Source organism: Halomonas sp. ABH4_019 (genome assembly GCF_056159885.1).
The window spans coordinates 57672-168787 of sequence record NZ_JBSWWC010000003.1 but is presented as its reverse complement, the minus strand read 5'-3'; the positions used below and the strand labels follow the sequence as shown (position 1 = coordinate 168787).

Below are 111116 nucleotides of genomic sequence, written 5' to 3'. Positions count from 1 at the left end.
CGGCGGCGAACACCGCCACCCCGGGGGGGCCGACCCGCGGGAAATCCTCGCCGGTGATCGCCGCCAGGCTCACCGCCAGGGACTCCAGGCGCCCGAGGCTGCCGGGGGGCTTGGTCAGGGTGTCGAGATAGCGGGCCACGCGCCCGGCACAGACGGTGTCGGGCGCGGGAATGGGCGGCATGGCATCGGTCACGGGGCGTCTCCGGGCGTCCTTGGCGAGGCGCCCATCCTACCAGAGGCCCCGGCAAGGCGGAGGCCCATCGGCCGCCGCCCGCTCGGGCGGGCTTCCCATGCCCCCGGCGCAAGATCCCCCTAGAGGTGTCCGGGATTGCGCAGCTTGCGCTCTTCGGCGGGCGGCGGTGTCCACTCGTAGAGCCAGGTCTCGGTCAAGGGTTGATCGCCGCGCTTCAGGTAGAGCCGCAGGGTGATGGGCTCGGTACCATCGTCGGGGGGCACCACGTCGAACCTGGCGCGGTAGCCATCGATGGCCTCCAGCGGGCGGGCCGAGGCGATCTCGACCCGACCGTCGGAGGCGTCGATGACGGGTTCGACCTCGGCATCCTCGCCCAGCGGCAGCGGCCCGCCCGCGAAGTCGACCACGAAGCGCCGGCTGTAATAGTCGCGACGCTGGCCGACCACGCCGCCGAGCCCGGTGCGGGTCGCCACGCAGCGCGCCAGCGACGGCCGCGCGGGCGAGGCGTCGCACCAGCTGAGCCGATAGCCGAACAGCAGCTCCTCGCCGGGCTCGGCGGGCCTGGCCGGGTTCCAGAAGACGACGATGTTGTCGAAGGTCTCGTCGAGGGTGGGCAGCTCGACCAGCTGTATCGATCCCTCGCCCCAGTCGCCCTTCGGCTCGATCCACACGCCGGGCCGCCGGTCGTAGAAGACGCCGTCGTCCTGGTAATGGTCGAAGTCGCGATCCCGCTGCAGCAGCCCGAAGCCGCGCGGCGAGCGGTCGCCGAAGGCGTTGAAGCGCAGCCGGTCGGGATTGGCGAGCGGTCGCCATAGCCATTCGCCGTTACCCGAATGGATCGACAGGCCATCGGAGTCGTGGATCTCCGGCCGCCAGTCCCAGTCGGCGCCGCGATCGTTCTCGCCGACCATGTACATGCTGGTCAGCGGCGCCACCCCGAGCCGCTCGATGGTGCGCCGCGGATAGAGGGCGGCATCGATGTCCATGACCACGCCCTCGTCCTCGGTGATCACGAAGCGGTAGGCGCCGGTGACGCTGGCCGATTCGAGCAGCGCATGGACGATGACCCGCGCCTCGCCGCCCTCGGGGCGCTCCAGCCAGAAGCGGGTGAAGTCGGGGAACTCCTCCTCGCCGGTCGCGGTGGCCGTGTCGATGGCCAGGCCGCGGGCCGACATGCCGTACTGCAGAGAATCGCTCACCGCCCGGAAGTAGCTGGCCCCCAGGAAGGCGGCGACGTCGCGCTGCCAGTCGTCACGATGGTGGAGCCGGAACCCGGCGTAGCCCAGCCCCTCGGGCAGGCGCTCCGATTCGATGCCCGACTCGCCGAAATCGAAGCGTTCGGCGGCGTAGGCGAGCTCATGGGCCCGCCCCTCGACGACCTCGTAGATGCGCACCGGCGTCCGGTAATGGAGCCCCAGATGGAACAACTGGGCGCGGAAATCCGTTCCCGGGTCCCCGGCCCACAGCGCCCGCTCGGGCCGATAGCGGATCGCCTGGTAGGCGTCCCAGTCGAGCCCCCGAATCGGCGCGGGCAGCTCGATGGCATGTTCACGCGGCGGCCGGGCGGAAAGCTCCCGAGCCAGCCCCTTGAGCCAGGCATAGTCGAAGGGCTCGCCGTCACCGCTCGGCCGAGCCTCCCGCGTCGCCGCCAGCACGCTGCCCATCGGCAACAGGCCGCTGCCGCCGAGCGCCCCGGTGAGTTTGAGGAAATCGCGTCGCTTCATAACGGGTTCCTTGTCAGTGGCATCCATCACGGCCCCGGGCTCGTCCGGGGCGCCCTCGCGACAGTGTGGAACCCCGCACCCCCGCCCGAGTTCCCCGGCCAACGCTTTGTCGTGATGACGGGAGACGCCCGTGCCGTACCTGGATACGGCAAAGGAGCCCGACATGGCGACGCCTCCCCACCGCCAAGGCTCCCTGGCAGCTGCGCGGCAGCCACCCGTCATCGCGCTATACCACTCGCTGGGGAGCGTGGCTCGAGGTCGAGGCATGAGCCCGCGGCTGGTTGCCGAACCGAGCCGACGCGGCCGGTCGACGGGGCGTGTAGATAGCCACGCGATCCGGCACGTACAATGCGCCCTCCACTTTGGTCGAAGCCCCTTGCCGTGCCGGCCCAAGTCTCTCATTCATGTTCCTCCCGCGAGATACTCCGCCGTGCTCTCTACCGCCAACATCACCATGCAGTTTGGCCCCAAGCCGCTGTTCGAAAACGTTTCCGTCAAATTCGGCCAGGGCCACCGCTACGGCCTGATCGGGGCCAACGGCTGTGGCAAGTCGACCCTCATGAAGATCCTCGGGGGCGACCTCGAGCCGACCAGCGGCCAGGTGATGAAGGACGCCACCACTCGCCTGGGCAAGTTGCGCCAGGACCAGTTCGCCTTCGAGGACGAACGTGTCATCGACACCGTCATCATGGGCAACGAAGAACTCTGGCGGGTCGCCGCGGAGCGTGAGCGCATCTACTCCCAGGCCGAGATGAGTGAAGAAGATGGCATGGCGGTCGCCGATCTCGAGGTGCGTTTCGCCGAACTCGATGGCTATACCGCCGAGGCCCGTGCCGGCGAGCTGCTGCTGGGCCTGGGCATTCCCCTCGAGCAGCACGACCAGCCGATGAGCGTTGTCGCGCCGGGCTGGAAGCTCCGCGTGCTGCTGGCCCAGGCGCTGTTCAGCGACCCCGACGTGCTGCTGCTCGATGAGCCGACCAACCACCTCGATATCAACACGATTCGCTGGCTGGAGGACATCCTCAAGGCACGCTCGTCGACCATGATCATCATCTCCCACGACCGCCACTTCCTGAACAGTGTCTGCACGCACATGGCGGATCTGGACTACGGCGAGCTGCAGCTGTTTCCGGGCAACTACGACGAGTACATGACCGCCGCCACCCAGGCACGCGAGCGCCTGCATGCCGAAAATGCCAAGAAGAAGGCGGAAATCGCCGAACTGCAGCAATTCGTCAGCCGCTTCTCGGCCAATGCCTCAAAGGCCAAGCAGGCCACGTCGCGGCAGCGCAAGATCGACAAGATTCAACTCGAGGAGATCAAGCCCTCCTCGCGCGTCAGCCCCTTCATTCGCTTCGAGCAGAACAAGAAAATCCATCGCCAGGCGCTCTCGGTGGAAGATCTCTCCAAGGCCTGGGGCGATAACGTACTGTTCGAGCGACTCGGCCTGCGCGTCGAGGCCGGCGAACGGATCGCCATCATCGGCCCCAACGGCATCGGCAAGACCACCCTGCTCAACTGCCTGGTGGGCAGCATGACGCCGGATGCCGGCGAAGCCAGATGGACCGATGCGGCCGACGTCGGTTACTTCGCGCAGGACCACGCGGCGGACTTCGAGGGCGGCGAGACGCTCTTCGAATGGATGCAGCAGTGGACGACCGGCGGTGAGCAGACCGTGCGCGGTGCACTAGGCCGGATGCTGTTCTCCAATGACGACATCGGCAAATCCGTGAAGGTCATCTCGGGTGGCGAACAGGGGCGCATGCTGTTCGGCAAGCTCATCCTGCAACAGCCCAATGTGCTGATCATGGATGAGCCCACGAACCACCTGGACATGGAGTCCATCGAAGCGCTCAACCTGGCACTGGAACACTATGCCGGCACGTTGATCTTTGTCAGTCACGACCGGGAATTCGTCGGCTCGCTGGCCACGCGCATCATCGAGATGAAAGACGACGGCATCGTCGATTTCAGTGGCAGTTATGACGATTACCTGCGCAGTCAGGGTGTTCCCGGATAAGTCTTCCCTCGCGCCGTCGGGATGGGTGGCGCCCGCCGCCCATCCGACAGCCCCCGCCTCATCGGCACAGCCCTTCCACGACTCGACCCGAAGCGTCGCCTGCGCGACGGCAAAGGCGTCGCTCAGCATCGTCTTGATCTCGACCAGCCCCCGCTCCTGGTCCGCCCCCTCATCCAGCATCGCAGGCAGCGACATCAGAGGCGGCCCCGGCGTCAGTGACCAGGCATGCACATGATGCACATCGCGGACCTCGGGCAGGCGAGCCCCCTCGACGCCGGACGCACCGACGTCGAAGCGCTCGACCGCGTAGACAAGCTCCCCGGCCAACGCTTTGTCGTGATGACGGGAGATCCCTATACTGTACATAATTACAGAAAAGGAGCTCCGCATGGCGACCCCTCCCCGGGACGCCTGGGCCCGCAAGGGCCGAGGCGCCACCTTCGATCCCGACAATCGCTTCGCGCCGACGCGGGTCGAGGCCGTGGACGACGGCTGGTGGCAGGACGCCGTGCCCGAGCGGCTGGCCACCGAGGTCGCCGAGGAGCGGTCGCGCAGCGCCCTGGCCTGGAACCGTTCGCCGGACCTGCCCTTCGACCGCTCGCTGAACCCCTATCGGGGCTGCGAGCACGGCTGCATCTACTGCTATGCCCGCCCCAGCCACGCCTACTGGGACCTCTCCCCCGGGCTCGACTTCGAGACGCGGCTGATCGCCCGCCAGGGCCTGGTCGAGCGACTCGAGGAAGAAATGGCCCATCCCGGCTATGTGTGTCGCCCGATCAACCTGGCCGGCAACACCGATGCCTACCAGCCCCTCGAGGCCGAACGCGGCACCACGCGGCGCCTGCTGGAATGCCTGCTCGCCTGCCGCCACCCGGTCACCCTGGTGACCAAGGGGGCGCTGATCCTGCGCGATCTGGACCTGCTGGGCGAGCTGGCCCGCCGTCGCCTGGTCCGGGTGCTGGTCAGCCTGACCAGCCTGGACACCGACCTGAAGCGCAGCCTGGAGCCACGCGCCGCCTCGCCGGCGACGCGGCTCAGGATGATCGGCCGGCTGGCCGAAGCCGGCGTGCCGGTGGGCACCCTGATCTCGCCGGTGATCCCGGGGCTCACCGATCACGAGCTGGAGCGGTTGATGGACGCCGCCAGAGACGCCGGCGCCATGGATGCGCGCTGGATGCTGCTGCGCCTGCCCCGGGAGGTGGCGCCGCTGTTCGAGGACTGGCTGGCCCAGCACTACCCCGAGCGCGCCGCCAAGGTGATGAGCCTGATTCGCCAGTGCCGCGGCGGGCGCGACTACGACGCCCGATTCGGCCACCGCATGCGCGGCCAGGGGGTGTTCGCCGACCTGCTCGACCAGCGCTTCCGCCAGGCCCACCGGCGGCTCGATTTCCCCGGCCTGCCGTCCCTGGACTGCGAGTCCTTCCGGCCGCCGCGGCACCAGGGCGAGCTGTTCGAGTAGCGCCAGTCGCCTTCGCTCACGCATCGCCATGGTAAAGCGATCTCTGCTCGCCCAGCCGGGCACGGGTGACCGGATCGGCGCCGCCGAGATAGTACGGGACGATCAGCCGCTGGACCTTCCCGGCAGTGGACAGGGCGGCAGCCGACTTTCCAGCAGCCTGGCGGCGTGCAGCACATTGAGGTCCCGGAAGCGGGGCCCCACCAGGTGCAGGCCCACCGGCAAGCCCTGGTCATCCAGGCCGCAGGGCAAGGAGGCGGCGGGCTGCTGGGTGAGGTTGAAGGGGTAGCTGAAGGGCGTCCAGTCCATCCAGTCCCGGTACGGCCCATTCGGCGGCACATTGTGGCCCGCCTCGAAGGGCGCCAGCGGCAGGGTCGGTGTCGCCAGCAGATCGTAGCGCTCGTGGAAGGCCTGCATGCGCGCGACGAGGCGCTCCCGCTCTCGCTGGGCGGCGAGATAATCGCGCATCGAGATGTCCTGGCCTCGCCGGGCGATGTCCAGGAAACCCGGGTCCAGGGCCGCCCGCTGTGCCTCATCCAGCCGCTCCAGCGCCTGGCTCGCACCGGCGAACCACAGGGTGTCGAAGATGCTCCGAGGATCCTCGAAGCCGGGATGCACCTCGTCCACGGTGGCGCCCAGCTCACGCAGCAGCCCGACGGCGCTGCGCACTCGAGCGGCGATATCCGGGGCGACGTTCACATAGCCCAGGTCCGGGCTGTAAGCGATTCGCCACCCCTTCAGCGAGGCCGGCGGCGGAGCCAGCCAGTCCTCGGATCGAGGATTGCCCAGGTAGCCGTCGCGGGCATCCGGCCGGGCCATGACGCTCAGCATCAGGGCACTGTCGGCCGCGGTGCGGGTCATCGGCCCCAGGTGGGACAGGGTGCCCATGGCGCTGGCGGGCCACTGGGGCACCCAGCCGAAGGTGGGCTTGATGCCGAAGGTTCCGGTGAAGCCACAGGGAATGCGGATCGAGCCGCCGGCATCGCTGCCCTGGTGCAGCAGGCCCAGGTTCAGGGCCGCCGCCGCCGCCGCGCCGCCCGAGGAGCCCCCCGGCGTCAGGCGCGTGTCCCAGGGATTGCGCGTGATGCCGTGCAGGGGATTGTCGGTGACCCCCTTCCAGCCGAATTCCGGGGACGTCGTCTTGCCGAGGATCACCGCGCCGGCCTCCTTCAGGTGATGGCTGACCGGGGCATCGGTGTCCCAGGGGCCCTGCGGCGAGGTGGTGGTGGAGCCCAGCCGTGTGGGCATCCCCGCCGTCAGGGTCAGGTCCTTGATGGTCGTGGGAACGCCATCGAGGGCGCCGCAGGGGCGGCCGGCGTGCCAGCGGGCTTCCGAGGCCCGGGCGGCGGCCAGGGCCCGATCGCCATCCACATGGGCGAAGGCGTTCACCCCCGGGTTGTCGCGCTCGATGCGTGCCAGGCAATCTTCCGTCAGCTCGACGGGCGAGAGGGCGCCACGCCGAAACAACGCCAGGGCCTCGCCGGCGTTCAACTCGGCAAGCTCGGTGGGAGAGTCGGTGGTCGTCATGGGCCCGTCACTCCTCCTCGCTCGAGACCACGACCGCCTGTTCCAGCATGGCATGCAGCAGGACGTTACAGCCGTCGTGCAGGTCCTCCGGGGTGGCGTTCTCGCTCTCGTTGTGGCTGATGCCGTTCTCGCAGGGCACGAAGATCATCCCGGCGGGCGCGACACGCCCCAGGAAGATGGCGTCGTGGCCGGCGCCGCTGACGACCTCCAGGTGCGAGCAGCCGAGCCGCTCGGCGGCATGGCGCACCGCCTCGACGCAGCCATCGGCGAAACGCTCGGGGGCGAAGTCGGCGGTCGGCGTGAGTTCGGCGTCCAGGCCATGGCGCCGGCTCGTCTCGTCCACTACTCGGCGCAGTTCGTCGGTCATGCGCGCCAGCGTCCCGGGATCGAGGTGACGCAGGTCGATGGTCATTCGGACCTCGCCGGGAATGACGTTGCGCGAGCCGGGATGCAGCTGCAGCGAGCCGACGGTGCCGCGGCCATGGGGCTGGTGGGCATTGGCGATGCGGTTGACGGCCTGGGTGATCTCGGCGGCGCCCAGCATGGCATCGCGGCGCAGATCCATGGGCGTGGGGCCGGCATGGGCCTCCTGGCCGGTGAGCCTGAGGTCGAACCATTTCTGCCCCAGGGCCCCGATCACCACGCCCACGGTGTTGCCGGTATCCTCGAGGATCGGTCCCTGCTCGATATGCGCCTCGAAGAAGGCCTTGATGGCCCCGTGGTCCACGCGGTCGTTCCCGCGGTAGCCGATGGCTCCCAGGGCTTCATCGACGCGGACGCCATCGTCATCGACCTGGGCCAACATCTCGTCCAGCGCCAGTTGCCCGGTGAACACCCCCGAGCCCATCATGCAGGGCGGGAACCGGCAGCCCTCCTCGTTGGTCCAGGCGACCACCTCGATCGGCGCCTCGGTCTGGACGCCGTGGCGGTTGAGGGTGCGAATGACCTCGAGCCCGGCCATCACTCCATAGCAGCCATCGAACTTGCCGCCGGTGGGCTGAGTGTCGATATGGCTGCCGGTCATCACCACCGGGCTCTTCGGGTCCCGCCCCGGACGTCGGGCGAAGATGTTGCCGATGGCATCGACGCGAATGCTCAAGCCCTCGTCCCGGCACCAGCGAATGAACAGGTCGCGGGCCTGGCGATCCAGCTCGGTGAGGGCCTGGCGATTGACGCCGCCCTTGGGGGTCGCCCCCAGGCTGGCGAGCTCCATCAAGGCCTGCCAGAGGCCTTCGCGATCGGTGCGCAGTGTCGCAACAGAGTCGAGTTGGGCGATAGTCATGCATGTTCCTCGTTGTCATTGTGATGGGCAATCGGGGCACGGCCTCAGCGCGCCGGATCGACGAGCCGCAGCAGGGGCGAGGCATCGGCCGCCGCGGCGAGAGCGTCCTGGGAGATCAGCATCTGGTCGGCCATTTCCGCCTCCAGGGCCGACATGTGGAACTCGGCATCGCGCATGTGCTCGTCCATCAGCCGCCGTACCCGCTCGACGTCCTCGGCACGGAAGGCCTCGACAAGCTCCCGGTGATAGCGGTGATTGGCCTCATCGAACTGCTTGCGCTCGGGCACGTAGGCCTTCTTGACCACCACCAGGTCGCGCAGCATGTCGTTGAGGAAGCGGCACATGAAGGCCAGCAGCGGGTTGGGACAGGCTCGGGCCAACAGGTTGTGGAACTCCAGTTCGAGGAATCGCTGGCGTCGCTGATCCTCTTCGCCCAGCCGATGGCATTCGCACGCCGTCATGTTGGCCTCCAGGCGGTTCAGCGCTTCCTCGTTCAACCGGCCGACGACGGAGACCGCCATCTCCACCTCCAGCAAGCGGCGCAGCTGATAGACCTGATGGCCATCCAGCGACCGGAAATGCAGGAAGTTGCGCAGCATGCGACTGGCCGGCTCCATGCTCGGCGTGCGCAGGATGGCGCCGCCACCGGGCCCAGTCTTGAGGGCGATCAGGCCCTCCACCTCGAGGATCTTGAGAGCCTCGCGCACGGTGCCCTTGGCGCAGCCATAGAGTTCCATCAGGGTCTTCTCGTTGGGCAGGCGGTCGCCCTCGGTCAGTCCCTCGGTGGCGATCCAGCGCTTGATATCATCGCTGATCAGCTCGGCCAGCTTCTGGCGACGACGCGGGGATGGCGTCTGACTCATGCAAGGTTCCTTGTGATACGGGGCCTGCCGGCAGGCCCCTGGCTATGGGATCAGCGGGTCGAGACGGCCTCGCCGGTTGAATGGCCTTCGCCCTCGAGACGTTCCGGGTGGAACTCGGCGTCGTAGTCCCGGCGCGCCTCGGCGAAGCGCTCGACCACCTCCGGATCGCGGCGCTCCAGCAGCAGGCTCAGGCCGACGAACAGCCCGCCGTTGACCAGCAGCCCCCAGATGCCGGCGTGCAGGCCGAGGGGATTGCTGACGCTGGCGCCGTAGGTGAGAACCAACACGCTGGCGACACCGCCGATCAGCCCCCAGAAGGCGGCCATGGGGTGCGCCCGGCGCCAGGTGATGGCCCCGAGGGTAGGCACGATCAACTGGGCGGTGCCGGCCAGGGCGGCGATGCCGATGGTCACCAGCAGACCGGGCACGGTCAGGGCCATGATATAGGCGGCCAGCGAGAAGCCCACCAGCGACAGCCGGCCCACGGTGACGATGCGTGCCTGGGAAGCCCGACGGTTCACGTAGCGCTGGTAGATGTCCATGGTCACCACCGTGGACACCGCATGGATCTGCGAATTGGCCGTGGACATGGCGGCGGCGGCGCCGGCGGCCATGATCAAGGAGGCCAGCAGGTAGGGGGCATAGTTCATCAGCATGACCGGCAGGATCTGGTCGGCATTTTCCAGGCCCGGCTCGAGCAGCACGCCGGTATAGCCGGTCAGCACCGATCCGAAGTAGGCCAAGGCGGCGAGGCCGAGCAGGAAGGGCATCAGGTTGAACAGCCGGCCGCTCTTCACCGAGTACATGCGCAGCCAGATCTGCGGACCCATGAAGGCGCCGATGGCCACGATGACGAACAGCGAGAACCACATGCTGTAGCCCATGTTGCCGTCGGGCCCCGGCAGGGTCAGGTGTTCGGGGGACGACTGCTGCAACTGGGCGAACAGCGCCGCGGGACCACCCACCTGGCCGGAGATGTAGTAGCCGGCGAACATCATGCCGAAGAACAGCAGGGCACCGTAGATCACGTCCGTCCAGGCGATGGCGCGAATCCCGCCGATCCAGACGTAGACGATGATGATGAAGTAGAACAGCAGGGCGGCGAGCCAGAAGGGCACGACCCCGCCGGAGGCGACCTCGATGAGGTAGGCCCCGCCGGTCAGCTGGATCTGCAGGTAGGGCACGGTGAACACCAGGGTGATCACGGCGACCAGCACGCGCAGGGCCTCGCTGTTGTAGAAGTCGCCCATCAGGTCGGAGGGCGTCAGGTAGTCGAAGCGCTTGCCCAGGAACCAGACCCGCTTGCCGACCCAGTAGTACATGAAGCCGAACAGCAGGTTCCACGCCAGGGCCGTCAGGTAGACGGGGCCACTGGTGTAGAAGGTGGCATTGGACCCCAGGAAGGCGAAGGCGCTCCACCAGGTGGCGGCCACCGTGAAGAACACGGCGATGCTGCCCATGGCACGGCCCTGGACGAAGAAGTCCTCGCTGGTGCCCTGGGACTGCCGTGACGAGACGACGCCCACGATCAACGGGATGATCATGAAGGCGGCGATGATCAGGATGCTACCGGTCATGATGCGGCCTCCTCGACGCGGGGACGGGCACTGGGCGCGGGGCTGCTGCTCCCCCAGTGAGTGAGATAGGCCACCAGGAACAGGGCGGTGAGGAAGGCCCACCAGCCGAGGTTCCAGAGCAGGAAGAAGGGTATGCCCATGACCATGGGCTCGATCTGGTTGGCCACCAGGATCATCGGGCTCTCGAGCATCACGAAGCCCAGCAACATGCCGCCGTAGATGGCGAGCTTCCGGGAGCGGAGGGTCTTTCTCATCGTGTATCCCCTTGTTCTGTTTGGATGGGGCGGTGCGACCCCGATGGCCATGGCCGTCGGGAGGGATCGTGCTGGCGATGAATCAATTATTATATTTATGCGAATAATTATAACCAATAAGACACTCCCCGCTGCTTTGTCAAGCGAGACAAGCGGGATGTGAGCAGGCAGGTGTCGGGATCGAGGATCGGGAGGATGACCACCGAACAACAGCGATCTCACTGCTTCACCAGGCGCCCCAACTCCTCGAGGTAGCTCTCCAGCACCAGGTTGGGCGGCGCCCCCTTGCGGGTAATCGCGCTGTAACGGGTGACATAGCGGCAGGTCCCGGGATTCAGGGCGCGCATTCGCCCGTCGCGCACCCAGCGCTCGGCGTAGTGGGTCGGCAGGTAGCCGATGTAGCGGCCGGACAGGATCAGAAAGGCGATGCCCTCGCGGTCGGTGGCCGAAGCGGTCGCCCTGAGCGGCTCATGCAGCGCCTTGATCTCCGGCGCCTGGGCGTAGGCGGGCACCACGGCATCGCATTCGGCCAGCCGCTCCCGCGTCACCTCGCCGGCCTCGAACAGCGGATGGTCGGCTGCGCAGTACAGCCGGGAGCGCTCCTCGTAGAGCGACAGATACTCGAGCCCGGGAAGGGTCTTGAGCGCCGGTATCACGCCGGTATGCAGGCGGCCGTCCAACACCGCCAGCTCGATATCGCTGGGCGGAATCATGCGGATGTTGATGCGCACCTCGGGCCCGCGCTCCTTGAGCGCGCTGAGCGCATCGGTGATATGCATCTCCGGCATGGTCACCAGGTTATCGGTAATGCCGATATTGAGTTCGCCCTTGAGCCAGGCGTGCAGGCCATTGACCCGGGTGCGAAAGCCCTCCACCGCCGCCTGCAGCTGCAGGGTGGCCTCATAGACCTCGGCGCCCTCGTCGGTCAGGGCGAAGCCGCTGCGGCCGCGCTGGCAGAGCCGCAGGCCGAGCCGCGCCTCCAAGTCGTTCATGGCCATGCTGATCGCCGCGCGGCTGATGTTCAGCTCCACCTCGGCGGCGGAAAAACCGCCGCATTCCACGACCTTGCGGTAAATACGCAGCAGGCGAAGATCGGCATCGCTGGGCTGGCCCGACAGGGCCTGTTTGCGGGTCGGCATGGCACGGCTCTCTGGTCGAGGACGTTCATCGCGAAGGGTATCGGACATCGAGGCAAAAAGTTAACCAAATGCTTTCACGTGATTAAAGATATCTAGATTTAACTTATCCACTCCCGGGCCTACCTTTTCCTTACGACGACCTGCAATGACCTGAAACGGCCTATCAACAGGAGGGGTGCTGCCATGTCGGTTCGAGACGACTCACACATCGCGGGCTTGAGCCCGGAGCAGTTGGATGCCTACTGGATGCCTTATACCGGCAATCGCCAGTTCAAGCGCGACCCGCGCATCATCACCGGCGCCCGGGGCAGCTATCTCACCGACGCCGAGGGACGACGCGTCTTCGACGGCCTCTCGGGGCTGTGGACCTGCGGCGCCGGTCATTGCCGCCCCGAGATCGCCGAGGCGGTCAGCCGCCAGCTCGGCGAGCTGGATTACGCCCCGGCCTTCCAGTACGGCCATCCCAAGGCCTTCGAGCTGGCCCATCGGATCCGCGAGCTGACACCCGAGGGGCTGGACCAGGTGTTCTTCACCGGTTCCGGCTCGGAGAGCGCCGATACCGCGCTGAAGATCGCCCGCGCCTACTGGCGCAAGAAGGGCAAGGCGACCAAGACCAAGCTGATCGGTCGCTCCAAGGGCTATCATGGCGTCAACTTCGGTGGCTTCAGCCTGGGCGGCATCGGCGCCAACCGCACCCTGTTCGGCCAGGGCGTGGATGCCGACCACCTGCCCCATACCCTGCTCAAGGACAACGCCTTCACCCGCGGCATGCCGCAGCGCGGCGCCGAACGGGCCGACGAGCTGCTGGAACTGATCGCCCTGCACGACGCCTCCAACATCGCCGCGGTGATCGTCGAGCCGCTGGCCGGCTCCGCCGGGGTGATCCCGCCGCCCAAGGGGTATCTCGAGCGCCTGCGCGAGATCTGCGATCAGCACGACATCCTGCTGATCTTCGACGAGGTGATCACCGGCTTCGGCCGCATGGGGTCGATGACCGGCGCCGAGGAGTTCGGCGTGGTGCCGGACATCCTGAACGTCGCCAAGCAGCTCACCAACGGCGCGGTGCCCATGGGGGGGGTCATCGTGAAGGGCGAGATCTACCGGACCTTCATGGAACACGGCGGCCCCGACTACATGATGGAGCTGCCCCACGGCTACACCTATTCGGGCCATCCGGTGGCCTGCGCCGCGGCGCTGGCATCCCTCGACGTGCTCGAGAACGACCGCCTGATCGAACGCGTGAAGGAAATGGCGCCGAGCTTCGAGAACGCCCTGCACGGGCTCAAGGGCACTCGCTACATCAGCGACATCCGCAACTACGGCCTCGCCGGTGCCCTGCAGATCGAGCCCTACCCAGGCGAACCGGCCCGGCGCCCCTACGAGATCGCCATGAAGTGCTGGGAAAAGGGCTTCTACGTGCGCTACGGCGGCGACACCATCCAGCTCGGCCTGCCCTTCATCGTCGAACGCGAGGAGATCGACCGCCTGATCAATGCCCTGGGCGACGCCATCAATGAACTCGACTGACGCATTCACCACCACCTGCCACTGAGAGGACATCCATGACCACACTCGGCCATCTGATCAACGGCGTCCGGATCGACGACGACGCGCGCACCCAGGACCTCTACAACCCTTCCACCGGCGAGGTCGCCGGCCAGGTCGCCCTGGCCAGCCAGGCCACCGTCGAGGAGGCCATCGCCGCTGCCCAGGCCGCCTTCCCGGCATGGCGCGATACCCCGCCGGCCAAGCGGGCCCGCATCATGTACCGCTTCAAGGCACTGCTGGAGCAGAACGCCGATGAGATCTGTCGGCTGATCGGCCAGGAACACGGCAAGATCGTCCACGACGCCAGGGGCGAGCTGCAGCGCGGCATCGAGAACATCGAGTACGCCTGCGGCGCGCCGGAACTGCTCAAGGGCGAGTACAGCAAGAACACCGGCCCCGGCATCGATTCCTGGAGCGACTTCCAGCCGCTGGGCGTGGTCGCCGGCATCACGCCGTTCAACTTCCCGGCCATGGTGCCGCTGTGGATGTACCCGATGGCCATCGCCTGCGGCAACACCTTCGTGCTCAAGCCCTCCGAGCGCGACCCGACCGCCACCCTCTACATCGCCGAGCTGGCGCTGGAGGCGGGCCTGCCCGCCGGGGTGCTCAACGTGGTCAACGGCGACAAGGAAGCCGTCGACACCCTGCTCGACGACGCCCGCGTCCAGGCGGTCAGCTTCGTCGGCTCCACCCCGATCGCCGAAACCATCTACTCCCGCGCCAGCGCCAACGGCAAGCGCTGCCAGGCGCTCGGCGGCGCCAAGAATCACGCCATCGTGATGCCGGACGCCGACATGGACAACGTGGTCAGCTCGCTGACCGGGGCCGCCTTCGGCTCCTCCGGCGAGCGCTGTATGGCGCTGTCGGTGGCCGTGGCGGTGGGCGACGAGGCCGCCGATGCCCTGATCGCCAAGATGCAGGCGCAGATGACCTCGCTGAAGGTCGGCCCCTTCCATGATGCCGAGAACGACTTCGGCCCGGTGATCACCAAGGCGCACCAGGAGAAGGTCTGCGGCTACATCGACAGCGCCGCCCAACAGGGCGCCGAGATCGTCGTCGACGGCCGAGGCGTCCAGGTGCCGGGGCACGAGCGGGGCTTCTACGTCGGCGGCACCCTGATCGACCGCGTGACGCCGGACATGACCAGCTACCTCGAGGAGATCTTCGGGCCGGTACTGCTGGTAGTGCGCGTCGACTCCATGGAAGCCGCCATGAAGCTGATCGACGACCACGAGTACGGCAACGGCACCTGCATCTACACCCGCGACGGCGAGGCGGCCCGCTACTTCAGCGACCGCATCCAGGTGGGCATGGTCGGCATCAACGTGCCGCTGCCGGTGCCGGTGTCCTACCACAGCTTCGGCGGCTGGAAGCGCTCGCTGTTCGGCGACCTCTCCGCCTACGGCCCGGACGCCGTGCGCTTCTATACCCGGCGCAAGACCGTCACCCAGCGCTGGCCGTCGGCCGGCGTGCGTGAAGGGGCGCAGTTCTCCTTCCCCTCGTAAGCCTACGCCGCGACATCGACTCCATTGCCCAGATAGCCAGCCGAACCGGCCCCCGGTTCGGCTTTTTCGACGGACACTCCCCTCCCCTGACATCGGTATCGGGCGAACCCACGCCTCGCCCACATCCGGCGACACAAGCGGCCCCTTCCCGCCAGGCACCGACGCCGTCCCTCTGCCTAGCAGCACCACGCCCTGACCGAGCCCGGCGCCCCTCGCCAGAGGGCCGCTCGTCCATGGACTCGGCCTGGTGATGACACTGACGACTTCACAAAGCACTTTGAAGATTGTATAAAATATAAAAAACGACAGCGCAGCACTCGACATTGCTCGATAGCGACCCACTCGATCCTCAAGACAAGACCAACCGGGGGTACCCATGAAACGCGTGCATGTCATCGATTCCCACACGGCCGGCGAACCGACTCGCCTGGTGATGGGCGGCTTTCCGGACCTTCCCGGCGCCACCATGGCCGAGAAGCGTGACGCCCTGCGCGACGCACACGACGACTGGCGGCGCGCCTGCATGCTGGAGCCACGCGGCCATGACGTGCTCGTCGGCGCCCTGTATTGCGCGCCGGAGTCGGCCGATGCGACCTGTGGCGTCATCTTCTTCAACAACGCCGGCTATCTGGGCATGTGCGGCCACGGCACGATCGGCCTGATCGCCTCGCTGCATCACCTTGGCCACATCGCCCCGGGCGAGCACAAGATCGATACCCCGGTGGGCCCCATCAGCGCCACCCTGCACGACGACGGCGCCGTCACGGTGCGTAACGTGCCGGCCTACCGCTACCGGCGGCGCGTCGGCGTCGAGGTGCCGGGATTCGGCCTGGTGCACGGCGACATCGCCTGGGGCGGCAACTGGTTCTTCCTGGTCGGCGAGCACGACCAGGCACTGGATCTCGACAACGTCGAGCCCCTGACGACCTTCACCTGGGCCATCCGCCAGGCGCTCGAATCACAGGCGATCACCGGCGAGGACGGAGCCGCGATCGATCACATCGAGCTGTTCGCCGACGATCCGGCGGCCGACAGCCGCAACTTCGTGCTCTGCCCGGGCAAGGCCTACGACCGCTCGCCCTGCGGAACCGGCACGAGCGCCAAACTGGCCTGCCTGGCCGCCGACGGCAAGCTGGCCCCCCACCGCCCCTGGCTGCAGGCCAGCATCACCGGCAGCCACTTCGAGGGCTACTACGAGTGGGAAGGCGAGCGCATTCGCCCCTATATCAAGGGCCGCGCCTATCTGAGTGCCGACAACACCCTGCTGATCGACGACCGGGACCCGTTTGCCTGGGGCATCGCGACGTCGTGACCCACACCGGCCCGGCCCGACGAGGCGCGGGACCAACAACCCGACCATCCAGGCCATACCCAAGGAGACGACATGAACGACAACATCTTTACCGGCTGCATCCCCGCCCTGATGACCCCCTGCACGCCGGACCGCAAGCCGGACTTCGACGCCCTGGTCGCCAAGGGGCTCGAGCTCATCGATATCGGCATGAGCGCCGTGGTCTACTGCGGGTCGATGGGTGACTGGCCGCTGTTGACCGAGGCGGAACGCCAGGAAGGCGTGGCGCGCCTGGTCGCCGCGGGCGTCCCGACCATCGTCGGCACCGGCGCGGTCAACACCCGGGAAGCCGTATCCCATGCGGCCCATGCCGCCGAGGTCGGCGCCCACGGCCTGATGGTGATTCCCCGCGTACTGTCGCGCGGCACCTCGGCCGCCGCCCAGAAAGCGCATTTCTCCGCCATCCTGGAGGCTGCGCCCCAGCTTCCGGCGGTGATCTACAACAGCCCCTACTACGGCTTCGCCACGCGTGCCGAGCTGTTCTTCGCCCTGCGGGAGGCATATCCGAACCTGATCGGCTTCAAGGAGTTCGGCGGGGCCGAGGATCTGCGCTACGCCGCCGAGCACATCACCTCTCAGGACGACGACGTCACCCTGATGGTCGGTGTCGACACCACGGTGTTCCATGGCTTCGTCAACTGCAATGCCACCGGTGCGATCACCGGCATCGGCAATGCCCTGCCGCGCGAAGTCCTGCACCTGGTATCGCTGAGCAAGCAGGCCGCCCGTGGCGATGTCCGGGCGCGCCGGCTGGCGAAGGAGCTCGAGGAAGCCCTGGGCGTTCTGTCCTCCTTCGACGAGGGCGCCGACCTGGTCCTCTATTACAAGCATCTGATGGTGCTCAATGGCGACCACGAGTACGTCCTGCACTTCAACGAGACCGATGCCCTGACGGAGGCGCAACGTCAGTACATCGAAACGCAGTATGCACTGTTCAAGACATGGTACGCCGAGTGGTCCGCCTCCCACCGCGAGGCATGACCTTGCCCTCGGCCTGACAACGCGCGAATCGACGCAGCCATGCACTCGGGCCGCTCCGGCGGCTGGCGACATCCCACGCTCGATTCGCGCCGTCTCTCGACGCCACCGTTCAATCCCTGTGACCTCAGGAGGCAACATGACCCTGGAAGGCAAGCAACTGATCGGCCAGCAGGCCGTGACCAGCGACGGCAAGCCGATCCACGCCGTCGACCCCGCCACCGGCGAGACCCTGTCCCCGGCCTATCCCGCCGGCGCCCAGTCCGAGGTCGAGCAGGCCTGCGAACTGGCCTGGGCCGCCTTCGATACCTATCGCGAGACCGGCCTCGAGGCCCGCGCCGCCTTCCTCGAGACCGTGGCCGACGAGATCGAGGCCATCGGCGATGAGCTGATCACCCGCGCCATGGCCGAGTCCGGCCTGCCGCGGGCCCGGCTGGAGGGCGAGCGCGGCCGCACCTGCGGCCAGCTGCGCCTGTTCGCCAAGGTCGTGCGCGCCGGCGAGTGGCTCGACGTGCGCCTCGATCCGGCCCTGCCGGAGCGGACGCCGATGCCGCGGGTCGACCTGCGCCAGCGCCACATCGCCCTGGGCCCGGTCGCCGTGTTCGGCGCCTCCAACTTCCCGCTGGCCTTCTCCGTGGCCGGCGGCGATACCGCATCAAGCTTGGCCGCCGGCTGCCCGGTGGTGGTCAAGGCCCACGCCGCCCACCCCGGCACCAGCGAGCTGGTCGGCCGCGCCGTGCAGCGCGCGGTGGCCAGGTGCGAGCTGCCCGAGGGCGTGTTCTCGCTGCTGTATGGTTCCGGCCGCGAGCTCGGCCAGGCGCTGGTCCGCGATCCGCGCATCAAGGCGGTGGGCTTCACCGGCTCGCGCAGCGGCGGCACCGCCCTGATGCAGGCGGCGCAAGAGCGTCCCGAGCCGATCCCGGTCTACGCCGAAATGAGCTCCATCAACCCGGTATTTCTGCTGCCGGAAGCGCTCAAGGCGCGTGGCCAGGCGCTGGGCGAGGCCTTCGTCGGCTCGCTGAACATGGGCGCCGGTCAGTTCTGCACCAACCCCGGGCTGGTCATCGCCGTCAAGGGCGAGGCGCTCGATGCCTTCGTGGCCGCCGCCGGCGAGGCGGTGAAGGGCTCCACGGCCCAGACCATGCTGACCCCGGGCATCTTTGAGGCCTACGTGCAGGGCGTCGACGGCCTCATGCAAAGCAGCAAGGCCCGCGAGGTCGCCCGCGGCGACGCCGGCGAGGGCCCTAACGCCTGCCAGACCGGGCTGTTCGTGGCCAGCGCGCAGGACTTCCTTCGTGAGGAGGCGCTGCAGGCCGAGGTCTTCGGCGCCACCTCGCTGGTGGTCGAGTGCGCCGACCTCGACGAGGTCAAGCGTGTGGCCGAGTCCCTGGAAGGCCAGCTCACCGCCACCCTGCAGATGGACGACGGCGACCTGGACGCGGCACGCAAGCTGCTGCCGACCCTGGAGCGTCGCGCCGGCCGGGTGATGGCCAACGGCTGGCCCACCGGCGTCGAGGTGTGCCACGCCATGGTCCACGGCGGGCCTTATCCGGCCACCTCGGACGCGCGCACCACCTCGGTGGGCAGCGCGGCGATCCATCGTTTCCTGCGCCCGGTGTGCTACCAGAACCTGCCCCAGGGCCTGTTGCCCGAGGCGATCCGGGACGGTAACCCGGCCGGCGTCAGCCGCCTGGTCGATGGCCGGCGAGAGGCCTGAGGCCTCCCTGGCAAGCCACCTGCCCGCCCTCTTCATGGTCGAGGGCGGGCAGGCCCATGCCTGTCGGCCTCCTCGGCAAGGCCGAGCCGCCCCCTGCCACCACGTCGACCCTGTCCTCGCGGCTCGGAGCCATGGACACCCATCGTAGTTTGTATACAATGTGCAATACTACGCGCACAGGTGGGGAGCGAGGCCATGCCGACATACAAGACACGGGCACAGTTCGTCGCGGACGATCTCCGCCGCCGCATTCTCGGCGGGGAGTTCCAGGGCGGCACCCAGCTACGTCAGGACGCCTTGGCCAAGGATTACGAGGTCAGCCGCATTCCCGTCCGGGAAGCCCTGCTGGCCCTGGAATCGGAGGGGCTGGTGGAGTTCCACGCGCACCGTGGCGCCTTCACGACGGAACTCTCCGTGGCCAAGATTCGCGAGTTGTTCGAGTTACGCATCCTCCTCGAGTCCTATGTCCTGAAGCGCGCGATCCCCGAACTCTCCGACGCCGATCTCCAGCATGCCGAGAATCTCCTGCGCCAATACGACGCCGCGCTGGATTCCGGCGGGCAGATCGACAACTGGAGCGACTACAACTTCGCCTTTCATCAAGCCCTGTATGCACCCGCCGGACTCCCCGAGACGATGTCGCTGATCGGCCAGTTGAACACCAAGTCCGATCGCTACATTCGCATGCAGTTGCTCTACACCCAGGAGATCGAGAAGGCGGAACGGGAACACCACGATCTGCTCGAACTGGCACGCCGGGGAGAGATCGATCGGGCCTGCGCGCTGCTGGAGCAGCATATCGCGGAAGCCTGCGAAGGCATCGTGGCCGTGCTGGAGGAACGTTCTCGCCACCTTCAGGAGGCGTGACGCCTCGATTCGCCTCCTGACCTGTTCACGAGCATTCGGCTCGACGCGCCGGATAGATCGCCATGACCGTTCCGAACGCCCCACCCGTCTCGCGTCGCATTGACGCCTGATCGCCTCCCAGCGCTTGCCAGGCCGGTTTCTCCGGCGACCTGACGCCGCCCGGCCCTCGACTCCCCCTCCACTGTCATCCATCTCGATCGCTCGCCGATTCGACTCGACTTTCGTCGACATCGACATTGCAGCCAGAATCTGGCTAACATATATTTTATACAATCGACAAAATGGGATGAAGGAAACGCGATGGCCTCGGAACATCGGACAGCACACTCCCCGGCCGTCGACGCCGATATCGTCGTGGTAGGCGCCGGGGTCATAGGCGTGGCATGTGCCCTGTCGCTCAGCCGGCAGGGCCAGCGGGTAGTGGTGATGGACAGGCAGGCTCCCGGCATAGGGGCTTCCTATGGCAATGCCGGGCACATGGCCACCGAGCAGGTCTTTCCCATCGCCGATGCCTCGATCCTGGCGCGCCTGCCCGGCATGCTGAGAGACCCCATGGGGCCGCTGCGTCTCGACTGGCGGCATGTCCCTCGTGCCCTGCCCTGGTTCGCACGGCTACTCTGGAACCTCCGCCGGGCGCCCTATCAACGCAGCGCCTCGGGCATCCGTGCGCTGAACGAGAGGAGCCTGGCGGCCTGGCGCCATCTGCTGGTTTCCATCGATCAACCCCGGCTGTTGAAAAGCGACGGATCGTTCCTGGTGTACGAGCGGGCCGAGACGGGCAAAGAAATCGAGGCCCTGCAGTCGCGCCTGGAGGACCAACGTGTAGCCGTCGAGCACTGGCGGGGCGATGCGGTCCGTGACTTCGCCCCGGCGCTGTCTCAGGGCATCCGTGGTGGCCTCTTCTTTCCGGAGACGGGGCACGTCGTGGATCCCCAGCGCGTCGTCGAGGCCCTCGTCGACGCCGCCCGGGAAAACGGCGTCATCTTTGCCCGGGACGAGGCAGTGAGCGGCCGGGTCGACGAACGAGGCGTCACCCTCGTCACCCGCACCCGGACGCTGACCGCCAGCAAGGTCCTGGTGAGCTGCGGGGCCCACTCGGCACCGCTCACCGCCTCGCTGACGGGCATCAGGGTCCCGCTGGACACCGAGAGAGGCTATCACCTGATGCTGCCCAAGGAGCGCGAGCGCCTCCCCGTGGCGGTCACGTCCCTCGAACGGCGCTTCATCATGACGCCCATGGCACATGGCCTGCGGCTGGCCGGCACCGTCGAGTTCGCCGGGCTGACGCGCCCTCCCAACATGCAGCGGGCCTGGCAGCTGCATCGCCTGAGTCACGGCCTGTTCGAGACGGAGCTGGACGCCGGCTCCGCGACTCCCTGGATGGGGTTTCGCCCTTCGCTGCCCGATTCCCTGCCCATCATCGATGCCGTCAAGGACGGCAGGGTCCTGCTGGCCTTCGGCCATCACCATCTCGGACTCACCCAGGCGGCGCTGACCGCCGACATCATCACACACCTCGCCAACCCTGGATCGCCTCCAGATGCCACCGGCGAGCGGTCTCTTCCCGACCTGCAGCCCTATCGGCTGAACCGCTTCGCCTGATTCTCACCCCCAGACGTCAGACAACAACACCAAAGGAGTCAACATGACTGTATCCGCGGGTCCGACACGACTGCCCACCATGGCAGAAGTGCTTGCCATCATGGTCGGCTTCATCGCCATCATGTTCCTCAGCATCAACCAGCTACAGCTTCCCATTCAGCTTGCGCTCTTCGCCTCCTGGTTCCTGGTCATGGGCCTGGGCCTGAGGCTCAAGGTGCCGTACGAACACATGCAGAAAGGGCTGATCGATGGCATTCACAACGGCATGGAGGCCGTGCTCGTCCTCACCACCGTGGGGGCCCTGATCGGCACCTGGATCGCCGGCGGCGTCGTGCCCAGCATCATCTACTACGGCCTGTCGGTGATGAGTCCGCAGATCTTCCTGTTCGCCGCGTTCATCATCTGTGCCTTGACCTCCCTGGCCACGGGCACGTCCTTCGGCACGGCCGGTACCGCCGGGGTCGCCATGATGGGGATCGGGCACAGCTTCGGCATTCCCCTGCCCCTGGTCGCCGGTGCCGTGATCTCGGGCGCCTACGTGGGCGACAAGATGTCCCCGCTTTCCGATACCACGGTAATGACGGCCTCGCTCTGCAAGGTCAAGCTGATCGAGCATATCCGCTCCATGATGTGGGTCAGCCTCCCTGCGATCGCCATCGTCTCGATCCTGTTTTTGATCGTCGGGTTCTTTTACATCAGCGACAGCGCTGATACCTCTCGCGCCTCGGTCGCCATGCAGGCTCTCGAGAGCCACTTCTCGATCAGCCCCTGGTTGCTGCTGCCGGCGGTGGTCGTCATCGCCCTGCTCACGCGCCGCTTCCCGGCCATTCCCGTGATCACCTTCGGGGCGGTCCTGGGTAGCGTCTGCGCCTGGCTGGCACAGGGAACGGATCCCATCGAGGCGATTCGCATCGCTTACACCGGCAATGCCATGCAGTCGAACGTGCCCTTCCTGGATACCCTGCTGAATCGCGGCGGCATCGAGTCCATGCTGGGCGTGGTGGCCCTGATCCTGTTCGCGCTCGGTCTCGGCGGCCTGATGAAGCAGGTCGGCATCCTGCAGGCGATCAGCAACGGTTTCCTGCGCTGGGCCGACAATCCCGGCCGCCTGACGGTCTCCACCATGCTGGGGGGCTTCTTCGGCAACTTCTTCGGCGGTGCCGCCTATGTCTCGCTGATCACCGCGAGCACCATCACCGAAAAGAATTACGACGACCAGGGCGTGGATCGCCGTGTGCTGTCACGCAACGCCGAGGCCGGCGGGACCATCACGACCCCGATGGTGCCCTGGACGGATGGCGGCGTCTTCATGGCCACCACGCTGGGCGTCTCGACGCTCACCTACTTGCCTTTCCTGTGGTACCACCTGCTGGTCCTGGCCATTACTCTCTTCTATGGCTTCGCCAACATCGCCATCTGGCGCACCGAGCCAGCAACACAGGCGGCAAGGGACCCCAGGACCACTCAGGACTTCCAGGCCTCCTGAACCTTGCTTGGCGATCGAGGCGCCAACGACGAAGCCCCGCCGCGGCGGGGCTTTTGCATGCCAGGGCAATCGTTCCAGCTCGCGCTACCCGCGGGAGGCGCGGCCCTCACGCCTCGACGGTGACCTCATAGCCCGTGAACTTGCGCAGGTTGATCACGCCACTGTCGAGGATCAGGTACTGGCCCTTGATGCCGAGCAGCGTGCCGGCGACCTTGGGCGCCTTGTCGAAGTTGTGGGAGACCACCTTGGTGGGATGCTCGAGCACCGGGTACTCGAAGGCGTAGGGCGCGACGTCGAGCTCGCGGATGGCGTCATGGCCGAAGCGCTCGCGCAGCGCGAGCAGGCCCGGTGCGAGGCGCTCGAGCAGCCGGTCGCGTTCGCCGGGCAGATCGAGCTCCACGGCCTCGCCCTTGAGCATGGCGCGCCAGTTGGTGCGATCCGAGACCTCGTCCTTGAACAGCACCTCGACGAAGCCGGACTGCTGGCGGGTATCGACCTCGAGAATCGGCAGCGCCTGGACGGCGCCCTGGTCGAGCCAGCGGGTCGGCACCTGGGTGCCGCGGGTGATGCCGACCTTGAGCCCTGAGGCGTTGGCCAGGTAGACCACATGGGGCCGGAAGCAGTGGGTCTCACCCCACTCGGGCTCGCGGCAGGTACCCTGGAAGTAGTGGCACTGCTCGGGCTTCATGATGCAGGTATCGCACCGGGCCAGCTTCTTGAAGCAGGGATAGCAATGGCCCTGGCCGAAGCTCTTCTTCGTCGCCCGTCCACAGTGGGTGCAGGCGATGGCGCCGGTCCAGGTCAGCCGCAGCGGTTGGCCGAGCAGGTCGTTGAGGCCGAGACGCTCGTCGCCGGCGCGCAGGGTGTAGCGCGACGGCGATCCCGGCGTCACTGCCATCTTGGTCAAGCAGCCCGTCAGGGCGACGGCCTCAGCCACGGCCGACGTCCCGACCGAGGCCGGCCTGTTCCGCAGACACGCCGGCACCGCTGCTGTCGGCGCCGCAGGTGCGACGCTCCAGATAGCCGACGCGCTGCTCGGCGGGCACGTTATTCTCGGCCTCGTAGCGCATCACCGCCTCGAGACACAGCTCGGTCTGCTCGGAGGTCAGGAAGCGGCCATCCGGCCACTTGCGCAGGGACACCGCCTGCTTGAGGCTCTCGTAGATGGACGGCGTCATCTGCTGGATCATGCGCTCGAAGGTCATATCGCTCATGGCAGGCTTCTCTGGCGGAAACGAAACGGGAAGATCAGCGCCGGACACGGCGTGAACGGGAATGATACCAGCCGAACGCCAGCCCCACGACCAGCCCGCCCAGGTGCGCCTCGTTGGCCACGTTGCCGAAGCCGAACAGTTCGGCCACGTCGGTCATGGTGAAGACCATCCAGCCGAGCATGAACACCACCAGCATCTGGGGCACGAAGAAGCCGTCGCCGGGGCGCCGGCGCGACATCAGCCAGACGTAGCCCAGCAGGGCGAAATCGACCCCGGACATGCCGCCGAACAGCACCGTGCCGGTGGCGTACTGGGCCAGGTTGCCGCCGATGCCGGCGGCCAGCAGCAGCGTCAGCATGCGCCCGCGGCCGTGGAAGCCCTCGACCTGGCGGCCGAAGTACCATAGCCACAGCATGTTGAAGACTAGGTGCATCCAACCGAAGTGCAGGAAGGCCGGCGACAGTAGCCGCCACACCTGCCCCGAGGCCAGGGTCTCGCCCAGGTTGCCGAAGGCCAGCTGGCCCTGGGCCACACCCACCGGCACGATCGTCATGGCGGCGATCACCAGATCGCCGAGCACGCTCATCACCGCGAATACCGCCAGGCACAGGGCCAGGGCGGAGGCGGTGACGGGCGCTTGGCGGAAGGGCGCCAGCCAGGCGGGCATGGCGGGGCGACGCCGCGCCCGCTGCCGGGTACGGCCCTCCGGCATCAGCGGCTCGCCGCGCTGCCAGCGCATCACCAGACCCTGCATGGCCTCCTTCTGCTGGGGATCGATCAGCCACAGCACCCGGCCCTCGTCCTCGTCGGTGAAGAAGTGGCCGATGCGATGCGCCCAGAGCGCCTGGCGCAGTTCACGGGTGTCGGTGTCACGGGGCAGCAGCATCACCCGATACATGGTCTCTCCTGGCGGCGGCGAACCGGGCATGGCGGGCACAAAGAAAAAGTCCGGCGGAGGGGGCCGCCGGACAAGAGCAAGGGATCATTCAAGGGAACACCTACTCTGACGGCCTGGTGGGCGACAAGTTCGCAACGGTTATCGAGAATTAGGTAACGATTTGTATCAGTCGAAATCGATCTCCCAGGGCTGGGGGCGAGCCTGCTCCTCGCGGGGCACCCGGATCCACACGAAGCGGTTGGCATCGAGGCGCGACTCGCCGCTCCAGCGATAGGCCACCAATCGGCCGAACTTGACCGCACTGTAGTCCAGGCAGGCGATGTTGGGCGCCGGCAGTGCCGGAATGCCCTCGCACCAGTAGTGGCCGATGAACAGCGGCGGCTGCTCGGGGCCGTAGTGGCTCAAGCGAGCCGTCTCGGCCTCGGTGAGCGGCCGCCCCTCGAGGTCGCCGGGCAGGTTGTCGGGCTGGAAGACCACGTCGCCCCAGGTGCGCGGCGAACGCGCCCAGAAGTGGGCCCGGAAGCTGCGCCGGGTGAAGCCGTCGCCGGAGTGGATCTGCACGCCCTCGGGCAGCAGGATGTGGCTGCCTCGGGTCAGGCGATCGAGAATGCGGAACTCGCGGGTACCCGGCTGGACGGCGGCGGCCAGGAAATCGAGGTCGATGCGACCGTCCGGCCGGGAGCGGCGCAGCTCGTCGATCAGCGGCTGATCCCAGCAGGCGTGGACCACGCGCAGGCCGTCGAGCTCCAGGTACAGCGGGATCTCGAGGAACCAGGCCAGCGCCTCCTCCCACTCCTGGGGATGGTCGCGGTACTGCTCCAGGGTCTCGCGGACGATGCGATTGTGCCGCGGGGTGTGCTCACGCAGCCATTCCCGCCCCAGCTCGGGCGGGGCGCGATGGCTGTAGGCCAGGGCGTTGATCTCGTGGTTGCCCATCACGATCAGCGCCTCGCCCTCCTCGACCATGCGCCGGGCGATGCTCACCGCCAGCCGTATGCGCGGACCGCGGTCGATGAGGTCGCCGAGGAAGATCACCTTGCGCCGCGGATGGCGATAGACGCCGCCACGCTGATGGTAGCCGAGGCGCTCGAGCAGGGCCGCCAGCGTCGCCCCGCAGCCGTGCACGTCGCCGATCAGGTCGTAGCCTTCCAGGGGCGCTCTGCTCACCTCAGTCTCCCAGGCGGTTGCTCCAGCCCAGCTTGCTGCGCAGGACCTCGTAGAAATTGTGCCCCAGCGGATGCACCAGCTGCACCCGCTGGGGCTTGCGGCGGATCACCAGGACGTCGTCGGGCTTGGCCACGGCGCGGGTCTGGCCATCGCAGCTGATGTGCGGGTAGGTCTGGTTGGTCTCGCCGATGTGGATGCGGATCTCACTGGCCGCGTCGATGGCGATGGGCCGGCTCGACAGGGTGTGCGGAAACATCGGCACCAGGGTGACGACCTCCAGCCGGGGATGCATGATCGGCCCCCCGCCGGACAGCGCGTAGGCGGTGGAGCCGGTGGGAGTGGCGATGATCAGGCCATCGCTGCGCTGGCTGTGCACGAACTGGCCGTCGATGAACAGCTCGAATTCGATCATGCGCACCGCCTTGCCGGGGTGCAGCACGACCTCGTTCAGGGCGTCGCCGTCGCCCACCAGGACATCGTCGCGGTAGAGCTCGGCGTCGAGCAGGAAGCGCTCCTCGAGCTCGAAGCGACCGGCCAGTACCTCGCCGACCCGTTCCTCGAGCTCGTCGGGGGAGATGTCGGTGAGAAAGCCCAGCCGCCCGCGGTTGACGCCCAGCACCAGGGTGCCGCTGTGGCACAGGGTGCGGGCGGCGCCGAGCAGGCTGCCGTCGCCGCCGACCACGATCACCAGGTCGCAGAGCTCGCCGAGCCGGCGACGGCTGGCCTCGGGATGACCGTGGCCGAGCAGCACGGTGGCGGTACGATCCTCGAGGATGACGTGATAACCGGCGTCATCGAGGAAGCGGCTCAGCCGCTTGAGGGTATCGACCACCTTGGCGCTGCCCAGGCGACCGATCAGGCCGATGTTCTTGAAGGCGTGCATGCGCGGGTCCTTCGCTTCGCGACGGCTCATTATGGCGACTGGGCCACGACCGGGCAAACCGCCCTCAGGCCGTGCGCGGCACGCGGCGCCGCTGCCACCACTCGTTGATCAGCAGCGAGGCCAGGATGATGGCCCCGCCCAGGGCGAGGCGCGGCAGGTCGGCGTCGCGGTTCCAGATCAGCAGGTTGACCAGCAGGCCGGCGGGCACCAGGGCGTTGTTCATGACCGCCAGCGCCCCGGCGTCGACCCGAGTCGCGCCCAGGTTCCACAGGAAGTAACCGACCCCGGAGGCCACCAGGCCCAGCCAGGCCAGCACGCCCCACTGCAGCGGCGTGGCGGGCAGCGCCGTGGCGTCGCCCCACCACAGGAAGGCCGGCAGCGCCACCGCCAGGGCCCCCAGGTAGAACCAGCCGAACACCGCCAGCCGCGGCAGCGCGGCGGGCAGCCCGGCCGAGAGCCGGCGATAGCCGACCTGGCCCAGCGCGAAGCACAGGTTGGCCCCCTGGACCACCAGGAAGCCGAGCCAGTAATCGCCGTCCAGACCTTGGTAGCGAATCACCGCCGCGCCCAGCACCGCCAGGGCCGCGGTGACCAGGTGAAAGGGCGTGAAGCGCCGGAACAGCAGGTCGTCGAGCAGGGTGATGTAGAGCGGCGTGAGCACCGTGAACAGCAGCACCTCGGGCACCGAGAGCAGCAGGAAGGACTGGTAGAAGAAGATGTACATCAGCCCCAGCTGCAGGGCGCCGAGGCCCATCAGCGCCAGGCGCTGGCGGCCGCGCAGCAGCTGCGGGCGCAGCACCGGCAGGAACAGCAGCGCCGCCAGGCCGATGCGGGTCAGCACCGAAAAGTAGCTGTCCACCTGGCCGGCCAGGTAGACGCCGATCAACGAGAACGAGAAGGCCCACAGTACCGTGATGCCGACGAGATAGCCCAAGAGTCAACTCCGCGCCAGAATGGGGGTCGACGAGGATTATACCGGCGACATTCGGCCTGCCAAGCGTCAGTGCCGCGTCCGCCACAGGCGGTGGAGCACATAGCCCGCCCCGGGCAGCCAGCCGAGCAGGGTCAGCCCCAGGGCGAGCCAGACGCGACGCGGCCCGCCCCCCGCCAGGCCCATCGCCAGCGGGGGCAGCAGCACGGCCAGCGCCACCAGGGCGGCGAAGGGCTCCGCCCGAGCGGCCGACGCTGGCGCCGGCGAAGCGGGCTCGCGCGTCGCCGCAGGCGCCGCCTCGGGCGTCCACTCGCCCACCCCGGCGTCGGCCGGCCGCGCCGGGGCCGGCTCGTGCTCCCGGGCCTGACGATGGGCCTCGTGGTCGATCTTCTGCTCCAGGTCGTCGGCGCCCTCGGCGAGCTGATCGTGGTAGCGCTCCCAGTCTTCCCAGTCGTGGGGGGTGCCCGCCCGGGGACGATGATCCCCGGATTCCCGGGCTCGCTCCCAGGCCTTCTCTTCCAGGGTGTTGGGGCGCTCGCGATCGCGTTCTCCATCCAGGCCCTTGCGGGCCAGGTATTCTCGGGCATCCATGAGACGTCTCCATCGATCGAGGGATGCGGCATTGTGCCTCATTGGAGTGGCGGCTCAAGGGGCGGGTTCCGCGGCGGGCGCCCTGCGTTGGTGGCCGGCACGGTGCAGCGCCGGGGGAGTCGGCTATGATGAACGCGAGACACGCCGTGGCCGCCGGCCGTATAAGGGCGCAGGGAAGCTGCCCGGGCCGGAGCCCTGGCGAGAGGTCCCACCGGCACAAGGAGAATCGCCATGCCCAGCAAGGCTCCCACCATCGTGCGCGAGATCATGTCCCGCGACTGCTATCGGGTCCACGGCAAGACGTCGGTCACCACCCTGGCCCAGGGCCTGGCACTGCATCGGCTGCCCGGGGCCCCGGTGGTCGACGACCACGATCGGCTGATCGGCTTCATCTCCGAGCAGGACGTGATCGGCAAGCTGCTGGAGAGCGCCTATCTCGACGACGAGCCGCCACTGGTCCATGAGCTGATGCGCAACGAGGTGCTCTCCGTCACCCCCGCCAAGAGCATCACCGACCTGGCCCAGGAGATGCTGGGCGCCAAGCCCAAGGTCTATCCGGTCACCGAGCAGGGCCGGCTGGTCGGCATCGTCACCCGCCGCGACGTGCTCAGCGCCATCCTGCGCATGCGTCACGGCTGACCCTCTCGCCGCCCCCTCCGACACCCGGCCCGGCGCCGGGTGTCGTCATGCTGGGCCCAATAAAAAACCGCCTCATCGGAGATGAGGCGGTCAAGGATCGAATCGCAAGCCAGAACAACAGTGCTAGCGACTGCCATCGCCGCTGTTGTCTGCACCTGTTCTGACAGTGATGGCAGGAAAAGTTCAGGTCCGCGACGAAAAAATTTCACGGTGACTATCCGCTGACCGGACTACGGCGAGGGTTGTAATCATTAAACTGCTGGATATACTGGCAAACCGGTGCGCGGGTGTAGCTCAATGGTAGAGCAGAAGCTTCCCAAGCTTAAGACGAGGGTTCGATTCCCTTCACCCGCTCCAGCTCCCGCTCTCGCCTGACGGGCACCGCCGTTGGCAACACGACTCCCGAGCGCAGCATGGCCCTGTTCCTGACCGTCTTCCTCGTCTGCCTGCTGATCATCGGCGGCATGGTCGCCATCCTGATGACCGCCCGGACCCCACGCTACCGTACCGAACCCGATCACCTGCTCGAGCTGTTCGACCGGGCGATGGAGAGCCGCGTCGGCGAGACCGAATGGAACGCCATCATCGGCTATCCGATTCGCCATGACGACTACCTGGAAGGCGTGCGCCGCCGAGCCCAGCGACTGATGGACGACCACGGCCGACATGGCCGGGTGGCGCGGGGCAAGCCGCTACTCGACGACGAGGGCCGGGCCGAACTGGCCGCCCTGCGCGATCACCTTGCCGCGCGAATCGCCCTGCGGCGCGACCGCGCCTGAGACATCGCGCTTGAGAATGAGTCGCGACACGCGATCCGGTATACTGGTCGACACGATGACAACGCCGCGCCGGAGGCCGATGATGAGCAGCGCCATCCGCCAGACCCCCCTCGACACCGCCATCCATCACCATGCTCACGACTTCCACCAGATCGTGATCGGACTGGACGGCCGGGCGGAATTCGAGATCGAGGGCCTCGGGGGCACCATCTCGGCGCTCTCGGGCTGCATCGTGCCGGCCAACCACCTGCACTACTACGCCGGCACCGGCGACAACCGCCAGCTGATCCTCGACCTGCCCCATGACGCCCTGTCGTTGACCGGCCATCACCACGAGCTGGCCCGGTTGTTCGACGCGCCGCGCTTCTTCGACCTCGACGACCCACTGGCGCGCTTCCTCGACTTCGTGCTCCACGAGCTGCGCCTGCTGGCCGGCCAGGGCGCCCTCACCGGCCTCCACCAGGAGCGTCTGGCCAGCACGCTACTGGGCTCGCTGCACGCCCGGCTGTCCGGCGACGCCTCGCCCAGCGGTCGGCCCCTCGACCTGACGGCCCTGGACCGCTTCATCGACCACCATCTCGCCGGTGGCCTGCGGGTCGCCGACCTGGCGGCCGAGGCCTGCCTCAGCGAGGCGCACTTCACGGTGCGCTTCCGCTCACAGACCGGCCTCTCGCCGTGGCGCTACGTGATGCGCCGTCGTTTGCAGACGGCCCGGCGGCTGATTCACGAGAGCCATCTTCCGCTCTCCGAGATCGCCGCGCTCACCGGCTTCACCAACCAGAGTGCCCTGTCCCGGGCCTTCCGTCGCGACTACGGCCATCCGCCCAGCCAGCTGCGCCGGGCGCCATCCCAGCGGCTCGCCAGCGGACTGCCGACGAATTAGACCTAAGTCGTAAAAGTTCCCTGCCCCAGCGCAACATCCGCGAATCGGTCAAATCCACCCGCGGATACGGCAAGCAGTGCCCCCATCGCCCCCCTACCCTTGCAGGATGCTTGTGAATCCGCCGGCGTCCCCTGACGCGGCGGCGGGAACTCTCACCCTGTCATGAAGGGTTGCTTTCGGGGAACGACATGCTCAACGCCAACACCATGCTGGAGGACGCCACCTGGCGTCAGGATCTCGACACCCTCTTCGCCCGCATCAGCGACCACTATGTCGTCGATGAAGAGGGCTTCGTCGAGGAGTTGATCAAGGCGCTGGGGGCGGATCGTCAGGATTTCGCCCGCACCGCCGACAAGGCCGCCGAGCTGGTGCGCGAGGTCCGCCAGATGGACACCGCGGTGGATACCATCGATGAGCTGCTCCAGCAGTACAGCCTGGACACCCACGAGGGCCTGATGCTGATGTGTCTGGCCGAGGCCATGCTGCGCATCCCCGACAAGGCCACCGCCGATGCGCTGATCGAGGACAAGCTGGGGCCGGCCGACTGGCAGGCACACCTGGGGCAGAGCGAGTCCTGGATGGTCAATGCCTCCACCTGGGGCCTGCTGATGACCGGCCGCGTGGTCACCATGGATCAGCCCCGTGACGGCAAGCCCTCCGGCTTCATCAACCGGCTGGTCAACCGCATGGGCGAGCCGGTGATTCGTCGTGCCATGCTCGAGGCCATGAAGATCATGGGCAAGCAGTTCGTGCTCGGCCGTGACATCGACGAGGCCATCAAGCGTTCCAGGCCGCTGTTCGACAAGGGCTACACCTACTCCTACGACATGCTCGGCGAGGCCGCCCGCACCCGCCGCGATGCCAAGCGTTACTTCGACGACTATGCCCGGGCCATCGAGCGAGTCGGCAAGGCTGGCCGCGAACTGAGTGCCAAGACCCCCACGCCCTCGATTTCCATCAAGCTCTCGGCGCTGCATCCGCGCTACGAGTTCGGCCGCCGCGACCAGGTGCTGCGCGAGCTGGTCGCCAGCGTACGCGAGCTGGCCGCCATGGCCCGCGAGCGCAGCGTGGCGGTGACCATCGACGCCGAGGAGGTCGATCGCCTGGAGCTGTCGCTGGAGGTGTTCCGCGCCGTCTACGAGAGCGACACCTGCCGCGGCTGGGGGCAGTTCGGCCTGGTGGTCCAGGCCTACTCCAAGCGCGCCCTGCCGGTCCTCCACTATCTCAACCGCCTGGCCGAGCACCAGGGCGACGAGATCCCGATGCGCCTGGTCAAGGGCGCCTACTGGGATACCGAGATCAAGGAGTCACAGCAGCTCGGGGTGGAGGGCTATCCGGTCTACACCCGCAAGGCCACCACCGACGTGGCCTACCTGGTATGCGCGCGTTTCCTGCTCTCGGAGGCCACCCGGGGCCGGATCTTCCCGCAGTTCGCGACCCATAACGCCCACACCATCAGCACCATCCTCGAGTATGCCAATCAGGCCGACCGCCCGTTCGAGTTCCAGCGCCTGCACGGCATGGGCGAGGCGCTCTACGATGTCGCCCTCAAGCGGGCGCCCCAAGGCACCTATTGCCGCATCTACGCCCCGGTAGGCGCCCACAAGGATCTGCTGCCCTACCTGGTGCGTCGGCTGCTCGAGAACGGCGCCAACTCATCGTTCGTTCACCAGTTGGTCGACCCCAAGGTGCCGGTGGAATCCCTCTGCGTGCACCCGGTGGAGACGCTGCGGCAGTACACCGGCCTGGCCAACAACCTCATCCCCCTGCCCCGTGACATCTACGGGCCTCACCGCCGGAACTCTCAGGGAGTGAACTTGAACATCAACAGCCAGTATCAGCCGCTGATGGACGACATGCAGAAGCATATGGACACCCTGTACCAGGCGCGTCCGCTGCTGGCCTTCGACGTCACCACCGACCCGGCGCTGGTTCATGACGTCAAGAGCCCCCATGATCGCCGCCAGCCCGTCGGCAGCGTGCTGTGGACCACCCAGGAACAGACCCAGCGGGCACTGGACGCCGCCTGGGCCGCCTTCCCGGGCTGGGACGCCACCCCGGTGGCCGAGCGTGCCGCCATCCTGCGACGCTTCGCCGACTTGATGGAGGAACACCTGGCCGAGCTGATGGCGCTGTGCTCCCGTGAAGGCGGCAAGCTGCTCACCGACGGCGTCGACGAGATCCGCGAGGCGGTGGACTTCTGCCGCTACTACGCGACCCGCGCCGAAGAACTGTTCGCCGAACCGACCCGCCTGCCCGGGCCCACCGGCGAGTCCAACGACCTGATGATGGGCGGCAAGGGCGTGTTCGCGGCGATCAGCCCCTGGAACTTCCCGGTGGCGATCTTCTGCGGCCAGGTCGTGGCCACCGCGGTGGCCGGCAACACCGTGCTGGCCAAGCCCGCCGAGCAGACCTCGATCGCCGCCCACCGCGTCATCGAGCTGCTGCACGAGGCCGGCATGCCGCGCGATGTGGTGCAGCTGCTGCCCGGCGACGGCCCCACCGTGGGTAGCGTGCTGACCAGCGACCCACGCGTCACCGGCGTGGTGTTCACCGGCGGCACCGATACCGCTCAGATCATCAACCGCGCCCTGGCCAGCCGCGACAATGCGCCCCTGCCGACCCTGGTGGCCGAGACCGGCGGCATGAACGCCATGATCGTCGATTCCACCGCCCTGCCGGAGCAGGTGGTGGCCGACGTCATCCACTCGGCCTTCCAGAGCGCCGGCCAGCGCTGCTCGGCACTACGCGTGCTCTACCTCCAGGACGACGTGGCCGACCGGGTCATCGAGATCCTCGAGGGCGCCATGGCCGAGCTCCACGTGGGCGACCCCCGCGATCTGGGCACCGACGTGGGGCCGGTCATCGACGAGGATGCCCGCCAGGGCCTGCAGGCCCACATCGACAGGCTCAAGGGCGAAGGCCGGCTGCTGGCCGAGACCAAGCTCGACCCGGCGCACACCGCCGAGGGCACCTTCATCGCCCCCACGGCCTTCCAGATCGACGGTATCGAGGCGCTGGAGCGCGAGCAGTTCGGCCCCGTGCTGCACATCGTGCGCTACCGGGCCGACGAGATCGACCGGGTCATCGAGTCGATCAACGGCCGTGGCTATGGCCTGACCTTCGGCGTGCACAGCCGCAACGAATCCTTCGCCGAGGAGATCGCCCGCAAGGTCCGCGTCGGCAACGTCTACGTCAACCGCGACATCATCGGTGCCGTGGTGGGCGTGCAGCCGTTCGGCGGCCAGGGCCTCTCCGGCACCGGCCCCAAGGCGGGCGGCCCGAACTATCTGCTGCGCTTCGCCACCGAGAAGACGGTGACCGTCAACACCGCCGCCCTGGGCGGCAATGCCTCGCTGCTGGCCATGGGCGACGAATGAGCCCGGCGGGCGAGGGTCGACCTCGCCTGCCCCGCCGACGCACCGGTGTCTGACGGGCGACGCCCGCCCGGCACCGGCACCGAGAATCCCCCATCACCCTGCAAGGGAGACGCTTATGACACCCAGCATCTTCTTCGGCCTGATCGGCCTACCCGGCCTGCTGATCGCCGCCACCCTCGTCTGCTACGTCATTCAGGGCCGACACGACCAGGCCTCTTCCTGAGGCGATCCCCCCACTCCCGCGAATAAGAAATGCGTCAGCGAGGACACCTTCCATGACAGCCGACCCCATCACGCTCACCGTCTTCGGTGCCTATCTCGTCTTCCTGGTCATCATCGGCCTGGCCAGTTCCAAGAAGAGTGCCGGCGGCCTGGAAGACTTCTTCCTCGCCGGCCGCAACCTCAACAAGTGGACCGTTGCGCTGAGTGCCGTCAGCTCCGGACGCAGCGGCTGGCTGATCCTCGGCGTCACCGGCATGGCCTACCTCTCCGGGTTCAAGGCCATCTGGGCGATCGCCGGCTACATCGTCGCCGAAATCGCCATGTTCTTCTTCGTCGCACGCCGCTTCCGCGAGTACAGCCAGGCCACCGGGTCCATCACCGTCCCCGATCTGCTGGAGTCCCGCTTCCCCGGCGGCGCCAGGGCCGTGCGCGTGGTCAGCTCGCTGATCATCGTGTTCTTCATGATCGCCTACGTGGGCAGCCAGGTGGTGGCCGGCGGTACCGCCTTCTCCAGCACCCTGGGGCTGTCCCAGAGCGGCGGCATGTGGCTCACCGCGGCCATCCTGTTGCTCTACGTGATGATGGGCGGCTTCCATGCGGTCAGCAAGACCGACGTCCTCCAGGCCGGGTTCATGTTTGCCTCGCTGGTGATCCTGCCGATCATCGCCATCATCAACCTCGGCGGCTTCGGCCCGGTGCTGGAGGCCATGCAGGCCCAGGGCGCCGGCTTCGTCGATCCCTTCGCCTTCTCGCTGGGCGCGGTCCTCGGCCTGCTCGGCATCGGCTTCGGCAGCCCCGGCAACCCGCATATCCTGGTGCGCTACATGTCGCTGAAGAACGTCGGGGAGATGCGCCAGGCCGCGCTGATCTCCTCGCTGTGGAACGTCATCATGGGCTGGGGGGCGATCACCATCGGCCTGGTGGGGCGCGTCTACTTCCCCGAGGTCGGCCTGCTGCCCGACGGCAACCACGAGGCGCTGTTCACCAGCCTGGGCCAGGAACTGCTCAGCCCGCTGCTGATGGGCGTGCTGCTGGTGGCGATCCTCGCCGCCATCATGTCCTCCGCCGACAGCCAGCTGCTGGTGGGCGCCAGCGCCCTGGTCCGCGACATCTACGACAAGCTGCTGCATCGCGGCGGCGACATCTCCCAGGATCGCCTAGTCACCTACAGCCGCCTGGCCACCGCCTCCATCATGCTGCTGGCGGTGCTGCTGGCCTTCTCCGCCCAGACCTTCGTGTTCTGGCTGGTACTGTTCGCCTGGGGCGGCCTCGGCGCCTGCTTCGGCCCGGTACTGCTGATGACCCTGTACTGGAAGAAGCTGACGCGCCAGGGCAGCCTGTGGGGCATGATCGCCGGCCTGGTGGCGGTGCTGCTGGGCTCCCAGCAACCGGCCTGGACCTACGCCTTCCTGCCGGACATCAACGAACTGTTCGCCGCCCTGCTGTTCGGCATCACCAACGCCGCGGTGCCCGGCTTCGTGGTCTCGACCCTGGTCGCCCTGGGGGTCAGCCTGCTGACCTACCGCGAGCAGCAGAGCCTCGACCCCAGCGGCGTGCGCCACTGAGGCCGCCCATCGACGGCACCGTTTCCCGGCGGTGCCGCATCCTCACGTTCCAGAAGGGAGTCGACACATGCACAGCAAGATCACCTTCATCGGCGCCGGCAACATGGCCAGCGCCATCTTCGGCGGCATGATCGAGGGCGGCCACCCGGCCGACGCCATCACCGCGACCTCCCCCGACGATGCCATCCTGGCCCCCCTGCGCAGCCGCTACGGCATTCGCACCGAGCAGGACAACAGCACCGCCGTGGCCGATGCCGACGTGGTGGTGCTGGCGGTCAAGCCCCAGATCATGCGCGACGTCTGCCTGGCAATGCGTGACGCCGTCCAGGCCCACAAGCCGCTGATCGTCTCGGTGGCCGCCGGCCTCGAGGCCGATACCCTGAACGGCTGGCTGGGCGGCGACCTGGCCATCATTCGCTGCATGCCCAACACCCCGGCGCTGGTCGGCGCAGGCGCCCTGGGCCTGTATGCCAACCCGGCCGTCAGTGCCGAGCAACGTGATATCGCCCACGGCCTGCTCGGTGCCGTGGGCCTGGTGGAGTGGGTCGAGGAGGAGGCCCTGCTCGAGGCCGTGACCGCCGTCTCGGGCAGCGGACCGGCCTACTTCTTCCTGTTCTTCGAGGCCATGGAGGAAGCCGGAGTCGCCCAGGGACTGCCTCGCGAGACCGCCCGTCGCCTGGCCCTGCAGACCGGCTTCGGCGCGGCCCGCATGGCGCTCGACAGCGAGCACGATCCCGCCCAGCTCAAGCGCAATGTCATGTCGCCTCAGGGCTCCACCGAACGCGCCATCCAACACTTCGAGCAGGCCGGCCTGCGCCGCATCGTCGACGAGGCCATGCGCGCCTGTGCGGATCGGGCCCGAGAAATGGCCAAGGACTTCGGCAACCACTAATATCAACATCACAAGGTCGGTTCACGGGAAAGAGCCGGCCCTATCTCATCCCTGTGCCAGGCGTCTTCGGCACGCCGTCACACAACAACAGGAGACGGCCCTATGGTCGACAACATGGCCACCCATGGCTTGACATGCGTACTCTCCCGGATCGCGTTACATGCCAGCCCCGTGCTGGCCGGCCGGTCTATCCACACTCCGGCGACCCCACGCCCGGCAAAATAAAAAGGAGACGTTCTTATGGCTATTGGTGTTTGGATCAGTCTGTTTGCGTACTTTGCGCTGATGATCGCCATCGGCTTGTATGCCATGCGCAAATCGACGTCGACATCGGAAGGTTACATCCTGGGGGGCCGCTCCCTCAGCCCCAAGGTGGCGGCCCTGTCGGCCGGCGCATCGGACATGAGCGGCTGGTTGCTGCTGGGCCTGCCCGGGGCGATGTTCGTCTCGGGTCTCGGCTCGGCCTGGATCGGCATCGGCCTGCTGGTGGGGGCGTTCTTCAACTGGCTGCTGGTGGCGCCGCGCCTTCGCGAACAGACGGTTCACTACGGTAACGCGATCACCATTCCACAGTTCCTGGCCAACCGCTTCCCGACCCAGGCGATTCCGTTGAGAACGGTCTCCGCCATCGTGATCGTGGTGTTCTTCTCGGTGTACACGGCCTCGGGCCTGGTGGCGGGCGGCAAGCTGTTCGAAAGCGCCTTCGCCGGGGTCATCAACGTCGGCGGCATGAGCGACTACGGCACGGGCATCCTCATCACGCTGGGCGTGGTGCTGGCCTATACCGTGGTCGGCGGCTTCATGGCCGTGAGCATGACGGACTTCGTGCAGGGCTGCATCATGATGCTGGCGCTGGTGATCATGCCGGCGGTGGTGCTGTTCGGCGAGGGCGGCGGTGGCTTCTCGCAGGCCTCGCAGACCCTGAACGAGGTCGATCCCACCCTGCTCTCCTGGACGGAGGGGCTGACCTTCATCGGCTGGCTGTCGGCGGTAACCTGGGGCCTGGGGTATTTCGGCCAGCCGCACATCATCGTGCGCTTCATGGCCATCCGCACCCTCAAGGATGTCCCCATCGCCCGCAACATCGGCATGAGCTGGATGCTGATCTCGCTGATCGGCGCGGTCTCGCTGGGCATCTTCGGTCGCGCCTACGCGGTCCGCAACGGCATGAACGTCGAGGACCCGGAAACGATCTTCATCATCCTGGCGGACCTGCTGTTCCACCCGCTGATCACCGGCTTCCTCTATGCCGCGCTGCTGGCGGCGGTGATGAGCACCATCTCCAGCCAACTGCTGGTGGCCTCATCTTCCTTGACCGAGGACTTCTACCGCCTGTTCCTGCGCAAGGAGGCGACCGAGAAGGAGACCGTCACCGTGGGCCGGGCCTGCGTCGCCCTGGTCGGCCTGGTCGCCGCCGTCATCGCGTCCGACCCGAACTCCCAGGTCCTCGGCCTGGTCAGTAACGCCTGGGCCGGCTTCGGCGCGGCCTTCGGCCCGCTGATCATTCTGTCGCTGATGTGGTCGCGCACCAACGGTGCCGGTGCCATCGCGGGCATGATCGTGGGGGCCGCCACCGTCATGATCTGGATCGCACTGGGCTGGAACGGCTCCTTCCTGGGCGGCCCCGGCGTGTACGAGATCATCCCCGGCTTCATCGCCGCCTTCATCGCCATCCTGGTGGTGAGCAGCGTGACGGCCGATGCCGGCGAGTATCAGCACATCACTCGCTGAACGCTCTCCTCGTCGTGAAAGGGCTCCCTCGGGAGCCCTTTTTGGTGTCCGAGACCGGCCTCGGCTCGAAGCCTCCTGGCGTCGGCCAGGCACCCCATGGCTCTCTCCTCTCTCCCCGGGGTCAGCCCCACAGTCCACGCCCCGCCAGCAGCAACGCGAAGACCGGCAGCGAGGCGCGACTCCAGACGGTACCGGTCAAGCGCCAGGCGCCCCGCTCCCCGGCCTCCAGCGCCAGCGGCCGTGCGAAGGCACTGCCCAGCGCCCAGCCTCCCAATCCCACCAGCGGCCATCGCCAGGGCCAGGCCAGCCCCTGGACCAGCCCTGGATGCCACAACAGCCAGGCCGCCAACGCCGCCGCCACCAGCAAGGCCACCAGTGGCCAGTCGCCCCGGCCGACACGCGGCCCGGCAAAGAATGTCCTGTACATCCGGGGCCTCCCATGCGCCATCCCTGTCCCTAGTGAAGCCGAAAACCCGCGTCGCGGCGAATCATGTGCAGGAAATGTGAAAACCTGTACAGGGCCTATCCTTACGAAACGCCCGTCAGCAGGCACTTCCATGGCGAGCGTGCATCTACCGCTATCATGGCCATAGCAAAATTTTACAAGACATTTAGAAACAGTGTTTCTATACTTGGCATCACCACATGCGAAGATGTCGAATCACTCGACGTCGGCATCCTGGACGACACAGGGAGGCTTCCCATGAACATGACCCGTCTGATCACCGCCACCGCCTTCACCGCCGCCGGTCTCGTCGCGACCCAATCGGCGCTCGCCTACCAGGCCGGCGACTTCTATGTGCGCGGCGGTGTCGCCAAGTCCGAGGTCAAGGACGACAACGGTCGCGTGGCCGGCGGAGATCTCGACATCTCCGACGAGCGCGGCTTCACCTACGGGCTGGGCTACCAGTTCCACGACAAGCTGGGCGTCGAGCTCAACGGCTCCCAGGATATCGAGCACGACCTGGCCCTGAGCGGCGCCGACATCGGCACCGTGGACCGTCGCCCGGTCAACCTGATGCTCAACTACTATCCGCTGGGCGGTACCGACTCGCGGGTGCAACCCTATGCCGGCGCCGGCCTCAACTACACCCACTTCAATGACGAGAGCCTCTCGGGCCTCGAGGTGGAAGAGTCCTACGGTGCGGCCGCCCAGGTCGGCGTGGACCTGGCCCTGACCGACCGCCTGCTGGTGGGCGCCTTCGCCAACTACGCCGACGTGGAAGCGGACGTCAAGCTCAACGGCGATGACGTTGGCAACGCCGAGATCGACCCGGTGACCGTCGGCGGCGGCGTCACCTACCGCTTCTGATCCACGCCCCGTCATGCAAACGCAACAGGCCCGCCATACGGCGGGCCTGTTGCGTTGCGGGGGTCGAGCCGCCTAGCAGGCCGAATACCGGGACAGCCCCAGGGCCTTGAGGCTGGCATCATCGAGACCCTGCACCGCCTCCACGTCGGCCAGGCGAGCATGGTAGACGGAACTCAGGAAGGCCTCGCCGGCCAGCAGGTGCTCGAGGTATTCCCGAGCCGGCCTGAGCGCCTCGCCGGTGGTACCCGGCGCGGCGATGTAGACCCAGGCCTCGATGATGCCCCGGCCGGTGTGGATGGGCAGGCGGTGGCGATCATAGTCATGGGGATATCCCTCGAAGGGATCCATGCATTCGATCTGCTCGGGGTCCAGCAGCTCGAACAGCGCCCCCTCGACGCGTTGACCGGGCGCGGCCACCACATTGGCATGGCTGATGCCGGCCACCCGGGAGGCCTTGTCGAAGCGCAGGGCATGGTCGTACAGGACGCCGGGCAGGGCGCGTCGGGTCGTCCCGATGCGCGCCTCGACCCGCGCCGGATTCATGTTGCTGCCGTAGGCAAAGTAATAGGGCATAGAACACTCAGCGGACAATTCACCGTGCTGACGCGAGACCGGGCCATCATGGCCCGAGCACGGGCCGAGCCCGCGCAGAAAACGTCATCGACGCCGCACGAACGAGCGCGATGGCGGGGGCGCCTTCTCAGTTCTCGGTGACCAGTTGGTCGATATGTTCGACCACCTTGCACATCAGTACCCGGTCGCTGGTTTTCGCCCCTTCCTGGATCAGGTAGGCATCCACGGCGGGGGCCACGTCGCAGCTGGCCGGCATGGGCGCGCGCGCCTCGACCAGCGCCTCGAGCCGGGCGATGAACACGAAGCGCAACCACTGGGGCAACGCCATGGTGTCGATGCAGAACGGCTGGGCACTGTCGAAGGCTTCCGGCGCGGGGCGCTCCATGCGCCACATGTCGGCCGCCTTCATGGTGGACTCGAGTTCGCGCAGCGCCTGCTCGAGTTCCTCGTGAACGGTCATGGGTCATCTCTCCGAACGGGCTGTGGCCCCATTATCCCGTCTGACTCGCGCCCCGGCCACCCCGGATCAGGCCGACGGGGCGGCGGGCAGCACCTTGCGCAGGAAGTCGCGGGTGCGCGGGTCCTCGGGAGCGTTGAACAGCCGCGAGGGCGGCCCCTGCTCGACGATGCGCCCGCCCTCCATGAACACCACCCGGTCGGCCACGTCCCGAGCGAAGCCCATCTCGTGGGTGACCACCAGCATGGTCTGGCGCTCGGCGGCGAGCCGCTTCATCAACGCCAGCACCTCCTCGACCCATTCCGGGTCCAGCGAGGAGGTGGGCTCGTCGAACAGGATCACCTCGGCCTGGGCGGCCATCGCCCGACCGATGCCGACCCGCTGCTGCTGGCCGCCGGACAGCGAGGCCGGGTAGGCCTCCGCCTTGTCGGCCAGGCCGATGCGCTCGAGGATCTCCCTGGCACGGGCATGGGCGCGGGCCTTCGGCCAGCGATTGACCACGATCAGCCCCTCGGCGATGTTCTCGAGCGCCGTCTTGTTGGCGAACAGGGCATAGTTCTGGAACACGAAGGCCGTACGCCGCCGCGCCGCCAGGATGTCGGCGCGACTGGCCCGGGTGACGTCGACGTCCAGGTCGCCGAGGGTCAACCGCCCGGCATCGGGACGCTCCAGGAAGTTGAGACAGCGCAGCAGGGTCGACTTGCCGGTGCCGGAGGGGCCGATCACCACGATGATCTCGCCCCGCTCGATCTCGAGGTCGATGCCGTCGAGCACGGTGCTGTCGCCGAAGCGCTTGACGAGGTTGGCTACCTTGATCATCGGCGATACGCCTCGTTGAGCCGCCATTCCAGGCGACGCTGGCACCAGGCCAGCGCCTCGACGATGCCCCAGTAGAACACCGCCACGGTGATGAAGGCCTCGAAGTAGAGGAAGCTGCCGGCGGCCTCCTTCTGGGTCGCCCCCATCAGCTCGGTGACGCCCAGGGTGAACGCCAGGGAGGTGGCCTTGATCATGTCGATGAAGTAGTTCATCAGCGTCGGCACCGCTACCCGGGTGGCCTGGGGCAGCACGATGCGCCGCATCAGCTGGGCATTGGTCATGCCGATCGACAGCGCCGCCTCGGTCTGGCTGCGGTCCACCCCGACGATGGCCGCGCGGATCGACTCCGCCATGTAGGCGGCGAAATGCAGCGTCAGGCCCATGATGGTGGCGGTGATACCATCGATCTGGGTCAGGAAGGCCAGCACCTGGGGCAGGCCGTAGTAGAACAGGAACAGCTGCACCAGCAGCGGCGTGCCGCGGAAGAAGGAAATGAACAGCAGGGTGGCGCCGTTCAGCCCCGGAATTCCCAGCACCCGGATCACCGCCAGGCCGCAGGCCAATGCCAGGGCCAGCACCATGCCCGCCGCGGCCATCGCCAGCGTCAACGGCAGATAGCTCAGCAGGATGGGCGCAAGCCCCAGCATGTAGTCGAAGTCGAGCACGCTCATGTCGGGCGTCAAGGCTCCTCAGGGCCGGGTGATGTCGTTGCCGAACCAGCGCTCGGAGATCTCGGCCAGGGTGCCGTCCTCGCGCAGGGTGGCGAGCGCCGCATCGACCTCGTCGCGCAGCGCGCGGTCGGCCTCGGTGTCGCGGAACGGCAGGGCATTGCGGATCTCGGAGAACGGCTGGCCGGCCAGGGCCAGCGGCAGCGGCTTCTCCTTGATCACCTGGCTGGCGCTGACGCGATCCATGACGAAGGCATCGACGCGGCCGAGCGCGGTATCCTGCTCGATGTTGCTCTCGTAGGTGCGAATCTCGATCTCGTCGGCGTAGGGCAGCTCGCGCAGCAGCTGTTCGTAGTTGGAACCGAGGTTGACCGCCACGGTCTTGCCGCGCAGGTCCTCGACGCCGCCGATCGCCTCGTTGCCCTGCTTGACCACCACCTGGGCCCCGTCATAGACGTAGGGCTGGGTGAAGACGTACTTCGCTTCACGCTCCTCGGTGATGGTGATCTGGTTGGCGATGGTATCGATGCGGCCCGACTCCAGCATGCCGAACAGGCCGGAGAAGTTGGCGGTGACGAATTCCACCTCGGTGCCCATCTCCTCGCCCACGGCTTCCATGACGTCGACCTCGAAGCCCTGGAGGGTATCCTGCTCGACGAAGGTGAAGGGGAAGTAGCCGCCGGACATGCCGACCTTGAGGGCATCGTCCTGGGCGGTGGCGACGCCGGCGAAGGCGATGGCGCCGGCGGACAGCAACGTCAGGGGGAAGGAGCGAAGCATGACGACCTCCGTCTTGAGTAGAGTGTTTTGGAATAAATGATGCTTTTATATATTCCATACTGGCACATACCCTAGAAAAAATCCCGGGCCGCGACCAATAGCGAACAATTATGCCTGCTATAGGCGACAGGCGCAGGCGATTCATTCACAGCAGCGCTGAACGTCCCTGTGGATAACCACTGGAAAGCCGCCGCCAGCGCCGTCGCACCGGGCTCGCCGGACGATCGATCAGGTTTTGATCAATCCCGGCGAGGATAGACGCGACGGCGGGCTGACAGGACCGGGGCACCGCGGTAGAGTGCACGGTCCGAGACGGGAGACAGCATGCAGCCGATCGACAGCCTTCACGACTTCTTCGCCCGCACCGGCGCCGAGGTGACGCTCTACCACCTGGGGCGTCGCGTCGAGCCGTGCCCACTCGCTACCCTGGCGGCCCTCGAGCAGGACGACCAGCCCTGGCCGCAACCCTGGCGAGGCAAGGCCCGGCTGGCGATGGTGTTCCGCCTCGGCGAGCTGGAGGATCCGCTGATCTGGTTCCTCGACCTGCCGCTGGACGAGCAGGGGCGGCTCGACCCCGCGCCTCGTGACGCCTTCCTGCAACGCCTGCTCGAGACCCTGGGGCGCAACGTCCAGGGCCTGGGCCGCGAGGACGGCGAGACGATCGACAACCTGATGAAGGACAATCCCCTGGCCTTCACCCCCGCCCTGCCCTTCCAGGCCGTGCTGCACGCCCGGGCCAGCCGCGATCTGGGCCGGCCGGCCAGCCAGCACCTGGAGCCCGCGGAGGCCTACCTGGAAGGCCAGCAGGCGCTGGACTGGCAAGCCCTGGGCCTGCAGGGCCTGGCCGACTTCGCGGTGCGCATGGACGACGACCAGGCCGAGCGACTGGCCGCCCGGCTGCCGTCGCTGCCCGGCGAGGTGCTTACCTCGCTGTGCTACTGTCTGGAACATGTGGCCCCGGGCGCAGCGCTGGCCGACGCCCTGCGCGCGCGGGGCGAAGCGGCCGCCGAGGCCGGCGACATCGAGGGCTTCTGCGCCTGCGTGCGGGCCGTGTCGGGCACCGACGCGGCCGGCGCCTGGTTCGATGCCCTGCTCGCCGACCCCGAGGCCTGCGGCCCCGACCTGCTGGCGGCCATCGCCGGTCGCGGCTGGCGCCACCTGGAGGATGCCGAACGGCTGCCGCGCTTCCTGACCCGGCTCGCCGAGTCGCCGCGCACGGACTTCACCGCCGTGGCCCGCGACCTGGCGCTGATCCCGCGCCTGCGCCTGCCGGTGCTGATGACCCTGCGCGAGGCCGAACCCGACTCGGCCATCGGCCGCCGCCTGGCCGGCCTGCCCCGTCACGGACGCCACGAGGAGTGAATCGATGAAGGAGCTGCCCTACCAGGCCAAGGCGGTGATCGGCCGTCGCGAGATGGTGACCCTCCCGGAGCTCGGCCTGACGCTGTGCGCCAAGGCCGACACCGGGGCACGCACCTCGGCGCTGCACGCCGAGGACATCGAATCTTACGAGGAAGACGGCCATCTCTGGGTGAGCTTCACCACCCGGGGCGGCGGCCCGGCCAGCCCGCCCCACGTGTTCCGCGTACATCTCCACGACCGACGCCGGGTCACCAGCTCCAACGGCCAGTCGGAGTGGCGCTACGTGATCCGCACGACCATGCGACTCGGCGAGCTGGAGTTCCCCGTGGAGCTCACGCTCACCGACCGCCGCAACATGCGCCACCCCATGCTGCTCGGCCGCCGCGCCCTGCGGCGGCTGCTGGTGGCGCCCGGCGCCGGCTTCCTGCACGGCGAACCCTGATCGGCCCTTGGCAACGGAGGCCTTATGCATATCGCGCTGCTGTCCCGCAACCGCAAGCTCTACTCGTCTCGGCGGCTGATCGAGGCCGCCGAGCAGCGGGGCCACACCACTCGGGTGGTCGACACCCTGCGCTGCTACATGAGCATCGCCTCGCATCACCCCTCGATCCACTACAAGGGCGCCGAACTCGAGCCCTTCGACGCCGTGATCCCGCGCATCGGCGCCTCGATCACCTTCTACGGCTGCGCGGTGCTACGCCAGTTCGAGATGATGGGCACGCCGGTGCTCAACGACAGCGTGTCGATCAGCCGTTCCCGGGACAAGCTGCGTTCCCTGCAGCTGCTGTCGCGCAAGGGCATCGGGCTGCCGGTGACCGGCTTCGCCCACTCGCCGGACGATATTCCCGACCTGATCACCATGGTCCGCGGCGCCCCGCTGGTCATCAAGCTGCTGGAGGGCACCCAGGGCATCGGCGTGGTGCTGGCCGAGACCAACCAGGCCGCCGAATCGGTGATCCAGGCCTTCATGGGCATGAAGGCCAACATCATGGTCCAGGAGTACATCAAGGAGGCCCGGGGGGCCGACATCCGCTGCCTGGTGATCGGCGACAAGGTGGTGGCGTCGATGAAGCGCCAGGCCGCCGAGGGCGAATTCCGCTCCAACCTGCACCGTGGCGGCAGCGCCAGCGTGATCCGCATCACCCCGGAAGAGCGCTCCACGGCGATCCGTGCCGCCAAGGCCATGGGCCTGCGCGTGGCCGGCGTGGACCTGCTGCGCTCCAACCATGGGCCGGTGATCATGGAGGTCAACTCGTCCCCCGGCCTGCAGGGCATCGAGACCGCCACCGGCAAGGACATTGCCGGCTTGATCATCGAACACCTGGAGAAGAGTTCCACCCCACGACGCAAGGCGCCGCCCAAGCCTAAAGGCTAACTCCGATCGCGGAAATAATTGCTCGGCGGGGGTGGCAAAAGGCCGGCGACACCCCCACAATCTGCGTCACCGGAGGAGGTGACCGCCCATGTTTCTCGATAATCGCCAGGTGGCGATGGACAGCGTCCTCGAGGCGCTGGCCGACAGCATCGACTATTTTCAGGACAACCATGAGCGCCTGAAGCCGAGCCTGCGCCAGGCGCTGCAGCCCCATTTCGAGACGCGACAGGCGTCGATGCGCCGGCTCCAGGAGCTGGCCCGCAAGCACCTCGACCTCCTCCCCCGCGACGCCGACGTCGAGCGCGACGACTACATGTGGCTATGGAGCCGGCTGAAGAGCTTCGTCGGCGACGACAGTCTGGTGCTGATCAACGAGCTGCTGGAGCAGGAACGGGTGCTGATGCAGGCACTCTCGACCCTGTTCACCCATCCGCTGCCCGAGCCCATCGAGCCGGTCATCGAGGAGTGCTGGAAGCACTGCCGGTCGCTGATTCGCGAGCTGTATCGCCAGCAGAAGAAGCATCAGAAGCGCTGAGCGCGGCCCGTGGCACGACCCGCAGCGGTTCCTCGGGCCCCAGGAAATGGGGCTTGCGCCCCCAGACGTAGAGATCTCCCAGGGTCGCCACCCGGGCGACCCATTCCCTCGCCCTCAACCTCAGTACGCCTTCCGAGGGCCGCTCCGGGGCCGCGCAGCCCCGCGCCTCGAGGCCCAGCGCCGCGGCGATGAACAGCGCCCGCGGCAGGTGCCACGACTGGGTGACCAACAGCGCCCGGTCCACGGCGAAGACGTCCCGGGCCCGGGACAGGGTGTCGAAGGTGCTGAAGCCGGCGTAGTCCAGGGTCATGGCCTCGTCGGGCACCTGGCGCCCGCGCAGGTCCCGCCACATGGTCACCGGCTCGTTGTAGTAGCGGGTGCTGTTGTCGCCGGAGAGCAGCAGGTGCATCACCCGCCGCTGCCGGTATAGGCGCGCCGCCGCCTGCATGCGGCCCTCGAAGTGGGGGTTGCGCTCGCCGCTGCGGGTCCAGTGGGAGGTGCCGAAGACGATGCCCACCCGCTCGGGACCGCACTGGGTGGGCCCGGAGGCGATGCGCTCGCGGGTCTCGGAGAGCATCCACAGGTTGGCGCCCACGAACAGCAGGATCGCCAGGAGGGCGAGCGCTCCCAGCGACATCAGCAGTCCCCTGACACCTTTCCACAATGCGATGGGCATCCGCCTTTCCTGATGGGCCGACCAAAACGACGATTCAGCCGCGAGCCGCCGACGGTGGCCGGGCACCGCCATGAATCGTGCTTCGGTTAAAACATGCCGAGCTCGAGCTTGGCTTCATCGCTCATCATCTCACGACTCCAGGGCGGGTCGAAGACGATCTCGGTGTGGACCTGGCTGATCTGCGGGGCGCCGAGGATCTTGTGGCGGGCATCCGCGGCGATGACGTCGCCCATGCCGCAGCCGGGGGCGGTCAGCGTCATGCGGATGGTGACGATGCGCTCGCCGGTGATCAGCCGCTCGATACGACAGCCATAGACCAGCCCGAGTTCGACGATATCGACCGGAATCTCGGGGTCGAAGCAGGTACGCAGCTGGTCCCAGACGAACCGCTCGATCTGCTCCTCGGTGGCGTCCTCGGGCAGGGTCGGCCGCGGCAGGGCCTCGAGCCCCAGGGCATCCAGGTGGCTGCCCTCGATCAGGTAGAGGCGCCCCTCGTGCCCCACGCTGACCGAGTTGCCCTTGGCCTGCATCACGCTGACCTCGCTGTCCTCGGCCAGCGTCACCGTCTTGCCGAAGGGAATGGAGATGGCCTCGACATCGCGCTGCAGGGGCAGCACCTGCCCCTTGCTCAGCGCCGCCAGTGGATCGCTATCGCTCATGTCTCTCCCTAGCTCGGCTTAGCGCAGCATGCCGACGACCCGCTCCAGGCCGTCGACGAAGACGTCGACCTCCTCGGGGGTGTTGTAGGCGGCGAAGGAGGCGCGGCAGGTGGCATCCACCCCGAACGACGACAGCAGCGGCTGGGCGCAGTGGTGGCCGGTGCGGATCGCCACGCCGAGCTGGTCGATCAGCAGGCCGATGTCCTGGGCGTGGGCCCCCTCGACGACAAAGGACAGCACCCCGGCCTTGTCCGGCGCGGTGCCGAGGATGCGCAGGCCGTCGATGCGCGCCACGCTCTCGGTGGCATGCTGCAGCAGGCGGCCTTCCCAGGCGCTGATCAGCGGCAGGCCGATCTCCTCGATCCACTCGAGCGCCCGGCCCAGGGCGACCACCTCGGCGATGGCCGGGGTGCCGGCCTCGAACTTGTGGGGGATGCCGGCGAAGGTGGTGGGCGACTCGAAGGACACCGTCTCGATCATCTCGCCGCCGCCCTGCCAGGGCGGCATGGCCTCGAGCAGCTCGGCGCGGCCGTAGAGCACGCCGACACCGGTGGGCCCATAGACCTTGTGGCCGGAGAAGGCGTAGAAATCGACGCCCAGCGCCTGCACGTCGACCTTCTGGTGCGGCGCGCCCTGGGCGCCGTCGACCAGGATCAGCGCACCGTGTTGGTGGGCCACCTCGGCCATCTCGGCCACCGGGTTGACGGTGCCGAGCGCATTGGAGACGTGGTTGACCGCCACCAGCCGGGTGCGCTCGGAGATCAGGTCACGGTAGGCGGCCTGATCGAGCACGCCGCGCTCGTCCACCGGGATCACCTTGAGGGTGAAACCCCGCTCGGCGGCCAGCAGCTGCCAGGGCACGATGTTGGAATGGTGCTCCAGGCGCGATACCAGCACCTCGTCGCCCTCGCCCAGGTTGGCGCGCCCCCAGCTGCCCGCCACCAGGTTGATGGCCTCGGTGGTGCCACGGGTGAAGACGATCTCGCGGGTCTCGGCGGCGTTCAGGAAGCCGCGCACGATCTCCCGGGTGCCCTCGTAGGCCGCGGTGGCCTCGTCGGCCAGGGTGTGCAGGCCGCGATGGATGTTGGCGTTGAGCCGACGGTAGTAGTCGTCGAAGGCCTCGATCACCTGGCGCGGGGTCTGGCTGGTGGCCGCATTGTCGAGATAGACCAGCGGCTTGCCGTGGACCTCCCGATCGAGGATCGGGAAGTCGCGGCGCACCCGGGCCACGTCGAGCAGCAGATCGCTGAAGTCGACCATGGATCAGTCCTCGCTGAAGGCGGCGGCGGTCTCCACCAGGCCCGCCAGGTTGAAGCGCTCCGGCAGCTTGCCGGCCACGGTCAGTTCGACGCGCTCGGCCACGGCGTCCAGGTCGACCAGCTCCATGACCTCGCCGGCGAAGGCCAGGGTCAGCAGCCCGCGGGCGGTCTGCTCGTCGATGCCGCGGGTGCGCAGGGCATAGACCGCTTCCTCGTCGAGCTGGCCGGTGGTGGCGCCATGGGCGCACTTGACGTCGTCGGCGTAGATCTCGAGCTCGGGCTTGGTGTCGACCTCGGCGCGGTCGGAGAGCAGCAGGTTGGCGTTGCTCTGCTCGGACTCGATCTTCTGGCTGTCGCGCTTGACCACCACCCGGCCGTTGAACACCCCATGGGCGCGGTCGTCGAGGATGCCCTTGTAGTTCTCGCTGGAGCGGGTGTGGGGCGCGTTGTGGTTGACCAGGGTGTGGTTGTCCACGTGCTGGCGGCCCTGGCCATAGAACAGGCCGTGGAAGGTCGCCTCGGCGCCCTCGCCGTTGAGGTCGCTGACCAGGTCGTTGCGCACCAGGCCGCCGCCCAGGTTCAGGTTGAACGAGGTGTAGCGGCTGTCGCGGGCCTGCTCCACCTGGATGCTGGCCACGTGGCGATCCTTGAGCGGCGCCTCCTGGAGCTTGTAGTGGGTCAGGATGGCGCCGCGATCGAGGATGATCTCCTCCACCAGGTTGGTGAAGTTGGCGGCGCCCTCCTCGCCCACGTGGTGCTCGATCAGGGTGGCCTCGCTGCGTCCGCCGGCCTCGACCAGGATGCGCGGATGGCTCATCACCTCGCGCTCGCCGGCCCGGGACAGGAACTGCAGCACGATGGGCTTCTCCACCACGGTGCGCGGCGCCAGCCGGACCAGGGCCCCTTCCTCGAAGAAGGCGGTGTTGAGGGCGGCGAAGGGCGAGAACTCGACGCCGGTGAGACGACCCAGCGGTCCGCCCACGGCCTCGTGGTTCTCCTCCAGGGCCTTGGACAGCGGCACGACCTGCACGCCCCCCGGCAGCTCGCCGAGGTCCGACAGCGCCGGGGCGAACACGCCATCGACGAAGGTCAGCCGATGGGCCTCGATGGGCAGGGTCAGCGCCGCCGCCGCGGCCGGGGAGAACTCGGCGTTCTCCGCCAGGGCGAAGTCGTTGGCGGCGATGTCGCGCACGTCGGTGTACTTCCATTCCTCGACGCGCCGGTGCGGGAAGCCCAGCGCCTCGAAGCGGGCGGCGCCGGCCTGGCGCCGGGCGGCGATCCAGGTCGGCTCGTCGCCACGGGCGGCATTGCGCTCGGCCAGACGGTCGAGGAAGCGTTGCACGTCGTCGTTCATGCCGCGGAGCCCTCCAGCAGCCAGTCGTAGCCACGGTCCTCGAGTTCACGGGCCAGGTCGGCGTCGCCGCTCTTGACGATGCGACCGTCGACCAGCACGTGCACCCGGTCGGGCACGATGTAGTCGAGCAGCCGCTGGTAGTGGGTCACCAGCAGGATGCCGCGGTCCTCGGCGCGCAGCGAGTTGACGCCCTCGGCGACCACCTTCATGGCATCGATGTCGAGGCCGGAGTCGATCTCGTCGAGCATGGCCAGCTTCGGCTGGAGCACCAGCATCTGCAGGATCTCGTTGCGCTTCTTCTCGCCGCCGGAGAAGCCCTCGTTGACGGCGCGCTGCAGGAAGCTGGCGTCCATCTTCATGAAGGCGATCTTCTCCTTGATCAGCTTCATGAACTCGGGAGCGGGAATCTCGCCCAGCCCTTCGGCCTCGCGCTTGGCGTTGAGGGCCGCCTTGAGCAGGTAGATGTTCTTGACCCCGGGAATCTCCACCGGGTACTGGAAGCCCAGCAGCAGGCCGGCGCGGGCGCGCTCCTCGATCTCCATCTCGAGCACGTCCTGGCCCTCGAAGGTGATCGTGCCCTGGGTGACTACATAGCCGTCCTTGCCGGCGACCACCGCCGACAGGGTCGACTTGCCGGCCCCGTTGGGACCCATGATGGCGTGCACCTCGCCGGCGCCGATGGTCAGGTTGAGGCCCTTGAGGATCTCGGAACCCTCGACCGTGACGTGCAGATCCTTGACTTCGAGCATCTTGACTACCCTTGATTCGTGATGAGCCGCCGGCGCGACTCCTTGAATGTTTTGACCTTTTCGCGAATCCGGAGAAACACGAGAACGACACGCAGGATGAAAGGCTTAACCGACCGCCCCTTCGAGGGTGACATTGAGGAGCGCCTCGGCCTCCACGGCGAACTCCATCGGCAGCTCCTGGAAGACGTCCTTGCAGAAGCCGTTGACGATCATGTTCACCGCGTCCTCCTCGGCGATGCCGCGGCTCTGGCAGTAGAACAGCTGGTCCTCGCCGATCTTGGAGGTGGTCGCCTCGTGCTCCACGGTGGCCGAGCTGTTGCGGATCTCCTGATAGGGGAAGGTATGGGCCCCGCAGGTGTCGCCGATCAGCAGCGAGTCGCACTGGGTGTAGTTGCGGGCGTTGCGCGCCCGCGGCCCCACCTTGACCAGGCCCCGGTAGGACTGGTCGGAGCGGCCGGCGGAGATGCCCTTGGAGACGATGGTCGAGCGCGAGCCCTCGCCGATGTGGATCATCTTGGTGCCAGTATCGGCCTGCTGGCGGCCGTTGGTCACCGCCACCGAGTAGAACTCGCCCACGCTGTCGCGGCCCCGCAGCATGCAGGACGGATACTTCCAGGTGATGGCGGAGCCGGTCTCGACCTGGGTCCAGCTGATGTGGGAGCGATCGCCGCGACAGTCGCCGCGCTTGGTGACGAAGTTGTAGATGCCGCCCTTGCCGTCCTCGTCGCCCGGGTACCAGTTCTGCACCGTGGAGTACTTGATGGAGGCGTCTTCGAGGGCCACCAGCTCGACCACCGCGGCGTGCAGCTGGTTCTCGTCGCGCTGGGGCGCGGTGCAGCCCTCCAGGTAGGAGACCTGGGCGCGGCTCTCGCAGACGATCAGGGTACGCTCGAACTGGCCGGTGTTGGCGGCGTTGATGCGGAAGTAGGTGGACAGCTCCATGGGGCAGGTCACGCCTTCCGGCACGAACACGAAGGAGCCGTCGGTGAATACCGCCGAGTTGAGCGCCGCGAAGTAGTTGTCACCCTGGGGCACCACGCTGCCCAGGTACTGCTTGACCAGCTCCGGGTAGTCGCGGATGGCCTCGGAGATCGAGCAGAAGATCACCCCGGCCTCATGGAGCTTCTCCTTGAAGGTGGTGGTCACCGAAACGGAATCGAACACGGCGTCCACCGCCACCCCGGCCAGCGCCGCCCGCTCGTGCAGCGGGATGCCCAGCTTCTCGTAGGTCTCGAGCAGCTTGGGGTCGACCTCGTCGAGGCTCTGGGGCTTGTCCTCGTCGCGCTTGGGGGCGCTGTAATAGGAGATCGCCTGGTAGTCGATCGGCGGGTAGTCCAGGTGCGCCCAGGAGGGCGGCGTCATCTTCAGCCACTGGTGATAGGCCTTGAGGCGCCACTCCAGCATCCACTCGGGCTCGCCCTTCTTATTGGAGATGAAGGCGATGGTGTTCTCGTCCAGGCCCGGCGGTACCGTGTCGCTCTCGATGTCGGTCACGAAGCCTTCCTTGTATTCGCGACGGACAAGCTGTTCCATTTCCTGACTTGCCATGATGTGTCCCCCTCCCGGGCTGGTTGGGTCGGCGAGCATGCTCGCCTCGGGTAGTGAATCCGGGGTGATCAGGCCTCGGCGGCCAGACTCACGCTCTGTATGGGCAGCTGCACCGGCAGCTTGATCGGAGTGGTGTCGGCCAGGTGGGCCAGGGTCACGCTGTGCAGCAGGGTCTGCACCGCCAGCGACACCCGCTGCCAGTTGTCGGACACCCCACAGGTGGCCACCAGCTCGCAGTCGCCCTCGGCCTGGCTGCACTCGGTCATCGCCACCGGCCCTTCGATGGCCGAGATGATGTCACCGGCGGTGATGCGCGAGGCCGGCCGGGCCAGGGAATAGCCGCCCTGGGCGCCGCGGCGGGATTCCAGCAGCCCCGCGCGGACCAGCATCTTCAGCGTCTTGCTGACTGTCGGATGCGGCAACTGCACCGCCTCGGCGAGCTCCGCCGCCGCATGCGGCTGCTGGGGGTGACGGGCGATCTGCGCCATCACCACCGCCGCGTAGTCGGTCAGTCTGGAAAGCTTCATCAAGGCGGACCTCCCCGGCAGCACCCCTGGTGATCGATTGCGGACCATTTTAGTCCTGTATGAGAACGATGTGAACCCTCCCCCGCGCCGTTTACGCCCCTGATGACGCACTTGGCGACACGTTCGACGCCATTCCCATCAAAAACGACAATCGTTCTCATTTTCTTGCGCTATCACGTTTTCTCATCTCACATCCGCCATGCATCACGGCTGGCAATTCCCACCATTGCGCATCGTCATCCACGCAAAAACAACGCTTTGCTAAGCTACGCCTCCATAACAGACGCCTGCCACAGGCACACGGCGGCGCCGATGCCCGCCGTCAACGCAGACCGACCGCTATGCTATGTCGGCATGAAAACGATGAGGAGATAGGGACTTGGAGCTCTTTCAATTCGCCCTCGACAACCTCGACCTGCTGCTCTCGAGGACCCTCGAGCACATCGCCCTGGTCGGAGTCGCCGTGGGCATCGCCACCATTACCGGCGTGCCCATCGGCATTGCCATCACCAAGAACGAGCGTCTCGCCAAGGGCGTGCTGTACGTGGCCTCGATCATCGTCACGGTGCCGTCCATCGCGCTGTTCGGCATCATGATCCCGGTGCTGTCGCTGATCGGCCAGGGCATCGGCTACCTGCCGGCGGTGATCGCCGTACTGCTCTACTCTCAGCTGCCGATCATTCGTAACACCTATACCGCCATTCACAACGTCGACCCGGCCCTGCGCGAGGCGGCCCGGGGCATCGGCATGAGCCAGAACCAGCGCCTGCGCATGGTCGAGATCCCGCTGGCGGTGCCGGTGATCATGGCCGGCGTACGCACCGCCGTGGTGCTCAACATCGGCGTCATGGCCATCGCCGCCTATATCGGCGCCGGCGGGCTCGGCACCTTCATCAGTCGTGGCATTTCCCAGTCCGACCCCCGCCAGCTGATCGTCGGCGCGGTGGCGGTCAGCCTGCTGGCGATCATCGTCGACTACGGCCTGCTGGCGCTGCAGAAGCGCCTGACGCCCCTGGGCATGGAGCGCGCCGCCGAGACCGCCTGACGCCGGCCGGACCTCGCGGCCCCGCCTCACCAACAAGGATTTCCCTGCATGATTCAACTCGACAACCTGACCAAGGTCTTCGATACCCCCAAGGGCGCTGTGACCGCCGCCGACCATATCAACATGGAGGTGCCGGCCGGCGAGATCTGCATCCTGCTCGGCCCCTCCGGCTGCGGCAAGACCACCACCCTGAAGATGATCAACCGCATCGTGCGGCCCACCTCGGGCAAGGTATTCATCAACGGCGAGGACACCACCGACCTGGACACCCAAGAGCTGCGTCGCAACATCGGCTACGTGATCCAGCAGATCGGCCTGTTCCCCAACATGACCATCGAGGACAACATCACGGTGGTGCCCAAGCTGCTGGGCTGGGACAAGACCAAGTACCGGGAGCGTGCCCGGGAGCTGATGGACATGATCGCGCTGGACCCGGACGCCTTCCTCAAGCGCTACCCCAGCGAGCTGTCCGGCGGCCAGCAGCAACGCATCGGCGTGGCCCGGGCGCTGGCCGCCGACCCGCCGGTGATGCTGATGGACGAGCCCTTCGGCGCCATCGACCCGATCAACCGCGCGGTGATCCAGGACGAGTTCCTCAAGATGCAGCAGGAACTCAACAAGACCATCATGTTCGTCAGCCACGACATCGACGAGGCGATCAAGATGGGCGACCGGGTCGCCATCTTCCGCGACGGCCGCCTGGAGCAGTACTCCACCCCCGACGAGCTGCTGGCCAATCCCAAGGACGACTTCGTCGAGTCCTTCCTCGGCGAGGACCGGGCGCTGAAGCGCCTCAACCTGGTCAAGGTCCGCGATGTGGTCTCCGACGAGATCGGCACGGTGACGCCCGGCGACACCCTGGAGACCGCCCTGGCGCGGATCGACGACTTCGGCTACCAGAACTCCATCCTGATGGTGAACGACCGGCGCCAGCCGGTGGGCCTGATCACCCGCTCGCTGGCCCGCACCACCAAGGGCTACTGCCGCGACCACTTCCAGAACGTGGCGGCCGCGGTGTCCCTGGACGACGACCTGCGCAAGGTCGCCTCGCTGATGTTCTCCAACGACATCACCTGGTTGCCCTGCGTGGACGAGAGCGGCCGGGTCTGTGGCCAGATCACCCAGCGCGCCATGACCCATCACCTGGGCTCGCGATTCCGCCCCAAGGAACCGGCCCCCGCGACCGCCGACCCGGCCAGCAAGGAGTAAGCCCATGCCGATTCAGAGCCTGAAGGGGGCCCTGCGCATTGCGCTGCTCGTCGCCGTCTTCTTCGTCGGCGTGTGGAGCCAGTCCAGCGGGGTCATCGAGGAGTTCCTCTTCTACCTGCCCGACATCCAGTTCCTGGCCGTCCAGCACCTGTGGCTGACCGCCATCTCCGGCAGCCTGGCGATCCTGGTGGCCATTCCGCTGGGGATCGTGCTGTCGCGCCCCAGCATGGCCCGGTTCGCCGAGTCGGCCATGCAGGTGCTCAATGTGGGTACCACCATCCCGACGCTGGCGGTGCTGGCACTGTCGATGAGCTTCCTGGGCATCGGTACCGTGCCGGCGGTGTTCGGGCTGTTCGTGGCCACCCTGCTGCCGATCACCCGCAACACCTATGCTGGTCTCAAGGGTGTCTCGCCGGCGCTGATGGAGGCGGCCGCGGGGATCGGCATGTCGCCGACCCAGCGCCTGTTGCGGGTCGAGCTGCCCAACGCCCTCTACGTGATCTTCGCCGGCATGCGCACGGCATTGACCATCAACGTGGGCACCGTGCCGCTGGCCTTCTTGATCGGCGCCGGCGGCCTGGGCGAGCTGATCTTCACCGGCATCGACCTCTACGACCCGGTGATGATGCTCTCCGGGGCCATTCCCACCGCCCTGCTGGCGATCGTGGTCGACGCCATCGTGGCGACCACCGCCTTTTTGGTGGTGCCCCGCGGGGTCAACCCGACACGGGCCTGAACCGGCCCGAGACGTCTCGGCCGCCTGCGGGCGGCCCTCTCGGCAAGACCAAGCAAGGAGAACACCATGAAGCACTTGATGATGACGCTTTCCGGCCTGGCACTGGCCGGCGCCATGACCACCGCCCAGGCCAACGAGGTCGTGGTCGGCGGCAAGAACTTCACCGAGCAGCAGATTCTCGCCAGCATGACCAGCCAGTACCTCGACGGTCTCGGTTACGACGTCGAGAAGCGTGCCGGCATGGGCTCCGCGGTGCTCCGCCAGGCCCAGGAGAACGGCCAGATCGATCTCTACTGGGAATACACCGGCACCTCGCTGATCAACTACAACGACGTCACCGAGTCGCTGTCGCCTGAAGAGACCTATCAGCGGGTCAAGGAGCTCGACGGCGAGAAGGGCCTGGTGTGGCTGGAGCCCTCCGACGCCAACAACACCTACGCCCTGGCCATGCGCGAGGAAAGCGTCGAGGAGACCGGCATCGACTCGCTCTCCAAGCTGGCCCAGGCGGTCAACGACGGCGAGACGCTGAGTTTCGCCATGAACGCCGAGTTCTACGCCCGCGAGGACGGCTGGCGGCCGCTGCAGCAGGCCTACGACTTCCGCGTCGGCCGTGGCGATGTCAAGCGCATGGACTCCGGCCTGGTCTACCAGGCGCTGCGCGACGGCCAGGTCGACGTGGGCCTGGTGTTCGCCACCGACGGCCGCATTCCGGCCTTCGACTTCCAGGTCCTCGAGGACGACCAGGCCTTCTTCCCGGCCTACGCCCTGACCCCGGTAGTCCGCGCAGAGACCCTGGAGGCCAACCCGGAGCTCGCCGAGCAGATGAACGCGCTGTCGGCGCTGCTCGACGACCAGACCATGGCCACCCTCAACGCCCGGGTCGACGTGGAGCGCGAAACCATCGAGGACGTGGCCCAGAGCTTCCTCGAGGACAACGAGCTGCTGTAACTCCCTCGCTCAGCTAACGAGCCCACCGCAGCCCCGCTCCGGCCAGGAGCGGGGCTCCACCCCAATAATCTATCTCTCGGATACATAACCACCATGTCATTCCAATGGAACCAGGGGGCCGCGGCCCTGCTGCTGGCCACCACCGCGACCCTCTCACACGCCGACACCCTCACCGTCGGCGGCAAGAACTTCACCGAGCAACTGATCCTCGCCGACATGACGGTCCAGTACCTGGAGGCCAAGGGCTACGACGTCGAAGAGCGCTCGGGCATGGGGACGACCGTGCTGCGTCAGGCCCAGGTGAACGGCCAGATCGACCTCTACTGGGAGTACACCGGCACCTCGCTGATCAGCTACAACGGGGTGACCGAAGAGCTGTCGCCGGACGCCGCCTACCAGCGCGTCAAGACCCTCGACGCCGAGAAGGGCCTGGTGTGGCTCGAGCCCTCGGACGCCAACAACACCTATGCCCTGGCCATGCGCGAGAGCCAAGCGCAGGAGCTGGGCATTGCCAGCATTTCCGACCTCGCGGCGTCCATCAATGCGGGCAACGAGCTGGTGCTCGCCTCCAATGCCACCTTCTATTCCCGCGACGACGGCCTGCGCCCCATGCAGGAGACCTACGGTTTCGAGTTCGGCCGCCGCAACGTCAAGCGGATGGACCAGGGGCTGACCCTGCCGTCCCTCGACCAGCAAGAAGTCGATGTCGCCATGACCACGGCCACCAATGGCCGCATCCCCGCCCTCGACCTGACGGTGCTGGAGGATGACAAGCAGTTCTTCCCGGATTACGCCCTGACCCCGGTGGTCCGCGAGGAGACCCTCGAGGCCAACCCGGAGCTCGCCGAGCAGATGAACGCACTGTCCGCGCTGCTCGACGATCCGACCATGGCGAGGCTCAACGCCCGCGTCGACGTGGAACGCGAAACCGTCGAGGACGTGGCCCAGAGCTTCCTCGAGGACCACGAGCTGCTGTAAGGCGGCGCCAGTCCCCATGTAACCGCATCGGAGGCCGCCGCACGGCGGCCTCCGCTTTTCTTCACCATCCCCGAGCCGATCATGACCCTGCCCACCGCCCTGCTCGACTGGATCCTCGACGCCGACCCGCTGCCCGACGCCGCCCTCGAAGCCCAGGCCAAGCGCTGCCTGCTGGACCTCGCCGGCGTGGCCGCGGGCGCCACCCGCACCGAGCTCGCCGACCACGCCCGGCGTTTCGTCACCTCACAATATGGCGGCGAGCGGCCGCTGCTGTTCGCCGAGGGACGGGCCTCGCCCACCGGCGTGGCCCTGCACGGCGCCTGGCTGATCGACGCCCTGGACGCCCACGACGGCCAGGTACTGACCAAGGGGCATGCCGGGGTCGCCCTGCTGCCGGGGCTGCTGGCCCTGCCCGAGGTGGAGCGTCTATCCGGCCGCGACTTCCTGGCCCTGCTGACGCTGGGCTACGAGGTCGCCACCCGCGCCGGCATCGCCCTGCACGCCACCAGCCCCGACTACCACACCTCGGGCGCCTGGAACTCGCTCGGCGTGGCGGCCATGGCCGGGCGGCTGCTGGGCCTGGATCGGGAACACCTTCACCATGCCCTGGGCATCGCCGAGTTCTACGGGCCGCGCAGCCAGATGATGCGTTGCATCGACCATCCCACCATGCTCAAGGACGGCTCAGGCTGGGGCGCGATGACCGGCGTGTCCGCCGCCCTGCTGGCCCGAGACGGTTTCACCGGCGCCCCGGCGTTGACCATTACCGCCCCCGACGCCGCCGACTTCTGGGCCGACCTGGGAAGCCGCTGGTATCTCCACGAGCAGTACTTCAAGGCCTATCCGGTGTGTCGCTGGGCTCAGCCGGCGGTGGAGGCGGTACTGTCGCTGCGCGAGTGCATCGACGACCCGGCGGCGATCGCCCGCATCGAGATCACCACCTTCCACGAAGGCAAGCGATTGCACATGGTGCACCCCGAGAGCACCGAGCAGGCCCAATACAGCCTGCCCTGGTCGGTGGCCTGCGCACTGGCCGACGGCACCCTCAACGCCGCCGCCGTCACCGACCTCGCGGCGCCCGCACCGCGGGCCCTGGCCGAACGGGTCGAGATCACCGAGAGCGACGCCTTCAATGCCCGCTTCCCCGCCGAGCGCTGGGCCTCGGCGCGGTTGCATCTCGCCGATGGCCGCGTGCTGGAGAGCGAGCCCTGCGAGGCCCGGGGCAACCCGCACAATCCGCTGTCCGACGACGAGCTCGCCGCCAAGTACCACGCCCTGGCCGATCCGGTCCTCGGCGAGCGCGCCGAGCGCCTGAAGCGGACCATCCTGAGCCTGGAGGAGCGCCCGGTCGGTGACCTGCTCGACCTGCTCGGGCCAGGCGTTGCAGACTGAGGACCATCACGGCCGGCACACATCACCGGCCCTTGCTTCCCGTTACCCGAGGCCCTGCCATGCACTACCAGGACGAGCTCCATGTCGCCGCCGCCCAGCTCAACGCCGAGCTGGGCGACGTGGACGCCAATCTCGAGCGCCACCTCGAGATCCTGCAGGACGCCGCCGACCGCGGCGTCGAACTGCTGGTCTTCCCCGAACTCTCGCTGACCGGCTACGGGCTGGGCAGCGACGTGATGCGCGTCGCGATGCCGGTGGAGGACCCGCGCCTGGCACGGCTGGCCCGCGCCTGCGGCGAGATGCAGGCGGTGGTCGGCTTCGTCGAGGAGGCCAGTCCCGGCGAGTACTACAACGCCCTGGCGATCCTCCAGCACGGCGAGATCGTCGCCGTGCACCGCAAGCTCAACCTGCCCACCTACGGCGGCCTCGAGGAGGGCAAGTGGTTCACCCACGGCAGCGAGCTGACCGAGGTTCAGGTGTGCCCCGGCTGGTCGGCGACCCAGTTGATCTGTGCCGACCTGTGGAATCCGGCGCTGGTGCACGCCGCCCTGCTGCCCCGCCCGACGGTGCTCTGCGCGCCGATCAACTCGGCGTCGGGCATCGTCAGCGAGGACTTCTCCAACGAACAGAACTGGGCGCTCAACGTGCGCTTCTACGCCATGACCTACGGCACCCCGGTAATCATGGCCAACCGCTACGGCCCCGAGGGGGCGAGCCACTTCTGGGGCGGCTCGCGCATCCTCGGCCCCCGCGGCGAGACGCTCGCCGAGGCCGAGGACGGCGAGGGGCTGATCACCGCCATCCTGTCGCGCACCGCCATCGCCAGGGCTCGCTTCGAGCTGCCCACCCATCGCGATGCCGACACCCCGCTGGTGCGCGAACTGATGGCCGGATACCGCTAGGCGATCTCCGCAAAGCGCCAGCGCTCGGCCAGGCGTATCCTGCATTTTCTCGAGCACCACTCCGAGCAAAATGCTCATGCCTCATACTCAAAAAATGCTAGAATCGCCGACAACCTTTCGATGACAAGACACGGCAGATTCTCGCATGAAGACGACCGCCAAGAGCATTCTCGTCATGGGGGTTTCCGGTTCAGGAAAGTCTCATATTGGGCGACAACTGGCCGCCGCCATGGGGGCCACCTTTATCGACGGCGACGACCACCACGGCCCGGACAATATCGCCAAGATGAGCCGCGGCGAGCCCCTCGACGACACCGACCGGATCAGCTGGCTGTCGACCCTGGCCGACCTGTACCGACAGTATCGCGACCGGGGCTGCGACCTGGTCATCGGCTGCTCGGCGCTAAAGCGCGGCTACCGGAACCAGCTGCGCCGGGCGGCGCCGGACCTGAAGATCCTCTATCTCGCGGGAAGCCGCCGGGTGCTGCTGGAGCGCCTGGAATCCCGCGGCGGCCACTTCTTCGCCGGCGCCCACATGCTCGACAGCCAGCTCGCCACCCTCGAGGCGCCCGGTGAGGACGAGGCCATCCGCATGGACATCCGCCAGCCCCCCCGCGAGATCGTCGAGCATTTTCTCGAGACCCTGAGCGAAAGCGACGACGGCTGATTCGGCGCCTGGCCACCCACCAGAAGCCACGATAATAACGACGCCAAGGCGTCGTTATTTTTTTATCATGTCGCCATAAGAGGCCCCATCATCTCGCGATAATTTCCCGACACCTTCGACAAAAAAACGGGCCACCGGAAGACCGGTGACCCGCCAACGTCGTCAGCGCTTTGTCGTCGTCAGTCGTCAGCCCACCAGCCACATGGCCAGGTTCGGCCAGAACAGCAGCGCGAACAGCACGCACAGCTGCAGGGCGATGAACGGCAGCAGCGAGACGAAGATGTCCTTGAGGCTGACCTCGGGCGGCGCCACGCCCTTGAGGTAGAAGGCCGCGGGGCCGAACGGCGGCGACAGGAACGACACCTGCATGTTCACCGCGAACAGGATGCCGAACCAGATCGGGCTGTAGCCCAGCTGCTCGACGATCGGCACGAAGATCGGCAGCGTCAGCATCGCCACCCCGATCCAGTCGAGGAACATGCCCAGCACCAGCAGGATCGCCATCATCACCAGGATGATCACGATCGGCGCCACGTCGAGGCCCATGATCATCCCCGAGATGAAGCGGTTGCCGCCCATCAGGTTGTAGACCCCCACCAGCGCCGCGGCGCCGATGCCGATCCAGATGATCATGCCGCAGGTGGTCAGCGTCTGGCCGAGGCTCTCGTGCAGCGTCTTGACCGAGAACTCGCCGCGGGCGACCACCGCCAGCAGCACGCCGAACACGCCCATGGCCGCCGCCTCGGTCACCGAGGCCACGCCGCCGTAGATCGAGCCCAGCACCAGCGCCGCGATCAGCCCCGGCACGATGATGGCGCGCAGCGCCTGCCAGCGGTTGGCGAAGCCCTCCTCGCGGTCGGCGTCGCTCATCGGCGGGCCCATGGCGGGGTTTCGCAGGCAGCGCACCAGCACGTAGCCGATGTAGGACAGCATCAGGATCACCGCCGGGGTGATGGCCGCGGTGAACAGGTCGGCGATCGACTCCGAGGCGATCAGGCCGTAGATGATCAGCACGATCGACGGCGGCATCATGGTGCCCAGCGCCCCGCCGGCGCAGACCACGCCGATCGACAGGTGCTTGTCGTAGCCCAGGCGCAGCATCTGCGGCAGCGCCAGGATGCCCAGCAGCACGATCTCGCCGCCGATGATCCCGGACAGCGCGGCCAGGAAGAAGGCCACCACGATGGTCTGCACCGCCACGCCGCCGGGCAGGCGGCCGGCGAACACGCGCATGGCGTTGAACAGGTCCTTGGCGATCCCCGATCGGTCCAGCAGCGAGGCCATCAGCACGAACATCGGCACCGCCACCAGCGAGTATTCGGTGACGAAGCCGTAGACGCGGCTGGTGACCAGCGGCAGGGCGTTGGGCCCGAACCAACCGAAGGTGAAGCCGAGTGCCACCAGGCCGGTGATGAAGGCCAGCGGCAGGCCGGTGACCAGCAGGGCGAAGATCAGCCCCACCAGCAGCATGGTGCCAGTCGCGATATCCATCAGGCGGTGCCCTCCGTGTCATCGGGGACGGGCGCCGGCTTGCCACGCAGCGACTGCACCAGGTGCAGCAAGGCCTGGACGCACATGATGGCCAGCGCCAGCAGGATCACACCCTTCACCAGCGCCGGAAACGGCGGGTTCCAGGAGGTGCCGGAGCGCTCGAGCTGCCACTCGCCCAGCGGGTTGTGGGAGGCCCCCCAGAACATCACGAAGGCGGCGTAGCTCATGCCCAGGCAGAAGCCGAAGGTCACCAGGTCGTTGAAGCGGTCGAGCCACAGCTTGAGGCGCGGCCCGGCACTGTCGTAGAGCACGCGCACGCGGATGTGGCGATTGCAGGCCAGGGTCGCGGGGCCGCCCAGGGCGAAGCTCACCGCCACCAGCATCACCACGCTCTCGTGGACCCAGGAGGTGGGCGAGCCGAAACCGTAGCGCATGATGACCTCATAGACGCTGATCACCATGGCGACGAACACCAGCCAGGCCGCCACGCGGCCGGCGGCCATGACGCCGCGATCGAACACGTTGCGAACCGGATCGGGCGGACTCGCCTCGGCGGAGGCCGAATCGCCCTCCGGACGACGGGAGGCTTGAGTCATGGGACTTCCTCGATGCAGGGGCGGGCCACGTCTCCGTGGCCCGCCGTCGTGATGGCCGGCGCCGGGCGCCGGCGGAATGGCTTACAGCAGGTTGTGGTTTTCCAGGTAGGCCACCACCGACTCGTAGAACTCGGCGGTGATCTCGTTCTTCTCGGCCCAGTTGGCCCACTCGTCCTTGGCGATGTTGCGGAACTTGGCCCGCTCCTCGGCCGGCAGGTCGATGATCTCGATGTCCGGATCCTGACGCGCCTCGCGCACGACCTCCAGGTCGCGGGTCTTGAGCTCGGCGACCATCTCGTAGGCCAGGTCGTCCACCGAGGTCTCGAGGATCGCCTGCAGGTCGGCCGGCAGACCGTCCCAGATGTCCTTGTTCAGCGAGACCGCCACCATCGGCAGGGAGTGGAAGCCCGGGTACAGCGGATAGGGCGCGAACTCATGAAGGCCCTGGGCCTGGTTGGTGGCGAACACCGTGTAGTCGGCGGCGTCGATCACGCCCTTCTCGAGGCCGGTGTAGACCTCGGAACCCGGCAGGTTGACCGGGGTCGCGCCGGCGGCCTCGAAGATGTTGTAGACCATGCCCTCCGGGGCGCGCAGCTTGAGGCCCTGCATGTCCTCGACGGAACGGATCGGCTTGGTGGACGGCAGCGACTCCAGGCCGGTGGCCGCGGCACCGATCAGGTGCAGGCCGTAGGGCTCGACGAGCTGGTTGTAGAGCGCCTCGCCGCCGGCGTTGTTCATGTAGTCGAGGAAGTCGTAGGGATCGCTCCAGGCGCCGACCAGGTTACCGATCATGCCGAACGCCGGGTCCTGGCCGGTGAAGTAGCTGGGATCGGTCAGGTGGCCCTGCAGGATCCCGGACTGCACCGCCTGCAGGGTCTGGTTGGCCTGGACCACCGCCCCCACCGGCAGGATCTCGATGCTGATCCGGCCGTCGGACATCTGCTCGACGTTCTCCGCCCAGGCCTTCTTCATCTCGAACTGGGGCTCGCCGGCGGTCTCGGAGGTCTGGAAGGTCCACTCGTAGTCGGCGGCCTGGGCGTTGACGGCCAGGGCGCCGAGCACGGCGGCGGTCAGGGTCTTGAGAGGCATGCGTGTGCTCATGAGGCTTCCTTATCGCTGCTTGTTGTTGAAACGTCGGTTGTCGTGACATCGAGAGTGGGGAGGGCCGGCATCAAGGCCTCGAGCCCCAGGTCCCGCCCGGTGCGTTCCAGCACCTTGAGGGCCGCCGCGGCGGCCTGGTCCGGCTGACGCAGGCGAATCGCCTCCATCATCCGGCGATGACGCTCCATGCTGTCGTGGAGCTCGTCGGCGCTGTGGTTGGAGCGCTCCACCAGCAGCGCGATGGCCGGCTTCAGCACATGGCTGATCTGCGCCCAGACCAGGTTGTGCGATGCCGCGAAGACGGCCTCGTGGAAGGCCACGTCGTAGTCGTCGTGGGAGATGCCCTGCCAGTGCAGGTCGTCGTGTTCTAGGGCCCGGATCATGCCCTCGTAGGCCGATTCGATGGCCAGCAGATCCGCCGCGGTGGCGTGTTCCGCCGCCAGGCGGGCGACGAAGGGCTCCACGGCGACCCGGAAGGCGAAGATCTCGCGCTGGATACGCGGGTTGGGCTGGGCGAAGCGCGCCATCCAGGCGCTGACCTGGGGGTCGAGCAGGTGCCACTCCTGCAACGCCCGCACCCGCGTGCCCTGGCCCGAGATGCGCGTCAGCAGACCCGCCGCCACCAGGGTCTGCAGGGCGCTGCGCACGGTGCTGCGGCTGACGCCGAAGCGCTCGCAGAGGTCCAGCTCCCGGGGCACGAAGTCGCCCGGCCCGTACTGGCCGCTGAAGATGGCCTCGGCGAGGTCATCGGCGATATCGGGCCGCGGCGAGCGGCGGGCGTTGTCGGCGGCGTGGGACATGATCGGCGTTCCGGTTCGTGCGAGCCCTGTCGGACTCCTTGTTAGTTATGTCGGACATAGACTCGAACAAAATCGGACTTTCTGCCTTTAGACTTTGGTCTCCTTCACCGAGAGTCGCCGCCGCCGCTTGCGACCAGTCCCTCCTCAGGCACAATGCCCCGATGATCTTTCGCAGGCCCAAGGGATAAGCGACATGCCGGATCGACCGATCACGGTATTCGGTGGCACCGGCTTTCTCGGCGCCACCCTGGTGCGCGAGCTGGTGGAGCTCGGCCGTCCGGTGCGCCTGGTCGCCCGGCGGCCCGCCTGGCCGGCCTGGGCCGAGCCCGGCGATCCGCTGGAGGTCGTGGCCGCCGATATCCGCCGCGACGACGAGGTGGCCGCCGCCCTGGAGGGCGCCGGACCGGTGGTGAACGCGGTGAGCCTGTACACGGAGACCCGAGGCCTGAGCTTCGAGGCCATTCATGTGGAAGGGGCCGGGCGCCTGGCACGGCTGGCCCGGGAGGCCGGCGTGACCCGGCTGGTGCAACTCTCGGGCATCGGCGCCGACCCGCGCTCGCCGTCGCCCTATGTCCGCGCCCGGGCCCGGGGCGAGGCCGCGGTGGTCGAGGCCATGCCCAAGGCGATCATCGTGCGTCCCAGCGTGCTGTACGGCCCCCGGGACGCCTTCCTGGCGACCCTGGCCAAGCTCACGCGGCTGCCGGCGATCCCGCTGTTCGGCCGCGGCGAGACACGCCTGCAGCCGGTACACGTGATGGATGCGGCCCGGGCCCTCGCCCATTTGACCGGCGGCGCGGCCCCGCGACGCCGCCTGTTCGAGCTGGGCGGCGACGACGCGTTGCGCTACCGGGAGATCCTGACGCTGGTCATGCACCACCTGCACCGGGAGCGCCCCCTCGTGCCGGTGCCCTTCCCCGCCTGGCGGGCGCTGGCGCTGCTGGCCTCGGCGTGGCCCGACCCGCCGCTGACCCGCGACCAGGTCGTGCTCATGCAGCACGACAACCTGGTCGGCGACGGCGTGGGCACCTTCGCCGACCTGGGCCTAGCCCCTCGCTCGCTGCGCGAGGCTCTCCCGGCCTGCCTGCCGGCGTCATGAGCCGCGTCGACGCGACGGTTTTCCCCACCCCGCCCACACCGACCTTTCCGCCCCGCTGGCGAGCTGCTAGGGTGGCACCGACAACCTCTTGTTCAGGAGAAGTCGATGGACACGTCCGTCAACAACGTGGTCGCCCAATCCCAGGTGCTGGAGCAGTACCAGACGGCCCAGCAGGCCCAGATGCAGGTGTTCAAGGAAGCCCTGGATACCCAGCAGCAACAGGTCACCGCCCTGGTGGAATCCGCTTCGGTCGAACCCCAGCTGGCCCGGGACGGTAGCCTCGGCACCCAGATCAACACCTACGCCTGACCCCTCAGGCGCCGTACTCGCGCTCCACCCGCGCAATGCGTACCCGGTAGCGCGAGTACCATCGCTCCCGCCCCAGTCGCTGGGCCTCGCGATGCTCCACCTGAGCCTTCCAGCGTCGAATCGCCTCCGGATCCGACCAGTAGGACACCGTGATGCCCACGCCGTCACGGGCCGTCTCCACGCCAAGAAACCCCGGCTGCTCGGCGGCCAGCGTCATCATGCGCTCGGCCATGGCCGCATAGCCGTCGTCGACGTCGTGGCGCAGCGAGGTGAAGATCACGGCGTAGTACGGCGGCTCGGGAGTCTCGGCGATCATGACGGTCCTCTCGATGGTGACGGCGGTGGCGGGCCATGCCGCCCGCCGGAAGGATATCGCTCGGCTACTCGCCGATATCCTCATGCCACAGCGCGGGCTTCTCGGCGATGAAGCGTTCCATCAGCGCGATGCACGCCGGATCCTGCAGCACCTCGACCTCGACGCCCCGCTCGCGCAGCAGGGCCTCCTCACCCAGGAAGGTGCGATTCTCGCCGATCACCACCCGGGGAATCCCGTACAGCAGGATGGCGCCGGTGCACATGGCGCAGGGCGACAGGGTGGTATAGAGGGTCGAGGTTCGATAGATGTCGGACGACTGGCGCCCGGCGTTCTCCAGGGCATCCATCTCGCCATGCAGCACCGTGCTGCCGAGCTGGACGCGCTGGTTGTGTCCCGTGCCGAGGATCACCCCGCGATGCACCAGCGCCGCCCCGATGGGAACGCCGCCCTCGGCGAGACTCCTGCGCGCCGCCTCGAGCGCCGCCCTCATGAAATGTTCCATGCCCGTCCTCCCGGTGGGTCGCGTTGACTGCCGGACAGCCTAGCCTAAGTCGCCGTGGCCATTCGACGCCAGCGGTCCGGCAGGCCAGGACGAACTCATGGGGCGACGCCGAACAGCGCCTCGGCCAGCACGCCGGTCACGAAGGCCAGCCCCGCCGCGGCGCCGCCCATCAGCAGGGTGCGCAGCCCGGACTGCCCGACCGGGCACCGATAGACCAGGCTCTTGAGCATGCCGATCGCCAGGAACATCAGCGCGGCGAGTGCCAGGCTGGCCAGGAAACGCTCCACGGTGGCCAGGCCGGGCACCGCATAGGGCAACAGCGGCATGGCCCCCACCCCCAGGAAGGCCGCGAAGGTCACCCCGGCCGAGCGCCAGGGGCTGAGCCCTTGCCGCTGCAGGCCATGCTCCTCGGTCAGCATGGTCTCCACCCACACTTCCCGATCGCGACAAATGGTCTCCACGACCCGCTCCAGCACCTCGCCCGTCAGGCCCTTGCGGGCATAGATCTGGCGGATCTCCTCGCGTTCACCCTCGGGCACCAGGGCGATGTGCTCGAGCTCCCGTTCCCGGGCCCGCTCGACGCCCTCGCGCTGGGCCTGAACCGCCTCGAAGTTGCTGATCGCCATGCTGAAGCCATCGGCGAGCAGGTTGGCGAAGCCCAGTACCAGCGCGACCCGTGGCGAGAAGCCGGCGCCGAAGGCCCCGGAGACCACCGCGAAGGTGGTCACGCAGCCGTCGATACCGCCGAGGATGGCATCGGGCATGTGGTGGGGGCGCTCGGGCCGCTCCAGCCGACGACGGATGGCCTCGGGGCGGTGATGTTCCTGCAGGCTCTCGCGTTTGCTGCGGACCATGGGGCCCTCCTCGCCGACCGGCGGTGACGCCTCTGTCTACGAGGGTTGGCGAGACACGCCGGGCTGTCCAGGCCGATCAGGTCGACGCCTCGTCCTCGCGGGCCCGCCACCAGTCGGCATAGGAGGAATGGGCCGGGTGTCGGCCGGTCTCGTCGGGGGCCGCGTCGCCCCACCACACCGGGCCGCGCTCGCCGAGGGCCTCCTTAGCCCGCTGCACCGACGCCCGGGCCGCGGCGAGTGCGGCTTCGTCCTCGTCCCGCAGGGCCGCCTTCACCGCCCGCCGGGCGCGCATCAGCTCGCGTACTCGCCGCCGGCGCGTCGCCTCGTCGAGCCGTGGGTCGGTGCATCGCCACAGCCGTTCCCGGGCCACGAAATAGCGACCGTCCGGCGTGCGTGGATAGTCCCTTGCCATCGTCACCTCCTGGCGCTTGTACCGCCTGCCGATAGCGACCATCATCGAAGCCACCCCCACGGCAAGCAAGGAGCACCGTCCATGAGCGCCCCCTCCTCTCCGCGTATCCTGGTCTTCGCCGGCAGCACCCGCCGGGCCTCCTTCAACAAGCGCCTGGCGCGACTCGCCGCCGACCGCCTGGAGGCCCACGGCGGACGGCCGACCCTGGTCGACCTGGCGGACTATCCCATGCCGCTCTACGACGGCGATCTGGAAAACGAACGGGGCCTGCCCGACGCCGCCCTGGCCCTGCGAGAGCAGCTGGCCGAGCACCAGGGCCTGCTGATCGCCTCACCGGAATACAATGGCTTCATCACGCCACTGCTCAAGAACACCATCGACTGGCTGACTCGCCCCCACCAGGGCGACAGCGGCCTGGCGCTGTTCCAGGGCCGGCTGGCGGCGGTGGTGGCCGCCTCGCCGGGGGGCCTGGGCGGGCTGCGCGGCCTGGCGCTGGTGCGCCAGCTGCTCGGCAACATCGGCGTGACCGTGCTGCCGGACCAGCTCGCCGTGGCCAAGGCGGGCGATGCCTTCGGCGACGACGGTCGGCTGCTCGACGACGGCCATCGCGACAAGCTGGACGCCCTCTGCGGGCGGCTGGTCCACGACCTGGCGCGTCTGCACGGCTAACGCATTCACCACGGCGCCTCAACGGTCGCCGTCGCCGGCCAGGGTCCAGGTCACCAGCCGCTGGACCAGCGGCCGCACGCTCAGCACGCCGATGAAGGCCACCGGCATGGCGCGCACGTAGGCGCGGCCCACGGCGGCCAGGTAGTCGGGGCCGATCCCGCCGTTGACCGCGGTGATCACCAGGCTCATCAGCAGCGTCATCAGCGCGGACATGTAGAAGGCGAAGACCAGCGGGGCGAAGCGCGGCGGAATGCCCCGGCGCGCCTTGGCGGCGGGGTCGGTGGCGGTGCGCTGCGGGCTCGAAGGCGTCGACATCTCAACCCTCCTCTGTCGTCGGTTGTCGATCGTGATGCCCCCAGCCTAGCGGCCCCGTCACTACCGCTGTAGACGTCATGGCCTTGGTTCACTATAAAGGCTTATTTACGAATACAGACGAACATTCCGCGAGAAAACCAATGGATACCCTGCGCGCCATCGAGAGCTTCGTGAAGGCCGTCGAGGCCGGCAGCATCGCCGGTGGCGCCCGACGCCTCGGCATCAGTCCCGCCGCGGCCAGCCAGGGCATCGCGCGCCTGGAGGCGGCCATGGGCGTGCGCCTGCTGGCGCGCACCACCCGGCGCATGTCGCTGACCGACAGCGGGGCGATCTACTACGAGCATGTTCGCCATGTCGCCCGGGATCTGGAACGCGCCCACGGCGCCATCTCCGCGCTGCAGGCCGAGCCCCGCGGCCGGCTGCGGGTCACCTCCACCGCCGCCTTCGGCCGCCATGTGCTGGCACCGCTGATGCCCGGGTTCAACGCCCGCTATCGTCACTTGTCGCTGGAGCTGTTGACCACCGACCGCAGCGTGGACCACATCCAGGAGGACGTGGACATCAGCATCCGCTTCACTCCCCAGCTCGAGGAGGGACTGGTGGCCCGTCGCGTCGCCTCCATCCCCTTCCTGTTCTGCGCCGCGCCGGACTACCTGGCCAGGGCCGGCCATCCCCGCAGCCCGGAGGAGCTGCGCAGCCACGACTGCCTGGCCTTCCGCTCGCCGCTGGACGGCCGCTTCATGAGCTGGGGGTTCCTTCGCGACGGGCTGCGCTTCGAGCCGGACTTCAAGGCCACCATGATCAGCGACGACATCGACGTCCTGGCACGCATGGCCCTGGCCGGCGGCGGGATCACCCGGCTGGCCGCCTTCATCGCCGAGCCGCATGTCGAGGCCGGTCGCCTGATACCGCTGTTCGAGGAGGGCGACGGCCCGGTGCAGGCCGTGTCGGAGCCCATGGACATCTACCTGTGCGTGACCGACCGTCAGGCCCTGACGCCCAAGGTCAGGGCCTTCATGGACCATCTCGTCGAGCACCTGCCGGCGGCCTGGCGGCCGCGCGGCGCGGAGTAGCGGTTCGCGCTACCAGCGCCCCTGACGGCGCAGGCGACGCCGCACCCAGCGCCGGTATCCGGCCTCGAGCAGCGGCTTGACCAGCGGCAGGCCGATCAGCCAGGCCAGCGGCCTGAGCCGGGGTACGCAGCGCATCAGCAGGAGGTAGGCGTCCAGGCCGCGATAGAGACGCCCCGACTCGTCCTCCACGTGGAGCGAGCGCAGGGCCTCGCGGGGGTCGATGCCGCGGGCACGCAGGCGGTCGGCGTGGTCGGTGACATCGATCCACTCCACCGGCGTCGCCCCGCCGGCCAGTCGCTCGTAGCGCCGCCGATCGCGACGACAGCGTGGGCAGACGGCGTCGTAGTACACCCTGAGGTTCGAGGGCTCGCCCATCGTCCCTCCCGCATCACCCGGGCGCCGTGGCCGGCGCCCGGGTGGCCAGGAACTCGCCCTTGCCGACCGGCACCAGGCTGGTGGTGAAGGCAGGGTCCGCCTCGACCAGGTCGATGAAGGGCGCCAATTCCTCGGCATGGGAGGTGGCGTTGTCCACCACCAGCAGCCCCGACGGGGCCAGGGCCTCGCGTACTCGCGGCCACCAGTCGACGTAACGGGCGCGATCCGCGTCCAGGAACACCAGGTCCCGCGAGGCGGGCGCCTGGCGCTCGAGCACCTTGTCGGCATCGGCGTGCAGCGACTCGATCGCCTCCGCCAGGCCGGCGGCGGCGAAATGTTCGCCGGCCATGCCCCAACGGTCGGCGGCCCACTCGATGGTGGTGACCCGGCCACCGGTGGCGCGGGCCGCGTCGGCGAGCCACAGGGTGGAGTAGCCGTTGGAGGTGCCGACCTCGAGGATGCGCCGGGCCCCGGTGGCACGCACCAGCACGGCGAGGAACTGGCCGGTGTCGCGGGTGATGTTGCGCAGGCGCTCGTCCGGCGCCGTGACGCTGCGATCATGCTGTTCGGCGAAGGCCTCCAGGTCGGCCAGCAGTCGATCGAGGGGAGTGATGGGGGACATGGCCACCTCCGTTTGGCATGGCATCTGGTGATCTTGTCTCGTCCCTGCAGACTCGCTCGGGCGAGACGGGTTCCCTCCCGCGGCTCACCCGAGGCGCGCCGGCGTCAGGCGCCGATGTCGTCGTCGTATTCCTTGTCGGCATGGGACTCCAGCGGCGAGTCGTCGTCGCAGCGCGGCTCGTGCAGGAAGGTCTCGGTCACGTCGAGATGCCCCAGGCTCTGGATGGTGCGGCGCCCCAGCAGCACCGGATAGAGCATGTCGTCGCGATCCCTGAGGCTGAACTGCTCCTGGTAGCGGGTGTCGCCGATGCAGATGGTCATCAGCACCGCCGGACGACGGTCCTTGCCGCCGGCACCGCTCAGGATCAGGCGGCGAAAGATCGGGCGTTCGAATTCGCGGCTGACCACCTCGCCGGTGGCCTCGTCCTCGAGCTCGACCTCGAAGCGTACCCAGTCTTCCCCGTCGCGCTGGAACTCCTCGATGTGCTCGGCCTGCATGGAGGAGGTCAGCGCCCCGCTGTCGAGCTTGGCCTTCACCTCCACGCCCCAGCCGGGATCGATCAGGGTCTTCTCCACCCAGCCGTAGACCTCGGGCTCGTCGGCCATCGCAGTGCCGGACAACAGGCCGGCGCCCAGCAGGGACACCAGGGTGCGGGACAGGAACTTGTGCATGTGCTCTCCTTCGACATGTCGAGGGGGTCTCACGACCCGGCCGTGCCGGGTCGCAGCGGCAATCGAACCCCATGAGACATCGCGCTCGGGTCCGGGTTCCCTTGTGCCTCCATGGCGCGGTGCCTGCATGGCGCGGGAGCCCCGAGCGATCACGTCAGGGGGCGGCACTGCGCAGCTGCTCGAACTCCGCCCCGCTGACCTCGCGGCGCTCGGCGTCGAGGATCTTGCCGCCGAGGGCCGCCACCGCGAGGGTGAAGTCGATCAGGGCATCGGGGCTGTGGGCGACACGCCGCTTGTTGCGGAAGTGCACCAGGATGGAGAGGCCATCGACCACCGGATGCTCGCCCTCCTCATGCAGCGGCGGCAGCGCCCCGGGCGGGGTGCTGTTGGCTACCACCATGCGGTAGCCGGTGCGCGGCGGACGGATGTTGTAGACCCGCTGCCTGGCGTCGTAGACCGCGTCGACTTCCTCGAGCTTGCGCCGGAGCCGACGATTGGTATCGAGCCCGGGCCAGTCGAGGACCACGAACAGGCATTGCCGGACATCCTCGCTGTTGGCGACGCGAAAGCGCCGCGCCACGGCCCGGGGCTCGGGCTGGGGTTCCGGCGAGGTGGAGGGGCGCGTCGTGGCGGGGGGCGGCGATGGCGTGGACTCGGTCGCCATCGCCGCGGCGGGCTGATGGGGCGCCTCGCGGCGGCTGCCGCGGCGCAGATACCAGGTCAACCCCAGGGCGGTTCCGCCCATGGCCAGGGCCAGGCCAGCCAGCAACATGGCCCCGATCGTGATGTCCATCGCGCCTCCTCCCCTCCGTCGTCCATGATGACCCTCGAAGGAAACACGAAGCGGCGAGGCGCACAACATAACGAGGCGCGAGACATCGCCCAAAAAACGCGCCAATTCATTGCTTTGCTCGATCGAGCGCCCCGGTGCCCGGGCCGGGCTTCGGGGCGCTCGAGGGCCTGACCGTCACCGACGGCCGGTCCGGGGCGGTCAGTTCGAGGGGAAGCTGAACTGGGCGCTTTCCTGCTGGGAACGCTGCGGCCAGCGCTGGGAGATGGCCTTGCGGCGAGTGTAGAAGCGCACCGCGTCGGGGCCATAGGCGTGCAGGTCGCCAAACAGCGATTCCTTCCAGCCGCCGAAGCTGTGGAAGGCCACCGGCACCGGCAGCGGCACGTTGATGCCGACCATGCCCACCTCGATGGCGTCGGCGAAGCGGCGTCCGGCCTCGCCATCGCGGGTGAACACGCAGGTGCCGTTGCCGTACTGGTGGTCGTTGATCAGCGCGATGGCTTCCTCGAAGGTCTCGACGCGCACCACGCACAGCACCGGGCCGAAGATCTCGTCGCGGTAGATGTCCATCTCCGGGGTCACCCGGTCGAACAGGGTCGCGCCGAGGAAATAGCCCGGGGAGCCTTCGACCAGCGGGTGCTCGCGACCGTCGACCACCAGCTCGGCGCCGGCCTGCTCGCCCCGCTCGATATAACCGGCCACCTTGTCACGATGGCCAGCGTTGACCAGCGCGCCCATGTCCAGCCCCTTCTCGGTGCCGGGGCCGATCTTCAGGGTACGCGCCTGCTCGGCGACCTTGCCGACCAGGGCATCGGCGGTGTCATCGCACACGCAGACCGCCACCGAGATCGCCATGCAGCGCTCGCCGGCACTGCCATAGGCCGCCCCGATGAGGGTGCTGGCGGCGTTGTCCAGGTCGGCGTCCGGCAGCACGATGGCATGGTTCTTGGCCCCACCGAGCGCCTGGACGCGCTTGCCGTTGTCGGCGCCGCGGCGATAGATCGACTTGGCCACCGGGGTGGAGCCGACGAAGGACAGCGCCTTGACGTCCGACGCGTCGATCAGCGTCTCCACGGCCTCGCGGTCGCCGTGAACCACGCTGAAGATGCCCCGCGGCAGGCCGGCCTCGTCGAGCAGCTCGGCCATCTTGACGGCGGCGGACGGCACCTGCTCGGAGGGCTTGAGAATGAAGGCGTTGCCGCAGGCGATGGCCATCGGGTACATCCACAGCGGCACCATGGCCGGGAAGTTGAACGGCGTGATGCCGGCCACGATGCCCAGCGGCTGGTGGTTGGACCAGGTGTCGATGCCCGGCCCGGCGTTGTGGGAATACTCGCCCTTGAGCAATTCCGGCACGCCGCAGGCGTACTCGACGTTCTCGATGCCGCGCTTGAGTTCGCCCATGGCATCCTCGAGCACCTTGCCGTGCTCCTCGGCGACCAGGCGGCAGATCTCGTCGGCGTCGCGCTCGAGCAGCGTCTTGAAGCGGAACATCACCTGGGCCCGCTTGGCCGGCGGCAGGTCGCGCCAGGCCGGCTGGGCGGCGCGGGCGGCCTCGATGGCCCGCTCCACGGTGCCGGCATCGCCCAGGCTCACCCGGCGGATGGCCTCACCGGTGGCGGGGTTGAAGACGTCGAGCTTGCGCTCGCCGGCCAGGGATTCGCCGGCGATCCAGTGGTTCACATCGGTCATGGGGTCTCTCTCAGATTCGTTGGCAGAGCATTCGCTAGACGGCGGTTAGCCTCAGACTTCCCGATCGAGCAGGGCCTCGTCGAACGGGTAGCGCGAGAGCTTCTCGATGCCGGTGTCGGTGACCAGCACCTCTTCCTCCAGCTTGACGCCGTCGGCGGCACCGACCTCGCCGATATAGCTCTCCACGGAGACCACCATGCCGGGCTCCAGGACGCCGTCCTTGGAAAAGCGGTCGAAGTCCATGTGGTGGGCGACCAGCGGGGTCTCGCCGTGCATGCCCACGCCATGGATGATCGACGGGTAGCGGCGGTCGAGGAAACGCTCGGGGATCTTCCACGCCTGTTCGGCGATCTCGCGATAGCTCATGCCCGGCTTGAGGATGCCCATGTTGTGGTGCACCTGGTCATAGGCCATGCGGTAGAGGCCCTTCTGGTAGGCGCTCGGCTTGCCCGGGCCGACGTGGAAGGTACGCGAGAAGTCGGAGTAGTAGCCGTGGCAGCCGATGGTGTCGGTGTCCAGCGCCACCAGCTCGCCGGGGCGGATCACCCGGTCGCTTGCCTCGTTGAACCAGGGGTTGGTGCGCGGCCCTGAGGACAGCAGGCGGGTCTCGATGAACTCGCCGCCCTGGCGAATGACGTCGCCGTACATGATGGCGAACAATTCATTCTCGGTGACGCCAGGCTTGATGGCGGCCTCGACCGCGGACACCGCGGCTTCGCTGCCGGCCATGGACTGGGCCAGGCAGGCGATCTCTTCCGGGGTCTTGATACGGCGGCAGTGCAGGGTGTCCTGCATGCAGTCGAAGACCTCCAGGCCCTGGGCTTCCAGCGAACGGGCCAGGTTCAGGGCGCAACGGTCCAGGCCGATCTTCTTGTTGCCGCCACCATGTGCCTCGATCAGCTCGGCGATCTCGACGCCGAAGGGGTCGGAAGACAGGTTGTCACGCTGGTTGACCGCCGACCACACCACCTTGGAGGTGCGTGACTCGTCGATGGTCTCGAGCCAGGTGGAGACGTGGGCGCTGCCGGGATACTCGAACAGGATCACCGGGCCGTCCAGCGGCACGTAGATGTAGCGGGTGGAGTTGCGCAGGAAGTAGCCGAACATGTTGCGCGAGCCGGTGGCATAGCGCTGGTTGTAGGGGTCGAACAGCACCACGGCGGCATAGCCCTGCTCGGCCATCATCGCCCGCAGGCGCTGCAGGCGACCGGCGCGCAGCTGCTTGGGATCGAAGGCGGTGGGAATGCTGTCGCCATTGGCCATGGGGGCCGAGGGAATCACCGGAATGTGGTCCGGCTCGTTGTCGGTCAGCTTCTCGAAATCCACGATGCTCATGTCAGGTCTCTCGGGGCGTCATTTTGAGTGTCGTTCCGGATAGCGCCGGCCGAGCCGGCGCCACGGGCATGCAGGCCAGAAGGCAGGATCAGTCGACCAGGGAGTCGCTGCGGTCCATGCCCTCTTTCAGCAGCTTCTCGTGGATCGGTGCCATGCGGCCGAAGATGCGCTGGGCACGCTCGGGACGACCGATGAAGCCCGGCTCCTTGGCATAGGCGAAGATCACGGTGTGACGCTCCTTGTCGCCCTCGGCCGGCGTCACCCGGTGCAGGGAGTAACGCCCGAAGAAGATCTGCAGGTCACCGGGCTGAAGGTCCAGAGACTTGAGTCCCGAGCGGTCGCCGTCGAGAACCTGTTCGACGCCCTCGAAGTTCTCGCCCTCGGGGCTGCGGATGCCCGGCGCATACTCGAAGCGACCGCCGCCGTGGGACTGGCGAGTCATCATGGTGACGATGAACTCGTTGGTGTCGTAGTGCCACGGATGCTGGCAGCCCTCGCGCAGCACGTTGACCACCAGGTCGGCCAGCGGGTCGGCGTACTGGTGAATCTCTTCCATGCCGACCACGGTGGCGATGAAACGTTGGAAGTCGGCGTTCTGGTAGACCTGGCGAATGATGGTGTCTTCACCGATACGATCGCCGGCGACGAAGCCATTGGTGCGATCGTCGAAGCGGTTCAGCGGGTGGCTGGCCGGCTTCGAAGGATCGGCGTCGCTGTTGTAGGGATTGGTCTCGGTCTGGTTGTAGTGGGCGTCCGGCGACAGGCGCTCGGTCTCGCGCTCCAGGCGCTCGAGGGCTGCCTCGGGCACGAAGTTCTTGAGGACCACGCAACCATCATCATCCAACTGGCGACGGCACTGCTCGATCAACGCGCGACCGCTGTCGCCGTCGAGGTCGTCGAGAGGATAGCGAGCCAGATCGATGAGCCCGTCGAGGGCGCTGGCGGGGGTGTCGGCCGAAGATTCCACAGGCATGAGATGCTCCGCTGTCGTGTTCATGCTGGACAGCTTAGAAGCCGATTATCCATAATAGAAATGAATCATCGAGATAAGACTAATTTCAAAGGCTCATCAATTTATGGATACCGTACTGCTCCGTGCCTTCGTCACCGTGGCCGAATGCCAGGGCTTCAGCGCCGCCGGCAAGGTGCTGCACCGCACCCAGTCGGCGGTGAGCCTGCAGATCAAGCGCCTCGAGGATCAGATGGGCCAGCCGCTGTTCGAGCGCACCAGCCGCAGCGTGCTGCTGACCCGTCACGGCGAGCGACTGCTGCCCTATGCCCGGCACATGCTGACCCTGGAGGACGAGGCGCGTGAGGCGCTGGGCGAGCGGCAGCGTGGCGAGTTGATCCGCTTCGCCACCTCGGAGGAGCAGGCCAGCGCCTACCTGCCCGAACTGCTGGAACGCTATGCTCAGCGCTTCCCGGACACACGGCTGGACATCACCTGCGACATGAGCGCGTCGCTGGTCGGCCAGTTCCAGGAGGGCCTGCTGGACGTGGTGCTGTCGATCCGTCACCTGCCGACCCAGTCCGGCCATTTGCTGGGCTGGGAGCCGATGGTGTGGGTGGTGGCCGAGCGTAGCCGTCCGGAGGAATGGGAGGTCCTGCCGCTGGCCCTCAACCCCGAGGGCTGTACCTTCCGGGCACACGCGCTGTCGGCGCTGGGCCGCGAGGAACGACGCTGGGAGATTCGCTATGCCAGCACCTCACCCACCGGCATCAACCTGCCGGTGCAGGCGGGCCTGGCGATGACGGTGAAGACCCCGCGCAGCGTGCCGGCGGGCTGCCGGATCGTCGGCGAGGCGGAGGGGTTACCGCCGCTCGGCCAGGTCGAGATCGAGCTGCACCGCCGCCCCGGCCATACCGGCGAGGCGCTGGAGGCGTTCTGCGAGGAGCTCGAGCGGCTCGTCACCGCCAGCGAGGATGTCGCCGCCCCGGCCCCGGGCGAGATGGTGGCCGACTGAGACTGGCCCCAGGCGCGAAGCGGCGACTGGCGTTCAGTCGCGGCGATAGGTGCCGATCAGGCGGTTCATGCCGAGCAGGTGCGGCTCGACCTGCTTGAGCAGTTCATCCATGGAGATGCCCTCGGGCAGGGCGGTGGGTTTGTCCAGCGCCAGCACCCAGAAATAGTACTGGTGCAGGCCATGCCCTTCCGGCGGCATCGGGCCGCCATAGCCGTTGCGATTGAAGTCGTTGCGCCCCCGGGTGCCCGCGGCGGTGGCCTCCTTCAACGAGGTGATCGAGCCGGGCAGATCGTAGAGCACCCAATGGACGAAGCCGTAGCTGCCGTGCTGCACCAGCGGCGCATCCGGGTCATGGCAGATCACCGCATAGCCCTTGGTGCCCTCCGGGGGATTCTCCCAGGCCAGGGGCGGCGACAGGTCATCGCCCTCCCCGGTGTACTTGATGGGGATGGCCTGGCGATCCTCGAAGGCGGAACTGGTCACCTGCATCGTCGAAAAGGCGAAGGCCATGGGGCTTCCTCCCTGATGGAATCGTGGATGCTGATTTCAGCGTCGGCGAGGCGTGCGAGCCTGTCAACGGCGCTACTCCATGGCATGATGGCGGTCACGCCATTCTTCAACCCGGCAGGCCGACATGAAGCGACTGTTGATCGTGGCCCATGCGCCCTCCCCCAACACCCGCCGCCTGCGCGAGGCCGCCGAGCGCGGCGCCCGCCACCCCGATATCGAGGACGTCGAGGTGGTGGTCAGGCCGCCGCTCGAGGCCGGCCCCGACGACGTACGGGCCTGCGATGCCATCCTGCTCGGCACCACCGAAAACCTGGGCTACATGAGCGGCGCCCTGAAGGACTTCTTCGACCGCTGCTATTACCCGCTGATCGAGGAGACCCAGGGCCTGCCCTGCGCGCTCTACATCCGCGCCGGCCACGACGGTACCGGCACCCGCCGCGCCGTGGAGGGCATCGTCACCGGCCTGCGCTGGAAATGGGTGCAGGAACCGCTCACGCTCAGGGGCGAGTGGCAGGACGCCTTCGTCGATCAAGCCGAGGAGCTGGGACTCTATCTGGCCGCGGGCCTGGACGGCGGCATCCTCTGAGGGGCGGGGCTATGCTGAGGCTATCGACGCCCGGCAATACGCCGATGCCTCAGGAGGTGCGCCATGGAATTCCAACGGACGGCGCCACAGCGCGCCATCGCGTCTTTCCCCGCTTCGCTCGGCCGTTACCTGTTGTGGCTGGCCGCCCTGGCCTGGCCGACCGTGCCGCTGCAGGCCGCCGATGCCCCGTCCATCGTCATCGCCACGGCGAGTCCGGCCGGCGTCTATCATGCCACGGGACGCGCCCTCTGCCAGTTGCTCGATACCCCCTGCATCGCCCGGCCCAGCGGCGGTTCCGCCGCCAACCTCGCGGCGGTCCGTGCCGGCGAGGTAACCGTCGCCCTCGCCCAGTCCGACCTGCAGCATGCCGCCGTCACCGGCACCGGCGGCTTCGTCGAAGCCGGGCCTGACGACGCGCTGCGCTCGGTGATGTCGCTGCACGGCGAGCCCTTCACCCTGGTGGTGCGGCGCGACAGCGGCATCGACGGCTTCGCCGATCTCAAGGGGCATGCCGTCAACGTGGGCAATCCCGGCTCCGGCCAGCGCGGCACCATGATGACCCTGCTCGAGGCCTGGGGCTGGAGCCTCGATGCCTTCCGCCCGGCCGACGAGCTGCCCGCCGACCAGCAGTCGCTGGAACTCTGCCACGGCAACATCGACGCCATGGTCTACACCGTGGGCCACCCCAATCCCTCCATCGAACAGGCCGTGCGGCTCTGCAACGCCCGGCTGGTCGACGTGACGGGGCCGGTGGTCGACCGCCTGGTGGCCGCGACGCCCTACCTCGCCCGCGCCACCATCCCCGCCGGCCTCTACGCCGACGATCAGCCGGCGGTCGAGACCTTCGGGGTGCGAGCCACCCTGGTGGCCTCGGCGGATGCCGACCCGCAGGGGGTATATGCCGTCGTCGCCGCGGTCTTCGCCGACCTCGAGGCCTTCAAGGCCCGGCATCCGGCCTACGCCGACCTCACCCCGGAGCGCATGATCCACGATGGCCTCTCGGCGCCGCTCCACGAGGGGGCCAGGCGCTACTACCGGGAGCGCGGCTGGCTGCCCGATGAGCCCCCCGCCCCCGAATCCGCCGAACCGGCCACGTCGACGGATCCGTCACAGGCGCCGGCGGCGGACTCGGCGACGTCCGGTTAGGTTTTGTGCGAAAGGCCGGCGAGCGATGGCCAGGGCTAGGCCCGTTCCCGACGGGCCAACGCACTTCCCACATTCGTGTGGGTCGCAAGACAAAAATCGGTGAAAAGACGGACCGGGCTCGCGTGCGAGTTTACGTGGTGTAAATGAGTACTTTGAGCCGATTTTTAACGCCGTGTGGGCAAGCGCAGGCAGTTTTCGTACCGAACCTAGTCGATCGGCCGGCGGCTCAGCAGCGCTTCGTTCGCCGCCTCGTACGCCCGGGCCAAGCGCAGCACGGCCAGGTCGGCCTGGTGGCGGCCGATCACCTGGATGCCCATGGGCAGGCCGGTGTCGCTGAAGCCTGCGGGCAGGCTGATCACCGGGCAGCCCGACAGCGAGCCGGGAATCACCACCTCCATCCAGCGATGATAGGTATCCATCTCGCGGCCGGCGATCGCCCGCGGCCAGGGCGTATCGACGTCGAAGGGGAACACCTGGGCGGTGGGCAGCGCCAGATAGTCGTAGTCCTCGAAGAGCTCAAGGAGACAGGCATACCAGGCGCTGCGGGTGAGATTGGCACGGTGCACATCCAGCGCCGACAGCGCCAGGCCGCCCTCGACCTCCCACTGGGCCTCGGGCTTGAGCCGATCGAGCTTGGCGGGATCGAGGAAAGCCGCACCGAGGTTGCCCGCCACCGCCCACTGTCGCAGCGTGACCCAGGCCTGCCACAGCCGGGCGGGATCGAAATCGGGCACCACGGCGTCGACGTCCGCGCCCAACTCGCGGAAGGTGCCAAGCGCCCGCTCGCAGAGCGGCAGCACGCCCGGCTCCATGGGCAGGTAGCCCTGCCAGTCCCCCAGCCAACCGATGCGCAGCCCCCTGGCCTCCCCCTCCAGATCGCCGGCGAAGGCCGCGGGATCCTCGGCGATGGACAGCGGCATCCGCGGGTCGGGTCCGGCCTGGGTCGCCAGCAGCCGCGCCACGTCGGCGACCGTACGCCCCATGGGCCCTTCGGTGGCCAGTTGATGGCCGAACACCTCGGGCTGCGGCCCGTGCGGCACTCGCCCGAAGGAGGGACGAAAGCCGAAGACGTTGTGGTAGGCGGCGGGATTGCGCAGCGAGCCCATCATGTCGCTGCCGTCGGCCACCGGCAGCAGGCGCATGGCCAGTGCGGCGGCGGCACCACCGCTCGAACCGCCGGCACACCTGGAGGGATCGAAGGCATTGCGGGTGGCCCCGAACAACGGGTTGTAGGTCTGGGAGCCGAGGCCGAACTCCGGCGTGTTGGTCTTGCCGATGACGATGGCACCGTCACGCTTGATGCGCTCGACCATGATGCCGTCACGGGTCGGCACATGATCGGCGAACAGCGGCGAACCCAGGGTGGTGCGGATGCCGGCCGTCGCCGAGAGATCCTTGATCGCCTGGGGGATGCCGTGCAGCCAGCCGCGCGACACGCCAAGCGCCAGCTCGCGGTCGCGCTCGTCGGCCGCGGCCATCAGCCGCTCGCCGTCCTGCAGCGAGACCAGGGCATTGACCCTCGGGTTATACGCCTCGATATGCGCCAGGTAGCTCGCCATCACCTCGCGGCAGGAGACCTCCCGCGCGTGGATCGCCCGGGAGAGGCTCGAAGCGTCCCATTCGACGATCTCGGGCAGCCGGTAACCAGCGACCGACATGGTGGGAGAGGGGGAAGTCGTATGCATGTCATTCTCGCTCGTCGGGATCAGGAAGCGCTCGCCTGGGGCACCGAGTCCTCGGACAGTGTCATCCACTGGCGGTTACCTCGTCCCGGCCAGAGCATGGCCGGCACTCGAGTTCGGTCGTCGGGCTTCGACATCCAGGCGCGATTGTTGTTGGTGGTCATGCCATTACCTCATCGAAGATTGCTTGTCGCGGCGTCGCCGGACGCTAGGCCCCCTCTGGCTGCGTAGCGGTGTAGAGATCGGCGTAGGCCTCGCGCAGCTGGTTCTTCTGTACCTTGCCCATGACATTGCGCGGCAAGGCGTCGACGACAAATACCCTCTTGGGCTGCTTGTAGCGGGCCAGATGGTCGCCTAGTGCCGCCTTCACCGCCGCCTCGTCGGGTGCCGTCTCGCCCTCGCGCGCGACCACGACCGCGGTGACGCCCTCCCCCAGGTCGGGGTGAGCGACGCCGAACACCGCGGACTCGGCCACCCCCGGCAGTTCGTCGATCATTTGCTCGACCTCCTTCGGGTAGACGTTGTAGCCCCCGGAGATCACCAGGTCCTTGTCGCGGCCGACGATGTGCAGGTAGCCGTCATCGTCGATCATCCCCAGGTCGCCGGTGATGAAGAAACCGTCGTCGCGGAACTCGCTGCGGGTCTTCTCGGGCATGCGCCAGTAGCCCTGGAAGACATTGGGGCCACGCAGTTCGACCAGGCCGGTCTCGCCTCGCGCCAGCTCGGCGCCGCTGTCGCGGTCGGTAATGCGCAATTCGGTGCCGGGCAGCGGAAAGCCCACCGTCCCCGGACGACGCTCGCCATCGTAGGGATTGGAGGTGTTCATGTTGGTCTCGGTCATGCCGTAGCGCTCGAGGATGGCGTGACCGGTACGCGCGAGAAACTCCTCATGGGTCTCGGCCAGCAGCGGCGCCGAGCCGGAAACGAACAGCCGCATGCTGGCGACGGTGTCGCGGTTCAGGCGCGGCGACTGCAGCAGGCGCGTGTAGAACGTCGGCACGCCCATCAGCACCGTGGCGCGCGGCATCAGGTCGAGCAGCTGGTCGACATCGAGCCTGGGCAGGAAGGTCATCGAGGCCCCTGCGGTCAGCACGATGTTGCAGGCCACGAACAGCCCGTGGGTGTGGAAGATCGGCAGCGCGTGCAACAGGTGATCGTCGGCGGAGAAGCGCCAGGCCTCGGCCAAGGCCCGGCTGTTGGACGCCAGGTTGCCGTGGCTGAGCATGGCGCCCTTGGAACGCCCGGTGGTGCCGGAGGTATACAGGATCGCCGCCAGGTCGTTCTCGTCGAGCCGGGCGATCTCGGTGACCGGCTCGGCGTCGGCGGCACGCTCCATCAGGCTGCCGTCGCCGGCGGTGCCCAGGCTCTCGACGTGCACCGTGCGCCCCGCCTGGCAGAAGCGCTGGGCCTCGCCGGACCGCTCGGGCGGGCAGACATAGAGCTGCGGCTCGGCATCGCCCAGGAAGTAGTCGATCTCGGCGCCGGTATAGGCGGTGTTGAGCGGCAGGTAGACCGCCCCGACCTGCAGGCAGGCCAGATAGAGCATGATCGCCTCGGGGCTCTTGTCGACCTGCACCGCCACCCGGTCACCGGGCTGGACATCGAGCGACTGGAGCGCGCCGGCCAGGCGTCGGGAGGTCTCGAGCACCTCGGCACCGCGATACTGGCGACCCTCCGGGGTATCGATGAGCACCTTGTCGGGGATCTCGGTAAGACGTGCGTGGAACTGCAGATAGAGATTGTGGTTCATGCTTCAGACTCCTGGGTGATTTATCGGGACGTCTCGGCCGGTGCGGCCTGCAGAGATTCGGCACGCTTCGCCTGGCGGCGTATCTCGGCACTGCACGCCACGCGGCCATCGCGACTGAATGCCTCGTGGTTCTGCTCGATGCGCTCGAGTTCGTAGCGGTAATTGACCATCAGGCCATGTGCCTGGCTCAGGCCCTTGTCAGAGGTATCGGCGGGCCAATTGAGCCGATGAAGGCTGGCGCCGTTGCCGAGGTGGAAGCGGGCCACGGGGTCCAACGGCAGGTGGCCGCGGCGCTTCTCGTGAATCAGATAATGGGCGGCCAGGGCACGCAACTCGGGCTCGAGCACACGACGCGCTTCGTCGCCCTGCCTCCAACGGTCGTTGTCCAGCAACGCTGCCTTGTCCTCGGCAAGCCAACAGCGCCCCTTCTCACGCTGGTTCGCCAGCCAGGAGCCGAAGCCCGGTACCGGAGAGAGCGTCACGAAGTCAACGAGGTTGGGCAGCTCCCGCTTGAGCTCCTGCACGACTTGCTTGATCAGGAAGTTGCCGAAGGAGATGCCCTTCAGCCCGGCCTGGCAGTTGCTGATGCTATAGAACACCGCGGTATCCGCGTCCTCCGGCGCGACCTCATCGCCGCCGGCGAGCAAGGCCTGGATATTGCCGGGAATGCCGCGACACAGCGCGACCTCGACGAAGATCAGCGGCTCGTCGCCGATGGCCGGATGGAAGAAGGCATAGCAGCGTCGGTCCTCTGGATCGAGGCGTCGCCGCAGATCGCCCCAGTCCCGAATCTCGTGCACCGCCTCGTAGCGAATGACCTTCTCCAGCACCACCGCCGGCGTGTTCCAGTCGATGCTCTCCAAGACCAGGAAGCCCCGATTGAACCAGGAGGCGAAGAGATGGGCGAAATCGGCATCCAGCGGTGCCAGAGCCGGCATCTCACGCATGAGGGCCAGCAGGTCGGCACGCATCTTGACCAGTTCAAAGGTGCCGCCTGGACAGAGGTTGAGACGCCTCAGAAGCTCCTGGCGACGCGGCTCGCAGGCCGAGAAAAGGCGCTGCAGGCTGGCATTGTCCTCGCCATCGCGAAAGTCGGCGTAGGCGGCATGGATCTCCTCCGGCCGGGCGGCATAGCGCTCGGCCAGAAGCAGGAAGAAATCCCGACGTTCCTCCTCCCCAAGACCGGCGTAGCCCTCGAGAATGCGTTGGGCGATGAGGATCTGTGATGCCTCGCCGCCCCGTGCCATCAAGGTGTCGCAGTCCCGGGACATCGTGTCCAGGCCCAGCGCCGGATGCCGGCCAGCGGCATTACCACGGTACGCCCTCGTCCGGGCGGAGATGCTCGACAGCAGCCCCTGAAGGAAATTGACATTGACACTCATACGGACCTCCTTGAAACGGGTCTCGAGTCACACCAGTAACAGCAGGCTGCCGGCGCACAGGACGAAGACGGCCAGCATCAGGATCGCCGTGTAGCCCAGCACCTGGCCTACCTTGAGGCCGGTGATGCCCAGCAGCGGCAGCAGCCAGAAGGGTTGGATCAGGTTAGTGAGCTGGTCACCCATCATTACCGTCATCACCGCCACATGAGAGGGCAGCCCCAGCTGGGCGGCCGCTTCCACGACGATGGGCCCCTGCACCGCCCACTGGCCTCCGGCGGAGGGCACGGCGAAATTCACCAGGGCGGCACTCATCATGGTCCATAGCGGAAAGGTGACGGGGGTGGAAATGGCAGCGAAGGTCTTGGCAATCATCGCCAGCAGGCCGCTGCCAGCCATCAACCCGAGGATGCCGGCATAGAAGGGAAACTGCAGGATGATGCCCCCCACCGCCGAGCTACCTCGACCGATGGCACGCCCGTAGTGGGCCAGGGAGCCGTGCAGCAGCAACCCGAGCATCAGCATGGCGAAATTGAGTACATTGAGGTTCAGGCCCAGCAGGCCGTTGTCGCCGAGGTAACGGGCCACGTAGAGCAGGCCGCCGGCGACGATCGCGCCCATCAACAACCGGCTACGGCCGAAGCGCTCGGCGGGAGTGGCGGTGCCCTCCTCGACCGGGGCGCGCTCTTCTCCGCCCTGTATCTCAACCGCTCGCTCCCGGGAAGGATGCAGACTGGCCAGCAGCAAGGGGGCCACCAGCAAGGTGAGGATCACGAACACCAGGCTATAGGGCTGGAAGATGGTCTCGGAAAGCGGCAGCAGGCCGATCCGCTCCTCCAGGAAATGTCCTGGGGTGTTGACCAGCAAGGCCGCCGAGCTGGACAGACCGGTCTGGGAAATGACCGCACCGCCGTAACCAGCGGCGGCGATCAGCGGAAAGTGCGCCTTAAGCCCACGACGCTTGGCGGAGTGAGCCATGGCTTTGGCCAGGAAGGCACCCACCACCAGGGCCACGCCCCAGTGCAGGAAGGCCAACAGGCCGGTGGTGATGGTGGTCAGGGCCACGGCACCCCTGGCGCTGGAGGGACGCTCGGCCAACCAGCGCAGCCCACGCTGCACCGGCGGCGCCGTGGCCAGGCCATAGCCCGTCACCACGATCAGTACCATCTGCATCCCGAAGGACAGCAGGTTCCAGAAACCGCCGTACCAGGCATCGACCAGCTCGACGGGCCCGTTGTCGGTCGTCGCCATGGCCGCCAGATAGACAACCAGGGTCAAAGCCACGGCGATGGAAAAGGCATCGGGGACCCAGCGGCTACTGAAGGCAGCAACGCTTTCTCCCAGTTGCTGCATGGAGCGCTGCAATACACTGCCCTCGCCCGCGGGAGCTGCGCTCGGCGTCAATTCATCGGTTGGCATGCTGCGTTTCCTCGATTGTCGTTGTTGGATGGGGAGGCATCGATAAATATTTTTTTGATTCTGTTATATATAACAAATAGAGAAAAGGTATAGATCTGTCAAGGAGACTGCGCCCGCTAGTCCGATTCCCGACTCGTGCGACCGCCCCCTCCCCCTTGAGACGTGCCGGCCCAAGGGGACGCGGCTGAGGCTCAAGCCGCATCCCAGAAAGGAGCGAGGCGCCCTTGAGGGCGCCTCGAGTCGGAATGTCCTGGCTTCCTTACCTGGGCATGATCGGCAGGGCCGTGGCCAGCCCAGACGCCTCTTCCAGCAGCTGCGCGGCGGAGAGCAGGTCGAAGTCGCCCTGGGGGCGGCCAATCAGCTGCAAGCCCACGGGCAAGCCATCCTTGGTGACACCACAGGGCACCGAAATGGCCGGGCAACCGGTCAGGGTGATCACGAAGGTCAGGAACATCCAGCATATATAGGTATCGAGCTTCTCCCCGGCGATCTCGGTGGGGTGGCGCTGCTCGACCGGGAAGGGCGGCACGGTCACGGTGGGGCAGGCCAGAACATCGTAGTCCTCGAAGAAGGTCGCGACGCGATGGTAGAGGGCGGCCCGCTGACGCTCGGCGTACACCATCTCCTCGGCAGGCTGCTTGAGCCCCTTCTCGATATTCCAGATGATCTCCGGCGCGATGCGCTCGCGATGCTGGTCCAGCAGATCGCCATAGAGCGATGCCACCAGGTTCGCCCGGAGGGTCTGAAAGGCCTCGAGGCCACCGCTAAAGTCGGGACCGCCCTCCTCCACCGCGCTTCCCATGTCCAGGAACCTCGCGGTGCCGGCCCGACAGATCTCGGCGACCTCGGGATCGACCCGGCTCAGGCCGAGATCGGGGGTAAACGCCACCCGCTTAGGTGGCCTCGGCCGACGCACCGCCTCCTGGAAGGGCACCGCCGGCGCCGGCAAGGCGATGGGATCGTGAGTGCTCGTGCCGACCTGGGCATCGAGCATCAGCGCTACATCGGCGACGTTGCGTGCCATCGGGCCCTCGACGAACAGCGGATCGAAGGGCAGGCGCGACACGCTGCGCGCTACGCGTCCCACGCTAGGTCGCATGCCGACGATGCCACAGTAACTGGCAGGAATGCGCAGGCTACCGCCCAGATCGTTGCCGGTCGCCAGCCAGATCTCCCCGGAAGCCAGCGCCGCCGCCGAGCCCCCCGAGGAGCCGCCCACGGTCATGTTCAGGTTCCAGGGATTGCGCGTGGCGCCGAACACGGTATTGAAGGTATTGGCCCCGGCGAATTCGGGAACGTTCGACTTGGCGAGAGGAATGGCGCCGTTGGTCTCCAGCGTCCGCACCGTCAGGTCCGATTCCGCCGCCACGCTGTCGGCGAAGATGGGCGAACCATAGGTCGTGACCTGACCGGCCACATCATTGTAGTCCTTGACCGCGATCGGCAGCCCCGCCAACCAGCCGGGCCTATCCTCTCCCTCAGGTGGCTTCATCGCGAACCGCCTGGCCGCTTCCCTGGCCTGGTCGAACCACTGGATCGGGAGCGCATTGACTGTGGGTTCGATGGCCTCGATGCGCTCGATGGCAGCATCGACGAGCTCCAGAGGAGAGACTTCGCGTTTCTTGAGCAATTCGACGGCTTGCGTCGCTGTCAGCCTGACGAGTTCTCCCCCCGCAGGTTCGCATGGTTGCTGCGCAGTGGTATTGGCTTGGCGTGGTGTCGTCATAGTGGTCATTGTTATATCTCTCTTTCGGCTATCTTCAGCAGGCGTTATGCCTGATTTCACGAGCAAGTGAATTCTTGATTTCCGAAGTCAAACCAGAAACATCAAGCAACCTGCACATACTGCAAAGATGGCGACCATCAGGATGGCGGTATAGCCCAGCACCTGGCCGACCTTGAGCCCGGTGATCCCCAGCAGCGGCAGCAGCCAGAAGGGTTGAATCAAGTTGGTCAGTTGGTCCCCAAGCGTCACGGACATGACCGCGACGTGGGAGGGCAAGCCGAGCTGCGAAGCAGCCTCGAGTGCGACCGGGCCCTGGATGGCCCACTGGCCACCGGCGGAGGGGACGGCGAAGTTGACCAGGCCAGCGCTGATCATCGACCACACGGGGAAAGTCGCAGGGGTCGAGATGTTGACGAACCAGTCGGCGATCATGATCAACAGGCCACTGCCGGCCATCAGGCCGAGGATTCCGGCATAAAAGGGAAACTGTAGGATGATACCGCTGGTTGCCGACACGCCGTCGGCAATGGCACGCCCGTAGTTGGCCAGCGAACCGTGTAACAACAGGCCAATCATCAGAAAGGCAAAGTTGAGCACATTAAGATTCAATCCCAGCAGCCCCTGCGCCGCGATATAGCGCGCCACGTACAGCAGACCGCCGGCAACGATCAGCCACATCAATAGACGACTACGATTGAAGCGTTCGGCCGGGCTCGACGGCTCCTCGCCCGACGTGTCGTTATCGTCGACCATGCCGGTGTCATTGATAGCGATCTCGGATACCCGGTCACGATGCGGATGCAGGCTCGCCAGCAGCAAGGGAGTGATGATCAACGTGAGCAGCAGGAACACCAGGACATAGGGCTGGAAGAGCGTTTCCGACAAGGGCAGCAGCCCCATCGTGTCCTCAAGGAAGTGTTCCGGGGTATTCACCAACAGCGGGATCGAGCCCGACAACCCGGATTGCGAGAGGGCAATCCCGCAATAGCCACCGGCCGCAATCAGCGGGAAATGCGCCTTGAGGCCGCGCTGTTTAGCCGAGATCGCCACTTCCTTGGTAAGGAAAGCCCCCACGATGAGGGCCACGCCCCAATGCAGGAAGCCGAGGATCAGTGCCACGGCGGCCGTCATGGCCACCGCACCTCGCGCGCTTCCGGGACGCCTGGCCAGCCATCGCAGGGCCCGCTGCACGGGCCGAGCGGTAGCCAGCCCATAGCCGGTCACGGCGACCAGGACCATCTGCATGCCGAAGGCCAGCAACTTCCAGAAACCGCCGTACCAATCGTCCACCAGTTCGATGGCCCCCCGATCGGTGGCCAGCAGGGCCGCGGCGTAGATCAGGATGGTCAAGGCCGCGGCAAATGAGAAGGCATCCGGTATCCAGCGGGTTCCGAAGACGGCGATGCCGTCTCCCAGCCGTTCCAGCCAGCGCTGAATGACGCTGCCCTCGGGCGAAGGGTGGTCGTTCATTTCTAGGCTCTTTGCACGCATCTTTCGCTTCCTCTTGTCGAAGGACTGTTGTTATTGGGCGGATAGCCAGCGTACTGATCATCAACATGAGCTAATTATAGATATATCATGTCGGGTTGTTATATATAACAAATAGAGACAAGATATGAATGTGTCAAGCAGGAGGACCGGAAATGGGCAAGGTTTCCCAGGCGCAGCGACTGCGCGACCTGCTGGAGGACGCCATCATCAAGGGGCGCTATCCCCCCGGGGCGCGCCTCGACCCTGAAGCGCTGGAACGGGAGTACCAGTGTTCGCGTACCCCGGTCCGCGAGGCGATCCAGCAGCTGGCGATGTCGGGAATGGTCAAGGTGGTGCCGAAGCGCGGCACCTTCGTCACCCAGCTCAGCGTGGCCGAGCTGGTGGAGCGCTTCGAGGTGATGGCCGAGCTGGAGGGCATGTGCGCGCGACTGGCGGCGCGACGCATCACCACCGAGGAGCTGGCGGGCCTGCGCGAGGCCCATGAGGCCTGCCGCCGGCTGGCCGAGGCCGGGGATGCCAACGGCTACTACTACGAAAACGGCGTCTTCCACCAGCGCATCTACGAGGCCAGCCACAACCGCTTCCTGGCCCAGGAAGCCGCACGCCTGCATGCGGTGCTGCAGCCCTATCGGCGCATGCAGCTCCACCTGCGCCATCGGCTCGAGCGCTCGCTGTCGGAACACGAGGGAGTATTGTCGGCGATCGCCGAGGGAGACGAGCAGCGGGCCGAGGCCGAGATCCAGTCCCACGTCCAGGTACAGGGCGAGCGCTTCAACGACCTGGTCGCCTCGGTGCAGCAGCTCCAGCAGACCGGCAACGACTGAGCGCAAACGACGACGGCACCCCGAGGGGTGCCGTCGTGACGTTACGGGACCGGCCGCGAACGGCCATCGCGCTTACTCGAGGCGCTCGAACACCGTGGCCACGCCCTGGCCCATGCCGATGCACATGGTGGCCAGGCCCAGGGTGGTGTCGCGCTCACGCATCACGTTGAGCAGGGTGGTGCAGATCCGCGACCCGGAGCAGCCCAGCGGATGGCCCAGGGCGATGGCGCCGCCGTGCAGGTTGACCGCCTCCTCCATGCGGTCGCGCAGGCCGAGGTCCTTGAGCACCGGCAGCGACTGGGCGGCGAAGGCCTCGTTGAGCTCGACGGTCTGGATGTCGTCGATGGTCAGGCCCGCGGCCTTGAGCGCCTTCTTCGAGGCCGGCACCGGGCCATAACCCATGATCGAGGCGTCGCAGCCCGCCACGCCGGTGGACAGCACCCGTGCGATCGGCGCCAGGCCCAGCGCCTGGGCGCGTTCGGCGCTCATCACCGCCATGCCGCTGGCGCCCACCGACAGCGCCGAGGAGGTGCCGGCGGTGACGGTGCCGTTCCTGGGGTCGAACACCGGCTTGAGCCCGGCCATGCTCTCCAGGCTGGCATCGGCGCGGATGACCTCGTCGCGGTCGACGCGGACCCGACGGCCCTCGGCGTCGTGGCCCTCGACGCCGATGATCTCGCGGTCGAAGCCGCCGTTGTCCAGGGCGGCCTGGGCGAGCCGGTGGGAACGCACGCCGAAGGCGTCCTGGTCCTCCCGGGAGATGCCATGCATCTTGCCCAGCAGCTCGGCGGTCAGGCCCATCATCATGGCGGCCTTGGCGGCATGCTTGCTGGCGGCCGGGTTGACCTCGACGCCGTGGGTCATGGGCACATGCTCCATGTGCTCGACGCCGCCGATCACGTAGAAATCGCCCATGCCGGCGCGGATATTGGCCGCGGCGATGTGCAGTGCGCTCATCGAGGAGCCGCACAGCCGGTTGACGGTCTGGGCAGGCACGCTGCGCGGAATGCCGGTCATGATCGCCGCATTGCGGGCGATGTTCATGGCCTGCTCCAGGGTCTGGTTGACGCAGCCCCAGATCACGTCGTCGACCTCCTTCGGGTCGAGCCCGGGGTTGCGGTCGAACAGCGACTGCATGACGGCGGCGGACAGGTTCTCGGCGCGCACGTGGCGGAAGGCGCCGTGCTTGGCCTTGGCCATGGCGGTACGGACGCCGTCGACCACCACGATGTCTCTCGGATGCAAACTCATCGAACTTCTCTCCTTAACGCGGTGAATCAGGCCTGACCGCCATCCTGATAGAAACGCTCACCCCGGCGGGCCATCTCGCGCAGCTCGTCGGTGGGGGCGTAGAGCGGCCCGAGTTCGGCGGCCAGCTCGTCGGCCTGGGCGACGAAGGCGTCCACGCCCAGGGCATCGATATAGCGCAGGGCGCCGCCGCGGAACGGCGGGAAGCCGATGCCATAGATCAGCGCCATGTCGGCTTCCGCCGCGCTGCCGACGATGCCGTCTTCCAGGCAGCGCACCGTCTCCAGGCACAGCGGCACCATCATCCTGGCGATGATCGCCTCGTCGGAGAAGTCGCGCTCGCCCTCGGCCAGCTGCGCGACCAGTTCCAGCGCGGCCTCGTCGACGACCTTCTTCGGCTTGCCCTTCTTGTCCTCTTCATAGGCGTAGAAGCCCTTGGCGTTCTTCTGGCCCAGGCGCTCGTGGTCGACCATCAGCTGGATCGCACTCTTGCCGCCGCCGCTGCCCATGCCGGCCATGCGCTCCGGGAAGCCCTCGGCCATCACCTCGCCGGCATGCACCGCGGTGTCCATGCCCACCACGTCGAGCAGGTATGCGGGGCCCATGGGCCAGCCGAAGCGCTCCATCACCTTGTCCACGCGGCGGAAGTCGGCGCCCTGGGCCACCAGCTGGCTGAAGCCGCCGAAGTAGGGGAACAGCACCCGGTTGACCAGAAAGCCCGGGCAGTCGTTGACCACGATCGGCGTCTTGCCCATCTGACGGGCATAGGCCACGGTGGCCGCCACGGCGGCGTCAGACGTCTTCTCGCCGCGGATCACCTCGACCAGCGGCATGCGATGCACCGGGTTGAAGAAGTGCATGCCGCAGAAGTTCTCGGGGCGCTTGAGGTGCTCGGCCAGGCGGGTGATCGAGATGGTCGAGGTGTTGGAGGCCAGCACGGTGTCCTCGCTGACCGCCTCCTCGGCCTCGGCCAGCACGGCGCCCTTGACCTTGGGATTCTCCACCACGGCCTCGACCACCAGGTCGACCCCGGCGAAGTCGCCGTAGGACAGCGTCGGGCGGATGTTGGTCAGCCGCTCGGCCATCTGCTCGACGGAGAACTTGCCGCGCTCGACCTGCTTGGCGAACAGCTTGCGGGCTTCCTTGAGCCCCAGCTCGATGGCCTCCTCCTTGATGTCCTTCATCAGGATGGGCGTGCCCTTGGACGCGCTCTGGTAGGCGATGCCGCCGCCCATGATGCCGGCGCCCAGCACCGCGGTCCGTTCGACGGGGCGCGCCTGCCTGGCATAGCGGCCGCCCTGCTTCTTGACCAGCTGATCGTTGAGGAACAGGCCCACCAGGTTGTAGCAGACCTCGGTTTTCGCCAGCTTGGCGAAGGCCTTGGCCTCGATGGCCTGGGCGCGCTCCCGGCCCTCGCCGGCGCCCTTCTGGATGACCTTGATGGCCTCGATCGGCGCCGGGTAATGGGGCCCGGCCTTGCCCGCCACATAGCCCTTGGCGGTCTCGAAGGCCATCATCTGCTCGATGGCGTCGAGCTTGAGCGGCGTCGTCTTCTCGGCGCGTCGCGCCTCGTGATCCAGTTCACCGGCCCGGGCGCGATCGAGCAGATCGCGGGCCGCTGCCGCGAGGTCCTCACCGGGTACCACGGCATCCACCGCGCCCATGCGCAGCGCCTCGTCGGCCTTGTTCTGGGTGCCGCCGGCGATCCACTCGATGGCATTGTCGGCACCGATCAGCCGCGGCAGGCGCACGCAGCCGCCCCAGCCGGGCAGGATGCCGAGCTTGGTCTCGGGCAGGCCGAGCTGGGCCGACTCGCTCATCACCCGGAAATCCGTCGACAGCGCCACCTCGCAACCGCCGCCCAGGGCCAGGCCGTTGAGCGCGGTGACGGTGGGAAACGGCAGATCCTCCAGGGCATTGAAGATACCGTGCACCCGCTCGAGCATGGCCAGGATCTCGGCCTCGCCCTTCTCGAACATGGCGTGGAATTCGGTGATGTCGGCACCGACGATGAAGGCCTCCTTGGCGCTGGTCAGGATCAGCCCCTCGAGGTCCCGGGCGTTGCGAAGCGCCTCCACCGCCTCGGCGAGCTCCTCGACCACCGCCGCCGACAGCTTGTTGACCGACTCGTCGGCGAGGTCGAAGGTCAGGGTGGCGACGGCGTCGTCATCGCGTGCCACGGTGATGGCATTGCCTTGATAGATCATCCACGAATCTCCGTGCAGGAATTCATACGGCCGTTTGATTCGTTCAGCTTGGGCCAGTCCGCGGGGAACGTCAAGCCCTTCCCGACCGCCCCGTCGCGCCACGGCGACTCCCGCTGCGGCGCGCGCCCTGCTAGGATGCGCCCATGACCGCCGACCGCCTGCTTCCTCCTCCCGACGCCCGCGCCTCCCGCTTCGAGGCCTGGCAACGCCGCCTGGCCCGCCTGGCCGAGCGTGCCCGCCCCTGGCACTGGCTGTGGCCGCCGGTGGCCTTCGCCGCCGGGATGGCGAGCTTCTTCCTGGTGGAGCGCCAGCAGTGGCTCGGCGCCGCCCTGGCGCTGGGCATGCTGGTGGCCTGGGTGCTGCTGCTCTCGGAGAGCCTGATCGCCCGCTGGCTGACGAACCGCGGCTATCCCGCCCTGCCCCGCGGCATCACCACCTTCATCGCCCAGATGGTCCACCAGGAGACGCTGTTCTTCGCGCTGCCGTTCCTGCTGGCGACCACGGTGTGGAGCAGCGGCCAGCTGGTATTCACGGTGTTGATGATGAGCCTGTCGCTGCTGTCGATCCTCGACCCGCTCTACTACCGCCTGGCGGCCCGCCACCGCTGGCTGTACTTCGCCTTCCATGCCCAGTGCGTGTTCCTGGTGGTGCTGGTGACACTGCCGACCCTGCTGCACCTGACCACCGGCCAGAGCCTGGTCATCGCGCTGGCCGCCATGGTGGTGTTCAGCCTGCCGAGCCTGATGCAGCTGCTGCGCCCCCTGAACCTGGGGCGCTGGCTGGCCATGCTGGCCCTGCTGCCGCTGCTGGCCGGCCTCGGCTGGCTGGGGCGCGGCTGGGTGCCGCCGGCCAGCCTGTGGCTCTCGGGCTATGCCCTGTCGCCCTCCTTCGACGAGCAGGCTCGGGCCCCGGAGGGCGGCCTGCGCCTGACCCCCGAGGCGCTGACCGGCCACGGCCTCTATGCCTACACCGCCATCCACGCCCCGCGGGGCCTCAAGGAGGAGGTCGTCCACGAGTGGCGCCACGACGGCGAGCTGGTCGATCGCATCCCGCTGGAGATCCAGGGCGGGCGCGAGGCGGGCTATCGGGCCTGGACCCACAAGCGCCGCTTCCCCGAGTCGCCGGCCGGCGACTGGCGGGTCGACGTGATGACGGCCAGCGGCCAGCGCATCGGGGTCTTGCGCTTCCACGTCAGCGACGCGGCCGAGCGGGCCACCCGGGCCGACGGCCGCATCCAGCCACCGCCGGGCATCCCCGGGCTGGACCTGCGTCGGCTGATCGCCCGCCCGGCGCCCGACGCCTGATGGCGCAGCTTGCATTACACGCCACGGCTCCGGACAATCTGATCAGGCTTTCCCGTTTATGCAGAGTCCCATGCACCCCAACATCGGTTTCCAACTCTCTCGCCTGCCGCGCCTGTGGCGGGCCATCATCGATCGACGCCTGGCCCCGGAAGGGCTCACCCAGACGCGTTGGGTCACCCTCTATCACCTCTGGCAGATGGGCGACGACCAGCCCCAGTGCGACCTGGCCCGCACCATCGGCGTCGAGGCGCCGTCGCTGGTGCGCACCCTGGATCAGCTCGCCGAACAGGGGCTGATCGAGCGCCGCCCCTGCGACCAGGACCGGCGCACCAAGCGCATCGTGCTCACCGCCGCGGCCGCGCCGTTGCTCGAGCGCATCGACGCCGTGGTCAGCCAGGCCCGCAGGGAGATGCTCGACGGGCTCTCCAGCGAGGAAGTCGCCCAGCTCAGCGAGCTGCTGTCGCGCATCGAGGCCAACGGGCTGGCGATCCAGGCCCGGGAAGAAGACTAGGCTTTGTCTGAACACTGCCCGTGCTCGACCATACGGCGTTAAAAATCAGCTCAAAATGCTCATTTACCACCCGTAAACTCGCACGCGAGCCCGGTCCGTCTTGTCACTGATTTTTGCCTTGCGACCCACACGGAAGTGGGAAGTGCGTTGGCCCGACGGGAACGGGCCTAGCCCTAGGTCTTCGCTCGCCGACTTTTCGGACAACACCTACCTCACCCCGCGCTCAGGCGCGGGGTCCCTTCAGTCCGGCGTGCGCCTCGGGCCGGTCCGGGCGTCCCGCCAGGCCGTCGCGCAGCTCGGCCATGCCCTCGGCCAGCGGAGCCAGGGCTCCCTGTTCCAGCGATTCGTCCCACCACAGGATCAGCGCATCGTGGCCCGACTCCACCGCCACCGCGTCGTCGGGCAGCGTCGCCAGCAGCGCCTCGAAGTGCTGCCGCACGTTCTCCGGCAGGGGGCGCAACGGTTCCATGCGCCAGCGCCAGCCCGCGACGAAGGGCCGCAGGGTCTGGCTGGCCTCGGCATCGCGCACCAGCATGAAGTCGGGGCCCGGCCGCTGCGGCGCATAGGCCCAGCGGTAGGCAGGCAGGTGGCCGGCGTCCTGATGCAACGGCGAGGGCGCCAGGCGTACCTGGATGCCGGCCCGCGCCGCCGCATCGCGCAGGCGCGTCGCGCGTTGCTGGCGAGGGCTGGGCCGCAGCCACATGGCCGGGGCGAACACCAGCCCGACGACCATCGCGATGATCAGCCAGATCATAAGCGTTTCCTGTTCCTTTCTTGATGCAAGTCGTTGTCTTGTCTCGTCGTGCGTCCTAGAGTGGAAGGCAGCCATCCCACTCGGACCCTGCCGGAGGCACTGCCATGAGCAACGAGTATCGTCACGTCCTGGTCGCCGTCGACCTGACCAAGGACTCCCACAAGGTGCTGGAGCGGGCAATGCAGATCGCCGACCGCAACCACGCCAAGCTCTCCATCATGCATACCCTCGAACCTCTCGGCTTCGCCTATGGCGGCGACATACCCATGGACCTCACCAGCATCCAGGACCAGCTCGACGAGCACGCCAAGCAGCGCCTGGCGGAGATCGCCGACGCCAACGTCGACAAGGAGAATCAGCACGTGGTGGTGGGCATGCCCGACACCGAGATCCACCGCTTCGCCGAGGAACAGGGCGTGGACCTGATCGTGGTCGGCTCACACGGCCGCCACGGCTTCGCCCTGCTGCTGGGCTCGACCTCCACCGGCGTGCTGCACGGCGCCAAGTGCGACGTCCTGGCGGTGCGCGTCGGCAAGGACGGCGAGCAGAGCGAGGAATAAGCCCCGCCGAACCCAGCGTGCGAAAGGCGCCCCGTGGGGCGCCTTTCATGTGTCAGGCTTCCCCCGCGGCCATCGCCTCCAGCTCCATCCAGCGCTCCATGGCGGCGTCGAGCTCCGCCTGCCGGTCGCTCAACGCCTGCAGGGTCTCGGTGACGGTGTCGGTGTCCTGCTGATAGAAGGCCGGGTCGCCGACCCGGGCCTCGAAGTCGGCGACCGCCGCCTCCAGGCGCTCGATCTCCGCCGGCAGGCCGTCGAGTTCGCGCTGCAGCTTGTAGGACAGCTTGGCCCGCCTGGGCGCTGCCTTGGCCGCCGGCACGGCGTTCTCCCTGGCCGGCGCGGCCTCGGGCGAGGCCTCGGCCACCGGCTCCGCCGCCTGACGAGCGGCCCCTTCCCAGGGCGCCGGCGGCAGCTTGCCGCCCTGGCGTACCCAGTCGTGGTAGCCGCCCACGTACTCGCGCACGACGCCCTGGCCCTCGAAGGCCAGCACGCTGGTCACCACGTTGTCCATGAAGGCGCGGTCGTGGGAGACCAGCAGCAGGGTGCCGTCGAAGTCGAGCAGCAGTTCCTCGAGCAGCTCCAGGGTCTCCACGTCCAGGTCGTTGGTGGGCTCGTCGAGCACCAGCACGTTGGCCGGCTGGGTGAACAGCCTGGCCAGCAGCAGGCGGTTGGATTCTCCCCCGGACAGCGCCTTGACCGGCTGGCGTGCCCGTTCGGGCGTGAACAGGAAGTCCTGGAGGTAGCTCATCACATGGCGGTCGCGCCCGCCGACGGTGATGCGGTCGCTGCCCTGGGCGACGTTGTCGTAGACGCTCTTCTCGGGCTCGAGGCCGGCACGCAGCTGGTCGAAGTAGGCCACCTGCAGCTTGGTGCCCATCCGCACCCGCCCGTCGCTGGGCTCGAGCTCGCCGAGCAGGATCTTGAGCAGGGTGGTCTTGCCGGCGCCGTTGCGGCCGATCAGGCCGATGCGGTCGCCCCGCTGCACCTCGAGGCTGAGATCGCGGATGATCGCCTCGGCGTCGTAATACTGGCTGACGTGGGAGAGCTCCACGACCCGCTTGCCGCTGCGTTCGCCGCTGTCCACCGAGAGACTGGCGCGGCCCTGGCGCTCGCGGCGCTCGCCGCGCTCCCGGCGCATCTGCTGCAGGGCGCGCACGCGGCCCTCGTTACGGGTGCGGCGGGCCTTGATGCCCTGGCGGATCCACGTCTCCTCCTGGGCCAGCTTCTTGTCGAATTCGGCGTTCTCCCGTGCCTCGGCCTCCAGCTCGTGGGTCTTCTGCTCCTGGTACTTGGCATAGTCGCCCGGGTAGCGCCCGAGGCGGCCGCGGTCGAGCTCGAGGATGTTGGTGGCCAGCCGCGACAGGAAGGCCCGGTCGTGGGTGATGAACAGCACCGCGCCGGCGAAGGCGGAAAGCTGCTCCTCCAGCCAGGCGATGGTGTCCAGATCCAGATGGTTGGTGGGCTCGTCGAGCAACAGCAGGTCGGGCTCGGCCACCAGCGCCCGGGCCAGCGCCACGCGGCGCCGCCAACCGCCCGAGAGATCGGCCATGGCGGCGTCCTCGGGCAGCCCCAGCCGGGTCAGCACCACGTCGATGCGCTGGTGGAAGGACCAGCCGTCGATGGCCTCGAGCCGCGTCTGCAGGCTCGCCATGCGCGCCATGTCCGGCTCGGCCTGCTGCACCAGATGGTGATACTCGGACAGCAGCTCGCCGGCCTCGGGCAGGCCCTGGGCGACCACGTCGAAGATCGTCTCGCCGGAGGCATCGGGAAGGTCCTGGGCGAGCACGCCGATCTTGAGGCCCGGCGCGCGCCAGATGTGGCCGCCGTCCGGCAGGTTCTCGCCCGACACCAGCTTGAGCAGGGTCGACTTGCCGGTCCCGTTGCGGCCCACCAGGGCCAGGCGCTCGCCCTTCTCCAGCACCAGGTCGGCGCCGTCGAGAAGCACCTGGGGGCCGTAGGCCAGTTGAAGCTGTTCCAGACGTAGCAGGGTCACGCGCTCACCTCTTGGTTCGATCAAGCCGCCAGTGTAACGCATGGCCGCTCCGACGTGGCCCCACCCCGCCCGCGGCGGGTACAATGCGCGCCTCTTGTCACGCCGGCACGACAGGCCGGCACGCGCCCTCGTCATGCCGCGGCAGACGAGGGAGACGATCGGTGCGATCGGCTACGCGCCTCGATCGCCGCTTTCATCCACAGGAGTGTTTCGCCTTGGCCGACGCCATGCCCCCCTTCGACGACGACGTGCTCCCCGAGGCGCTGAGATTCCGCTCGCCGGCGCCGCTGGTGGACATCGGCGCCAACCTGACCCACGAGAGCTTCGCCCGCGACCTGGAGGCGACGCTCCAGCGCGCTCGCGCCGCCGGGGTCGAGACGCTGATCCTCACCGGCACCGACCGCGAGCACGCCGAGCAGGCCGTGGCCCTGGCCCGCCGCTACCCGGGCCTGTACGCCACCGCCGGGGTGCACCCCCACGACGCCAGCCAGTGGAACCCCGAGCTCGAGGCGGCGATGCGCGAGCTGCACCGCCAACCGGAGGTCGTGGCGGTGGGCGAGTGCGGCCTGGACTTCAACCGCAACTTCTCGACGCCCGCCGAGCAGCAGCACGCCTTCGAGGCCCAGCTGGCGCTCGCCGCCGAGAGCGGCCTGCCGCTGTTCGTCCACGAGCGCGACGCCGGGGCGCGCATGCGCGAGATGCTGCGCGCCTGGCGCGACGACATCGGCCAGGCGGTGGTGCACTGCTTCACCGCCGACCGCGACACGCTCTACGGCTACCTGGATCTGGACCTGCACATCGGCCTGACCGGCTGGCTGTGCGACGAGCGCCGCGGGCATCACCTGCGCGAGCTGGTCGGCGCGATTCCCGCCGAGCGGTTGATGGTGGAAACCGACTGCCCCTACCTGCTGCCGCGCAATTTACCTGCCAAACTCAAGGGCAGGCGCCACGAGCCGGCGCTGCTGCCCTGGATCGTGCGCGAGATCGCCCACTGGCGCGGCGACACGGAAGCCGACCTGGCCCGCGCCACCACCGCCACCGCCCGGGCCTTCTTCGGCCTCGACGCGTCGCCCCGCGAGGAGAAGCCACAGAATGGATGACCTGCCCGCGTTCATTGCCATCGAGACCGGCGACGACGGCGACCTGCCGCTGTCCATCGCCTGGACCCTGCCCAATGGCCGCGTCAAGCACACCCTGATCCAGCCCGATGACGACTGGCTGGACGACGAGCTGGTCTCACTGGGCGCCTACAGCCTGGAGGAGCTCTCCAGCATGGGCGTGAGCCCGCTGGACGTGATCCGCGAGCTGGAGACCGACCACTTCAACGCCACCCTCTACACCGCCGGGGTCGGCGACGACGAGGCGGCGCTCTCGCGGCTGTTCGATACCTACGGGCTGGACCCGTTCGTGGAACTGGCGCCCGCCGAGAGCCTCTATGCCGAGCTGGCACCCGGCGACTGGTCCCGTGCCCGCGGCGAGCTGTTCGGCGAGCTGGGCCTCGAGCCGCTGCGGCCCGAGGAAGAGATCCAGGTGATGCTGACGCTGCATCAGCGGCTCAACGCCGACGCGCTGTAGGGACCTTCGTCGTCTAGGCGGGCTCGGCGATGGCGCCGAGCCTGGCCAGCCCCGCCGCGATCGCCGCCTCGCGCGTCGCATGCTCCCGGTAGAAGGCCGCAAGCGTGGTACGGAAGGCCTCGGCCCGGGCCGGCAGCCCCTCCCGCTCATAGCGCGCCGCCCGCGCCGCGACCCGTTCGGCGAAGCCCTCGCGGTCGACTTCCACCTCGCCCAGGTTGTCCACGCTGACCTGGAAACGATGCCCGCAGGCCGCGGCGAACAGGCGCTCCAGCGCCTGGGGCGCCACCTCCACCGCCTCGAAGTCGCGCTGCTGCTCGGCATCGCGCCCGTCGGGCAGGTACCAGTAGCCGTAGTCCTCCAGCTCGCGACGACGCGCGCCGGCGATGCACCAGTGGCTGATCTCGTGCAGCGCACTGGCGTAGAAGCCCCGGGCGAAGATCACCCGATGCCAGGGCGTCTCGGCGTCGGCGGGCAGGTACAGAGGTTCGTCGCCGCCGCGCACCAGGCGGGTACGATGGGTCGGCAGGAAGAGGCCGTCGAACAGGGCGATGACATCCTCGAGGCGGTGGCTCACGCGGGCTCCGGGGGGTCGTGAAGGACGGCACAGTATAGCGAGGCCGCCGCGGCGGCGAAAACCACCGGGCGGCGAAACGAAGAGGGTCCTGATAGACTGGTCGGCTACCCCGCACGCATGGAGCACGGGGCCACCCTGGCATGGAGCTTTCCCTTGGCCCAGTTCATTTCCCAGCTGATCGCCGCCTCGCGCGCCGAGACTCGCCCCCTGATCCGCCTGGCCCTGCCCATCTGCGGCGCCCAGCTCGCCCAGGCCGCCATGAGCACGGTGGACGTGATGATGACCGGCCGCCTCAGCGCCACCGACCTGGCCGCCGTCTCGGTGGGCTCGAGCCTGTGGATGCCGCTGATGCTGTTCATGACCGGCACCCTGATGGGCCTGACGCCGGTGGTCGCCCAGCTGCTCGGTGCCGGCCGCCGCGAGGGCATTCGTGTCCAGGTGCACCAGGCGCTGTGGATCGGCATGGCGCTGGGCATCATCGCGGCCGGACTGCTGTGGACGACGGTGATGCCGGTGTTCCGGCTCATGGACGTGCCTCAGGCGGTGGCCGAGCGTGCCGCGGGCTACCTGGCCGCGGTGGCCCTGGGGATGCCCGGCGTGGGACTGTTCATGGCGCTGCGGGCCTTCTCGGACGGCATGAACCACACCCGGCCCGCGCTGTGGATCAGCCTGCTGGGGCTGGCCGTCAACGTGCCCAGCAACTACGTGTTGATCTACGGCGGCGCGGGGCTCGAAGCCCTGTTCGGCGACTGGCTGCCGGCCCCCCTGGCGAACCTCCCGGCGTTGGGCGCGGTGGGCTGCGGGCTGGCCACCGCGCTGTCGATGTGGGTGATGTGCCTGGCCATGATCGCCTATACCCGGCGCAGCCGCGCCTATGGCGACGTCGCGCTGTGGCGCTCGCCGACGCCGCCGCGGCTCCGGCCGATCGGCGAGCTGCTCTACGTGGGGGTGCCCATCGGGGTGGCGATCTTCGTGGAGGTGACGCTGTTCACCCTGATCGCGCTGTTCATCGCCAGCCTCGGCGAGGTCACCGTGGCCGCCCACCAGGTGGCGCTGAACTACACCGGCCTGCTGTTCATGCTGCCGTTGTCGCTGGGCATGGCGCTGACGGTGCGGGTCGGCAACACCCTCGGACAGGGGCGCCTCGAGGCCGCTCGCCTGGTGGCCTGGAACGGCATCCTGATCGCCCTGGCCGTGGCGCTGCTCAACTGCCTGCTGCTGTGGCTGACCGCCGAGCCGGTGATCGGCCTGTATACCCACGATCCGGAGGTGACCCGCATCACACTGTCGCTGGTGGGCCTGGCCATGCTCTACCAGATCTCCGACTCGCTGCAGGTCAATCTCGCCGGCGCGCTTCGCGGCTACAAGGATACCCGGGTGATCATGCTGATCACCCTGGTCGCCTACTGGCTGGTCGGCCTGGGCGGCGGCCACTGGCTGGGCGATCACGGCCTGTTCGACCGGGTCGCGCCGCTCGGGGTCTATGGTTACTGGATCGGCCTGGTGGCCGGACTGACGGTGGCCGCCCTGCTGCTGGGCGAACGCTTGAGACGACGGAGCAAGGCAATCGCGGATGGTGACCTGGAGATTCCCCTATCCCCGGAGTGAACGCCGCCGGAATCAACGGGGCCGATGGTGGCTGCTTGGCCTGATCGCCGGCCTGCTGGCCGGCTGTGGCGAGGGACCCGGCGAGGCCCTGCTCGGCGACTACCAGCGCCACCTGGCCACGACCCTCGGGCTGGCGCCGCCTGAGCCCTCCCGGCCCGCCAACATCGGCGACTTTCCGGAGCCGGACGCCCGGCTGTACGCCATTCCCGAGACCCGCGAGGCGCTGCTGGACGTCTTCGCCCTGCGCGGCTGCCATATCGCCAACCTGGTCGCCGAGCGCAACAACCAGCTGGGCAAGGTGGCGCCTCCCAGCCAGCGCTGGCTCTATGAGTTGGCCCTGTGGCGCCGGCTAAGCGGCTGCTGGAACACCGAGGTCCCGGCCACGCTCGGCGAGCAGGATCGGGCACGGCTCGAGCGGCTCACCCGGCGCAAGACCGACCAGCTTCCCCGGGCGAGCTGGAACGCCCTGTTCGCCTCGAGCGAGTGGGTCGGCAGCTTCTCCCGGGCCAGCTCGCCGCTGCCGCCGGGCGACCTGTCGGCCGTCGATGCCCAGTTGCCGGCGCTGGCCTATCTGCGCGTGGCCAGCCTCCACCAGTTCGACCGCCGCTGGGAGGCGGACTCGGGTACCCTGGAAGGCCACCTGCAGAGGCTGCAGACTCGCCCGCTGACCGCCGAGCTGCTGCGCGCCTTGATGCTGGCCGAACGGCGCATCGATGAGGCCTCGCGGCTGCTCGAGGCCGCCCTGGCCGGGAGCGCAAACGCCTGCCCCGCCCCGGCCGAGGCCTGGCCGGCCTTCCCCGAGGCCCGGCGACTGGAGGCCTGGCTGGATGGCCTGCAGAGCGCCTCGCGACGCTGGCTCGTCGCCATTCAGCGCCTGCTCGAGGCCCAGCGGGTCGCCCCGCCCCCGGCCGTGGCGGCCTACCGGCAGCGCTGGCTGTCGCTGGACGATCCACGGGCCCCCTGGCCCGCCCTGGTGACCGCCCGACAGCGGCATCGGGAACTGCACCTGGCCCTGACGCAACGCTGCCGCTGACAACCAAGGCTTAACCTCGGTCACCACTCTGTGCTATTGATGGGGTGACAGTGACGTTGAGCGCTGCCGAGAGGCCCGAGGGCCAACGCCGTGACCACGCCGCCGCTGGAGGGACTTCATGGGTATCCCGCTGTCACCTCGTCCTGCCCGGGTCATCGACCTGGAGACCATGCGCCAACGCCAGCAGGCCCGCAAGCGCCTGATACGCCTCGCCCCGGAGCTCGACGGGCTGGAGATGGTGTATCAGTTGCCCGACGAATCCGAGGCCTACTACGGCATGCCCCTGCTGGCCTGGGGACTTCGCGAGGACGGCGAAGTCGTCGGCCTGGTGCCCTGGATGGAACGCCTGACCCCCTGCCAGATGCTCGATGACCCCGAGCACGGCCACTTCGTCGGCTATCGCGACCCGGAGACCGAGGAGCTGTTCGAGCTGCCGCCCGACCACAAGGTCATGGAGCTCGAGCAGGCCGCGGCCTACTTCGAGTACGAGGCGACCGACGAGCCCACCCTGATCCAGCAGCTCCCCGAGACCCAGGGCACCCATGCCCTGTGCATGGATGAGGGCGATGCGCCCTGGCAGCTCAAGCAGATCTTCGGCTGGCGCCTCTACAGCGACGGCGCCGTGGAGGCCCTGCTGGCCGACGAGCACTTGATCGACTCGACGCCGATCCTGCCCGGCGACCCCTGCCTCTACCCCGGACACAGCCGCCACCGGGTGGTCTACTTCTTCCAGCGCCAGATCGCCAACCGCATCCGCCGCGAGGACCCCGCCACCCTCGAGGCCCTGGCGTTGATGGTCATGCCCGACACGCCGGAGACGCACGACTGACCGGCCTGGCCGAGCCGGCGTCAGCCCAGGCGGATGACGTACAGGTAATGGCCGTCCGTCTCGCGCTGGGCCAGCAGCTCGTGGCCGAGAAAACCGCAGAACTTGGGCACGTCGCGGGTGGTGGCCGGATCGCTGGCGATCACCTTGAGGACTTCGCCCGGCTGCATGTCACGCACCTTGTTGTGCATCAGCATGATGGGCTCGGGACAATAGAGCCCGGTGGTATCCAGCTCGGCATGACAGGTCGGCAGGGAATCCGTGGAGTCAACCATCGATGAGTTCGCCTCGAAACGCAGCAGTGAGTGGGGAGTGAGTGGATGATCAAGATCCTTATCGAACGTCGTATCATGCCCGGGCTGGAGGCAGAATACGAGGCGGTCGCCCGGGAGGCCATGCGCCAGGTGCTCGGCGCCCCGGGGTTCGGCGGCGGCGAGAGCCTCACCGAGCAGGGCCATGACGACCGGCGCCTGGTGATCACCAAGTGGCGCGACCTCAACGCCTGGAAGGCATGGCGCGACAGCGAACAGCGCGCCCGGGTCATGCAGGACCTCTACCCGCTGCTCACCGAGGAAGAACGGGTGCGCGTCTTCGCGCCCAGCTACTGACCGGCGGGCCGCGCCTCAGTTCAACAGCCGCACGTGGACCGTCACCTCCTCGCGATCGTGGTAGAGGTGGCGACAGGCGATCTGCGCCTGGACGCCGGCCCCTTCCAGGGCCTGGTCCAGGCGCGCCAGCCCCTCCGACACGGCCTCCCAGCGCCGCTTCATCGGCAGCTTGAGGTTGAACACCGCCTCGCGGCACCAGCGCTTCACCAGCCAGCGCTCGACCATGTCGATCACCCGCGCCGGCTTGTCGACGATATCGCAGACCAGCCAGTCCAGTCGCGCCGGCGGCGCCCACACGAAACCATCCTCGCGCAGGTGCTCGACCAGCCCGGTCGCCATCAGCCGGCGGTCCATGGGGCCATTGTCGATGGCGAACACCTGCATGCCGCGATGGACCAGCTGCCAGGTCCAGCCCCCCGGCGCCGCGCCCAGGTCGGCCGCCTGCATGCCCTCGGCGAGCCGCGTCTCCCACTGCTCCCGGGGCACGAATTCATGCCAGGCCTCCTCGAGCTTGAGGGTCGAACGACTGGGGGCCTCGCGGGGCGCACGCAGCCGGCGGATGCCCCCGAGCTGCTCGCTGCGATTGCCCGGAAAGCTCATGCCGAGCTGGACCCGGTCGCCATCGGTCCACAGCAGGTGCAGGCGCCGGCCACCCGCCTTGCGACGCAGGGCACCGCGCTTCTTGAGGGTCGCTTCGAGCGGCCGCCGGAGCGCCTTGATCAGCCCCGCCAGCGCCTTGGCCTCATTGGTATCCGGGGTTTCCTGCCACACCGACTCGAAGCTCCAGCCGCTCGCCAGGACCTGCTCGACGATCGGCGACAGCCGGTCCTCCCGGGAGAGCCGCTCCAGAGGGGCGAGCGCCACCAGGCTCTGGCGGGCGAAGACCAGCGAGGCCAGCGGCAAGGCGCGGTGCAGGGCATTGGCGGGGCGCTCGTCGGTCAGCACGAAGCGGACATGGCCGGCCTGGGCCTCGGCGAGTGGATAGCCCTGCCAGCCCAGCATGGCTGACTTGGTGGCGATCTCGCCGGCCAGGTCGGACTCGAATCCGGGGCGGCAATAGAACAGCAACTGCTGGGGGGTCATGTGGCCTCCTGTGAAGGCCCGCCAGTCTAGCCGGGGGATACGGGGCTCACAAGCCGTGCAGGCCCTCGTCCTCTTCTTCCTTCGCGCCCTTGGCGACGGCCTTGCCGGCGGCCCGGTGACGGCTCAGCGACTCCATGTCCTGGAGCTGGACGTTCAGGGCGTTGGTGGAGATCTTCACCTCCCAGAGGGAGAAGAACAGCGAGATCGACAGGCTGATCAGGCTGACGCCGAACAGCAGCATGCCGAGGAACTTGAGGGACAGGAAGAGCGCGAACATCGACAGGGTGCACAGCAGGAAGCTGAAGACCCCGGCCATCTGCATGCGCTTGGTCAGGGTGATGCGCTGGCGCAGCAACACGATCTGGCGCACCGCCACCTCGTGATGATCGCCACGCTCCTCGTCGGCGAGCTTGCGAATCAGCTGCGCCAGGCTCAGGAAGCGGTTGGTGTAGGCCAGCAGCAGCAGCGAGATGGCCGGGAACAGCAGGGCCGGTGTGGTCAGCGTCAAGACGACCTCCGTTATTAGACTTTGGTCGCATTATACGCCATTGAGCGTCCTCGGCGAATCCCACCGCCCAGCGAGCGAGACGGCCCGCCCGCCGGGCGGCCTCGCCCCATCGACGATGGGACGAGACCCGGTGTCAGGCGTCGGGTGCGTCTGCCCTCGCCTACTGGAGGAGTCCCTGCTCCCGGGCCATGGCGATGGCCGCTCGGGGCCCCGTCCACAGCGAGGGCAGCAGCACCAGCGATACCGGGATGGCGGTGATCACGATGAATTGTTGCAGGGCGCCGATCTGGCCGGCGCCCATGTACAGCAGGATCGCCGCCATCAGCGCCATGGCGATCCCCCAGAAGGCCCGGACCCGGGCGTCGGGGGCATCGTGGCCCGCACCGACCACCGAGATCGCATAGCTCATCGAGTCCCCGGTGGTGGCCACGAAGATGGTGGTCAGCAGCAGGATGGCGAGCGCCATCAGCGGTCCGCCGGGCAGCGCCTGGGCGACGGTCAGGGTGGCGACGTCGAACTGGAAGTCCTGCAGCGCCGCGGACAGGTCGATGGCGCCGGTCAGCTGGTAGTGGATCCCGGAACCGCCCAGCAGGGTGAACCACAGGGTGGTGGCGATCGGGGCCATCACGGCCACGGCAAGGATCATCTGCCGAATGGTGCGCCCGCGCGAGATGCGCGCCACGAAGATCGCCATCAGCGGCCCATAGCCGATGAACCAGGCGAAGAAGAACACCGTCCACCACTGCATCCACCAGGCCGGCGCGGTCTGGTTGGTCATGGTCGCCATGGTGAAGAAGGAACTCAGGTATTCCCCGAAGCCCTGGGTGAAGGCATCGATCAGGAAACCGGTGGGCCCGAACAGGAAGATCACGGCGGCGATCACCAGGGCCAGGATGACGTTGAAGCGACTCAGCCACTGGATGCCGCGATGGATCCCGGTCATGGCCGAGGTCACGTAGACCGCCCCCAGCGCGGCCAGAATCACCAGTTGGGTGGTGTAGCCCTCGGGCAGGCCGAACAGCTCGTGAAGCCCGAAGCTGACCTGGGTCGCCAGGAAGCCGATCGGCCCCACGGTGCCGGCAACCACGGCGATCACGCACAGGGCGTCCACCAGGCTGCCCAGCCATCCCCGCATGCGACGCTCACCGAGCACCGGCGTGAGCAGGGTGCGCGGTTGCAGCGGCAGGCCGCGACCATAATGGGCATGGGCCAGCACCACCGCGGTCAACGAGCCAAGGACGGCCCAGGCCAGAAACCCCCAGTGCATGAAGGATTGCGCCAGGGCCCCGGCGATCGCCTCGGCGGTGCCGGGCTCGGTATCGAAGGCCGGTGGGGTGACCACGAAGTGGTAGACCGGCTCGCCGGCGGCGAAGAACACGCCGCCCCCGGCCAGCAGCGTGCACATGATGATCGACAGCCACTTGAAGGTACTCAGCTCGGGGCGTTCGAGATCACCGACCCGGGCGCTGGCCGCCGGCGATGCCACCAGACCCATGGCCACCAGGAAGGTCAGCAGCAGCAACCATTGAAAGTAGCTGCCCAGTGTCTTCGCGGTCCAGGCGAAACCGGCGGCGATGCCCCCGGCCACCATGTCGACGTCATACAGTGACAGGGCGACGAAGCCCAGGATGAAGCCGATGCTGACGACGAGCACCAGGGGATCCCCCAGGCGTCTCTTGGCGGCGGGCGCGGTTGTCATCGAGTTGGAGGGATCTTCACTCATGCACTGCTGTCGGCCGAATTCGGCCGCTCTCTCCTTCTTGGGTAGAAAAGGGTCTTGGATAGAAAAGGGGCAATACCCGTCATCGCCGGGATGGAACCATGCTGACGCCTCGAGCAGCGCCAAAGACAAAGCGCTAAGGCCATCGGGCTGATTCGGTCAACGGGAAATCGTATGAGAAAGGGCGGCGTCGGAGCGGCATGCCCAACGAGGGAATACTGGATGATGGGGCGGGAACGGCGAAATGAAAAGCCCCCGAGTTCTCGCGAACCCGGGGGCTTTTCCGAATAAGTGCCTGACGATGACCTACTCTCGCATGGGAACTCCCACACTACCATCGGCGCTGAGCGGTTTCACTGCTGAGTTCGGCATGGGATCAGGTGGTTCCCGCACGCTATGGTCGTCAGGCGAAAAAGGGCAATGCAAATCATGCTGACGAGATGCGTCTCGCGTATCCGGCGTCGTCTGTTGTCATCGACAGACCACTTGGGTGTTATATGGTCAAGCCTCACGGACAATTAGTATCGGTTAGCTCAACGCCTTGCAGCGCTTCCACATCCGACCTATCAACCAGCTGGTCTTGCTGGGTCCTTCAGGAGGCTCGAGGCCTCGGGGAGATCTCATCTTGAAGGGGGCTTCCCGCTTAGATGCTTTCAGCGGTTATCCCGTCCGTACATAGCTACCCGGCAATGCCACTGGCGTGACAACCGGAACACCAGAGGTACGTCCACTCCGGTCCTCTCGTACTAGGAGCAGCGCTTCTCAAATCTCCAACGCCCACGGCAGATAGGGACCGAACTGTCTCACGACGTTCTAAACCCAGCTCGCGTACCACTTTAAATGGCGAACAGCCATACCCTTGGGACCGACTTCAGCCCCAGGATGTGATGAGCCGACATCGAGGTGCCAAACACCGCCGTCGATGTGAACTCTTGGGCGGTATCAGCCTGTTATCCCCGGAGTACCTTTTATCCGTTGAGCGATGGCCCTTCCATACAGAACCACCGGATCACTAGAACCTACTTTCGTACCTGCTCGACGTGTCTGTCTCGCAGTTAAGCACCCTTATGCTCTTGCACTCATTGCACGATTTCCAACCGTGCTGAGGGTACCTTCGTGCTCCTCCGTTACGCTTTGGGAGGAGACCGCCCCAGTCAAACTACCCACCACACACGGTCCTCGATCCGGATCACGGACCTGAGTTAGAACGCCAATGATGCCAGGCTGGTATTTCAAGGTTGGCTCCACTCGATCTGGCGACCGGGTTTCCAAGCCTCCCAGCTATCCTACACAAGCAACATCAGCGTCCAGTGTGAAGCTGTAGTAAAGGTTCACGGGGTCTTTCCGTCTAGCCGCGGGTACACAGCATCTTCACTGCGATTTCAATTTCACTGAGTCTCGGGTGGAGACAGCGTGGCCATCATTACGCCATTCGTGCAGGTCGGAACTTACCCGACAAGGAATTTCGCTACCTTAGGACCGTTATAGTTACGGCCGCCGTTTACCGGGGCTTCGATCAGGAGCTTCGCCGAAGCTAACACCATCAATTAACCTTCCGGCACCGGGCAGGCGTCATACCCTATACGTCCGCTTACGCGTTTGCAGAGTACTGTGTTTTTAATAAACAGTTGCAGCCACCTGGTATCTTCGACCGCGTCGGGCTCTGGGAGCGAGTCCCTTCACCCTAATGCGGCGTGCCTTCTCCCGAAGTTACGGCACCATTTTGCCTAGTTCCTTCACCCGAGTTCTCTCAAGCGCCTTGGTATTCTCTACCTGACCACCTGTGTCGGTTTGGGGTACGGTCCCACTGTATCTGAAGCTTAGAGGCTTTTCCTGGAAGCGTGGCATCGATGACTTCCAGACCGTAGTCTGTTCGTCTCGTCTCTCGGCCTTGGGGTACCGGATTTGCCTGATTCCCCAGCCTACTGACTTTCACCAGGACAACCAACGCCTGGCTCACCTAGCCTTCTTCGTCCCCCCATCGCAATACAGTGAGGTACGGGAATATTGACCCGTTTCCCATCGACTACGCCTTTCGGCCTCGCCTTAGGGGCCGACTCACTCTGCTCCGATTAGCGTCGAACAGAAACCCTTGGTCTTCCGGCGGGGGAGTTTTT

General features: G+C 67.6%; 108 protein-coding genes, 1 tRNA gene and 2 rRNA genes (2 of these 111 cut by a window edge). 48 read left to right on the top strand and 63 right to left on the bottom strand.

From position 1 onward, the window contains the following. Nucleotides 1-181, bottom strand: partial view of a nicotinate-nucleotide--dimethylbenzimidazole phosphoribosyltransferase gene (gene cobT, locus ACXAFN_RS13125; protein WP_474990148.1) — the beginning only. Its footprint begins 857 nt before the window's first position; the window shows 181 of its 1038 coding nt (coding positions 1-181); its start codon is at nucleotides 179-181; its stop codon lies off the left edge, out of view. Nucleotides 182-312: 131 nt separating this feature from the next. Next, nucleotides 313-1917 carry an OpgD/OpgG family glucan biosynthesis protein gene (locus ACXAFN_RS13120; protein ID WP_474989251.1) on the bottom strand — a complete coding sequence of 535 codons (1605 nt, stop codon included), beginning with the start codon at nucleotides 1915-1917 and terminating at the stop codon, nucleotides 313-315. Nucleotides 1918-2347: 430 nt separating this feature from the next. Here ACXAFN_RS13120 and ACXAFN_RS13115 point away from each other — a divergent pair, with 430 nt between their 5' ends. After that, the gene (locus tag ACXAFN_RS13115; protein WP_474990146.1) at nucleotides 2348-3937 is read left to right on the top strand and encodes an ABC-F family ATPase; all 1590 of its coding nucleotides are present in this window, start codon (nucleotides 2348-2350) and stop codon (nucleotides 3935-3937) included. 388 nt (nucleotides 3938-4325) lie between these two features. Further along, nucleotides 4326-5396: a PA0069 family radical SAM protein gene (locus ACXAFN_RS13110; RefSeq protein WP_474989250.1), complete on the top strand. Its 1071-nt coding sequence runs from the start codon at nucleotides 4326-4328 to the stop codon at nucleotides 5394-5396. A 102-nt stretch (nucleotides 5397-5498) separates the two neighbouring features. On the opposite strand, the gene ACXAFN_RS13105 is transcribed toward ACXAFN_RS13110, so the two are convergent. The 6 genes from ACXAFN_RS13105 to ACXAFN_RS13080 form a co-directional block, all read right to left on the bottom strand. Beyond that, nucleotides 5499-6920, bottom strand: a complete 1422-nt coding sequence (locus ACXAFN_RS13105) for an amidase (protein ID WP_474989249.1) — start codon at nucleotides 6918-6920, stop codon at nucleotides 5499-5501. A 7-nt stretch (nucleotides 6921-6927) separates the two neighbouring features. After that, nucleotides 6928-8202 (bottom strand): Zn-dependent hydrolase, encoded by a 1275-nt coding sequence (locus tag ACXAFN_RS13100; protein WP_474989248.1) that lies wholly within the window; start codon nucleotides 8200-8202, stop codon nucleotides 6928-6930. A 44-nt stretch (nucleotides 8203-8246) separates the two neighbouring features. Beyond that, on the bottom strand, nucleotides 8247-9065 hold the full coding sequence (locus tag ACXAFN_RS13095) for a FadR/GntR family transcriptional regulator (RefSeq protein WP_474989247.1): 819 nt from the start codon (nucleotides 9063-9065) through the stop codon (nucleotides 8247-8249). A 50-nt stretch (nucleotides 9066-9115) separates the two neighbouring features. After that, complete coding sequence (locus tag ACXAFN_RS13090; RefSeq protein WP_474989246.1) at nucleotides 9116-10642, bottom strand: sodium:solute symporter family protein; 1527 nt, start codon at nucleotides 10640-10642, stop codon at nucleotides 9116-9118. Next, nucleotides 10639-10896 carry a hypothetical protein gene (locus tag ACXAFN_RS13085; protein ID WP_474989245.1) on the bottom strand — a complete coding sequence of 86 codons (258 nt, stop codon included), beginning with the start codon at nucleotides 10894-10896 and terminating at the stop codon, nucleotides 10639-10641. Before ACXAFN_RS13085 ends, ACXAFN_RS13090 begins: the two co-directional genes overlap by 4 nt. 218 nt (nucleotides 10897-11114) lie before the next feature. Beyond that, a complete protein-coding gene (locus tag ACXAFN_RS13080) occupies nucleotides 11115-12035 on the bottom strand; it encodes a LysR family transcriptional regulator (RefSeq protein WP_474989244.1) in 921 nt (306 codons plus the stop codon). 183 nt (nucleotides 12036-12218) lie between these two features. Between ACXAFN_RS13080 and aptA the strand changes: the two genes are divergently transcribed. The 8 genes from aptA to nhaC all read left to right on the top strand — a co-directional run bounded on the left by aptA (nucleotide 12219) and on the right by nhaC (nucleotide 23089). Further along, entirely contained in the window at nucleotides 12219-13562 is a 1344-nt protein-coding gene (aptA, locus tag ACXAFN_RS13075; RefSeq protein ID WP_474989243.1) for an omega-aminotransferase AptA, read from the top strand. A 35-nt stretch (nucleotides 13563-13597) separates the two neighbouring features. Continuing rightward, nucleotides 13598-15088, top strand: coding sequence for a CoA-acylating methylmalonate-semialdehyde dehydrogenase (locus tag ACXAFN_RS13070; RefSeq protein ID WP_474989242.1), 1491 nt, complete (start codon nucleotides 13598-13600; stop codon nucleotides 15086-15088). Between the two features lie 376 nt (nucleotides 15089-15464). Next, nucleotides 15465-16400, top strand: a complete 936-nt coding sequence (locus ACXAFN_RS13065) for a 4-hydroxyproline epimerase (protein ID WP_474989241.1) — start codon at nucleotides 15465-15467, stop codon at nucleotides 16398-16400. 72 nt (nucleotides 16401-16472) lie between these two features. Beyond that, the gene (locus ACXAFN_RS13060) at nucleotides 16473-17420 is read left to right on the top strand and encodes a dihydrodipicolinate synthase family protein (RefSeq protein ID WP_474989240.1); all 948 of its coding nucleotides are present in this window, start codon (nucleotides 16473-16475) and stop codon (nucleotides 17418-17420) included. 136 nt (nucleotides 17421-17556) lie between these two features. Beyond that, nucleotides 17557-19134 carry an aldehyde dehydrogenase (NADP(+)) gene (locus ACXAFN_RS13055; RefSeq protein WP_474989239.1) on the top strand — a complete coding sequence of 526 codons (1578 nt, stop codon included), beginning with the start codon at nucleotides 17557-17559 and terminating at the stop codon, nucleotides 19132-19134. Nucleotides 19135-19329: 195 nt separating this feature from the next. Continuing rightward, a complete protein-coding gene (locus ACXAFN_RS13050; protein WP_474989238.1) occupies nucleotides 19330-20001 on the top strand; it encodes a GntR family transcriptional regulator in 672 nt (223 codons plus the stop codon). A 300-nt stretch (nucleotides 20002-20301) separates the two neighbouring features. Continuing rightward, nucleotides 20302-21603 (top strand): NAD(P)/FAD-dependent oxidoreductase, encoded by a 1302-nt coding sequence (locus ACXAFN_RS13045; protein ID WP_474989237.1) that lies wholly within the window; start codon nucleotides 20302-20304, stop codon nucleotides 21601-21603. Nucleotides 21604-21646: 43 nt separating this feature from the next. After that, nucleotides 21647-23089: a Na+/H+ antiporter NhaC gene (gene nhaC / locus ACXAFN_RS13040; protein WP_474989236.1), complete on the top strand. Its 1443-nt coding sequence runs from the start codon at nucleotides 21647-21649 to the stop codon at nucleotides 23087-23089. A 106-nt stretch (nucleotides 23090-23195) separates the two neighbouring features. Here the strand turns inward: nhaC and ACXAFN_RS13035 are convergent, their stop codons facing one another. The 7 genes from ACXAFN_RS13035 to ACXAFN_RS13005 form a co-directional block, all read right to left on the bottom strand. After that, nucleotides 23196-23987, bottom strand: coding sequence for a DUF2797 domain-containing protein (locus ACXAFN_RS13035; RefSeq protein ID WP_474990144.1), 792 nt, complete (start codon nucleotides 23985-23987; stop codon nucleotides 23196-23198). Nucleotides 23988-24018: 31 nt separating this feature from the next. Beyond that, nucleotides 24019-24303: a YeaC family protein gene (locus ACXAFN_RS13030; protein WP_474989235.1), complete on the bottom strand. Its 285-nt coding sequence runs from the start codon at nucleotides 24301-24303 to the stop codon at nucleotides 24019-24021. A 34-nt stretch (nucleotides 24304-24337) separates the two neighbouring features. Then, nucleotides 24338-25201, bottom strand: a complete 864-nt coding sequence (locus ACXAFN_RS13025) for a rhomboid family intramembrane serine protease (RefSeq protein WP_474989234.1) — start codon at nucleotides 25199-25201, stop codon at nucleotides 24338-24340. 165 nt (nucleotides 25202-25366) lie between these two features. Then, on the bottom strand, nucleotides 25367-26353 hold the full coding sequence (locus ACXAFN_RS13020) for a metallophosphoesterase (protein ID WP_474990142.1): 987 nt from the start codon (nucleotides 26351-26353) through the stop codon (nucleotides 25367-25369). Nucleotides 26354-26369: 16 nt separating this feature from the next. Further along, nucleotides 26370-27251, bottom strand: a complete 882-nt coding sequence (locus ACXAFN_RS13015; RefSeq protein WP_474989233.1) for an NAD(+) kinase — start codon at nucleotides 27249-27251, stop codon at nucleotides 26370-26372. 64 nt (nucleotides 27252-27315) lie between these two features. Then, on the bottom strand, nucleotides 27316-28185 hold the full coding sequence (locus ACXAFN_RS13010) for an EamA family transporter (protein WP_474989232.1): 870 nt from the start codon (nucleotides 28183-28185) through the stop codon (nucleotides 27316-27318). A 66-nt stretch (nucleotides 28186-28251) separates the two neighbouring features. Further along, on the bottom strand, nucleotides 28252-28773 hold the full coding sequence (locus ACXAFN_RS13005; RefSeq protein WP_474989231.1) for a YqaE/Pmp3 family membrane protein: 522 nt from the start codon (nucleotides 28771-28773) through the stop codon (nucleotides 28252-28254). A gap of 231 nt (nucleotides 28774-29004) precedes the next feature. On the opposite strand from ACXAFN_RS13005, the gene ACXAFN_RS13000 reads away from it, so the two are divergent. The 8 genes from ACXAFN_RS13000 to putP all read left to right on the top strand — a co-directional run bounded on the left by ACXAFN_RS13000 (nucleotide 29005) and on the right by putP (nucleotide 38864). Next, the gene (locus ACXAFN_RS13000) at nucleotides 29005-29412 is read left to right on the top strand and encodes a CBS domain-containing protein (protein ID WP_474989230.1); all 408 of its coding nucleotides are present in this window, start codon (nucleotides 29005-29007) and stop codon (nucleotides 29410-29412) included. Between the two features lie 283 nt (nucleotides 29413-29695). After that, nucleotides 29696-29769 (top strand) — tRNA-Gly (locus ACXAFN_RS12995). A gap of 56 nt (nucleotides 29770-29825) precedes the next feature. After that, nucleotides 29826-30191 carry a hypothetical protein gene (locus ACXAFN_RS12990; protein WP_474989229.1) on the top strand — a complete coding sequence of 122 codons (366 nt, stop codon included), beginning with the start codon at nucleotides 29826-29828 and terminating at the stop codon, nucleotides 30189-30191. 82 nt (nucleotides 30192-30273) lie between these two features. Then, the gene (locus tag ACXAFN_RS12985) at nucleotides 30274-31074 is read left to right on the top strand and encodes an AraC family transcriptional regulator (RefSeq protein WP_474989228.1); all 801 of its coding nucleotides are present in this window, start codon (nucleotides 30274-30276) and stop codon (nucleotides 31072-31074) included. A gap of 188 nt (nucleotides 31075-31262) precedes the next feature. Next, nucleotides 31263-34454, top strand: coding sequence for a bifunctional proline dehydrogenase/L-glutamate gamma-semialdehyde dehydrogenase PutA (gene putA / locus ACXAFN_RS12980; RefSeq protein WP_474989227.1), 3192 nt, complete (start codon nucleotides 31263-31265; stop codon nucleotides 34452-34454). A 275-nt stretch (nucleotides 34455-34729) separates the two neighbouring features. Further along, entirely contained in the window at nucleotides 34730-36241 is a 1512-nt protein-coding gene (locus ACXAFN_RS12975; protein ID WP_474989226.1) for a sodium/proline symporter, read from the top strand. A gap of 67 nt (nucleotides 36242-36308) precedes the next feature. Beyond that, nucleotides 36309-37133 (top strand): pyrroline-5-carboxylate reductase, encoded by an 825-nt coding sequence (gene proC, locus ACXAFN_RS12970; RefSeq protein ID WP_474989225.1) that lies wholly within the window; start codon nucleotides 36309-36311, stop codon nucleotides 37131-37133. Between the two features lie 240 nt (nucleotides 37134-37373). Continuing rightward, nucleotides 37374-38864: a sodium/proline symporter PutP gene (gene putP / locus ACXAFN_RS12965; protein WP_474989224.1), complete on the top strand. Its 1491-nt coding sequence runs from the start codon at nucleotides 37374-37376 to the stop codon at nucleotides 38862-38864. Between the two features lie 121 nt (nucleotides 38865-38985). On the opposite strand, the gene ACXAFN_RS12960 is transcribed toward putP, so the two are convergent. Next, complete coding sequence (locus ACXAFN_RS12960; protein ID WP_474989223.1) at nucleotides 38986-39291, bottom strand: hypothetical protein; 306 nt, start codon at nucleotides 39289-39291, stop codon at nucleotides 38986-38988. Between the two features lie 276 nt (nucleotides 39292-39567). Between ACXAFN_RS12960 and ACXAFN_RS12955 the strand changes: the two genes are divergently transcribed. Continuing rightward, entirely contained in the window at nucleotides 39568-40176 is a 609-nt protein-coding gene (locus tag ACXAFN_RS12955; RefSeq protein ID WP_474989222.1) for an OmpW/AlkL family protein, read from the top strand. 72 nt (nucleotides 40177-40248) lie between these two features. Here ACXAFN_RS12955 and ACXAFN_RS12950 read toward each other — a convergent pair whose 3' ends face one another. From ACXAFN_RS12950 to ACXAFN_RS12930, 5 genes are all read right to left on the bottom strand, one after another. Continuing rightward, a complete protein-coding gene (locus ACXAFN_RS12950; RefSeq protein ID WP_474989221.1) occupies nucleotides 40249-40749 on the bottom strand; it encodes a gamma-glutamylcyclotransferase family protein in 501 nt (166 codons plus the stop codon). Nucleotides 40750-40876: 127 nt separating this feature from the next. Beyond that, the gene (locus ACXAFN_RS12945) at nucleotides 40877-41209 is read right to left on the bottom strand and encodes a YqcC family protein (protein WP_474989220.1); all 333 of its coding nucleotides are present in this window, start codon (nucleotides 41207-41209) and stop codon (nucleotides 40877-40879) included. Between the two features lie 66 nt (nucleotides 41210-41275). Then, on the bottom strand, nucleotides 41276-42025 hold the full coding sequence (locus tag ACXAFN_RS12940; RefSeq protein ID WP_474989219.1) for an amino acid ABC transporter ATP-binding protein: 750 nt from the start codon (nucleotides 42023-42025) through the stop codon (nucleotides 41276-41278). Continuing rightward, nucleotides 42022-42696 carry an amino acid ABC transporter permease gene (locus ACXAFN_RS12935; protein ID WP_474989218.1) on the bottom strand — a complete coding sequence of 225 codons (675 nt, stop codon included), beginning with the start codon at nucleotides 42694-42696 and terminating at the stop codon, nucleotides 42022-42024. Before ACXAFN_RS12935 ends, ACXAFN_RS12940 begins: the two co-directional genes overlap by 4 nt. A gap of 18 nt (nucleotides 42697-42714) precedes the next feature. Further along, on the bottom strand, nucleotides 42715-43473 hold the full coding sequence (locus ACXAFN_RS12930; RefSeq protein ID WP_474989217.1) for an amino acid ABC transporter substrate-binding protein: 759 nt from the start codon (nucleotides 43471-43473) through the stop codon (nucleotides 42715-42717). 324 nt (nucleotides 43474-43797) lie between these two features. Here ACXAFN_RS12930 and ACXAFN_RS12925 point away from each other — a divergent pair, with 324 nt between their 5' ends. The 4 genes from ACXAFN_RS12925 (at nucleotide 43798) to ACXAFN_RS12910 (ending at nucleotide 46745) form a co-directional block, all read left to right on the top strand. Then, nucleotides 43798-44835: a DUF3549 family protein gene (locus tag ACXAFN_RS12925; RefSeq protein WP_474989216.1), complete on the top strand. Its 1038-nt coding sequence runs from the start codon at nucleotides 43798-43800 to the stop codon at nucleotides 44833-44835. A 4-nt stretch (nucleotides 44836-44839) separates the two neighbouring features. Continuing rightward, nucleotides 44840-45277: an ATP-dependent zinc protease family protein gene (locus ACXAFN_RS12920; protein ID WP_474989215.1), complete on the top strand. Its 438-nt coding sequence runs from the start codon at nucleotides 44840-44842 to the stop codon at nucleotides 45275-45277. Between the two features lie 24 nt (nucleotides 45278-45301). Then, a complete protein-coding gene (gene rimK / locus ACXAFN_RS12915; RefSeq protein WP_474989214.1) occupies nucleotides 45302-46210 on the top strand; it encodes a 30S ribosomal protein S6--L-glutamate ligase in 909 nt (302 codons plus the stop codon). Between the two features lie 88 nt (nucleotides 46211-46298). After that, nucleotides 46299-46745: a hypothetical protein gene (locus ACXAFN_RS12910; protein ID WP_474989213.1), complete on the top strand. Its 447-nt coding sequence runs from the start codon at nucleotides 46299-46301 to the stop codon at nucleotides 46743-46745. Here the strand turns inward: ACXAFN_RS12910 and ACXAFN_RS12905 are convergent. From ACXAFN_RS12905 to ACXAFN_RS12875, 7 genes are all read right to left on the bottom strand, one after another. Next, nucleotides 46666-47421 (bottom strand): SanA/YdcF family protein, encoded by a 756-nt coding sequence (locus ACXAFN_RS12905; RefSeq protein WP_474989212.1) that lies wholly within the window; start codon nucleotides 47419-47421, stop codon nucleotides 46666-46668. The two genes, ACXAFN_RS12910 and ACXAFN_RS12905, sit on opposite strands and share 80 nt — an antisense overlap. Nucleotides 47422-47507: 86 nt before the next feature. Further along, a complete protein-coding gene (gene sufT, locus ACXAFN_RS12900) occupies nucleotides 47508-48080 on the bottom strand; it encodes a putative Fe-S cluster assembly protein SufT (RefSeq protein WP_474989211.1) in 573 nt (190 codons plus the stop codon). A gap of 18 nt (nucleotides 48081-48098) precedes the next feature. Beyond that, nucleotides 48099-49340 (bottom strand): cysteine desulfurase, encoded by a 1242-nt coding sequence (locus tag ACXAFN_RS12895; RefSeq protein WP_474989210.1) that lies wholly within the window; start codon nucleotides 49338-49340, stop codon nucleotides 48099-48101. 3 nt (nucleotides 49341-49343) lie between these two features. Further along, nucleotides 49344-50693 carry a Fe-S cluster assembly protein SufD gene (gene sufD / locus ACXAFN_RS12890; protein ID WP_474989209.1) on the bottom strand — a complete coding sequence of 450 codons (1350 nt, stop codon included), beginning with the start codon at nucleotides 50691-50693 and terminating at the stop codon, nucleotides 49344-49346. After that, nucleotides 50690-51442 carry a Fe-S cluster assembly ATPase SufC gene (gene sufC / locus ACXAFN_RS12885; RefSeq protein ID WP_474989208.1) on the bottom strand — a complete coding sequence of 251 codons (753 nt, stop codon included), beginning with the start codon at nucleotides 51440-51442 and terminating at the stop codon, nucleotides 50690-50692. The genes sufD and sufC overlap by 4 nt, the downstream gene beginning before the upstream one ends. A 105-nt stretch (nucleotides 51443-51547) precedes the next feature. Beyond that, nucleotides 51548-52990 (bottom strand): Fe-S cluster assembly protein SufB, encoded by a 1443-nt coding sequence (gene sufB, locus ACXAFN_RS12880; protein WP_474989207.1) that lies wholly within the window; start codon nucleotides 52988-52990, stop codon nucleotides 51548-51550. 68 nt (nucleotides 52991-53058) lie between these two features. After that, a complete protein-coding gene (locus ACXAFN_RS12875; RefSeq protein WP_474989206.1) occupies nucleotides 53059-53520 on the bottom strand; it encodes an SUF system Fe-S cluster assembly regulator in 462 nt (153 codons plus the stop codon). A gap of 376 nt (nucleotides 53521-53896) precedes the next feature. Here ACXAFN_RS12875 and ACXAFN_RS12870 point away from each other — a divergent pair, with 376 nt between their 5' ends. The 8 genes from ACXAFN_RS12870 (at nucleotide 53897) to ACXAFN_RS12835 (ending at nucleotide 61394) form a co-directional block, all read left to right on the top strand. Next, nucleotides 53897-54562, top strand: coding sequence for an ABC transporter permease (locus tag ACXAFN_RS12870; protein ID WP_474989205.1), 666 nt, complete (start codon nucleotides 53897-53899; stop codon nucleotides 54560-54562). 48 nt (nucleotides 54563-54610) lie between these two features. Further along, nucleotides 54611-55771, top strand: a complete 1161-nt coding sequence (locus ACXAFN_RS12865; RefSeq protein ID WP_474989204.1) for an ABC transporter ATP-binding protein — start codon at nucleotides 54611-54613, stop codon at nucleotides 55769-55771. Nucleotides 55772-55775: 4 nt separating this feature from the next. Further along, entirely contained in the window at nucleotides 55776-56507 is a 732-nt protein-coding gene (locus ACXAFN_RS12860) for an ABC transporter permease (RefSeq protein ID WP_474989203.1), read from the top strand. A gap of 66 nt (nucleotides 56508-56573) precedes the next feature. Beyond that, nucleotides 56574-57455: a glycine betaine ABC transporter substrate-binding protein gene (locus ACXAFN_RS12855; protein WP_474989202.1), complete on the top strand. Its 882-nt coding sequence runs from the start codon at nucleotides 56574-56576 to the stop codon at nucleotides 57453-57455. Between the two features lie 93 nt (nucleotides 57456-57548). Beyond that, nucleotides 57549-58433, top strand: coding sequence for a glycine betaine ABC transporter substrate-binding protein (locus ACXAFN_RS12850; protein ID WP_474989201.1), 885 nt, complete (start codon nucleotides 57549-57551; stop codon nucleotides 58431-58433). A gap of 81 nt (nucleotides 58434-58514) precedes the next feature. Further along, nucleotides 58515-59825 carry an MmgE/PrpD family protein gene (locus ACXAFN_RS12845; protein ID WP_474989200.1) on the top strand — a complete coding sequence of 437 codons (1311 nt, stop codon included), beginning with the start codon at nucleotides 58515-58517 and terminating at the stop codon, nucleotides 59823-59825. Nucleotides 59826-59884: 59 nt separating this feature from the next. Next, nucleotides 59885-60727, top strand: a complete 843-nt coding sequence (locus ACXAFN_RS12840) for a nitrilase-related carbon-nitrogen hydrolase (RefSeq protein ID WP_474989199.1) — start codon at nucleotides 59885-59887, stop codon at nucleotides 60725-60727. Between the two features lie 145 nt (nucleotides 60728-60872). Further along, nucleotides 60873-61394, top strand: a complete 522-nt coding sequence (locus ACXAFN_RS12835; protein WP_474989198.1) for a gluconokinase — start codon at nucleotides 60873-60875, stop codon at nucleotides 61392-61394. A 186-nt stretch (nucleotides 61395-61580) separates the two neighbouring features. Here the strand turns inward: ACXAFN_RS12835 and ACXAFN_RS12830 are convergent, their stop codons facing one another. The 4 genes from ACXAFN_RS12830 to ACXAFN_RS12815 all read right to left on the bottom strand — a co-directional run bounded on the left by ACXAFN_RS12830 (nucleotide 61581) and on the right by ACXAFN_RS12815 (nucleotide 65382). Next, nucleotides 61581-62885 carry a TRAP transporter large permease gene (locus tag ACXAFN_RS12830; protein WP_474989197.1) on the bottom strand — a complete coding sequence of 435 codons (1305 nt, stop codon included), beginning with the start codon at nucleotides 62883-62885 and terminating at the stop codon, nucleotides 61581-61583. Then, nucleotides 62885-63481, bottom strand: a complete 597-nt coding sequence (locus tag ACXAFN_RS12825; protein WP_474989196.1) for a TRAP transporter small permease subunit — start codon at nucleotides 63479-63481, stop codon at nucleotides 62885-62887. Before ACXAFN_RS12825 ends, ACXAFN_RS12830 begins: the two co-directional genes overlap by 1 nt. 81 nt (nucleotides 63482-63562) lie before the next feature. Continuing rightward, on the bottom strand, nucleotides 63563-64582 hold the full coding sequence (locus ACXAFN_RS12820; RefSeq protein WP_474989195.1) for a TRAP transporter substrate-binding protein: 1020 nt from the start codon (nucleotides 64580-64582) through the stop codon (nucleotides 63563-63565). Beyond that, the gene (locus ACXAFN_RS12815) at nucleotides 64579-65382 is read right to left on the bottom strand and encodes a FadR/GntR family transcriptional regulator (protein ID WP_474989194.1); all 804 of its coding nucleotides are present in this window, start codon (nucleotides 65380-65382) and stop codon (nucleotides 64579-64581) included. Before ACXAFN_RS12815 ends, ACXAFN_RS12820 begins: the two co-directional genes overlap by 4 nt. Nucleotides 65383-65575: 193 nt before the next feature. Between ACXAFN_RS12815 and ACXAFN_RS12810 the strand changes: the two genes are divergently transcribed. Both ACXAFN_RS12810 and ACXAFN_RS12805 read left to right on the top strand, forming a co-directional pair. Further along, entirely contained in the window at nucleotides 65576-66478 is a 903-nt protein-coding gene (locus ACXAFN_RS12810) for a complex I NDUFA9 subunit family protein (protein WP_474989193.1), read from the top strand. A gap of 105 nt (nucleotides 66479-66583) precedes the next feature. Next, nucleotides 66584-66787: a YjfB family protein gene (locus ACXAFN_RS12805; protein WP_474989192.1), complete on the top strand. Its 204-nt coding sequence runs from the start codon at nucleotides 66584-66586 to the stop codon at nucleotides 66785-66787. A gap of 4 nt (nucleotides 66788-66791) precedes the next feature. Here ACXAFN_RS12805 and ACXAFN_RS12800 read toward each other — a convergent pair whose 3' ends face one another. From ACXAFN_RS12800 to ACXAFN_RS12785, 4 genes are all read right to left on the bottom strand, one after another. Next, nucleotides 66792-67103, bottom strand: a complete 312-nt coding sequence (locus tag ACXAFN_RS12800) for an antibiotic biosynthesis monooxygenase family protein (protein ID WP_474989191.1) — start codon at nucleotides 67101-67103, stop codon at nucleotides 66792-66794. Nucleotides 67104-67167: 64 nt separating this feature from the next. Next, nucleotides 67168-67605 carry a nucleoside deaminase gene (locus ACXAFN_RS12795; RefSeq protein ID WP_474989190.1) on the bottom strand — a complete coding sequence of 146 codons (438 nt, stop codon included), beginning with the start codon at nucleotides 67603-67605 and terminating at the stop codon, nucleotides 67168-67170. 95 nt (nucleotides 67606-67700) lie between these two features. Further along, nucleotides 67701-68459: a VIT1/CCC1 transporter family protein gene (locus tag ACXAFN_RS12790; RefSeq protein WP_474989189.1), complete on the bottom strand. Its 759-nt coding sequence runs from the start codon at nucleotides 68457-68459 to the stop codon at nucleotides 67701-67703. Between the two features lie 76 nt (nucleotides 68460-68535). Beyond that, a complete protein-coding gene (locus ACXAFN_RS12785; protein ID WP_474989188.1) occupies nucleotides 68536-68871 on the bottom strand; it encodes a hypothetical protein in 336 nt (111 codons plus the stop codon). Nucleotides 68872-68952: 81 nt separating this feature from the next. Between ACXAFN_RS12785 and ACXAFN_RS12780 the strand changes: the two genes are divergently transcribed. Beyond that, entirely contained in the window at nucleotides 68953-69540 is a 588-nt protein-coding gene (locus ACXAFN_RS12780) for an NADPH-dependent FMN reductase (RefSeq protein WP_474989187.1), read from the top strand. An 18-nt stretch (nucleotides 69541-69558) separates the two neighbouring features. Here ACXAFN_RS12780 and ACXAFN_RS12775 read toward each other — a convergent pair whose 3' ends face one another. Next, complete coding sequence (locus tag ACXAFN_RS12775) at nucleotides 69559-69855, bottom strand: DUF2798 domain-containing protein (RefSeq protein ID WP_474989186.1); 297 nt, start codon at nucleotides 69853-69855, stop codon at nucleotides 69559-69561. Between the two features lie 140 nt (nucleotides 69856-69995). On the opposite strand from ACXAFN_RS12775, the gene ACXAFN_RS12770 reads away from it, so the two are divergent. Beyond that, the gene (locus tag ACXAFN_RS12770) at nucleotides 69996-70928 is read left to right on the top strand and encodes a LysR family transcriptional regulator (protein ID WP_474989185.1); all 933 of its coding nucleotides are present in this window, start codon (nucleotides 69996-69998) and stop codon (nucleotides 70926-70928) included. A 9-nt stretch (nucleotides 70929-70937) separates the two neighbouring features. Here the strand turns inward: ACXAFN_RS12770 and ACXAFN_RS12765 are convergent, their stop codons facing one another. From ACXAFN_RS12765 to ACXAFN_RS12735, 7 genes are all read right to left on the bottom strand, one after another. Continuing rightward, nucleotides 70938-71303 (bottom strand): thiol-disulfide oxidoreductase DCC family protein, encoded by a 366-nt coding sequence (locus ACXAFN_RS12765; RefSeq protein WP_474989184.1) that lies wholly within the window; start codon nucleotides 71301-71303, stop codon nucleotides 70938-70940. A gap of 13 nt (nucleotides 71304-71316) precedes the next feature. Beyond that, nucleotides 71317-71925: an O-methyltransferase gene (locus tag ACXAFN_RS12760; RefSeq protein WP_474989183.1), complete on the bottom strand. Its 609-nt coding sequence runs from the start codon at nucleotides 71923-71925 to the stop codon at nucleotides 71317-71319. A gap of 104 nt (nucleotides 71926-72029) precedes the next feature. Next, the gene (gene rloA3, locus ACXAFN_RS12755) at nucleotides 72030-72596 is read right to left on the bottom strand and encodes a retropepsin-like aspartic peptidase RloA3 (protein WP_474989182.1); all 567 of its coding nucleotides are present in this window, start codon (nucleotides 72594-72596) and stop codon (nucleotides 72030-72032) included. Nucleotides 72597-72750: 154 nt separating this feature from the next. Further along, nucleotides 72751-73389: a hypothetical protein gene (locus ACXAFN_RS12750; RefSeq protein ID WP_474989181.1), complete on the bottom strand. Its 639-nt coding sequence runs from the start codon at nucleotides 73387-73389 to the stop codon at nucleotides 72751-72753. 198 nt (nucleotides 73390-73587) lie between these two features. Continuing rightward, nucleotides 73588-75078 (bottom strand): CoA-acylating methylmalonate-semialdehyde dehydrogenase, encoded by a 1491-nt coding sequence (locus ACXAFN_RS12745; RefSeq protein ID WP_474989180.1) that lies wholly within the window; start codon nucleotides 75076-75078, stop codon nucleotides 73588-73590. A 51-nt stretch (nucleotides 75079-75129) separates the two neighbouring features. Then, nucleotides 75130-76413 carry a M24 family metallopeptidase gene (locus tag ACXAFN_RS12740; RefSeq protein WP_474989179.1) on the bottom strand — a complete coding sequence of 428 codons (1284 nt, stop codon included), beginning with the start codon at nucleotides 76411-76413 and terminating at the stop codon, nucleotides 75130-75132. Between the two features lie 88 nt (nucleotides 76414-76501). After that, on the bottom strand, nucleotides 76502-77386 hold the full coding sequence (locus tag ACXAFN_RS12735) for a HalD/BesD family halogenase (RefSeq protein WP_474989178.1): 885 nt from the start codon (nucleotides 77384-77386) through the stop codon (nucleotides 76502-76504). A 103-nt stretch (nucleotides 77387-77489) separates the two neighbouring features. Here ACXAFN_RS12735 and ACXAFN_RS12730 point away from each other — a divergent pair, with 103 nt between their 5' ends. Then, a complete protein-coding gene (locus ACXAFN_RS12730) occupies nucleotides 77490-78377 on the top strand; it encodes a LysR family transcriptional regulator (protein ID WP_474989177.1) in 888 nt (295 codons plus the stop codon). Between the two features lie 33 nt (nucleotides 78378-78410). Here the strand turns inward: ACXAFN_RS12730 and ACXAFN_RS12725 are convergent, their stop codons facing one another. Further along, nucleotides 78411-78887, bottom strand: a complete 477-nt coding sequence (locus ACXAFN_RS12725) for a YbhB/YbcL family Raf kinase inhibitor-like protein (protein WP_474989176.1) — start codon at nucleotides 78885-78887, stop codon at nucleotides 78411-78413. A gap of 124 nt (nucleotides 78888-79011) precedes the next feature. Here ACXAFN_RS12725 and ACXAFN_RS12720 point away from each other — a divergent pair, with 124 nt between their 5' ends. Both ACXAFN_RS12720 and ACXAFN_RS12715 read left to right on the top strand, forming a co-directional pair. Beyond that, nucleotides 79012-79473 (top strand): flavodoxin family protein, encoded by a 462-nt coding sequence (locus ACXAFN_RS12720; RefSeq protein WP_474989175.1) that lies wholly within the window; start codon nucleotides 79012-79014, stop codon nucleotides 79471-79473. A 63-nt stretch (nucleotides 79474-79536) separates the two neighbouring features. Beyond that, nucleotides 79537-80619 (top strand): TAXI family TRAP transporter solute-binding subunit, encoded by a 1083-nt coding sequence (locus ACXAFN_RS12715; protein ID WP_474989174.1) that lies wholly within the window; start codon nucleotides 79537-79539, stop codon nucleotides 80617-80619. Nucleotides 80620-80825: 206 nt separating this feature from the next. Here ACXAFN_RS12715 and ACXAFN_RS12710 read toward each other — a convergent pair whose 3' ends face one another. From ACXAFN_RS12710 to ACXAFN_RS12680, 7 genes are all read right to left on the bottom strand, one after another. Further along, entirely contained in the window at nucleotides 80826-82304 is a 1479-nt protein-coding gene (locus ACXAFN_RS12710; protein WP_474989173.1) for an amidase, read from the bottom strand. 20 nt (nucleotides 82305-82324) lie between these two features. Then, nucleotides 82325-82465 (bottom strand): hypothetical protein, encoded by a 141-nt coding sequence (locus ACXAFN_RS12705; RefSeq protein ID WP_474989172.1) that lies wholly within the window; start codon nucleotides 82463-82465, stop codon nucleotides 82325-82327. 44 nt (nucleotides 82466-82509) lie between these two features. Continuing rightward, on the bottom strand, nucleotides 82510-84051 hold the full coding sequence (locus tag ACXAFN_RS12700) for a malonate--CoA ligase (RefSeq protein WP_474989171.1): 1542 nt from the start codon (nucleotides 84049-84051) through the stop codon (nucleotides 82510-82512). 20 nt (nucleotides 84052-84071) lie between these two features. Beyond that, nucleotides 84072-85433 carry a malonyl-CoA decarboxylase gene (locus ACXAFN_RS12695; RefSeq protein ID WP_474989170.1) on the bottom strand — a complete coding sequence of 454 codons (1362 nt, stop codon included), beginning with the start codon at nucleotides 85431-85433 and terminating at the stop codon, nucleotides 84072-84074. Nucleotides 85434-85460: 27 nt separating this feature from the next. Next, entirely contained in the window at nucleotides 85461-86849 is a 1389-nt protein-coding gene (locus tag ACXAFN_RS12690; protein WP_474989169.1) for a short-chain fatty acid transporter, read from the bottom strand. A 259-nt stretch (nucleotides 86850-87108) separates the two neighbouring features. Continuing rightward, complete coding sequence (locus ACXAFN_RS12685; protein WP_474989168.1) at nucleotides 87109-88584, bottom strand: amidase; 1476 nt, start codon at nucleotides 88582-88584, stop codon at nucleotides 87109-87111. Between the two features lie 78 nt (nucleotides 88585-88662). Continuing rightward, entirely contained in the window at nucleotides 88663-90066 is a 1404-nt protein-coding gene (locus ACXAFN_RS12680; RefSeq protein ID WP_474989167.1) for a short-chain fatty acid transporter, read from the bottom strand. A 152-nt stretch (nucleotides 90067-90218) separates the two neighbouring features. Between ACXAFN_RS12680 and ACXAFN_RS12675 the strand changes: the two genes are divergently transcribed. Then, nucleotides 90219-90890 carry a GntR family transcriptional regulator gene (locus ACXAFN_RS12675; RefSeq protein ID WP_474989166.1) on the top strand — a complete coding sequence of 224 codons (672 nt, stop codon included), beginning with the start codon at nucleotides 90219-90221 and terminating at the stop codon, nucleotides 90888-90890. A gap of 72 nt (nucleotides 90891-90962) precedes the next feature. Here the strand turns inward: ACXAFN_RS12675 and fadA are convergent, their stop codons facing one another. Both fadA and fadB read right to left on the bottom strand, forming a co-directional pair. Beyond that, nucleotides 90963-92141: an acetyl-CoA C-acyltransferase FadA gene (fadA, locus tag ACXAFN_RS12670; RefSeq protein WP_474989165.1), complete on the bottom strand. Its 1179-nt coding sequence runs from the start codon at nucleotides 92139-92141 to the stop codon at nucleotides 90963-90965. Nucleotides 92142-92167: 26 nt separating this feature from the next. Continuing rightward, complete coding sequence (gene fadB / locus ACXAFN_RS12665) at nucleotides 92168-94345, bottom strand: fatty acid oxidation complex subunit alpha FadB (protein ID WP_474989164.1); 2178 nt, start codon at nucleotides 94343-94345, stop codon at nucleotides 92168-92170. 143 nt (nucleotides 94346-94488) lie between these two features. Between fadB and ACXAFN_RS12660 the strand changes: the two genes are divergently transcribed. Both ACXAFN_RS12660 and slyA read left to right on the top strand, forming a co-directional pair. Continuing rightward, entirely contained in the window at nucleotides 94489-95649 is a 1161-nt protein-coding gene (locus ACXAFN_RS12660; protein WP_474989163.1) for a DUF5924 family protein, read from the top strand. 70 nt (nucleotides 95650-95719) lie between these two features. Continuing rightward, the gene (gene slyA / locus ACXAFN_RS12655) at nucleotides 95720-96160 is read left to right on the top strand and encodes a transcriptional regulator SlyA (protein WP_474989162.1); all 441 of its coding nucleotides are present in this window, start codon (nucleotides 95720-95722) and stop codon (nucleotides 96158-96160) included. 223 nt (nucleotides 96161-96383) lie between these two features. Here slyA and ACXAFN_RS12650 read toward each other — a convergent pair whose 3' ends face one another. Continuing rightward, the gene (locus tag ACXAFN_RS12650; protein ID WP_474989161.1) at nucleotides 96384-96914 is read right to left on the bottom strand and encodes a preprotein translocase subunit YajC; all 531 of its coding nucleotides are present in this window, start codon (nucleotides 96912-96914) and stop codon (nucleotides 96384-96386) included. A gap of 104 nt (nucleotides 96915-97018) precedes the next feature. On the opposite strand from ACXAFN_RS12650, the gene ACXAFN_RS12645 reads away from it, so the two are divergent. Beyond that, nucleotides 97019-97474, top strand: coding sequence for a universal stress protein (locus tag ACXAFN_RS12645; RefSeq protein WP_474989160.1), 456 nt, complete (start codon nucleotides 97019-97021; stop codon nucleotides 97472-97474). A 52-nt stretch (nucleotides 97475-97526) separates the two neighbouring features. On the opposite strand, the gene ACXAFN_RS12640 is transcribed toward ACXAFN_RS12645, so the two are convergent. Beyond that, a complete protein-coding gene (locus ACXAFN_RS12640) occupies nucleotides 97527-99464 on the bottom strand; it encodes an ATP-binding cassette domain-containing protein (RefSeq protein WP_474989159.1) in 1938 nt (645 codons plus the stop codon). 227 nt (nucleotides 99465-99691) lie between these two features. Between ACXAFN_RS12640 and ACXAFN_RS12635 the strand changes: the two genes are divergently transcribed. Both ACXAFN_RS12635 and ACXAFN_RS12630 read left to right on the top strand, forming a co-directional pair. Further along, a complete protein-coding gene (locus ACXAFN_RS12635; protein ID WP_474990140.1) occupies nucleotides 99692-100564 on the top strand; it encodes a TatD family hydrolase in 873 nt (290 codons plus the stop codon). After that, a complete protein-coding gene (locus tag ACXAFN_RS12630) occupies nucleotides 100557-101039 on the top strand; it encodes a hypothetical protein (protein ID WP_474989158.1) in 483 nt (160 codons plus the stop codon). Before ACXAFN_RS12635 ends, ACXAFN_RS12630 begins: the two co-directional genes overlap by 8 nt. A 13-nt stretch (nucleotides 101040-101052) precedes the next feature. Here ACXAFN_RS12630 and ACXAFN_RS12625 read toward each other — a convergent pair whose 3' ends face one another. Next, complete coding sequence (locus tag ACXAFN_RS12625; protein WP_474989157.1) at nucleotides 101053-101613, bottom strand: elongation factor P hydroxylase; 561 nt, start codon at nucleotides 101611-101613, stop codon at nucleotides 101053-101055. 153 nt (nucleotides 101614-101766) lie between these two features. Here ACXAFN_RS12625 and ACXAFN_RS12620 point away from each other — a divergent pair, with 153 nt between their 5' ends. From ACXAFN_RS12620 to ACXAFN_RS12610, 3 genes are all read left to right on the top strand, one after another. Continuing rightward, nucleotides 101767-103221 carry an MATE family efflux transporter gene (locus ACXAFN_RS12620; protein WP_474989156.1) on the top strand — a complete coding sequence of 485 codons (1455 nt, stop codon included), beginning with the start codon at nucleotides 101767-101769 and terminating at the stop codon, nucleotides 103219-103221. Then, the gene (locus tag ACXAFN_RS12615; RefSeq protein ID WP_474989155.1) at nucleotides 103187-104254 is read left to right on the top strand and encodes a DUF3080 family protein; all 1068 of its coding nucleotides are present in this window, start codon (nucleotides 103187-103189) and stop codon (nucleotides 104252-104254) included. The genes ACXAFN_RS12620 and ACXAFN_RS12615 overlap by 35 nt, the downstream gene beginning before the upstream one ends. A 118-nt stretch (nucleotides 104255-104372) precedes the next feature. Further along, the gene (locus ACXAFN_RS12610; RefSeq protein ID WP_474989154.1) at nucleotides 104373-105083 is read left to right on the top strand and encodes a hypothetical protein; all 711 of its coding nucleotides are present in this window, start codon (nucleotides 104373-104375) and stop codon (nucleotides 105081-105083) included. A 20-nt stretch (nucleotides 105084-105103) separates the two neighbouring features. On the opposite strand, the gene tusA is transcribed toward ACXAFN_RS12610, so the two are convergent. Then, nucleotides 105104-105355 (bottom strand): sulfurtransferase TusA, encoded by a 252-nt coding sequence (tusA, locus tag ACXAFN_RS12605; RefSeq protein WP_474989153.1) that lies wholly within the window; start codon nucleotides 105353-105355, stop codon nucleotides 105104-105106. 45 nt (nucleotides 105356-105400) lie between these two features. Here tusA and ACXAFN_RS12600 point away from each other — a divergent pair, with 45 nt between their 5' ends. Further along, nucleotides 105401-105688 carry an antibiotic biosynthesis monooxygenase family protein gene (locus tag ACXAFN_RS12600; RefSeq protein ID WP_394594458.1) on the top strand — a complete coding sequence of 96 codons (288 nt, stop codon included), beginning with the start codon at nucleotides 105401-105403 and terminating at the stop codon, nucleotides 105686-105688. A 15-nt stretch (nucleotides 105689-105703) separates the two neighbouring features. On the opposite strand, the gene rlmM is transcribed toward ACXAFN_RS12600, so the two are convergent. The 5 genes from rlmM to ACXAFN_RS12575 all read right to left on the bottom strand — a co-directional run. Continuing rightward, the gene (gene rlmM, locus ACXAFN_RS12595) at nucleotides 105704-106771 is read right to left on the bottom strand and encodes a 23S rRNA (cytidine(2498)-2'-O)-methyltransferase RlmM (protein WP_474989152.1); all 1068 of its coding nucleotides are present in this window, start codon (nucleotides 106769-106771) and stop codon (nucleotides 105704-105706) included. Nucleotides 106772-106817: 46 nt separating this feature from the next. After that, nucleotides 106818-107279, bottom strand: a complete 462-nt coding sequence (locus ACXAFN_RS12590; protein ID WP_474989151.1) for a DUF2721 domain-containing protein — start codon at nucleotides 107277-107279, stop codon at nucleotides 106818-106820. A 160-nt stretch (nucleotides 107280-107439) separates the two neighbouring features. Then, on the bottom strand, nucleotides 107440-109002 hold the full coding sequence (locus ACXAFN_RS12585; RefSeq protein WP_474989150.1) for a BCCT family transporter: 1563 nt from the start codon (nucleotides 109000-109002) through the stop codon (nucleotides 107440-107442). Nucleotides 109003-109292: 290 nt separating this feature from the next. Continuing rightward, nucleotides 109293-109407: ribosomal RNA gene (gene rrf, locus ACXAFN_RS12580) — 5S ribosomal RNA — on the bottom strand. A gap of 89 nt (nucleotides 109408-109496) precedes the next feature. After that, nucleotides 109497-111116 (bottom strand): 23S ribosomal RNA (locus tag ACXAFN_RS12575) (it continues 1267 nt past the right edge of the window).

Excerpts from the sequence above, each read along its gene's own strand:
- ACXAFN_RS13120 (WP_474989251.1), bottom strand. The coding sequence starts at position 1,917 with ATGAAGCGACGCGATTTCCTCAAACTCACCGGGGCGCTCGGCGGCAGC.
- ACXAFN_RS13110 (WP_474989250.1), top strand. The coding sequence starts at position 4,326 with ATGGCGACCCCTCCCCGGGACGCCTGGGCCCGCAAGGGCCGAGGCGCC.
- ACXAFN_RS13105 (WP_474989249.1), bottom strand. The coding sequence starts at position 6,920 with ATGACGACCACCGACTCTCCCACCGAGCTTGCCGAGTTGAACGCCGGC.
- ACXAFN_RS13100 (WP_474989248.1), bottom strand. The coding sequence starts at position 8,202 with ATGACTATCGCCCAACTCGACTCTGTTGCGACACTGCGCACCGATCGC.
- ACXAFN_RS13095 (WP_474989247.1), bottom strand. The coding sequence starts at position 9,065 with ATGAGTCAGACGCCATCCCCGCGTCGTCGCCAGAAGCTGGCCGAGCTG.
- ACXAFN_RS13090 (WP_474989246.1), bottom strand. The coding sequence starts at position 10,642 with ATGACCGGTAGCATCCTGATCATCGCCGCCTTCATGATCATCCCGTTG.
- ACXAFN_RS13085 (WP_474989245.1), bottom strand. The coding sequence starts at position 10,896 with ATGAGAAAGACCCTCCGCTCCCGGAAGCTCGCCATCTACGGCGGCATG.
- ACXAFN_RS13080 (WP_474989244.1), bottom strand. The coding sequence starts at position 12,035 with ATGCCGACCCGCAAACAGGCCCTGTCGGGCCAGCCCAGCGATGCCGAT.
- aptA (WP_474989243.1), top strand. The coding sequence starts at position 12,219 with ATGTCGGTTCGAGACGACTCACACATCGCGGGCTTGAGCCCGGAGCAG.
- ACXAFN_RS13070 (WP_474989242.1), top strand. The coding sequence starts at position 13,598 with ATGACCACACTCGGCCATCTGATCAACGGCGTCCGGATCGACGACGAC.
- ACXAFN_RS13065 (WP_474989241.1), top strand. The coding sequence starts at position 15,465 with ATGAAACGCGTGCATGTCATCGATTCCCACACGGCCGGCGAACCGACT.
- ACXAFN_RS13060 (WP_474989240.1), top strand. The coding sequence starts at position 16,473 with ATGAACGACAACATCTTTACCGGCTGCATCCCCGCCCTGATGACCCCC.
- ACXAFN_RS13055 (WP_474989239.1), top strand. The coding sequence starts at position 17,557 with ATGACCCTGGAAGGCAAGCAACTGATCGGCCAGCAGGCCGTGACCAGC.
- ACXAFN_RS13050 (WP_474989238.1), top strand. The coding sequence starts at position 19,330 with ATGCCGACATACAAGACACGGGCACAGTTCGTCGCGGACGATCTCCGC.
- ACXAFN_RS13045 (WP_474989237.1), top strand. The coding sequence starts at position 20,302 with ATGGCCTCGGAACATCGGACAGCACACTCCCCGGCCGTCGACGCCGAT.
- nhaC (WP_474989236.1), top strand. The coding sequence starts at position 21,647 with ATGACTGTATCCGCGGGTCCGACACGACTGCCCACCATGGCAGAAGTG.
- ACXAFN_RS13035 (WP_474990144.1), bottom strand. The coding sequence starts at position 23,987 with ATGGCAGTGACGCCGGGATCGCCGTCGCGCTACACCCTGCGCGCCGGC.
- ACXAFN_RS13030 (WP_474989235.1), bottom strand. The coding sequence starts at position 24,303 with ATGAGCGATATGACCTTCGAGCGCATGATCCAGCAGATGACGCCGTCC.
- ACXAFN_RS13025 (WP_474989234.1), bottom strand. The coding sequence starts at position 25,201 with ATGTATCGGGTGATGCTGCTGCCCCGTGACACCGACACCCGTGAACTG.
- ACXAFN_RS13015 (WP_474989233.1), bottom strand. The coding sequence starts at position 27,251 with ATGCACGCCTTCAAGAACATCGGCCTGATCGGTCGCCTGGGCAGCGCC.
- ACXAFN_RS13005 (WP_474989231.1), bottom strand. The coding sequence starts at position 28,773 with ATGGATGCCCGAGAATACCTGGCCCGCAAGGGCCTGGATGGAGAACGC.
- ACXAFN_RS13000 (WP_474989230.1), top strand. The coding sequence starts at position 29,005 with ATGCCCAGCAAGGCTCCCACCATCGTGCGCGAGATCATGTCCCGCGAC.
- ACXAFN_RS12990 (WP_474989229.1), top strand. The coding sequence starts at position 29,826 with ATGGCCCTGTTCCTGACCGTCTTCCTCGTCTGCCTGCTGATCATCGGC.
- ACXAFN_RS12985 (WP_474989228.1), top strand. The coding sequence starts at position 30,274 with ATGAGCAGCGCCATCCGCCAGACCCCCCTCGACACCGCCATCCATCAC.
- putA (WP_474989227.1), top strand. The coding sequence starts at position 31,263 with ATGCTCAACGCCAACACCATGCTGGAGGACGCCACCTGGCGTCAGGAT.
- ACXAFN_RS12975 (WP_474989226.1), top strand. The coding sequence starts at position 34,730 with ATGACAGCCGACCCCATCACGCTCACCGTCTTCGGTGCCTATCTCGTC.
- proC (WP_474989225.1), top strand. The coding sequence starts at position 36,309 with ATGCACAGCAAGATCACCTTCATCGGCGCCGGCAACATGGCCAGCGCC.
- putP (WP_474989224.1), top strand. The coding sequence starts at position 37,374 with ATGGCTATTGGTGTTTGGATCAGTCTGTTTGCGTACTTTGCGCTGATG.
- ACXAFN_RS12960 (WP_474989223.1), bottom strand. The coding sequence starts at position 39,291 with ATGTACAGGACATTCTTTGCCGGGCCGCGTGTCGGCCGGGGCGACTGG.
- ACXAFN_RS12955 (WP_474989222.1), top strand. The coding sequence starts at position 39,568 with ATGAACATGACCCGTCTGATCACCGCCACCGCCTTCACCGCCGCCGGT.
- ACXAFN_RS12950 (WP_474989221.1), bottom strand. The coding sequence starts at position 40,749 with ATGCCCTATTACTTTGCCTACGGCAGCAACATGAATCCGGCGCGGGTC.
- ACXAFN_RS12945 (WP_474989220.1), bottom strand. The coding sequence starts at position 41,209 with ATGACCGTTCACGAGGAACTCGAGCAGGCGCTGCGCGAACTCGAGTCC.
- ACXAFN_RS12940 (WP_474989219.1), bottom strand. The coding sequence starts at position 42,025 with ATGATCAAGGTAGCCAACCTCGTCAAGCGCTTCGGCGACAGCACCGTG.
- ACXAFN_RS12935 (WP_474989218.1), bottom strand. The coding sequence starts at position 42,696 with ATGAGCGTGCTCGACTTCGACTACATGCTGGGGCTTGCGCCCATCCTG.
- ACXAFN_RS12930 (WP_474989217.1), bottom strand. The coding sequence starts at position 43,473 with ATGCTTCGCTCCTTCCCCCTGACGTTGCTGTCCGCCGGCGCCATCGCC.
- ACXAFN_RS12925 (WP_474989216.1), top strand. The coding sequence starts at position 43,798 with ATGCAGCCGATCGACAGCCTTCACGACTTCTTCGCCCGCACCGGCGCC.
- ACXAFN_RS12920 (WP_474989215.1), top strand. The coding sequence starts at position 44,840 with ATGAAGGAGCTGCCCTACCAGGCCAAGGCGGTGATCGGCCGTCGCGAG.
- rimK (WP_474989214.1), top strand. The coding sequence starts at position 45,302 with ATGCATATCGCGCTGCTGTCCCGCAACCGCAAGCTCTACTCGTCTCGG.
- ACXAFN_RS12910 (WP_474989213.1), top strand. The coding sequence starts at position 46,299 with ATGTTTCTCGATAATCGCCAGGTGGCGATGGACAGCGTCCTCGAGGCG.
- ACXAFN_RS12905 (WP_474989212.1), bottom strand. The coding sequence starts at position 47,421 with ATGCCCATCGCATTGTGGAAAGGTGTCAGGGGACTGCTGATGTCGCTG.
- sufT (WP_474989211.1), bottom strand. The coding sequence starts at position 48,080 with ATGAGCGATAGCGATCCACTGGCGGCGCTGAGCAAGGGGCAGGTGCTG.
- ACXAFN_RS12895 (WP_474989210.1), bottom strand. The coding sequence starts at position 49,340 with ATGGTCGACTTCAGCGATCTGCTGCTCGACGTGGCCCGGGTGCGCCGC.
- sufD (WP_474989209.1), bottom strand. The coding sequence starts at position 50,693 with ATGAACGACGACGTGCAACGCTTCCTCGACCGTCTGGCCGAGCGCAAT.
- sufC (WP_474989208.1), bottom strand. The coding sequence starts at position 51,442 with ATGCTCGAAGTCAAGGATCTGCACGTCACGGTCGAGGGTTCCGAGATC.
- sufB (WP_474989207.1), bottom strand. The coding sequence starts at position 52,990 with ATGGCAAGTCAGGAAATGGAACAGCTTGTCCGTCGCGAATACAAGGAA.
- ACXAFN_RS12865 (WP_474989204.1), top strand. The coding sequence starts at position 54,611 with ATGATTCAACTCGACAACCTGACCAAGGTCTTCGATACCCCCAAGGGC.
- ACXAFN_RS12860 (WP_474989203.1), top strand. The coding sequence starts at position 55,776 with ATGCCGATTCAGAGCCTGAAGGGGGCCCTGCGCATTGCGCTGCTCGTC.
- ACXAFN_RS12855 (WP_474989202.1), top strand. The coding sequence starts at position 56,574 with ATGAAGCACTTGATGATGACGCTTTCCGGCCTGGCACTGGCCGGCGCC.
- ACXAFN_RS12850 (WP_474989201.1), top strand. The coding sequence starts at position 57,549 with ATGTCATTCCAATGGAACCAGGGGGCCGCGGCCCTGCTGCTGGCCACC.
- ACXAFN_RS12845 (WP_474989200.1), top strand. The coding sequence starts at position 58,515 with ATGACCCTGCCCACCGCCCTGCTCGACTGGATCCTCGACGCCGACCCG.
- ACXAFN_RS12840 (WP_474989199.1), top strand. The coding sequence starts at position 59,885 with ATGCACTACCAGGACGAGCTCCATGTCGCCGCCGCCCAGCTCAACGCC.
- ACXAFN_RS12835 (WP_474989198.1), top strand. The coding sequence starts at position 60,873 with ATGAAGACGACCGCCAAGAGCATTCTCGTCATGGGGGTTTCCGGTTCA.
- ACXAFN_RS12830 (WP_474989197.1), bottom strand. The coding sequence starts at position 62,885 with ATGGATATCGCGACTGGCACCATGCTGCTGGTGGGGCTGATCTTCGCC.
- ACXAFN_RS12825 (WP_474989196.1), bottom strand. The coding sequence starts at position 63,481 with ATGACTCAAGCCTCCCGTCGTCCGGAGGGCGATTCGGCCTCCGCCGAG.
- ACXAFN_RS12820 (WP_474989195.1), bottom strand. The coding sequence starts at position 64,582 with ATGAGCACACGCATGCCTCTCAAGACCCTGACCGCCGCCGTGCTCGGC.
- ACXAFN_RS12815 (WP_474989194.1), bottom strand. The coding sequence starts at position 65,382 with ATGTCCCACGCCGCCGACAACGCCCGCCGCTCGCCGCGGCCCGATATC.
- ACXAFN_RS12810 (WP_474989193.1), top strand. The coding sequence starts at position 65,576 with ATGCCGGATCGACCGATCACGGTATTCGGTGGCACCGGCTTTCTCGGC.
- ACXAFN_RS12805 (WP_474989192.1), top strand. The coding sequence starts at position 66,584 with ATGGACACGTCCGTCAACAACGTGGTCGCCCAATCCCAGGTGCTGGAG.
- ACXAFN_RS12800 (WP_474989191.1), bottom strand. The coding sequence starts at position 67,103 with ATGATCGCCGAGACTCCCGAGCCGCCGTACTACGCCGTGATCTTCACC.
- ACXAFN_RS12795 (WP_474989190.1), bottom strand. The coding sequence starts at position 67,605 with ATGGAACATTTCATGAGGGCGGCGCTCGAGGCGGCGCGCAGGAGTCTC.
- ACXAFN_RS12790 (WP_474989189.1), bottom strand. The coding sequence starts at position 68,459 with ATGGTCCGCAGCAAACGCGAGAGCCTGCAGGAACATCACCGCCCCGAG.
- ACXAFN_RS12785 (WP_474989188.1), bottom strand. The coding sequence starts at position 68,871 with ATGGCAAGGGACTATCCACGCACGCCGGACGGTCGCTATTTCGTGGCC.
- ACXAFN_RS12780 (WP_474989187.1), top strand. The coding sequence starts at position 68,953 with ATGAGCGCCCCCTCCTCTCCGCGTATCCTGGTCTTCGCCGGCAGCACC.
- ACXAFN_RS12775 (WP_474989186.1), bottom strand. The coding sequence starts at position 69,855 with ATGTCGACGCCTTCGAGCCCGCAGCGCACCGCCACCGACCCCGCCGCC.
- ACXAFN_RS12770 (WP_474989185.1), top strand. The coding sequence starts at position 69,996 with ATGGATACCCTGCGCGCCATCGAGAGCTTCGTGAAGGCCGTCGAGGCC.
- ACXAFN_RS12765 (WP_474989184.1), bottom strand. The coding sequence starts at position 71,303 with ATGGGCGAGCCCTCGAACCTCAGGGTGTACTACGACGCCGTCTGCCCA.
- ACXAFN_RS12760 (WP_474989183.1), bottom strand. The coding sequence starts at position 71,925 with ATGTCCCCCATCACTCCCCTCGATCGACTGCTGGCCGACCTGGAGGCC.
- rloA3 (WP_474989182.1), bottom strand. The coding sequence starts at position 72,596 with ATGCACAAGTTCCTGTCCCGCACCCTGGTGTCCCTGCTGGGCGCCGGC.
- ACXAFN_RS12750 (WP_474989181.1), bottom strand. The coding sequence starts at position 73,389 with ATGGACATCACGATCGGGGCCATGTTGCTGGCTGGCCTGGCCCTGGCC.
- ACXAFN_RS12745 (WP_474989180.1), bottom strand. The coding sequence starts at position 75,078 with ATGACCGATGTGAACCACTGGATCGCCGGCGAATCCCTGGCCGGCGAG.
- ACXAFN_RS12740 (WP_474989179.1), bottom strand. The coding sequence starts at position 76,413 with ATGAGCATCGTGGATTTCGAGAAGCTGACCGACAACGAGCCGGACCAC.
- ACXAFN_RS12735 (WP_474989178.1), bottom strand. The coding sequence starts at position 77,386 with ATGCCTGTGGAATCTTCGGCCGACACCCCCGCCAGCGCCCTCGACGGG.
- ACXAFN_RS12730 (WP_474989177.1), top strand. The coding sequence starts at position 77,490 with ATGGATACCGTACTGCTCCGTGCCTTCGTCACCGTGGCCGAATGCCAG.
- ACXAFN_RS12725 (WP_474989176.1), bottom strand. The coding sequence starts at position 78,887 with ATGGCCTTCGCCTTTTCGACGATGCAGGTGACCAGTTCCGCCTTCGAG.
- ACXAFN_RS12720 (WP_474989175.1), top strand. The coding sequence starts at position 79,012 with ATGAAGCGACTGTTGATCGTGGCCCATGCGCCCTCCCCCAACACCCGC.
- ACXAFN_RS12715 (WP_474989174.1), top strand. The coding sequence starts at position 79,537 with ATGGAATTCCAACGGACGGCGCCACAGCGCGCCATCGCGTCTTTCCCC.
- ACXAFN_RS12710 (WP_474989173.1), bottom strand. The coding sequence starts at position 82,304 with ATGCATACGACTTCCCCCTCTCCCACCATGTCGGTCGCTGGTTACCGG.
- ACXAFN_RS12705 (WP_474989172.1), bottom strand. The coding sequence starts at position 82,465 with ATGACCACCAACAACAATCGCGCCTGGATGTCGAAGCCCGACGACCGA.
- ACXAFN_RS12700 (WP_474989171.1), bottom strand. The coding sequence starts at position 84,051 with ATGAACCACAATCTCTATCTGCAGTTCCACGCACGTCTTACCGAGATC.
- ACXAFN_RS12695 (WP_474989170.1), bottom strand. The coding sequence starts at position 85,433 with ATGAGTGTCAATGTCAATTTCCTTCAGGGGCTGCTGTCGAGCATCTCC.
- ACXAFN_RS12690 (WP_474989169.1), bottom strand. The coding sequence starts at position 86,849 with ATGCCAACCGATGAATTGACGCCGAGCGCAGCTCCCGCGGGCGAGGGC.
- ACXAFN_RS12685 (WP_474989168.1), bottom strand. The coding sequence starts at position 88,584 with ATGACCACTATGACGACACCACGCCAAGCCAATACCACTGCGCAGCAA.
- ACXAFN_RS12680 (WP_474989167.1), bottom strand. The coding sequence starts at position 90,066 with ATGCGTGCAAAGAGCCTAGAAATGAACGACCACCCTTCGCCCGAGGGC.
- ACXAFN_RS12675 (WP_474989166.1), top strand. The coding sequence starts at position 90,219 with ATGGGCAAGGTTTCCCAGGCGCAGCGACTGCGCGACCTGCTGGAGGAC.
- fadA (WP_474989165.1), bottom strand. The coding sequence starts at position 92,141 with ATGAGTTTGCATCCGAGAGACATCGTGGTGGTCGACGGCGTCCGTACC.
- fadB (WP_474989164.1), bottom strand. The coding sequence starts at position 94,345 with ATGATCTATCAAGGCAATGCCATCACCGTGGCACGCGATGACGACGCC.
- ACXAFN_RS12660 (WP_474989163.1), top strand. The coding sequence starts at position 94,489 with ATGACCGCCGACCGCCTGCTTCCTCCTCCCGACGCCCGCGCCTCCCGC.
- slyA (WP_474989162.1), top strand. The coding sequence starts at position 95,720 with ATGCACCCCAACATCGGTTTCCAACTCTCTCGCCTGCCGCGCCTGTGG.
- ACXAFN_RS12650 (WP_474989161.1), bottom strand. The coding sequence starts at position 96,914 with ATGATCTGGCTGATCATCGCGATGGTCGTCGGGCTGGTGTTCGCCCCG.
- ACXAFN_RS12645 (WP_474989160.1), top strand. The coding sequence starts at position 97,019 with ATGAGCAACGAGTATCGTCACGTCCTGGTCGCCGTCGACCTGACCAAG.
- ACXAFN_RS12635 (WP_474990140.1), top strand. The coding sequence starts at position 99,692 with ATGCCCCCCTTCGACGACGACGTGCTCCCCGAGGCGCTGAGATTCCGC.
- ACXAFN_RS12630 (WP_474989158.1), top strand. The coding sequence starts at position 100,557 with ATGGATGACCTGCCCGCGTTCATTGCCATCGAGACCGGCGACGACGGC.
- ACXAFN_RS12615 (WP_474989155.1), top strand. The coding sequence starts at position 103,187 with ATGGTGACCTGGAGATTCCCCTATCCCCGGAGTGAACGCCGCCGGAAT.
- ACXAFN_RS12610 (WP_474989154.1), top strand. The coding sequence starts at position 104,373 with ATGGGTATCCCGCTGTCACCTCGTCCTGCCCGGGTCATCGACCTGGAG.
- tusA (WP_474989153.1), bottom strand. The coding sequence starts at position 105,355 with ATGGTTGACTCCACGGATTCCCTGCCGACCTGTCATGCCGAGCTGGAT.
- ACXAFN_RS12600 (WP_394594458.1), top strand. The coding sequence starts at position 105,401 with ATGATCAAGATCCTTATCGAACGTCGTATCATGCCCGGGCTGGAGGCA.
- rlmM (WP_474989152.1), bottom strand. The coding sequence starts at position 106,771 with ATGACCCCCCAGCAGTTGCTGTTCTATTGCCGCCCCGGATTCGAGTCC.
- ACXAFN_RS12585 (WP_474989150.1), bottom strand. The coding sequence starts at position 109,002 with ATGAGTGAAGATCCCTCCAACTCGATGACAACCGCGCCCGCCGCCAAG.